The sequence below is a fragment of the Bradyrhizobium sp. AZCC 2262 genome, from assembly GCF_036924535.1.
GTDB lineage: Bacteria > Pseudomonadota > Alphaproteobacteria > Rhizobiales > Xanthobacteraceae > Bradyrhizobium.
This window is the reverse complement of sequence record NZ_JAZHRT010000001.1, coordinates 3932128-4045363: the sequence shown is the minus strand read 5'-3', so window position 1 is coordinate 4045363 and position 113236 is coordinate 3932128. Positions and strand designations below refer to the sequence as shown.

At 62.7% G+C, this 113236-nt stretch carries 110 protein-coding genes, 3 tRNA genes and 1 pseudogene (2 of these 114 running past the window's edge); 80 read left to right on the top strand and 34 right to left on the bottom strand.

What is annotated here, in order from left to right; translation table 11 throughout:
- Nucleotides 1–71, bottom strand: the start of a protein-coding gene (locus V1283_RS19305) for a carboxypeptidase regulatory-like domain-containing protein (protein ID WP_334388027.1). It extends 2080 nt beyond the left edge of the window; the window shows 71 of its 2151 coding nt (coding positions 1–71); its start codon is at nucleotides 69–71; the stop codon falls past the left edge of the window.
- 207 nt (nucleotides 72–278) lie between these two features.
- Between V1283_RS19305 and V1283_RS19300 the strand changes: the two genes are divergently transcribed.
- Entirely contained in the window at nucleotides 279–581 is a 303-nt protein-coding gene (locus V1283_RS19300; protein WP_334388026.1) for an antibiotic biosynthesis monooxygenase family protein, read from the top strand.
- A 4-nt stretch (nucleotides 582–585) separates the two neighbouring features.
- Here the strand turns inward: V1283_RS19300 and V1283_RS19295 are convergent, their stop codons facing one another.
- On the bottom strand, nucleotides 586–1704 hold the full coding sequence (locus tag V1283_RS19295) for an AI-2E family transporter (RefSeq protein WP_334388025.1): 1119 nt from the start codon (nucleotides 1702–1704) through the stop codon (nucleotides 586–588).
- A gap of 113 nt (nucleotides 1705–1817) precedes the next feature.
- On the opposite strand from V1283_RS19295, the gene V1283_RS19290 reads away from it, so the two are divergent.
- From V1283_RS19290 to V1283_RS19275, 4 genes are all read left to right on the top strand, one after another.
- On the top strand, nucleotides 1818–2546 hold the full coding sequence (locus V1283_RS19290; RefSeq protein WP_334388024.1) for a hypothetical protein: 729 nt from the start codon (nucleotides 1818–1820) through the stop codon (nucleotides 2544–2546).
- Nucleotides 2547–2669: 123 nt separating this feature from the next.
- Complete coding sequence (locus V1283_RS19285; RefSeq protein WP_334388023.1) at nucleotides 2670–3440, top strand: gamma-glutamyl-gamma-aminobutyrate hydrolase family protein; 771 nt, start codon at nucleotides 2670–2672, stop codon at nucleotides 3438–3440.
- 160 nt (nucleotides 3441–3600) lie between these two features.
- Entirely contained in the window at nucleotides 3601–4671 is a 1071-nt protein-coding gene (locus V1283_RS19280) for an extracellular solute-binding protein (RefSeq protein ID WP_334388022.1), read from the top strand.
- Nucleotides 4672–4868: 197 nt separating this feature from the next.
- Nucleotides 4869–6782, top strand: a complete 1914-nt coding sequence (locus V1283_RS19275) for a PAS domain-containing hybrid sensor histidine kinase/response regulator (RefSeq protein ID WP_334388021.1) — start codon at nucleotides 4869–4871, stop codon at nucleotides 6780–6782.
- A gap of 111 nt (nucleotides 6783–6893) precedes the next feature.
- Here the strand turns inward: V1283_RS19275 and V1283_RS19270 are convergent, their stop codons facing one another.
- A complete protein-coding gene (locus V1283_RS19270; RefSeq protein ID WP_334388020.1) occupies nucleotides 6894–7646 on the bottom strand; it encodes a hypothetical protein in 753 nt (250 codons plus the stop codon).
- A 306-nt stretch (nucleotides 7647–7952) separates the two neighbouring features.
- Between V1283_RS19270 and V1283_RS19265 the strand changes: the two genes are divergently transcribed.
- Complete coding sequence (locus V1283_RS19265; protein WP_334388019.1) at nucleotides 7953–8222, top strand: RidA family protein; 270 nt, start codon at nucleotides 7953–7955, stop codon at nucleotides 8220–8222.
- Complete coding sequence (locus V1283_RS19260; protein ID WP_334388018.1) at nucleotides 8219–8347, top strand: RidA family protein; 129 nt, start codon at nucleotides 8219–8221, stop codon at nucleotides 8345–8347. The genes V1283_RS19265 and V1283_RS19260 overlap by 4 nt, the downstream gene beginning before the upstream one ends.
- A 195-nt stretch (nucleotides 8348–8542) precedes the next feature.
- Here V1283_RS19260 and glnA (V1283_RS19255) read toward each other — a convergent pair whose 3' ends face one another.
- Together glnA (V1283_RS19255) and V1283_RS19250 are read right to left on the bottom strand one after the other, a co-directional pair.
- Nucleotides 8543–9952: a type I glutamate--ammonia ligase gene (gene glnA, locus V1283_RS19255; RefSeq protein ID WP_108513515.1), complete on the bottom strand. Its 1410-nt coding sequence runs from the start codon at nucleotides 9950–9952 to the stop codon at nucleotides 8543–8545.
- Between the two features lie 140 nt (nucleotides 9953–10092).
- Nucleotides 10093–10431: a P-II family nitrogen regulator gene (locus tag V1283_RS19250; protein ID WP_011441447.1), complete on the bottom strand. Its 339-nt coding sequence runs from the start codon at nucleotides 10429–10431 to the stop codon at nucleotides 10093–10095.
- Nucleotides 10432–10478: 47 nt separating this feature from the next.
- Between V1283_RS19250 and V1283_RS19245 the strand changes: the two genes are divergently transcribed.
- Complete coding sequence (locus V1283_RS19245) at nucleotides 10479–10652, top strand: hypothetical protein (RefSeq protein WP_334388017.1); 174 nt, start codon at nucleotides 10479–10481, stop codon at nucleotides 10650–10652.
- 152 nt (nucleotides 10653–10804) lie between these two features.
- Nucleotides 10805–12304 (top strand): NAD(P)H-hydrate dehydratase, encoded by a 1500-nt coding sequence (locus V1283_RS19240; RefSeq protein WP_334388016.1) that lies wholly within the window; start codon nucleotides 10805–10807, stop codon nucleotides 12302–12304.
- A gap of 83 nt (nucleotides 12305–12387) precedes the next feature.
- Here the strand turns inward: V1283_RS19240 and V1283_RS19235 are convergent, their stop codons facing one another.
- Both V1283_RS19235 and V1283_RS19230 read right to left on the bottom strand, forming a co-directional pair.
- On the bottom strand, nucleotides 12388–13473 hold the full coding sequence (locus tag V1283_RS19235) for an enolase C-terminal domain-like protein (protein WP_334388015.1): 1086 nt from the start codon (nucleotides 13471–13473) through the stop codon (nucleotides 12388–12390).
- A 10-nt stretch (nucleotides 13474–13483) separates the two neighbouring features.
- Nucleotides 13484–14755: a multicopper oxidase family protein gene (locus V1283_RS19230; RefSeq protein ID WP_334388014.1), complete on the bottom strand. Its 1272-nt coding sequence runs from the start codon at nucleotides 14753–14755 to the stop codon at nucleotides 13484–13486.
- 194 nt (nucleotides 14756–14949) lie between these two features.
- On the opposite strand from V1283_RS19230, the gene V1283_RS19225 reads away from it, so the two are divergent.
- The 10 genes from V1283_RS19225 (at nucleotide 14950) to V1283_RS19180 (ending at nucleotide 25281) form a co-directional block, all read left to right on the top strand.
- Nucleotides 14950–15034: transfer RNA gene (locus tag V1283_RS19225), tRNA-Leu, on the top strand.
- Nucleotides 15035–15197: 163 nt separating this feature from the next.
- On the top strand, nucleotides 15198–16556 hold the full coding sequence (tig, locus tag V1283_RS19220; RefSeq protein ID WP_334388013.1) for a trigger factor: 1359 nt from the start codon (nucleotides 15198–15200) through the stop codon (nucleotides 16554–16556).
- A gap of 302 nt (nucleotides 16557–16858) precedes the next feature.
- A complete protein-coding gene (locus V1283_RS19215) occupies nucleotides 16859–17494 on the top strand; it encodes an ATP-dependent Clp protease proteolytic subunit (protein WP_334388012.1) in 636 nt (211 codons plus the stop codon).
- A gap of 429 nt (nucleotides 17495–17923) precedes the next feature.
- On the top strand, nucleotides 17924–19198 hold the full coding sequence (clpX, locus tag V1283_RS19210; protein WP_027537232.1) for an ATP-dependent Clp protease ATP-binding subunit ClpX: 1275 nt from the start codon (nucleotides 17924–17926) through the stop codon (nucleotides 19196–19198).
- Between the two features lie 314 nt (nucleotides 19199–19512).
- The gene (gene lon, locus V1283_RS19205; protein WP_334388011.1) at nucleotides 19513–21939 is read left to right on the top strand and encodes an endopeptidase La; all 2427 of its coding nucleotides are present in this window, start codon (nucleotides 19513–19515) and stop codon (nucleotides 21937–21939) included.
- A 155-nt stretch (nucleotides 21940–22094) separates the two neighbouring features.
- Nucleotides 22095–22496: a GFA family protein gene (locus V1283_RS19200; RefSeq protein ID WP_334388010.1), complete on the top strand. Its 402-nt coding sequence runs from the start codon at nucleotides 22095–22097 to the stop codon at nucleotides 22494–22496.
- Nucleotides 22497–22566: 70 nt separating this feature from the next.
- Nucleotides 22567–22643 (top strand) — tRNA-Val (locus V1283_RS19195).
- A 111-nt stretch (nucleotides 22644–22754) separates the two neighbouring features.
- Nucleotides 22755–23768, top strand: coding sequence for a Pnap_2097 family protein (locus V1283_RS19190; RefSeq protein ID WP_334388009.1), 1014 nt, complete (start codon nucleotides 22755–22757; stop codon nucleotides 23766–23768).
- On the top strand, nucleotides 23761–24366 hold the full coding sequence (locus V1283_RS19185; RefSeq protein ID WP_334388008.1) for an acetyltransferase: 606 nt from the start codon (nucleotides 23761–23763) through the stop codon (nucleotides 24364–24366). Before V1283_RS19190 ends, V1283_RS19185 begins: the two co-directional genes overlap by 8 nt.
- A gap of 54 nt (nucleotides 24367–24420) precedes the next feature.
- The gene (locus tag V1283_RS19180) at nucleotides 24421–25281 is read left to right on the top strand and encodes a class I SAM-dependent methyltransferase (protein WP_334388007.1); all 861 of its coding nucleotides are present in this window, start codon (nucleotides 24421–24423) and stop codon (nucleotides 25279–25281) included.
- A 398-nt stretch (nucleotides 25282–25679) separates the two neighbouring features.
- Here V1283_RS19180 and V1283_RS19175 read toward each other — a convergent pair whose 3' ends face one another.
- The 3 genes from V1283_RS19175 to V1283_RS19165 all read right to left on the bottom strand — a co-directional run bounded on the left by V1283_RS19175 (nucleotide 25680) and on the right by V1283_RS19165 (nucleotide 27842).
- Nucleotides 25680–26057, bottom strand: coding sequence for a hypothetical protein (locus tag V1283_RS19175; protein ID WP_334388006.1), 378 nt, complete (start codon nucleotides 26055–26057; stop codon nucleotides 25680–25682).
- Between the two features lie 125 nt (nucleotides 26058–26182).
- Nucleotides 26183–27439 carry a peptidase T gene (pepT, locus tag V1283_RS19170; RefSeq protein ID WP_334388005.1) on the bottom strand — a complete coding sequence of 419 codons (1257 nt, stop codon included), beginning with the start codon at nucleotides 27437–27439 and terminating at the stop codon, nucleotides 26183–26185.
- A 103-nt stretch (nucleotides 27440–27542) separates the two neighbouring features.
- A complete protein-coding gene (locus V1283_RS19165) occupies nucleotides 27543–27842 on the bottom strand; it encodes an HU family DNA-binding protein (protein ID WP_334388004.1) in 300 nt (99 codons plus the stop codon).
- 322 nt (nucleotides 27843–28164) lie between these two features.
- Between V1283_RS19165 and V1283_RS19160 the strand changes: the two genes are divergently transcribed.
- Nucleotides 28165–28241: transfer RNA gene (locus V1283_RS19160), tRNA-Asp, on the top strand.
- Nucleotides 28242–28337: 96 nt separating this feature from the next.
- On the opposite strand, the gene V1283_RS19155 is transcribed toward V1283_RS19160, so the two are convergent.
- The 3 genes from V1283_RS19155 to V1283_RS19145 all read right to left on the bottom strand — a co-directional run bounded on the left by V1283_RS19155 (nucleotide 28338) and on the right by V1283_RS19145 (nucleotide 31283).
- Nucleotides 28338–28532: a hypothetical protein gene (locus V1283_RS19155; protein WP_334388003.1), complete on the bottom strand. Its 195-nt coding sequence runs from the start codon at nucleotides 28530–28532 to the stop codon at nucleotides 28338–28340.
- Nucleotides 28533–28764: 232 nt separating this feature from the next.
- Nucleotides 28765–30057 carry a spinster family MFS transporter gene (locus V1283_RS19150; protein WP_334388002.1) on the bottom strand — a complete coding sequence of 431 codons (1293 nt, stop codon included), beginning with the start codon at nucleotides 30055–30057 and terminating at the stop codon, nucleotides 28765–28767.
- A gap of 35 nt (nucleotides 30058–30092) precedes the next feature.
- The gene (locus V1283_RS19145; protein ID WP_334388001.1) at nucleotides 30093–31283 is read right to left on the bottom strand and encodes an aromatic ring-hydroxylating dioxygenase subunit alpha; all 1191 of its coding nucleotides are present in this window, start codon (nucleotides 31281–31283) and stop codon (nucleotides 30093–30095) included.
- A 167-nt stretch (nucleotides 31284–31450) separates the two neighbouring features.
- On the opposite strand from V1283_RS19145, the gene V1283_RS19140 reads away from it, so the two are divergent.
- From V1283_RS19140 to mtnK, 27 genes and pseudogenes are all read left to right on the top strand, one after another.
- Nucleotides 31451–31966, top strand: coding sequence for a MarR family winged helix-turn-helix transcriptional regulator (locus V1283_RS19140; protein WP_334388000.1), 516 nt, complete (start codon nucleotides 31451–31453; stop codon nucleotides 31964–31966).
- Between the two features lie 201 nt (nucleotides 31967–32167).
- Nucleotides 32168–32533: an NADH-quinone oxidoreductase subunit A gene (locus V1283_RS19135; RefSeq protein ID WP_057856661.1), complete on the top strand. Its 366-nt coding sequence runs from the start codon at nucleotides 32168–32170 to the stop codon at nucleotides 32531–32533.
- A complete protein-coding gene (locus V1283_RS19130) occupies nucleotides 32524–33114 on the top strand; it encodes a NuoB/complex I 20 kDa subunit family protein (RefSeq protein WP_334387999.1) in 591 nt (196 codons plus the stop codon). Before V1283_RS19135 ends, V1283_RS19130 begins: the two co-directional genes overlap by 10 nt.
- An 11-nt stretch (nucleotides 33115–33125) precedes the next feature.
- Nucleotides 33126–33734: an NADH-quinone oxidoreductase subunit C gene (locus V1283_RS19125; RefSeq protein WP_334387998.1), complete on the top strand. Its 609-nt coding sequence runs from the start codon at nucleotides 33126–33128 to the stop codon at nucleotides 33732–33734.
- Nucleotides 33735–33764: 30 nt separating this feature from the next.
- Nucleotides 33765–34145: pseudogene (locus V1283_RS19120) on the top strand (four helix bundle protein).
- A 55-nt stretch (nucleotides 34146–34200) separates the two neighbouring features.
- Complete coding sequence (locus V1283_RS19115) at nucleotides 34201–35391, top strand: NADH-quinone oxidoreductase subunit D (protein ID WP_334387997.1); 1191 nt, start codon at nucleotides 34201–34203, stop codon at nucleotides 35389–35391.
- Nucleotides 35388–36350, top strand: a complete 963-nt coding sequence (locus V1283_RS19110; protein ID WP_334387996.1) for an FkbM family methyltransferase — start codon at nucleotides 35388–35390, stop codon at nucleotides 36348–36350. The genes V1283_RS19115 and V1283_RS19110 overlap by 4 nt, the downstream gene beginning before the upstream one ends.
- Before the next feature lie 11 nt (nucleotides 36351–36361).
- Nucleotides 36362–36973, top strand: coding sequence for an NADH-quinone oxidoreductase subunit NuoE (gene nuoE, locus V1283_RS19105; RefSeq protein ID WP_334387995.1), 612 nt, complete (start codon nucleotides 36362–36364; stop codon nucleotides 36971–36973).
- Nucleotides 36970–37185 carry a hypothetical protein gene (locus V1283_RS19100; RefSeq protein WP_334387994.1) on the top strand — a complete coding sequence of 72 codons (216 nt, stop codon included), beginning with the start codon at nucleotides 36970–36972 and terminating at the stop codon, nucleotides 37183–37185. The genes nuoE and V1283_RS19100 overlap by 4 nt, the downstream gene beginning before the upstream one ends.
- Nucleotides 37186–37206: 21 nt before the next feature.
- Nucleotides 37207–38532, top strand: coding sequence for an NADH-quinone oxidoreductase subunit NuoF (gene nuoF, locus V1283_RS19095; protein WP_334387993.1), 1326 nt, complete (start codon nucleotides 37207–37209; stop codon nucleotides 38530–38532).
- 5 nt (nucleotides 38533–38537) lie between these two features.
- Nucleotides 38538–39026: a hypothetical protein gene (locus V1283_RS19090; RefSeq protein ID WP_334387992.1), complete on the top strand. Its 489-nt coding sequence runs from the start codon at nucleotides 38538–38540 to the stop codon at nucleotides 39024–39026.
- Between the two features lie 7 nt (nucleotides 39027–39033).
- Nucleotides 39034–41109 carry an NADH-quinone oxidoreductase subunit NuoG gene (gene nuoG, locus V1283_RS19085; protein WP_334387991.1) on the top strand — a complete coding sequence of 692 codons (2076 nt, stop codon included), beginning with the start codon at nucleotides 39034–39036 and terminating at the stop codon, nucleotides 41107–41109.
- 10 nt (nucleotides 41110–41119) lie between these two features.
- Nucleotides 41120–42190: an NADH-quinone oxidoreductase subunit NuoH gene (gene nuoH, locus V1283_RS19080; RefSeq protein WP_334387990.1), complete on the top strand. Its 1071-nt coding sequence runs from the start codon at nucleotides 41120–41122 to the stop codon at nucleotides 42188–42190.
- Between the two features lie 7 nt (nucleotides 42191–42197).
- Complete coding sequence (gene nuoI / locus V1283_RS19075) at nucleotides 42198–42692, top strand: NADH-quinone oxidoreductase subunit NuoI (protein WP_442895759.1); 495 nt, start codon at nucleotides 42198–42200, stop codon at nucleotides 42690–42692.
- A gap of 9 nt (nucleotides 42693–42701) precedes the next feature.
- Entirely contained in the window at nucleotides 42702–43340 is a 639-nt protein-coding gene (locus V1283_RS19070; protein WP_334387989.1) for an NADH-quinone oxidoreductase subunit J, read from the top strand.
- A complete protein-coding gene (gene nuoK, locus V1283_RS19065) occupies nucleotides 43337–43645 on the top strand; it encodes an NADH-quinone oxidoreductase subunit NuoK (protein WP_325375201.1) in 309 nt (102 codons plus the stop codon). The genes V1283_RS19070 and nuoK overlap by 4 nt, the downstream gene beginning before the upstream one ends.
- A gap of 8 nt (nucleotides 43646–43653) precedes the next feature.
- Entirely contained in the window at nucleotides 43654–45717 is a 2064-nt protein-coding gene (gene nuoL / locus V1283_RS19060; protein ID WP_334387988.1) for an NADH-quinone oxidoreductase subunit L, read from the top strand.
- Nucleotides 45717–47228 (top strand): NADH-quinone oxidoreductase subunit M, encoded by a 1512-nt coding sequence (locus tag V1283_RS19055; RefSeq protein WP_334387987.1) that lies wholly within the window; start codon nucleotides 45717–45719, stop codon nucleotides 47226–47228. Before nuoL ends, V1283_RS19055 begins: the two co-directional genes overlap by 1 nt.
- Before the next feature lie 10 nt (nucleotides 47229–47238).
- Nucleotides 47239–48681, top strand: a complete 1443-nt coding sequence (nuoN, locus tag V1283_RS19050) for an NADH-quinone oxidoreductase subunit NuoN (protein WP_334387986.1) — start codon at nucleotides 47239–47241, stop codon at nucleotides 48679–48681.
- Nucleotides 48678–49490, top strand: coding sequence for a biotin--[acetyl-CoA-carboxylase] ligase (locus V1283_RS19045; protein ID WP_334387985.1), 813 nt, complete (start codon nucleotides 48678–48680; stop codon nucleotides 49488–49490). The genes nuoN and V1283_RS19045 overlap by 4 nt, the downstream gene beginning before the upstream one ends.
- Nucleotides 49490–51160, top strand: a complete 1671-nt coding sequence (locus tag V1283_RS19040; protein WP_334387984.1) for a ribonuclease J — start codon at nucleotides 49490–49492, stop codon at nucleotides 51158–51160. Before V1283_RS19045 ends, V1283_RS19040 begins: the two co-directional genes overlap by 1 nt.
- A gap of 48 nt (nucleotides 51161–51208) precedes the next feature.
- Nucleotides 51209–51613 (top strand): methylmalonyl-CoA epimerase, encoded by a 405-nt coding sequence (mce, locus tag V1283_RS19035; protein WP_057849481.1) that lies wholly within the window; start codon nucleotides 51209–51211, stop codon nucleotides 51611–51613.
- A gap of 6 nt (nucleotides 51614–51619) precedes the next feature.
- Complete coding sequence (locus V1283_RS19030; protein WP_334387983.1) at nucleotides 51620–51895, top strand: DUF1467 family protein; 276 nt, start codon at nucleotides 51620–51622, stop codon at nucleotides 51893–51895.
- Between the two features lie 13 nt (nucleotides 51896–51908).
- The gene (locus tag V1283_RS19025) at nucleotides 51909–52196 is read left to right on the top strand and encodes a hypothetical protein (RefSeq protein WP_334387982.1); all 288 of its coding nucleotides are present in this window, start codon (nucleotides 51909–51911) and stop codon (nucleotides 52194–52196) included.
- A gap of 18 nt (nucleotides 52197–52214) precedes the next feature.
- Nucleotides 52215–52562, top strand: coding sequence for a hypothetical protein (locus V1283_RS19020; RefSeq protein ID WP_334387981.1), 348 nt, complete (start codon nucleotides 52215–52217; stop codon nucleotides 52560–52562).
- A 32-nt stretch (nucleotides 52563–52594) separates the two neighbouring features.
- Entirely contained in the window at nucleotides 52595–53203 is a 609-nt protein-coding gene (locus V1283_RS19015) for a class I SAM-dependent methyltransferase (RefSeq protein ID WP_334387980.1), read from the top strand.
- 170 nt (nucleotides 53204–53373) lie between these two features.
- Complete coding sequence (mtnK, locus tag V1283_RS19010; RefSeq protein ID WP_334387979.1) at nucleotides 53374–54660, top strand: S-methyl-5-thioribose kinase; 1287 nt, start codon at nucleotides 53374–53376, stop codon at nucleotides 54658–54660.
- Nucleotides 54661–54695: 35 nt separating this feature from the next.
- On the opposite strand, the gene V1283_RS19005 is transcribed toward mtnK, so the two are convergent.
- The 7 genes from V1283_RS19005 to V1283_RS18975 form a co-directional block, all read right to left on the bottom strand.
- Nucleotides 54696–55094 (bottom strand): calcium-binding protein, encoded by a 399-nt coding sequence (locus tag V1283_RS19005; protein WP_334387978.1) that lies wholly within the window; start codon nucleotides 55092–55094, stop codon nucleotides 54696–54698.
- A 258-nt stretch (nucleotides 55095–55352) separates the two neighbouring features.
- Nucleotides 55353–55748: a hypothetical protein gene (locus V1283_RS19000; RefSeq protein WP_334387977.1), complete on the bottom strand. Its 396-nt coding sequence runs from the start codon at nucleotides 55746–55748 to the stop codon at nucleotides 55353–55355.
- Between the two features lie 24 nt (nucleotides 55749–55772).
- Nucleotides 55773–57398: an alpha/beta hydrolase family protein gene (locus V1283_RS18995; RefSeq protein ID WP_334387976.1), complete on the bottom strand. Its 1626-nt coding sequence runs from the start codon at nucleotides 57396–57398 to the stop codon at nucleotides 55773–55775.
- Nucleotides 57399–57950: 552 nt separating this feature from the next.
- Nucleotides 57951–58985 (bottom strand): ABC transporter permease, encoded by a 1035-nt coding sequence (locus V1283_RS18990; RefSeq protein ID WP_334387975.1) that lies wholly within the window; start codon nucleotides 58983–58985, stop codon nucleotides 57951–57953.
- 10 nt (nucleotides 58986–58995) lie between these two features.
- Nucleotides 58996–60498, bottom strand: coding sequence for a sugar ABC transporter ATP-binding protein (locus V1283_RS18985; RefSeq protein ID WP_334387974.1), 1503 nt, complete (start codon nucleotides 60496–60498; stop codon nucleotides 58996–58998).
- Nucleotides 60499–60504: 6 nt separating this feature from the next.
- Nucleotides 60505–61524 carry a sugar ABC transporter substrate-binding protein gene (locus V1283_RS18980; protein ID WP_334387973.1) on the bottom strand — a complete coding sequence of 340 codons (1020 nt, stop codon included), beginning with the start codon at nucleotides 61522–61524 and terminating at the stop codon, nucleotides 60505–60507.
- 139 nt (nucleotides 61525–61663) lie between these two features.
- Nucleotides 61664–62065, bottom strand: a complete 402-nt coding sequence (locus tag V1283_RS18975; RefSeq protein WP_334387972.1) for a globin — start codon at nucleotides 62063–62065, stop codon at nucleotides 61664–61666.
- A gap of 476 nt (nucleotides 62066–62541) precedes the next feature.
- On the opposite strand from V1283_RS18975, the gene V1283_RS18970 reads away from it, so the two are divergent.
- From V1283_RS18970 to V1283_RS18920, 11 genes are all read left to right on the top strand, one after another.
- Nucleotides 62542–62910, top strand: a complete 369-nt coding sequence (locus V1283_RS18970) for a DUF2946 domain-containing protein (RefSeq protein ID WP_334387971.1) — start codon at nucleotides 62542–62544, stop codon at nucleotides 62908–62910.
- 93 nt (nucleotides 62911–63003) lie between these two features.
- Nucleotides 63004–65346, top strand: coding sequence for a TonB-dependent receptor family protein (locus V1283_RS18965; protein ID WP_334387970.1), 2343 nt, complete (start codon nucleotides 63004–63006; stop codon nucleotides 65344–65346).
- 29 nt (nucleotides 65347–65375) lie between these two features.
- Nucleotides 65376–66590, top strand: a complete 1215-nt coding sequence (locus tag V1283_RS18960) for a sialidase family protein (protein WP_334387969.1) — start codon at nucleotides 65376–65378, stop codon at nucleotides 66588–66590.
- Nucleotides 66587–67087 (top strand): TlpA family protein disulfide reductase, encoded by a 501-nt coding sequence (locus tag V1283_RS18955; protein WP_334387968.1) that lies wholly within the window; start codon nucleotides 66587–66589, stop codon nucleotides 67085–67087. Before V1283_RS18960 ends, V1283_RS18955 begins: the two co-directional genes overlap by 4 nt.
- Before the next feature lie 109 nt (nucleotides 67088–67196).
- Nucleotides 67197–67688, top strand: a complete 492-nt coding sequence (locus V1283_RS18950) for a copper chaperone PCu(A)C (protein WP_334387966.1) — start codon at nucleotides 67197–67199, stop codon at nucleotides 67686–67688.
- 10 nt (nucleotides 67689–67698) lie between these two features.
- Nucleotides 67699–68214 carry a YcnI family copper-binding membrane protein gene (locus V1283_RS18945; RefSeq protein ID WP_334387965.1) on the top strand — a complete coding sequence of 172 codons (516 nt, stop codon included), beginning with the start codon at nucleotides 67699–67701 and terminating at the stop codon, nucleotides 68212–68214.
- Between the two features lie 10 nt (nucleotides 68215–68224).
- Entirely contained in the window at nucleotides 68225–69790 is a 1566-nt protein-coding gene (locus tag V1283_RS18940; protein WP_334387964.1) for a copper resistance CopC/CopD family protein, read from the top strand.
- A 264-nt stretch (nucleotides 69791–70054) separates the two neighbouring features.
- A complete protein-coding gene (locus V1283_RS18935) occupies nucleotides 70055–71836 on the top strand; it encodes an adenylate/guanylate cyclase domain-containing protein (protein ID WP_334387963.1) in 1782 nt (593 codons plus the stop codon).
- A gap of 186 nt (nucleotides 71837–72022) precedes the next feature.
- A complete protein-coding gene (gene proS / locus V1283_RS18930) occupies nucleotides 72023–73342 on the top strand; it encodes a proline--tRNA ligase (RefSeq protein ID WP_334387962.1) in 1320 nt (439 codons plus the stop codon).
- Between the two features lie 69 nt (nucleotides 73343–73411).
- The gene (locus tag V1283_RS18925; RefSeq protein ID WP_334387961.1) at nucleotides 73412–74692 is read left to right on the top strand and encodes a lipoprotein-releasing ABC transporter permease subunit; all 1281 of its coding nucleotides are present in this window, start codon (nucleotides 73412–73414) and stop codon (nucleotides 74690–74692) included.
- Nucleotides 74693–74699: 7 nt separating this feature from the next.
- Entirely contained in the window at nucleotides 74700–75398 is a 699-nt protein-coding gene (locus tag V1283_RS18920) for an ABC transporter ATP-binding protein (protein ID WP_334387960.1), read from the top strand.
- Between the two features lie 6 nt (nucleotides 75399–75404).
- Here V1283_RS18920 and V1283_RS18915 read toward each other — a convergent pair whose 3' ends face one another.
- The 4 genes from V1283_RS18915 to V1283_RS18900 form a co-directional block, all read right to left on the bottom strand.
- Entirely contained in the window at nucleotides 75405–75653 is a 249-nt protein-coding gene (locus V1283_RS18915) for a DUF3551 domain-containing protein (protein WP_334387959.1), read from the bottom strand.
- 60 nt (nucleotides 75654–75713) lie between these two features.
- Nucleotides 75714–75980: a DUF3551 domain-containing protein gene (locus V1283_RS18910; RefSeq protein WP_334387958.1), complete on the bottom strand. Its 267-nt coding sequence runs from the start codon at nucleotides 75978–75980 to the stop codon at nucleotides 75714–75716.
- Nucleotides 75980–76240: a DUF3551 domain-containing protein gene (locus tag V1283_RS18905; protein ID WP_334387957.1), complete on the bottom strand. Its 261-nt coding sequence runs from the start codon at nucleotides 76238–76240 to the stop codon at nucleotides 75980–75982. The genes V1283_RS18910 and V1283_RS18905 overlap by 1 nt, the downstream gene beginning before the upstream one ends.
- A gap of 137 nt (nucleotides 76241–76377) precedes the next feature.
- Entirely contained in the window at nucleotides 76378–76671 is a 294-nt protein-coding gene (locus V1283_RS18900) for a DUF3551 domain-containing protein (RefSeq protein ID WP_334387956.1), read from the bottom strand.
- Nucleotides 76672–76974: 303 nt separating this feature from the next.
- Between V1283_RS18900 and V1283_RS18895 the strand changes: the two genes are divergently transcribed.
- The 3 genes from V1283_RS18895 (at nucleotide 76975) to V1283_RS18885 (ending at nucleotide 83243) form a co-directional block, all read left to right on the top strand.
- Nucleotides 76975–77718, top strand: coding sequence for an outer membrane protein (locus V1283_RS18895; RefSeq protein WP_334387955.1), 744 nt, complete (start codon nucleotides 76975–76977; stop codon nucleotides 77716–77718).
- Nucleotides 77719–78890: 1172 nt separating this feature from the next.
- Nucleotides 78891–82400: a DNA polymerase III subunit alpha gene (gene dnaE / locus V1283_RS18890; RefSeq protein ID WP_334387954.1), complete on the top strand. Its 3510-nt coding sequence runs from the start codon at nucleotides 78891–78893 to the stop codon at nucleotides 82398–82400.
- A 108-nt stretch (nucleotides 82401–82508) separates the two neighbouring features.
- Nucleotides 82509–83243 (top strand): carbonic anhydrase, encoded by a 735-nt coding sequence (locus V1283_RS18885; RefSeq protein ID WP_334387953.1) that lies wholly within the window; start codon nucleotides 82509–82511, stop codon nucleotides 83241–83243.
- Nucleotides 83244–83384: 141 nt separating this feature from the next.
- Here V1283_RS18885 and V1283_RS18880 read toward each other — a convergent pair whose 3' ends face one another.
- Both V1283_RS18880 and V1283_RS18875 read right to left on the bottom strand, forming a co-directional pair.
- Nucleotides 83385–83756: a VOC family protein gene (locus V1283_RS18880; protein WP_334387952.1), complete on the bottom strand. Its 372-nt coding sequence runs from the start codon at nucleotides 83754–83756 to the stop codon at nucleotides 83385–83387.
- A 108-nt stretch (nucleotides 83757–83864) separates the two neighbouring features.
- Nucleotides 83865–84554 carry a helix-turn-helix transcriptional regulator gene (locus tag V1283_RS18875; protein WP_334387951.1) on the bottom strand — a complete coding sequence of 230 codons (690 nt, stop codon included), beginning with the start codon at nucleotides 84552–84554 and terminating at the stop codon, nucleotides 83865–83867.
- Nucleotides 84555–84834: 280 nt separating this feature from the next.
- On the opposite strand from V1283_RS18875, the gene V1283_RS18870 reads away from it, so the two are divergent.
- Nucleotides 84835–85254, top strand: coding sequence for a CBS domain-containing protein (locus V1283_RS18870; protein ID WP_334387950.1), 420 nt, complete (start codon nucleotides 84835–84837; stop codon nucleotides 85252–85254).
- Between the two features lie 123 nt (nucleotides 85255–85377).
- Here V1283_RS18870 and V1283_RS18865 read toward each other — a convergent pair whose 3' ends face one another.
- Nucleotides 85378–85845: an aminoacyl-tRNA deacylase gene (locus V1283_RS18865; protein WP_334387949.1), complete on the bottom strand. Its 468-nt coding sequence runs from the start codon at nucleotides 85843–85845 to the stop codon at nucleotides 85378–85380.
- Between the two features lie 242 nt (nucleotides 85846–86087).
- Here V1283_RS18865 and V1283_RS18860 point away from each other — a divergent pair, with 242 nt between their 5' ends.
- From V1283_RS18860 to lpxB, 17 genes are all read left to right on the top strand, one after another.
- Complete coding sequence (locus tag V1283_RS18860) at nucleotides 86088–88334, top strand: caspase family protein (RefSeq protein WP_334387948.1); 2247 nt, start codon at nucleotides 86088–86090, stop codon at nucleotides 88332–88334.
- A 223-nt stretch (nucleotides 88335–88557) separates the two neighbouring features.
- Complete coding sequence (locus tag V1283_RS18855; RefSeq protein ID WP_334387947.1) at nucleotides 88558–89556, top strand: 30S ribosomal protein S2; 999 nt, start codon at nucleotides 88558–88560, stop codon at nucleotides 89554–89556.
- 133 nt (nucleotides 89557–89689) lie between these two features.
- Nucleotides 89690–90616, top strand: a complete 927-nt coding sequence (tsf, locus tag V1283_RS18850) for a translation elongation factor Ts (RefSeq protein ID WP_334387946.1) — start codon at nucleotides 89690–89692, stop codon at nucleotides 90614–90616.
- A 71-nt stretch (nucleotides 90617–90687) separates the two neighbouring features.
- Entirely contained in the window at nucleotides 90688–91404 is a 717-nt protein-coding gene (pyrH, locus tag V1283_RS18845; RefSeq protein ID WP_334387945.1) for a UMP kinase, read from the top strand.
- Nucleotides 91405–91474: 70 nt separating this feature from the next.
- The gene (gene frr, locus V1283_RS18840) at nucleotides 91475–92038 is read left to right on the top strand and encodes a ribosome recycling factor (protein WP_334387944.1); all 564 of its coding nucleotides are present in this window, start codon (nucleotides 91475–91477) and stop codon (nucleotides 92036–92038) included.
- A gap of 42 nt (nucleotides 92039–92080) precedes the next feature.
- Nucleotides 92081–92836 (top strand): isoprenyl transferase, encoded by a 756-nt coding sequence (locus V1283_RS18835; protein WP_334387943.1) that lies wholly within the window; start codon nucleotides 92081–92083, stop codon nucleotides 92834–92836.
- The gene (locus V1283_RS18830; RefSeq protein WP_442895758.1) at nucleotides 92833–93702 is read left to right on the top strand and encodes a phosphatidate cytidylyltransferase; all 870 of its coding nucleotides are present in this window, start codon (nucleotides 92833–92835) and stop codon (nucleotides 93700–93702) included. The genes V1283_RS18835 and V1283_RS18830 overlap by 4 nt, the downstream gene beginning before the upstream one ends.
- Before the next feature lie 4 nt (nucleotides 93703–93706).
- Entirely contained in the window at nucleotides 93707–94930 is a 1224-nt protein-coding gene (gene dxr, locus V1283_RS18825; protein WP_334387942.1) for a 1-deoxy-D-xylulose-5-phosphate reductoisomerase, read from the top strand.
- A 43-nt stretch (nucleotides 94931–94973) separates the two neighbouring features.
- Nucleotides 94974–96149, top strand: a complete 1176-nt coding sequence (gene rseP / locus V1283_RS18820) for an RIP metalloprotease RseP (RefSeq protein WP_334387941.1) — start codon at nucleotides 94974–94976, stop codon at nucleotides 96147–96149.
- A gap of 177 nt (nucleotides 96150–96326) precedes the next feature.
- Nucleotides 96327–98894 (top strand): outer membrane protein assembly factor BamA, encoded by a 2568-nt coding sequence (bamA, locus tag V1283_RS18815; protein WP_334387940.1) that lies wholly within the window; start codon nucleotides 96327–96329, stop codon nucleotides 98892–98894.
- Between the two features lie 129 nt (nucleotides 98895–99023).
- Complete coding sequence (gene lpxD, locus V1283_RS18810) at nucleotides 99024–100091, top strand: UDP-3-O-(3-hydroxymyristoyl)glucosamine N-acyltransferase (RefSeq protein ID WP_334387939.1); 1068 nt, start codon at nucleotides 99024–99026, stop codon at nucleotides 100089–100091.
- Nucleotides 100091–100549: a 3-hydroxyacyl-ACP dehydratase FabZ gene (fabZ, locus tag V1283_RS18805; protein ID WP_190241852.1), complete on the top strand. Its 459-nt coding sequence runs from the start codon at nucleotides 100091–100093 to the stop codon at nucleotides 100547–100549. Before lpxD ends, fabZ begins: the two co-directional genes overlap by 1 nt.
- Before the next feature lie 137 nt (nucleotides 100550–100686).
- Nucleotides 100687–101322, top strand: coding sequence for a histidine phosphatase family protein (locus tag V1283_RS18800; RefSeq protein ID WP_334387938.1), 636 nt, complete (start codon nucleotides 100687–100689; stop codon nucleotides 101320–101322).
- Between the two features lie 205 nt (nucleotides 101323–101527).
- Nucleotides 101528–101881, top strand: a complete 354-nt coding sequence (locus tag V1283_RS18795; protein ID WP_334387937.1) for a hypothetical protein — start codon at nucleotides 101528–101530, stop codon at nucleotides 101879–101881.
- A 162-nt stretch (nucleotides 101882–102043) separates the two neighbouring features.
- Nucleotides 102044–102847, top strand: a complete 804-nt coding sequence (gene lpxA / locus V1283_RS18790; RefSeq protein ID WP_334387936.1) for an acyl-ACP--UDP-N-acetylglucosamine O-acyltransferase — start codon at nucleotides 102044–102046, stop codon at nucleotides 102845–102847.
- Between the two features lie 19 nt (nucleotides 102848–102866).
- Complete coding sequence (locus tag V1283_RS18785; protein WP_334387935.1) at nucleotides 102867–103724, top strand: LpxI family protein; 858 nt, start codon at nucleotides 102867–102869, stop codon at nucleotides 103722–103724.
- A 23-nt stretch (nucleotides 103725–103747) separates the two neighbouring features.
- The gene (gene lpxB / locus V1283_RS18780; protein ID WP_334393099.1) at nucleotides 103748–104914 is read left to right on the top strand and encodes a lipid-A-disaccharide synthase; all 1167 of its coding nucleotides are present in this window, start codon (nucleotides 103748–103750) and stop codon (nucleotides 104912–104914) included.
- Between the two features lie 59 nt (nucleotides 104915–104973).
- Here the strand turns inward: lpxB and V1283_RS18775 are convergent, their stop codons facing one another.
- The 7 genes from V1283_RS18775 to gltX all read right to left on the bottom strand — a co-directional run bounded on the left by V1283_RS18775 (nucleotide 104974) and on the right by gltX (nucleotide 112638).
- Nucleotides 104974–106302, bottom strand: coding sequence for an MFS transporter (locus tag V1283_RS18775; RefSeq protein WP_334387934.1), 1329 nt, complete (start codon nucleotides 106300–106302; stop codon nucleotides 104974–104976).
- A 406-nt stretch (nucleotides 106303–106708) separates the two neighbouring features.
- Nucleotides 106709–107071 (bottom strand): SPW repeat protein, encoded by a 363-nt coding sequence (locus V1283_RS18770; RefSeq protein WP_334387933.1) that lies wholly within the window; start codon nucleotides 107069–107071, stop codon nucleotides 106709–106711.
- Nucleotides 107072–107202: 131 nt separating this feature from the next.
- Nucleotides 107203–108633 (bottom strand): type I glutamate--ammonia ligase, encoded by a 1431-nt coding sequence (gene glnA, locus V1283_RS18765; protein WP_334387932.1) that lies wholly within the window; start codon nucleotides 108631–108633, stop codon nucleotides 107203–107205.
- Between the two features lie 187 nt (nucleotides 108634–108820).
- Nucleotides 108821–109003, bottom strand: a complete 183-nt coding sequence (locus V1283_RS18760; RefSeq protein ID WP_334387931.1) for a hypothetical protein — start codon at nucleotides 109001–109003, stop codon at nucleotides 108821–108823.
- 121 nt (nucleotides 109004–109124) lie between these two features.
- Nucleotides 109125–109583: a GFA family protein gene (locus V1283_RS18755; protein ID WP_334387930.1), complete on the bottom strand. Its 459-nt coding sequence runs from the start codon at nucleotides 109581–109583 to the stop codon at nucleotides 109125–109127.
- A gap of 80 nt (nucleotides 109584–109663) precedes the next feature.
- The gene (gene gltA, locus V1283_RS18750; protein ID WP_334387929.1) at nucleotides 109664–110968 is read right to left on the bottom strand and encodes a citrate synthase; all 1305 of its coding nucleotides are present in this window, start codon (nucleotides 110966–110968) and stop codon (nucleotides 109664–109666) included.
- Nucleotides 110969–111213: 245 nt separating this feature from the next.
- Nucleotides 111214–112638 (bottom strand): glutamate--tRNA ligase, encoded by a 1425-nt coding sequence (gltX, locus tag V1283_RS18745; RefSeq protein ID WP_334387928.1) that lies wholly within the window; start codon nucleotides 112636–112638, stop codon nucleotides 111214–111216.
- Nucleotides 112639–112781: 143 nt separating this feature from the next.
- Here gltX and V1283_RS18740 point away from each other — a divergent pair, with 143 nt between their 5' ends.
- Nucleotides 112782–113236 carry the 5' end (the start) of a glutamine--tRNA ligase/YqeY domain fusion protein gene (locus tag V1283_RS18740; protein ID WP_334387927.1) on the top strand. The gene runs 1228 nt beyond the window's last position, so only the first 455 of its 1683 coding nucleotides appear in the window; it begins with the start codon at nucleotides 112782–112784; its stop codon lies beyond the right edge, outside the window.

Here is a 113236-nt window from a genome sequence, read left to right as displayed (position 1 = left end):
GGTCCCGCCGTCACGCTGAGTACGCTCGCTGCAGCCAGGGTGAAAGAGAACAGGATCCGACCGAGATTCATCGTTTCTCTCCCGTGCCCATGAGCTTGTCGCTCGTTATTTGGTGCAATCCTACACCAAACCAGGGTTGAGGCGAGAGCATGTCGCTCGCGTAATTTCGTCATGCGTGATGCGCGTGCGTCGCAGCAACGGATGTGTGTTGCATCAGCCTTTTGCTTTTTGAACGGCTGGGCTAGACACGCCAATCCCCACGAGGAGGCGGACCCCAGATGATCACCGAAATCGCACAAATCGACGTCAAGCCCGGCACCGAGAAGGATTTCGAGGCTGCGGTTGCCAAGGCGCGTCCGCTGTTCCTGCGCGCCAAGGGCGGCAAGGGCTTTGAGCTGCACAAATCGATCGAGAAGCCGCAGCGCTACCGGCTGATGGCGCAGTGGGAAACGCTGGAAAACCACACGGTGGATTTCCGCGGCTCGGAAGATTTCACCGCCTGGCGCGCGCTGGTCGGGCAGTATTTTGCGGCACCCCCCGAGGTCGAACACACCGAGACGGTGCTGACCACGGTGGGCTGAATTTCTAAGCCATCGCTGCCGGCACCGCTTCCGTCTTGAAATGATCGATCATCACCTTGGCGATCGCCATCAGCGGCAGCGCGAGCGCCAGTCCCCAGATGCCGAACACGACGCCGAGCAGGATCTGGAAGGCAAACAGCGTGGCGGGTGGAATATCCAGCGCCTGGCGCTGGATGATCGGGGTCAGTACGTAGCTTTCCAGCGCGTGTACGCCAAGAAACAGGATGAAGGCGGAGAGGGCTGCGACCCACCCGGAGGCGAGGCTCGCCAGCACCACGATCAGGCCGCCGAGGATCGCGCCGACCGTCGGGATGAAGGCGAGCAGTCCTGCCTGGATGCCCAGGATGAACGAACTCTGGATGCCGATGATCGACAACCCGATCCAGGTCACCAGAAACACCGCGACCATGGTGATGATCTGCGCGATCAGCCAGCGTTCCAGCGTCTCGCCGATCCGATCGACGATCGCTGTGGCTCGCGCGCGGTGATTGACCGGCGCCATGAACAGCAGTCCGTCGCGGTAGACGCTTGGCTGGGTCGCAAAGGCTATCCCCAGAAATAGCACGATGAAGAAGTTTCCGACCGCGCTGGCGGTGCCCAGAATCAGTTTCAGGCTCTGGCTGAAGATGGCGCCGCCGCTGGCCGCGATCGTGCCGGCGCTCGGAAGCGTGTGGGGCGTCGCGCTGGAGGCCGCCGGCGCGGAATCGTCCGATGACGAAGACAGGCTGCCGAAATCGAAAAAGCCGGTGTCGATACCGTTCCTTTCCAGAAAGCCCTTGACGTTGACGAGTTGCGACTTGAGCGTGTTGCTCAACGCCGTCGTCTGCTGGGCGATCGTGGTGCCGCCGAGAAAGACAATGCCCGACAGCATGCCGGCGACCACGAGGCACACCACTGCGAGCCGCAGCGCATGGGGAAGCCGCACCACGCGCCCGAGCAGGTTGCTCATGGCGTTGAGGGCGACGCCGAGCAGGACGCCGGAAAATATCAGAAACAGCGTCGCGGCGAACTGCCAGGTGAACGCGAGCAGGGCGGTGAACAGCACGATTCCGATGCCGCCGACCGATATCGCCCACGCCAGATCGTTGCGAGCCTGAAGGCGATTGTCAGCGGGACCTGTCACGTTGATTCCTTCTCGCAGAATATCCAGCCAGTCTTTCGCCAAAACGCCGCCGGGATCAAGCGGGAGCGCACGCGCCGGTTTGACGCTGCCGCATCCGGCATGCCAAGCCGGACATGAATCTGATATTGCGGGCCGGTGAGGATGAGATGAATTTCAAATGGTTCGGCCCGCTTGCGCTGCTGGCAGCGCTGGTGATCGGCGACCAGATCAGAATCAACCGGCCTGCCCACAAATATCGCCTGACGGTCGAGGTCGAGACGCCGGAGGGACGCAAATCGGCCTCTGGCGTGATGGCCGTCCATCCCGATCGCAGCTACACCCGCCGCGGCCAGACCCGCACGTTGGGCGACGCAATTTTCGTCGATCTCGGGCAGGGCAAGAACCTCGTCGCGCTGCTGGCGCATGTCGACAAGAATCTTGTTCTTGATGACATGAACTACGTCGCCTTGCGGGCCTATCTGGCGGCGACCGGCAAGCGCGTGCCGTTCAGCGAGATGAGCCGGTTGACCGGCGTCGTGCTGGTGAAGGGTGAGCTGATCCCGGTCCTCGTGAGCTTTGCCGATCAGGCCATGCCCGGCACCGCGCGGGTCGTGCTGCCCGACGATGCTGAAGCGGTGCTCGGCAAGGGGTATCGCCTGCAGGGGATATCGGTCGAAGTGGTGCCGAACGGATACTGGCCGCTCGATTTCGGCGGCGCGCTGGGCGAGGCGGTGACGCGGGGAATCCAGGCGAAATTGCCGTGGCTGAACGGGGCGGACGATTCGGCTGCCACCGCGCTCCGGGCGGCCGGCTTGCCCGGGGCCGACGGTATCGACGCCCGGGAGGCTTTCACGCGAAAATAGCAGGGCAGCTCCGCTGCTGCTCTGCGGATGTTGATCCGCCGCCGGGCTGCAGGCATTATCTTCCGCGAACATGGCTTACCCTAGAAGATTCTTGCACAGTACGATGACAGCGGAATTTTTGCGATGAGACGGCCCGTGGTCGGTGTGATCGCGAACGCCCATCGCGTCGAAAATCGTTTCCAGACCCAGATGGTCGGAGAGCGCAACTTGCGCGCGATCACCGACGTAGCGGGGGCGCTGCCGCTGATGTTTGCGGGCTCGCCCGAGATTACCGACATCGGCGCGCTTCTCGACGTCGTCGACGGCGTCGTGCTGACGGGGGCGCGGGCCAATGTGCACCCGACGCGCTTCAAGACTGAGCCGCACGAGAGGCACGAGCCCTACGATATCCATCGCGACGACGTTGCGCTGGCGCTGACGGAGGCCTGCGTTGCCCGCGGCGTGCCGATCTTCGGCATCTGCCGCGGCCTGCAGGAGATGAACGTCGCCTTCGGCGGGTCGCTGCACCCGGAAATCCGCGAGATCCCCGGCCGCATGAACCACCGCATGCCGCGGCTGGAGAACGGCGAAATCCATCCCGACCCCACGGTCGTGTTCGCCGACCGTCACGACGTCCATCTCACCCCCGGCGGCGTGTTTGCAAGCTTGCTCGGCTGCGAAACCATCCGGGTGAATTCGCTGCACGGGCAGGGCATCCTCGAACCCGGCGCGCGCGTGGTGATCGAAGGCATCGCCGAAGACGGCACCATCGAGGCGATCCGGATCGCGGACGCCGCGAGCTTTGCGCTCGGTGTGCAGTGGCACGCCGAGTACGACCCGCAGCGCAACCCGATCAACCGAAAACTGTTCGAAGCATTCGGCGCGGCGCTGAAGGCGCACAAGCAGGCGGCGTAGGGCGGCGGCGCATTCAATCGTCATTACGCGTCGCTACGAACTTTGCTGACGGTGCTGCTCCCGCCATTCGCGTGAAAGCTGGAACGAGCCACGTCATTTCTGCTATCGTCTTGCCCAACAGCATGGCCGGTCAACGGCCTTAAAAGGCCGGGAGGATGCGATGCGGGACCGCAAATGGTCGAGACGCGACCTGCTCAAGGCGTCGACGGCGTCCGCTGCAGGTCTTTTGTTTGCGGAGCCGCTGAAGGCGGCGGCGCCGCCGGCGGAGGACGTGACGCCGGCCTTGATCGAGGCCGCGAAGAAGGAGGGCAAGCTTTCGTTTTATTCGGCGCTTGAACTCACTACCGCCGAGCGCCTGGCGCGGACCTTTGAGGCGAAATATCCCGGCATCGCCGTGCGGGTCGAGCGTTCCGGCGCGGAGCGGATTTTCCAGCGTATCGCGCAGGAGCAGGGCAGTGGCATCAAGGCCGTCGACGTCGCCAACTCGACCGATCCCGCGCATTATCTCGAATGGAAGAAGAACGACTGGCTGGCGCCTTACCTTCCCGGCGAGGTGGCCCGGCACTTTCCGGCCGATCAGATCGATCCCGATGGCATGTATGCGACGGCCTGTGCCTGGACGGAAGCGATCGGCTACAACACCAGCCTCGTCAAGCGCGAGGACGCGCCGAAAAGCTATGCCGACCTGCTCGATCCGAAATGGACAGGCAAGATGGTCAAGGCCCATCCCGGCTACAGCGGCGCCATCCTGACGACGACCTTCCTGCTGGCGCGCGATCTGGGCTGGCCGTATCTGGAAAAATTGGCGCGGCAGAAGATCATGCAGGTGCAATCGGCCGCCGATCCGCCCAAGAAGATCCTGCTCGGTGAACGCGCCGTCATGGCCGACGGCAACGATTACAATCTGGTGCTTCTGAAGGATCAGGGCAAACCGGTCGAAGTGGTCTATCCGGCCGAAGGCTCGCCGCTGATCATTGTCCCCTCAGGCATTTTCCGCGGTGCGCCAAACCCAAATGCGGCAAGGCTTTTCCAGAGCTTCTTCTTCAGCGCCGAGGCCCAGCAGATGCTGCTGGTGGATGTCTTTGCCCACCGCTCGTTCCACGGGCAGGTCAAGGAGAAGGGCGAGCATGTCCCGCTTTCGAGCCTGAAGCTGCTCAAGGCCGATCCCGCCCAGGTGCAGGCGCAAAGCGAGGAGATCAAGGCGCGCTACGCGAAACTCTTCGGCGTCTGAGAAGATCCGCGGCGTTTGAGTTGTCACGATGCCTGCGGGTCCCGAATCCGGCACTCTCCGTACTTTTACGGAGTGGAAAAGGTGGCATCGCATCCGCGAAGTCGGCTAAGCAGCGGGGGAGCCGCAGCAACGTCCCGAAGCCGGCCCAACTGCCGGCCTGAACGGGGCGCATCCACCATCTCCGGACTGGTGAGGCAATGACGCTATCAAGACGTCTCGCGCTGGCGATGGTTTTGCTTGTGGTGGTGACGTCCTGCGCCGTGAGCGCATTCGCCTTTTATTTCCTGACCGAGCCGGCGCCGCGCGCCTTGACGGCGACCGTCAGCGCGGCACTTGCCGGCGGTGTGGTTGCGGTCGCGTTCGCGATTGGCCTTGCGGCCGTTAGCGCAAGGTTTCTTCTCGGGCCGACGCCCCCGGCCGCGAAGGCGCCGGAGGCCGCGTTGGTTTGCGGGAAGACGGAGCAGGAGCGAGCCTATCAGGCGCTCGCCGATCGGGAGAGGATGGCGCAGGCCATCATCGAAAGCGCGCTCGACGCCTTTGTCCAGACCGACGAATCCTGCGTCATCCTCAACTGGAGCCCGCACGCCGAGGCCTTGATGGGATGGACGCGTGCGGAGGCCGTCGGCAGGAGCGTGGAAGAGCTGGTCTTTCCGGAAGCGCAGCGCCCCGTGCACCGGCAGTGGGTCGACCGCTTCCTGAGCGAGGCCGAAGGCGAGGCGGTCGGGGGGCGTTACGAGACGCCGCTGCTGCACAAGGACGGACGCGAATTCTTCGCCGAGGTGTCGCTGACGGCGCTGCGCCGCGGTGAAGGTTACATCATCAACGCCTTCGTCAGGGACATCACCGCAAAGCGCGCTGCCGAAGAACAATTGTTCCAGGCGCAGAAGATGGAATCGGTCGGGCAGTTGACCGGCGGCATCGCCCATGACTTCAACAACATGCTCACCGTGATCACGGGCACGATCGAAATCCTGGCCGACGGTGTCAAGCACGATCCGGGGCTGACGTCGATCGCCAAGATGATCAATGACGCCGCCGACCGGGCATCCCAGCTCACGGCGAACCTGCTGGCCTTTGCCAGAAAGCAGCCGCTGCGGCCGCTCGAGACCGACGTCAATGCCCTGATCGAGGAGGTGGTCAGGCTGCTGGCGCCGACGCTCGGAAGGCGGATCGAGATCGGGACGGCGTTGAGCGACCAAGCCTGGCCGGCGCTGGTCGATCGCAGCCAGCTTACCTCGGCGCTGGTCAATCTCGCGATCAACGCCCGCGACGCCATGCCTGATGGCGGCAGGCTGCTGTTCAGAACGAGCAATTTCACGCGCGATGCGCACGACGCGGAGGTGGACGATCTCGGCGCGGGCGACTACGTCGCCATCGAGGTCATCGATAGCGGCGCCGGCATTCCAGCTGCCATCCGCGACAGGATTTTCGAGCCGTTCTTTTCGACCAAGCAGTTCGGCACCGGCACGGGGCTTGGCCTCAGCATGGTGTTCGGATTTGCAAAACAATCCGGCGGCGGCATCGTGGTCGACGGCGAGGAGGGAGAGGGCGCCTGTTTCCGCATCTACCTGCCGAAGGCCGACCTCGAGCCTTTGGACGTGCTCCCGGCCAGCGATGCCTCGCCGCCTGAAGATGACGAGCTGCGCGGGGGATCGGAAACCATCCTGTGCGTCGAGGATGACGATGTCGTGCGGGCGCATGTCACCGGCCGTCTTGAAAGTCTCGGCTACAGGGTCATCACCGCCTCCAACGCGGCCGAGGCGCTCATACTGGTGAATTCCGGCGTAGTGTTCGATCTTCTGTTCACCGACATCATCATGCCCGGCGCCATGAACGGCCGGCAGCTCGCGCAAAAGGTCGCCGAACTGCGCCGGCCGCTCCGGGTGCTCTTCACCTCGGGCAACACGTTCGGTGCGTTCGATTCGAGCGTGCGTCTTGGCGAAGGCGTGCTGCTGCTGACCAAGCCATATCGCAAGGCCGAACTCGCGCGCATGGTGCGCCTCTGCCTCGACCGCGCGATCGACCACATGGGCGATCCGATCCCACTGCCGTATTCCGTGCAGGAAGATCTCGAGCGTTTCCTGAGGGAAAATCCGCCAGAGAAGAAGTGACGGGTCTGGTTGCGGCGTCGCCATGTGGCAAGCGCAATTGCGCCGACGCTGCACTAGTTGATGCGCGTCAGCTTCATGAGACCGCGAGTCAAGTGCACCGTAATCCGAGACCTAATTGCGCCAACCCAAGCTTTGGAAGAGCGATGGTGTCTGGGCATTTTGCACTGGCTGCTCCGGTGCTCGGGCGTCAGGTACGGCCGGGACCTCGGCCCGTGCATTTTGCTCTTCCCGGGTCCTCACTCGATGAATTCGCTGGGGTCGGATCTCTGCTCGTGCATTGTGGACGGACCGGGCCCGTCGATGCTTTTTCGTGGGCTGGGCCTGAACTGGGGCAGCCTGTGCAACCTGCACTGGGGCGGCTTGCGCGGGCTCCACGGGCACGGCCTCTGCCCGTGAATCTTGCTTGGCCGCCCAGGCTTCGAATTCCTTCAACAAGGCTTGGGCTGGCGGCTGAGCGATCTCGGTGACCGGCGGCTGAACGATCGCGGCTTGATTCTGATCGGCAGGTTCAGAAACTGCAGCAATTTCTTCACGCGCCCGCGCCTCGCCTGTCGTCGTCGCCGAATCCTGAGTGCCAGCGATTGATTGAATTGATGACGTCGACGGATCGGTGACAGGCTGAAGCGCCGGTTTGTCGACCCACGAAGCCGTGAAGTCCGCAACGAGCGCGACTGGATTTTCCACCGACAGGATAGCGATACCGATCGCTGTTGCCGTTACAGCCCAAATACTCATCGTGAGGATTCGCGACGAGACAACTGATCTTTTCCAAACTTTCCCGATATCCGGCTGCCCGATTTCTTCGGCAGGTTCGGAGAGAAAGATAGGAGGACGATCCAGCTGGAAGCCGTCTTTTGTCGCCATTGGGGGATGCCACCTCTTATTGTTCCCGTGCACCAGTACCCCGCCAGCGAGGTCGAAAAGCGACAATCACCGCCACGATTTGGGCGAAGTCTTGATTTCACTGGGGTTCGGGAACCACAAGGTCATGCGGAACCCCGGTTCGCTCTGAGTATGAGCGGAATTGGCCGCCGCAAAATCAAAAGGCGCTTCTATTGGAAGCGCCTTTCGCGTGTCTGAAGCTTAAGATGTAGGATGGATATCGCTTTACTCCGCCCACCCTACGAATGGCGGCGAGTTGCTTGAGGATTCACAAAGCAGGGCAGGCACATGAAATCTCGCGTGGAGACGCTCACACCGCCGAATACGCCAACGCCAATCGGTCCCTACAGTCACATCGCCAAGGTTGGTGAACACATATCGATTGGAGGAACGGCCGGCGTCGATCCGGCGACCGGACAATTGGCGGGCGACATTGGCGCCCAGACACGGCAAATCCTGAAATCGTTCGTCGTGATGCTCGAGGCCGTGGGCTCCGACCTCAGCCATGTTACTCACATCAATATCTTCCTGCAGCACATGTCCGACTTCGAGAGATGAACGCTGCCTATGTCGAGATCATGGGAGATCGCAGGCCGGCGCGCACGGTGATTGGCGTTCAGGAACTCCCCAAGGCGGGCGCGTTGCTGACGATGAATCTCACTGCGGTGACGCGAGAGCGATGATCCACCACGCCGCGGATGTAGCTAGTTGACCGTGCCGCACGCGGCTCATCCTGGTACGTGGCTCGCCTTGCGGGTTGCCATTCCCGAGCACTCAAGGCGCATTAGCGGGCGACGGCGCAAAAACAAAAGGCGCCCCAGACGGAGCGCCTTTTGCATTTCTCGGGCGGTGATGTCGGCGGGGTATCCCGCCTGAGATCACTGCGAATAGTACATGTCGAACTCGACCGGATGCGGGGTCATTTCGAAGCGCTCGACTTCGGTCATCTTCAGCTCGATGAAGCTGTCGATGAAGTCGTCGTCGAACACGCCGCCGGCCTTGAGGAAGGCGCGGTCCTTGTCGAGGTTTTCCAGCGCCTCGCGAAGCGAGCCGCACACCGTCGGGATCTGCTTCAGCTCTTCCTTCGGCAGATCGTAGAGGTCCTTGTCCATCGCCGGGCCCGGATCGATCTTGTTCTTGACGCCGTCGAGGCCGGCCATCAGCATCGCGGCAAAGCCGAGATAGGGATTGGCCATCGGGTCGGGGAAGCGAACTTCGACGCGCTTGGCTTTCGGGTTTGCCGTGTAGGGAATGCGGCAGGAGGCCGAGCGGTTGCGCGCGGAGTAGGCGAGCAGCACCGGGGCTTCATAGCCCGGGACCAGGCGCTTGTAGGAGTTGGTCGACGGGTTGGTGAAGGCGTTGATCGCCTTGGCGTGCTTGATGATGCCGCCGATGTAGTGGAGGCAGGTCTCCGAGAGGTCGGCGTATTTGTTGCCGGCGAACACCGGCTTGCCGTCCTTCCAGATCGACTGGTGGCAGTGCATGCCCGAGCCGTTGTCGCCATAGACCGGCTTCGGCATGAAGGTGGCGGTCTTGCCGTAGATGTGGGCGACCTGGTGGATGCAGTATTTGTAGATCTGCATCTGGTCGGCCATCAGCGTCATGGTGTCGAACTTCATGCCGAGCTCGTGCTGGGCGGAAGCGACTTCGTGGTGATGCTTCTCGACCTTGACGCCCATCTTGGCCATGGCGCCGAGCATTTCCGAGCGCATGTCCTGCACCGAGTCCTGCGGAGGCACGGGGAAGTAGCCGGCCTTGGTGCGGATGCGGTGGCCGAGATTGCCGCCCTCATATTCGGTGTCCGAATTGATCGGCAGTTCCGAGGAGTCGAGCTTGAAGCCGGTGTTGTAGGGGGTGGTCTGGTAGCGCACGTCGTCGAACACGAAGAACTCGGCCTCGGGTCCGAAGAACACGGTGTCGCCTACGCCCGACGATTTCACCATCGCCTCGGCCTTCTTGGCGATGCCACGGGGGTCGCGGTTGTAGGGCTCGCCGGTGGTCGGCTCCAGCACGTCACATACGATGACCATGGTGGTCTCGGCGAAGAACGGGTCGATCGTCGCGGTGACCGGGTCGGGCATCAGGCACATGTCGGATTCGTTGATCGCCTTCCAGCCGGCGATCGAAGAACCGTCGAACATCTGGCCTTCGGCAAAGGTGTCCTCTTCGATCATGCTGACATCGAAGGTTACGTGCTGCCACTTGCCGCGCGGATCGGTGAAGCGCAGGTCGACGTATTTTACGTCGTTGTCCTTGATCGATTTCAGGACGTCTTTGGCGGTCTTCATGAATACCCCTTTTGGCTTACGGGACGGTTTCCAGGACACGACTCTTCGCAAACGATCCGGTGAGATTGCGCGAACGAAATCAGGCCGCCGAGGCAGCCCTTTTCTTGTTTTTTAGTCGCAAAATTCGGATAGCACCCGGCTTAGATAGCGTCCAGCCCGGATTCTCCGGTTCTGATCCGGATCGCTTCCTCGATGTTGGAGACGAAGATTTTGCCGTCGCCGATGCGTCCCGTTTGGGCAGCGCGGCGGATCGCGTCGATCGCTTTTTCGACCAGGTCATCGCCGATCACGATCTCGATTTTCACCTTGGGCAGGAAATCGACGATGTATTCCGCACCGCGATAGAGTTCGGCGTGTCCCTTCTGCCGGCCAAAGCCCTTGGCCTCGGTGACCGTGATGCCCTGCAGTCCGACTTCCTGAAGCGCCTCTTTCACCTCGTCGAGCTTGAATGGCTTGATGATGGCTTCAATCTTCTTCACTGAGGGCCTCCCGGGCATTTCCAAATTGCAGAGTGCGGATACTTTAGGTGTTGCGCGAGGCGCCGTCTGGTTTGATCCTTGCATCCGGCAAGGCCGGATTGCTCACAATTGCCGCTAACTGCGACGATCATGAGCTCGGTTTTCTGATCGGCTTCCTCAAAAGCAGGGTCTATGCCAAGTTGTTAACGCGGGCTGATTTCGGAACGTTATCAGACTTTTAACAGGCAGGTGGAAGAGGTGGAGCCGGACACGGCATGATAGCGTAGCCTGAGAAATAGGCAAACAGATCAAATCATGTGCAGACGAGGGCGGCGAACCGTGGGGCGCAGCGGCGATATGCCTCCAGAAAAGGCTGACGGATCGAGGATTCGGCATGGAAGTTTTGACCACCACTGAGATGGAGCGTGCCGACCGGCTGACGATCACCGCCGGCACGCCCGGCTTCGCGCTGATGATGAGCGCCGGGCAGGCCGTGGCCGAAGCTGCGATGGGTCTTGTCGAGGAAGGAGCGATCATGGTGGTCGCCGGCCGCGGCAACAATGGCGGCGACGGGTTTGTGGCAGCGGCCGAACTGGCGGCGCGCGGCCGTGATGTCTCGATCATCCTGCTGTGCGAGCGCGACAGCCTGCAGGGTGACGCGGCGCTCGCCGCGCGCGGCTGGAAGTATCCGGTGCTGCCTTTCAATCCGCAGGCGATCGGCAAGCCGGCGCTGATCATCGACGCGCTGTTCGGTGCCGGGCTCAATCGGCCCGTCAAGGGCGACCCGCTCGAAATGATCGAGGCGGTCAACGCCAATGGCGCGCCGGTGCTCGCCGTCGACCTGCCAAGCGGGATCAACGGCACGTCGGGCGCGGTGATGGGCGCTGCGATCAACGCCGTGGAGACCGTGACCTTCTTCCGCCGCAAGCCGGCGCATCTGCTGATGCCGGGACGGAAACATTGCGGCCGTGTCCGCGTCGCCGACATCGGTATCGATGCGCATGTGCTCGAGGAGATCCGGCCGCACACGTTCGAGAACGTGCCGCAGAGCTGGCAAAAATCTTTCCCCGTGCCTGACATCGACGGCCACAAATACGCCCGCGGCCACACGGTCGTGCTGTCCGGCGAACTGGCATCCACCGGCGCGGCGCGGCTCGCGGCCCGCGGCGCTCTGCGGGCAGGGGCTGGCCTCGTCACGGTGGCCTCGCCGCGCGATGCGCTCGCGGTGAATGCCACCGCGCTGACGGCGGTCATGGTGCGCGTGATCGACAATGCAATCCAGTTCGCCGAACTGCTCGACGACAAGCGGCTCAATGCGATCGTGATCGGGCCGGGCGCCGGCGTCAGCGGGCGGACGCGCGATTTCGTCCACACGGCACTGTCGGCGAAACGCGGCCTTGTGCTCGACGCCGACGCGCTGACGAGTTTTGCCGAGGCGCCCGAGCGGCTGTTTGAATCGATCAAGGCCGCCGCCGACGCCCACGTCGTCCTGACCCCGCATGAGGGCGAGTTTCCGCGCCTGTTCAGCGATATCAGCAACAAGCATCCCGGCCGCTCCAAACTGGAGAGGGTGCGCGACGCCGCCGAACGCTGCGGCGCGGTGGTGCTGCTGAAGGGGCCGGATACGGTAGTGGCGTCCCCGGATGGCCGCGCCAGCATCGCGTCCAACGCACCGCCCTGGCTGGCCACCGCCGGCGCGGGGGACGTGGTGGCGGGAATGATCGCGGCGTTTCTGGCGCAAGGCGTGCCGGCATTCGAGGCTGCCTGCATCGGCGTCTGGATGCACGGCGAAGCCGCGGGCGAGGCGGGGCCGGGATTGATCGCAGAGGATCTGCCGGAAGTGCTGCCCGCGGTGTTCCGGCGGCTCTATGATGAGTTCGGCATCGAGTATTAGTTCGTAGGATGGGTGGAGCGAAGCGATACCCATCGCCTTCGCGGCTGCAGGAGATGATGGGTATCGCTACGCTTCCACCCATCCTACACGACCAGATATTTCGCTACCGCCGTTTCATTCCACTCCAGTCCAAGCCCCGGGCCTCGCGCGGTGACCGTGCCGTCGACGATCTTGGCGGGATGGGCGAGGATGACGCTGGCAAAGTCGAGGAATTCGAGCCAGTGCGCGGTTGGCGTCACCGCGAGCATGTGGGCGCTGGCTTCGGCGAACAGATGGCTCGACATCGGAATGTTGGCAGCTTGCGCCTGCGCCGCGACCTGCAGCCAGCCGGTGACGCCGCCGCACTTCATCAGATCGGGCATGATGAAATCGCTGGCGCCGGCTTCGATCGCTTCCGCAAAGCCGCGCGGGAACCACCAGTTTTCGCCGGCCTGGATCGGCGTCGGCGAGGTCTCGCGCACTTTGGCGTGCCCCGACAGGTTTTCCTGTGGCACGGGTTCTTCGATCCAGTGCAGATCGTAAGGTTCGAGGCGGGCGATGCGGCGCGCCGCTTCAGCGGGATCGAGCGACTGGTTGAAGTCGATCATCAGCGCAATGTCCGGGCCGAGCAGGGCGCGCACGGCCTTGACGACCCGCTCGTCGTTGGCGGCATCGCCGTCGCCGCCCTTGATCTTGATGCCGCGAAAGCCCTGCTCCAGCGAGCGGCGCAGCGCCTTCTCGTCGGCTGTGGGATCGACCACGCCATAGCTGTCGTAGGCTCTGATCGGCCGCGCTGAGCCGCCGAGCAGCTCGGCCACTGGCCGACCTGCAACCTGGCCGAGCGCGTCCCAATAGGCCATGTCGAGGCCTGATACCGCCATGCCGACGAGGCCCTGCCAACCGAGCAGGCGGAACTTTGCGTCCATCACCGCCATCAGGTCGTAGGGCGCAACCGGCTTGCCGGTCAGCTCCCGCCCGATCTCCTCGATCAGGTGAACCAGCGGCTTCAGCGTCAGCTTGCTGTAGGCGAAGATGTAGGCGTGGCCGGTAACGCCCTGATCGGTTTCGACATCGATCAGGACCAGCGGCCCGACATCGATCACGCCAAAGGCGTTCTTGACGGGGCGCGCGAGCGGCACCACGACGGCTCGCGCTCTGACGCTGCGGATGGCGGGGACCGGTTTGCTCATGGCGTGCTCCTCATTCGACAGCGTACCACCGCACCAGTCGCGGCGCTGCCCAGTCGGTTGCGACGGATTCGATCAAATAGCGCCCCGGATATTCGGCGCGGAACGCGATCCGCTGGGTCTGGCCGGGCTCGATCGCCAGCGTATCCAGCCAGAACGGTTTCCAGCCATCGTCCAGCCGGTCCAGCAGCCGGAAATGATGGCCGTGGAGGTGGAAGACGGTGGCGATGGCGGCGCGGTTGGCCAGCGCCAGCACTACGGTGCCGTCGCCCTTGACGCGAAAGGCGGGCGGGGCGGTGGCGGCGAAGCTGGCGGGCGTCACCCAGTCGCCCGACGGTCCGCCAAGCGCCAGATCGACCCGGGTGGCGTTCTTGAGGTCGAGCCGTTCGGGGAGGCCGTTGGAGGGCAATGGGGGGGCCGGCGGGAGGGGCGCGGGGCGGATCGGCGGTTCGCTGGATACGGTGAGTTTGCCGATCGGACGGGCTTCCTTGCCGTCATGGAGGAGGATCGCCAACACGCCGCCGGCCGGCGGCGTGGTCAGATCGATGAAGGCGTCGACCCGGCCGCCGGGCGGCAGCACCAGCGCGCCGTTGCGGGCCTGGAACGGCTCGGATGGCTGGCTGTCGATGGCCATCACGCGGACCTCAAGCCCCTCCAGTTTGATAGCAATAACAGAGCGTTGGCAGCCGCTGATGATGCGGAGCCTGACCCGTTCGTGGGCGCGGGCTGAGAGATCGAGCGAGGTTTGGCCGTTAATCGTATGCACGGCCACGGCGTCCCCGGGGACCCCCGGTGCCATCGCGGTTCCATCGGGCCTGACCCTCCCGTCTTCGATCAGGAGAATCTGGTCGCGGTCGACGGCGACGGTTTCGCTTTCCTGGACGACCAGCGCCCGTGCCCGCGACGGTCGCGGTTGTCCGTCCCCCAGCAGGTTGAGGTCGCACAGGAAGGTCCCGGCGTGACGTAGCGGCAGTTGCAAGACTTCCTTGCCGCCGGCCGCGAGCGGTGGCCGGCCCGTCAGCGGTTCGGCCGCCGGGACGCCATCGATCCCTCGCCAGTTGAGGACGGCGGGTACCGGCAGTTCGTTGCCGAAGGCGATATCGAGGGTCTCACCACGCTTGAAACGAAGTTCGCCTCCTTGCAGCGACCAGATCGCCGTGGCCGGGGCGTTCGGGCGGAGGGCGACGCTGTCGGTTTTAGCTTGCAGCGCGAGTGCGGGTCGGGCTTGGGCCCGCCCCGCCGTGGGCCAGATCGGCGCAAGGACTGCTGCGCCCAGTCCGGCCATTACTTCGCGTCGATCCAGCGGGAATTTGGGGCTTGCCATCGGACCAATGCGGACCATTTTTTGTTGTATCTGGCCTAGCTGTGACGCCTTGCCCCGGCGCTGTCAAAAACGGCCATTTTTTTGCTGCGGAGGTGTAGGCTCATGTTATAAGCCCGCCGCCCGCGGCATCGCGGCCGGGTATGGATGCTTTTCACGCGGGCGTGGCGGAACTGGTAGACGCGCTGGATTTAGGTTCCAGTGACGAAAGTTGTGGGGGTTCGAGTCCCTCCGCCCGCACCAAGCGCTCTATCCAAGCGTTTGCATGACGAATACTGGAGGGCCTGTTTCCCGGTCGGGGAGCCAAGGTCCGCCGAACCACCGGCGCAGGCTGCAAGGCTACGCCTCGAACATTTGACACTGCCGGGCCTGTCTGGCCCGGCGCAAGCGGAAGAAGATTGACACCATGCAGGTCACCGAAACCCTCGCCGAGGGATTGAAGCACGAATTCAAGATCAGCGTTCCCGCATCGGATCTCGATGCCAAGGCGGACGCCAAGCTGGTCGACCTCAAGGACAAGGTGAAGCTCAATGGCTTCCGCCCCGGCAAGGTGCCGGTGAGCCATCTGAAGAAGGTGTATGGCCGTTCCGTCATGGCCGAGACCATCGACCAGACCATCCGCGACACCAACACGCAGATCTTCACCGATCGCGGTTTCCGGCTTGCGACCGAGCCGAAGATCACCATGCCGACCGAGACCAAAGAGGTCGAGGAGCTGCTCGCCGGCAAGACCGACCTGACCTATACGGTCGCGATCGAGGTGGTGCCGACGATCCAGCTCGCCGATTTCAAGACCTTCTCGGTGGAGAAGCCGGTGGTCGAAGTGACCGATGCCGAGGTCGATGAGGCCATCAAGCGCATCGCCGACCAGAACAGGCCCTACGCGGCGAAGGCCGAAGGCGCCAAGGCCGAAACCGGCGATCGCGTCACGATCAGCTTCAAGGGCAGCATCAACGGCGAACTGTTCGATGGCGGCACCGGCGAGGGTATCCCGGTCGTGATCGGCGCCGGCCAGTTCATTCCGGGTTTTGAGGAACAGCTCGTCGGTATGGGGACAGGCGAGACCCGCACCCTGAAAGTGTCATTCCCGAAGAACTACGCGAGTGAAAAACTCGCCGGCCAGCCGGCCGAGTTCGAAACCACGGCAACCCTGATCGAAGCGCCCGGCGACACCAAGATCGACGACGAGTTTGCAAAGACGCTCGGCCTGGAATCGCTCGACAAGCTGAAGGAAGCCGCGCGCGAGCGGCTGGTCGCCGAGTTCGCGGGGGCCACGCGCCAGCGCGTCAAGCGCGCGCTGCTCGATCGTCTCGACGAAAGCCACAAATTCGAGGCGCCGCCGTCGCTGATCGCGGAAGAGTTCAACCTGATGTGGAACTCGATCAAGGCCGAGATGGAATCCTCCGGCAAGACCTTTGCCGACGAGGACACCACCGAAGACGCGGCCAAGGAAGAATACCAGAAGATTGCCGACCGCCGCGTCCGGCTTGGGCTGGTGCTGTCGGAGATCGGCGAGAAGAACAAGATCACCGTGACCGACGACGAAGTCAGCCGCGCGGTGATCGAGCGGGCGCGTTCGATGCCCGGCCGCGAGAAGGAAGTCTGGGACTACTATCGCAACAATGCCAACGCGCTGGCCCAGCTTCGTGCGCCGATTTATGAAGACAAGGTGGTCGATTTCATCCTCGAACTTGCCAACGTGACCGAGAAGAAGGTCTCGCGCGAGGACCTGTTCAAGGAAGACGATGAGAAGAGCGCAGCCTGACCGGTTTGGTCAGGCTGATGTTAATGATGAACGGCGAAAGCGGCTGGGCTGCGGCATACGTGGCTATGAGATCGCCTGCGAATCAGCTTGAACTCGTCTCGTTCGGCTCGCAATGGTCCGGTCTTGTCGCCGGGAAATTGGCTCATATCTGTGAGCGGCTCGCAGCTCGCGAGTGCTGAGTTGAGTTCTGCATCACGGGACGTTCGTCCGCGCGCGGCAATCATGGCGATTGGCCTGCCTTGCCGATGGATGTGCGCCCCCGCCCGTTTCTACCTAACCCTTACCAACCCTTGGGGTGACTAATGCGCGATCCCGTTGAAACCTACATGAACCTCGTGCCCATGGTGGTCGAGCAGACCAACCGCGGCGAACGCGCCTACGACATTTTTTCGCGGCTTCTGAAAGAGCGCATCATCTTCGTGACCGGTCCGGTCGAAGACGGCATGTCGACGCTCACCGTCGCGCAGCTCTTGTTCCTCGAGGCGGAAAATCCCAAGAAAGAAATCTCGATGTACATCAACTCGCCGGGCGGCGTGGTGACATCGGGGCTTGCGATCTACGACACGATGCAATTCATCCGTCCGCCGGTGTCGACGCTGTGCACCGGGCAGGCGGCCTCGATGGGCTCGCTGCTGCTGGCTGCCGGTGCAAAAGACATGCGCTTCTCGCTGCCGAATTCGCGCATCATGGTGCATCAGCCTTCGGGCGGCTTCCAGGGCCAGGCCACCGACATCATGCTGCATGCGCAGGAGATCCTGAATCTCAAGAAGCGCCTCAACGAAATCTACGTGAAGCACACCGGCCAGACCTACAAGGCGATCGAGGATGCGCTCGAGCGCGACAAATTCCTGACCGCCGACATGGCCCGCGACTTCGGCATCGTCGACAAGGTGATCGATAAGCGTCCCGAAGAGGCGGCGGTAACGAAAACCCCGTAAGGTAACGGATAGCGACACCCCGCGTTGACCTTAATGGTTGGTTGAACCGGCAAATATGGCCGAAAGCCGCGTGCCTATGCCCCCGCATAGGCCCAAAGTTCCGCTTTCGTGCCTGTTTTGCTGCGTGGCAGTTGCGCAACGCTCGGTCGATTTCGTCAACTTCTCCCCGTGCGAACGCCACAAATCACGGTATTGTCACGGGTAGCCATTTGGGCCCGATTAGCGAATTCTTGATAGTCGGGTGTCAGCATGGTTGGCTGTGTGGGTTGGGTTAAGATCGCGGGGGATTCGAGAAGCCGTGATTCGCACGGTGGGTAATTGAGTTAGGGTCTTTTTTGGTACGGAATTTGCTCTATCTACCTTGATGTCCGGTGTGAGTGCCGGAATGGGTCGATCGGGTAACGGATCGAACGGCGGACGGAGACAGGAATGAGTAAGGTTGGCACAAGCGACTCCAAGAACACGCTGTATTGCTCGTTCTGTGGAAAGAGCCAGCACGAAGTCCGCAAACTCATCGCGGGTCCAACCGTATTCATCTGCGACGAATGCGTCGAACTCTGCATGGACATCATCCGTGAGGAGAACAAGTCCTCGCTGGTGAAGTCGCGCGACGGCATCCCGACGCCGAAGGAAATCTGCAAGGTGCTGGACGATTACGTGATCGGCCAGAGCCATGCCAAGAAGGTGCTCTCGGTCGCCGTCCACAACCACTACAAGCGGCTCAATCATCAGACCAAGCACAACGACGTCGAACTCGCGAAGTCGAACATCCTGCTGATCGGTCCGACCGGTTCGGGCAAGACGCTGCTGGCGCAGACGCTGGCGCGCATTCTCGACGTGCCGTTCACGATGGCGGATGCGACGACGCTGACCGAAGCGGGCTACGTCGGCGAGGACGTCGAGAACATCATCCTGAAGCTGCTGCAGTCGGCCGACTACAATGTCGAGCGCGCGCAGCGCGGCATCGTCTATATCGACGAAATCGACAAGATCAGCCGCAAGTCCGACAATCCGTCGATCACCCGCGACGTGTCGGGTGAGGGCGTGCAGCAGGCGCTGTTGAAGATCATGGAAGGCACGGTCGCCTCCGTGCCTCCGCAGGGCGGCCGCAAGCACCCGCAGCAGGAATTCCTGCAGGTCGACACGACAAACATCCTGTTCATCTGCGGCGGCGCCTTCTCAGGTCTGGAGAAGATCATCTCCGCGCGCGGACGTTCGACCTCGATCGGTTTCGCCGCCCAGGTTCTGGCGCCGGAAGATCGCCGCACTGGTGAAATCTTCCGCCATGTCGAGCCGGAAGACCTTCTGAAGTACGGCCTGATCCCGGAATTCGTCGGCCGCCTCCCGGTGGTCGCGACGCTGGAGGATCTCGACGAGGCCTCGCTGAAGAAGATCCTGACCGATCCGAAGAACGCGCTGGTGAAGCAATACCAGCGGCTGTTCGAAATGGAGAACATCGAGCTCACCTTCGCCGACGAAGCGCTTGGCGCGGTCGCCCGCAAGGCGATCGAGCGCAAGACCGGCGCGCGTGGGTTGCGTTCGATCCTCGAAAGCATCCTGCTCGAGACCATGTTCGATCTGCCGGGTCTTGAAGGCGTCGAAGAGGTTGTGATCTCGCGCGAAGTGGTCGAGGGAACCGCCCGTCCGCTCTACATCTATGCGGACCGTTCGGACCGGGCCGTCGAGAGCAGCGCCAGCGCCTGATCGCGCTTCGCCATACCTCGCCTGGACTACCCCGATAAGGACGGCTGTCGGACATTCCGACGGCCGTTGTTGCGTCAGCGTTTCGCGCGCGTTTAGCCCCAATTAGCGGGCATTTTTCCGTGACTTGACACCCCCATACCCGATAGCCACCTAATGCCAATGGTGGCGGAAATCACGTTCGAGATTCGTCGCAAAATCATCCGGCGAGAGGCGGCAGCGAAGGCGGCCGAGTGACCCGGAACTCCCGGCACCTTGTGGCGGTTGCGCAAGCGAAGCGGACTGCGTGCAAGGGGGCAAAACAAAAGGATAAGGCCATGACGACCCCAAAAACCCGGCCAACCATCGTTCTCGGCGAGAGCCACTCCTATCCGGTGCTGCCGCTCCGCGACATCGTCGTTTTTCCGCACATGATCGTGCCGCTGTTCGTCGGCCGCGAGAAGTCGATCCGGGCCCTCGAAGAGGTGATGAAGAACGACGCGCTGATCCTGCTGGCTACGCAGAAGAATGCGTCCGACGATGATCCAAGTCCGGAATCGATCTACGAGGTCGGTACGCTCGCCAGCGTGCTGCAGCTCCTGAAGCTTCCCGATGGCACCGTGAAGGTGCTGGTCGAAGGGCTCGAGCGCGCGCGCGTGCAAAAGTATTCCGACCGCAGCGAATATTACGAGGCGACCGCGATTGCGCTTGCCGACACCGACGCCAATTCGGTTGAAGCCGAAGCTCTGGCGCGCTCGGTCGTGTCCGACTTCGAAAGCTATGTGAAACTGAACAAGAAGATCTCCGCCGAAGTCGTCGGCGTGGTTCAGGCGATCACTGACTTTGCCAAGCTGAGCGATCAGGTCGCCCAGCATCTCGCCGTCAAGATCGCCGATCGCCAGGGCATCCTGGAGACGTTGTCCGTCACGCAGCGCCTGGAGAAGGTGCTGGGCCTGATGGAGAGCGAAATCTCGGTGCTGCAGGTCGAAAAGCGCATCCGCTCGCGCGTCAAGCGCCAGATGGAGAAGACCCAGCGTGAGTATTACCTGAACGAGCAGATGAAGGCGATCCAGAAGGAGCTCGGCGACGACGAGGGTCGCGATGAGCTCGCCGATCTGGAAGAGAAGATTGCCAAGACCAAGCTTTCCAAGGAAGCGCGGGAGAAGGCGCAGCACGAATTGAAGAAGCTGCGCCAGATGTCGCCGATGTCCGCGGAAGCAACCGTCGTGCGCAACTATCTCGACTGGCTGCTGTCGATCCCGTGGAACAAGAAGTCCAAGGTCAAGAAGGACCTCGAGGCCGCGCAGGCGGTGCTGGACGCTGACCATTACGGGCTCGAGAAGGTCAAGGACCGTATCGTCGAGTATCTCGCGGTGCAGTCGCGCGCCAACAAGCTGACCGGACCGATCCTGTGCCTGGTCGGGCCTCCCGGCGTCGGCAAGACCTCGCTCGGCAAGTCGATCGCAAAGGCGACGGGACGCGAGTTCGTGCGCGTGTCGCTCGGCGGCGTGCGGGATGAAGCGGAAATCCGCGGTCACCGTCGCACCTATATCGGCTCGATGCCCGGCAAGGTCATCCAGTCGATGCGCAAGGCGAAGACCTCGAATCCGCTGTTCCTGCTGGATGAGATCGACAAGATGGGCGCCGATTTCCGCGGCGATCCGTCGTCGGCGCTGCTTGAGGTACTGGACCCTGAGCAGAATGCGACCTTTAACGACCACTATCTGGAGGTCGACTACGATTTGTCGAACGTCATGTTCATCACGACCGCGAATACGCTGAATATTCCCGGGCCCCTGATGGACCGCATGGAGATCATCCGGATCGCCGGCTACACCGAGAACGAGAAGGTCGAGATCGCGCGCAAGCATTTGATCCCGAACGCCATCGCCAAGCATGGTCTCGATTCCAAGGAATGGTCGATCGACGATGACGCCTTGCTCTTGATGATCCGCCGCTACACCCGCGAAGCGGGTGTGCGTAACCTGGAGCGTGAGCTGTCGACACTCGCCCGCAAGGCGGTGAAGGAGCTGATGATCTCCAAGAAGAAGTCGGTCAAGGTCACCGAGAAGACTCTCGAAGACTTCCTCGGCGTGCCGAAGTACCGCTACGGCGAGATCGAGAGTGAGCCGCAGGTTGGTATCGTCACAGGCCTCGCCTGGACCGATGTCGGCGGTGAGCTGCTGACGATCGAAGGTGTCATGATGCCCGGCAAGGGCAAGATGACGGTCACGGGCAATCTGCGCGACGTGATGAAGGAGTCGATCTCGGCGGCGGCGTCTTATGTCCGCTCGCGGGCGATCAACTACGGCATCGAGCCGCCGCTGTTCGACCGGCGCGACATCCACGTCCACGTGCCTGAAGGGGCGACCCCGAAGGACGGACCATCGGCGGGTGTCGCGATGGCAACCGCGATCATCTCGGTCATGACCGGCATCCCGGTTCGCCACGATGTCGCGATGACTGGCGAGATCACGCTGCGCGGCAGGGTGCTGCCGATCGGCGGTCTGAAGGAGAAGCTCCTGGCTGCCGCCCGCGGCGGCATCAAGACGGTGCTGATCCCCGAGGACAACGCCAAGGATCTCACGGAGATTTCCGATGCGATCAAGGGCGGCATGGAGATCATCCCGGTGGCCCGGCTCGACGACGTCATTGCCAAGGCATTGGTCCGCGCACCGGTGCCGATCGTCTGGGAAGAGGACACCAAGGTGCCGGTCAAGCCTGACGGCGCCGACGAAGCGGCCGGTGGCCTCACGGCCCACTGATCCCGATCAGTTACTACTGATCCCGATCAGTCACCACTGATCCCGATCAGTCACCACTGATCCGATTGATCGCGATATGATAAAACGGCACCTTCGGGCGCCGTTTTTGTTTGTGCGGACCGGAGACCCCGATTGGACAGGCGGAGTTGAAGGGGATGGAAATCGACGGGCAATGCCATTGCGGGCGGGTGGCCTATCGGGCCGAGATCGATCCCGCGAAAGTATCGATCTGTCACTGCACCGATTGCCAGAACCTGACGGGCTCGGCGTACCGGGTGACGGTGATTTGTTCCGCCGAGCAGGTCCGCATGACGGGCGCGCCGGCGAAGATTTACGCGAAGGCCGGCGACAACGGCCGCACGCGCTTCCAGCATTTTTGCGAGGGCTGTGGTTCCCCGCTGTTCACCAGCGGCGAGGGCGGGCCGGACGACTGGGGCATCCGCTGGGGCAGCATCCGCCAGCGCGATCAGCTCAAGCCCATGCGGCAAATCTGGTGTAAGTCCGCCGCGCCGTGGATCAACGATCTCAAGGCGTTGCCGGCCCGGCCTGGCGACTAGCGCCCCGCAGTGTCCGGCGCGACGGCACCCTTGCGCCAAAGGGGGCTGCAGGGCTAAACAGTCGGCTCAAGGGCGGCTAGCTCAGCTGGTTAGAGCATCTCGTTTACACCGAGAGGGTCGGCAGTTCGAATCTGTCGCCGCCTACCAATACAATGTGAAGATGTGGGTAATCTTGGCGTTTATCCACGCCGCAACAGGGTAGTGCCTGCTCAAACGCCGGCGGACTTGGCTGCGCGGATGTCGGATAGAGGGCCTCGGATGCTGCGCCAGATCATTGAAGAGGAAATCCCCGGTTCCCCCGATTTTTTCGCTGCGATTTCCGATCTGCCGATCGACAGCTTCGGCCTGGTGGTTCTTCGGGCGCGGATCGAAGCGACGCTGGGGCGTCCCATCAGCGACGACGCATGGGGCGCGATCGCGACCTTAAACGACATCCTGGTTCTCTCGGCAGCGGAAGAGATTGCGCCTCAGTCCCACAACACGTTGATGGAACGACGACGCTTCTCCGTCAACATGCCACAAATGGCGATGGGGGGCCTCTCAGAGTCCTGGCTGCTGAAGGAACTAGGCGACATGCACTGGGGCATGATTACCTCCGGCCTGGGTAGCGAAAGCTCCTCGCTCAAGGACGGCAGCGGCAATCGCCTGTACGCCACCTTTACGCGGATTCGCTATTCGTTCCGGAAGCCGCTCAGCGCCATCGGTGAAAACTCCGGCCTTGATTTGCGGGGTAAGATTTCACGTTTCGGAGCCGGCACTTTCATCTCGGACATCGCTCTTGGCCACGACGTCGCCGCAGGCGAGGCGCGGCTGATGTCAAATTTCTCTCGCCGCGGCGAAACAAACAATACGTCTCTTCTGAAGGGCCAGCCGACGATTCCGCCCGATTGCCCAATTCCGGAAATCGCATTGCCGCCCTTCGTGCTCGAGTATCGCGAACGCAGGGTCACCAAGCCGGAAGCTCCCCTGTTCGAGTGCGAGTATGAGATCATTCCCTTTTACGACGTCAACGGGGTCGGTCTGCTCTACTTCGCTTCATATCCCATCATCAGCGACATCTGCTCATTGCGATACGCCGCCGACATTGCAAACCGCAGCACCATCTCCAGGGAAATCTATTATTTTGCCAACGCGGATATCAATGATCGCCTGATATTTCGCGTCCATAAGTCGGACCAGTCACCGTCCGCGCTCGACATCGAGACCTCGTTGTCACGAAAGAGCGACGGTCTCTTGATGGCCTATGTCGTGACGAGAAAGTCCAATGGCTAAGGCGTATATCTTTGGCGGCGGCGGCCATGCCCGCGTGATAGCGTCCTTTCTCACGGTCTCGCCCGTTTTCGTCGTCCAGCGGCTGGGTGGTCAGGCAACGCTGCCCGAAAACACGCTGTCCGAAGACGAATATTTCCGCGAACTCCCGCCCGGAGATGTCTACATCGGCATCGGCTCGAACGAGGAGCGTGAGTTGTGCGCATCGCGGCTGCGGGCGGTCCGCGCGAACATGCCACCTTGCATTGCCCCGACAGCTTTCGTCGCGAGGGACGCAGAAATCGAGAGCGGTGCCCTCGTTTGCGCCGGTGCGGTTGTGGGCTCAAGATCCAGAATCGGGCGAGATACGATTATCAACACGCTTTCCAGCGTTGATCACGACTGCGTGCTTGGCGCTCTCTCCCAGGTGACTGCCGGCGTCACCTTCGGAGGCGGGGTGAGAACCGGCGTCAATTGCTTTTTTGGCATCAAAAGCGCGGTCGTTCCTAACACGACGATTGGCGACAAGGTGCAGTTGATGGCCGGGTCTCTGATTGTGTCGGATGTCGAATCGAATGTGGTGATGGGCGGAAATCCGGCGCGGCTGGTCAAGCGGCTGTAGTTCTGACGAGGCGATTGAGTTCGCCATTGTTTACGAATGTGAGCGAGAGCGCCTATGCAGACACCGGCAAGCCACGAACAAAACGCCGACCAAGTCGCCTACTGGAACGGTCCGGCCGGTCGGCGCTGGGCGGAGCGGCAGGCGGCGCAGGACATCGTCCTCGGACCGGTCGCCGACCTCTTGATCGACCGCGCCAAACCGAAAGCCGGCGAGCGCGTCATTGACGTCGGCTGCGGCAGCGGCGCGACGACGATAGCGTTCGCGCACAAGGTCGCGCCGTCAGGCCATGTGCTCGGCATCGATATATCGGGCCCGATGCTGGAACGGGCGCGGCGGAGCGCGCCGAAGGACTTGCCAATCGATTTCGCGCTGGCCGACGCCACCGTCTATCCGTTCGACCCCGCAAGTTTTGATCTTTTGGCCTCGAGGTTCGGCGTGATGTTTTTCGCCGACCCCGTGCTCTCGTTTGCGAATATGCGGAAAGCGCTGAAGCCTTCGGGCAGGCTGGCGTTTGCCTGCTGGCGCGAGCCGCGCGAAAATCCTTTCTTCATGGCGCCGCTGCAGGCCGCCTACAAGCATGTGCCAAAGCTGCCACAGCAGGGGCCGGAAGATCCAGGGCCGTTTGCGTTCGCCTCGGAGGCGCGCGTTCGCCGCATCCTCGGCGAGGCCAGCTTTACGGGGGTCGAAATGGAGCCGTGCCCGCTGTCGCTCGATGCCGCGATCGGCCGCGGTCTGGATGGCGCCGTGCAGAGTGCGCTCGAAATCGGACCGGCGAGCCGCGCGCTGGAGGACCAGCCGGAAGAGCTCCGCAGAGCCGCTGCTGCTTCGATCCGCGAGGCGCTCGCGCCGTTCGCCAAGGGCGACGCCGTGCTGCTGCCGGCGTCGGTCTGGATCGTCACGGCAAGGGCGTCGTAGTCTACGCGGGTACGCGCAATGACGGCAGAGCGCGCTACGCCCGCGCTTCCCAAATCATCGCCATCGCTACGCCACCAAATCGCCCGATGACTCAACGATGTCTGTTTGACGAGGCTGGCGGCGGTGCGCATGGGTGCAGCAATGATGATGCGCGTGTCCAATCCATATCTAACGCCGGCCCGGGTTGGCATGATATTGCTCATGGTCCTTCTGCTCGGCGCGATCGTCGTCCGAGTCATCACTGCCTCCGAATACAGTGATGTCCGCACGCCCACCAGCCCAGAGAACGGTGGGCAAGTCACAACGGATACCGGTATCAGAGGTCTGAGAGGGTCGCTGCCATAAGAAAATTTGGTGGACGGCAACGCGCGTCCACCATGCAATGGGCGCAAGGAACGCTATTTGATTGTCGCGTGCACGGTAATTACCGACGTGCCGGAAGCAGTCGGCCCCTGACCCGTCGCTTTGACGGCAAAGGTATCGCTTCCCTTGTATCTGGCCTTCGCCTTGTATTCGTAAGTCGTTGCGTTGAGCTTCTTCAACTTGCCGTGCGCCGGCTTTTGAAAAATCTCCGAACTGGTCACGGTGCCGCGCATCCTGATCGGAAATTGGCAACTTTGCCCGGAGGCGACGCTGATGTCGCCGGTGGAGTTCTCGCCCCAATCCGCCAGTTCTACCAATAGTGGACAGTCAGAAGCGGCCAGCGCTGGAGATGCAGATATGGAGCCTGTAGCTCCAACGATAAGCGCCAAAGCGGCGACCTTGGACAACCGCATGGTAGATTTTCCTCGTTTTCAAAAACCCGGCGTACCCAGCTTACAACCACGTCGCTATCACTCCCTTGCGCAAACGCCTCGCGTTTGTCGCAGGCGATGACGGCGATGGCGCATCGCCGAAGTTGCTACGCCCGTTCTTCCCAGATCATCACCAGATGCACGATCGTCTCCGCCGCCTTTTCCATATCCTGGCGGCTGACCCATTCCAGCCGCGAATGGAACGCGTGCTCGCCGGCGAAGATGTTGGGGCAGGGCAGGCCCATGAACGACAGGCGCGAGCCGTCGGTGCCGCCGCGGATCGAGCTTCGCACCGGCGTCAGCCCCGCGCGTTTGATCGCCTCGATGGCGTAGTCGACGGTCTCGGGGTGGCGGTCGATCACCTGCTTCATGTTGCGGTATTGGTGCTTGACCTCCATCCGGTATGTCGAGTGCGGAAAGTCCTTCATCACCTCGTTGACGATGCCTTCGAGCAGCGTCTCTTTTTCCTTCAGCCCCTCGTCGGTAAAATCGCGCACGATGAAGCCGATAGTGGCTTTCTCCAGCGCCCCCGAAATGCCGACCGGATGCAGAAAGCCTTCCTTGCCTTCAGTCGTCTCCGGCGAGCAGGTGTTCCTGGGAAGGCGGTCGATGATGGCCGCCGCGATCTTCATCGCATGCTCCATCTTGCCCTTGGCAAAGCCGGGATGGGTCGAGACGCCCTCGATGGTGATGGTGGCGCCGTCGGCTGAAAAGGTTTCGTCCTCGATATTCCCGGCGGATTCGCCGTCCATCGTATAGGCGAAGTCGGCGCCGAGTTTTTTCAGGTCGACCTTGTCGACGCCGCGGCCGATTTCCTCGTCGGGCGTGAACAGGATCTTGATGGTGCCGTGCCTGATGTGCGGATTTTGAATCAGGAACCGCGCCGCATCCATGATTTCGGCAAGGCCGGCCTTGTTGTCGGCCCCCAGCAGCGTGGTTCCGTCGGTCGTGATGATGTCGTGGCCGATCTGGCCGGCAAGCGCGGGATGGTCGGCGGCGCGGATCACCTGGGTGGGATCGGCCGGCAGCACGATGTCGCCGCCCTGGTAGTTCCTGGCGATCTGCGGCTTGACGTTGGCGCCGGTGCAGTCCGGAGACGTGTCCATGTGCGAGCAGAAGCAGATCACCGGCACCTTTTTATCGGTATTGGCCGGGATCGTCGCGTAGACATAGCCGTGCTCGTCGAGATGGGCGTCTGTGAGCCCGATTGCCTGCAACTCCGAAGCCAGCAGGCGGCCCAGATTCTTCTGCTTCTCGGTGGAAGGGCAGGTCGGCGATGCCGGATCGGACTGGGTATCGATCACGACATAGCGCAGGAAGCGCTCGGTGACATCGTGGGTGAAGGCTATCGGCGAGGCCAGCATGACGATCCGGAAAAGATGAGCAAGGGAAGTGCTCTATAACAGAAAAGCGCCATTCCGGTGTCCCGCCGGAATGGCGCTTTTGGTCGGATCAGGGCGCGTTGGATCAGACAGCTTCCTTGAGTTCCTTGGCCGCGCGGAAGGCGACCTTCTTGCTGGCCTTGATCGGGAGCGGTTCGCCGGTGGAGGGGTTGCGGCCCATACGGGCGGCGCGCTTGCGGACCTGGAGGATGCCGAGCCCGACGATTCGGACGCGCTCGCCCTTCTTCAGGTGTTTTGCAATCTTGCCGACCATGTCGGTCAGGATCGCCTCGGCGGCTTTCTTCGACAGGTCATGTTCCTCGGCCAGGGCTGCGGCCAGATGTTTAAGTGTGATGGTGGCTGGAGCCGCTGCTTTCTTCGCCATATCTGGCCCTCCTCGTTGGTTGAATGGCTTAGCGGCGTTTGTGAAATCGGTCCGCGCCGGAAAAACGCCTTGGATCGTGACTTGAAACCCTAAGGTCCGGTGTAAACAGCGCAAGGGAAGGTTTCAAGAAACCCAGACGTATCAGGCCTTAAACGATTCTGGGGGTCGCTGCCTACGCTGTTTTGCCTGAAAACAGGGCGTTATTTGCATCGGAATCGCAGAAACCTCTGTCCGACAGCGAGATTCGCAACGTCCTTGACTAAGCGGGAGCGGCCCTTTATGCCCTCGGTTCTGCGCGGATCAGAACATGATTACGGCGTCCGCGGGAGTAGCTCAGTTGGTTAGAGCGCCGCCCTGTCACGGCGGAGGCCGCGGGTTCGAGTCCCGTCTCTCGCGCCATTATTTCAATGGCTTGACGTTAATCTTCGAGAACTGCCGCAAACAAAAAGGCCGCCCTTGAGGCGGCCGTTTTTATTCCGATGCCGGCGATATCGTTTAACGGACGGTCGAGGTGCTCGAGCTGGTCACGACCACCGCCTTGCCGGCCTTTACGACCTGGGCGGTCTGGCTGTAATCCGCTCCGGTCCGGGCGGAGATCCCGAAAGCTGCAACCGCAATACCGGCCACGAGTGCGACAACCACGATCTTCAAATGGGTACTGCGATCCGCTGAATGAATTGAGTGGTTCATGTGATGCCTCCCGGACACCTTTGGCGTCCTCTGTTGGCGAAAGAAGTACGCCCCGTCTGTTTCAGGATGGTTTCGCGGTTTGGTCAAAATGGTTTCATTCGGCCGGTTTTTCGCCTGTTTTAGGCGCGGTTTCCGTGATGAAGCGCACACAGCCCGCGGGATACTCCCGGCTGCGTTCCGGTAGAAATATCAATGAAGACAAAGGGAAAAGGCCAGGTGCGAACCGGCGGGCTCAACTCGCCCGCTGGATATCGCCCCGGATCGATCGTGCCGCCCAGATGAACAGCAAGGCCCCGAGCGTGGTCGTCACCGCAGCTGACAGCAGCGAGTACCGCACGGCCTGGGCGCCAAAATCGTTCTTCAGCGCATCGTTGAGCATGCCGACCGCGAGCGGGCCTATGCCCTGGCCGAATCCGGCGGCCGTCAGCAGCATGATCGCGGATGCCAGCGCCCGCATGCTCGGCTTTGCGACGGTTTGCGCGATCGCAAAGATCGGGCCGAGATGAAAGCCGACCAGAAACGAGGTGGCGGCCAGCGCCGCGACCATCGTGGTGAAGTCGGATGTCAGCATGCACAGCGCAAACACAGGTCCCGCGAGGCCTGACGTCACCGCGGGCGCCCACAACTTCCAGCGATCGTCACGGCGGCCGATCTGGGCGACCACGAACCCACCGAGCAGCGTGCCGGCGATACCGCACAGCCCCTTGAAGGTGCCGGCATAGGTGCCGATTTCCGCGCTGGAGAGATGATGCACCCGCGCCAGGAACGGTGGAATCCAGGCCGAGGTCGCGTAATTGGTGAAGCTCGTCAGGCAAAAGCCCGCGAGCAGGATGACGAAGGTCCGCTGCGAGGCGAGGAAGCCGAGCGTGGGCCCGATCGGCTCCGGCGTGAACGTCTCCGCCATAGCGCCGCGCTTCGGCTCGGAGATTGTCAGCCACAGCACCGCGGCGAGCGCGAGGCCGGGGAGCCCTGCGGTATAGAACGCCATTCGCCAGCCGTAGTACTGGTTGATATAGCCGCCGATGAAATAGCCGAGGAATACGCCAAGATAAGTGCCGATGGCGTAGACGCCGAGCGCACGCGGGCGTTCATTCTTGCTGAAGAGATCGGCAATGATCGACTGCGAGGCGGGCGTGCCGCCGGATTCGCCGATGCCGACGCCAATACGCGCCAGCGCCAGCGTCGCCACGCTTTGCGCCATGCCGCAGAACACCGTCATCGCGCTCCAGAACGCCAGCGCAACCGCCACGATGTTGCGGCGGTTGAAGCGGTCGGCGAGGCGCGCGATCGGGATGCCGAGCACCGAATAGAACAGCACGAAGCCAAAACCCGCGAGCAGGCCCATCGTGGTGTCGCTGAGCGCGAACTCCTTTTTGATCGGCTCGATCAGGACGTTGAAAATAGTGCGGTCGAGGAAGTTCAGCGCATAGATGACGGTCAACAGCGCCAGCACGTAATATCGCCGGATCGAGGGCCTTGCGGCGGTTTCCGGCTGTAAGGTCGCCTGCGGCGCGACATCGACCATGCTTCCCCCTGGATTTTTTTGCCGAACGCGCCGTCTCACGCCTCGCGAATGAAATTCCCTGCCTCGAATTCAACCGGCGGCGCGTTTTCCCCGAACGAGACGCCGATCGGATCGCGGCCCGCGGCCACAGCTTCGAGCTGATCGCCCAGCATCCGCCGGATCATCAGGATGCCGCGGTCGCTCTGGCCGAAATGCTCTTCCGAATGCAGCGTCACCGGGCCCTGGCCGACCTGCGCCTCGTAATCGCCGGGGAATTGCTGGTGCTCCTGTTCGGTCATGTCCCACCAGAATTTTCCGTTGAATTTGGAACGCATCCGCCCGATATCGCCCGAATTCTTCACCCGCCCCGCGACATAGATGCGGAACGACGTATCATCGATCGGCAGCGTCCAGCCGATCGACTCGACGCGGGCGAACTGCGCGACGCGCGGATTGGGTACCACGCGCAGCGTGGGGAGGGCGGCTTCCGTCACCCGGTAAAACACCTTGCCGTCGTCCTGATGCCGGATCGAGCGCACGGTGACGCCGCGCGGCGAGGTCTCGAACTTCACCTCCGGCATCGAGGCCATCATGTTGGTGAATTGCGGCCCCGAGAACGATCCGTGCAGCACCGGGACGTGGTAAGGGTCGACCACGTTTTCGAAATGCTGCAGCCAGTTACAGGGAATGACATCAGGTCCGCCGCCACCGATGGAAGAATCATCGGCCTCGACGAACTCGCCGTCGTCCATTGTTTCCAGGCATTCGTAGCGCGGCAGGGCCGGCTTCTTCTCGGCCGGTCCGAGGTAGGCGAAGATCAGGCCGTAGCGCTCCTGCAGGGGATACCAGGGCTGCCGTACCTTGTCCTTGAACAAGCCGCCCTCGGGCTCGCAGGGCTGTTCGAGGCAATGGCCCTCGGTGTCGAACTTCCAGCCGTGATAGCAGCATCGGATGCCGTCCTCCTCGACCTTGCCGTAATAGAGCGTGGTGCCGCGATGGCAGCAGCGGGCGTGCAACAGGCCGGCGCGGGCGTGCCTGTCGCGAAACAGCACCAGATCCTCGCCGAGCACGCGTAGTTTCCTGGGGATATCGGTGGCGTCGCCGACGAGGCCGACCGGGTGCCAGTAGCGCCGCAGCAGTTCGCCCATCGGTGTGCCGCGGCCGACCGAGGTCAGTTCGGTCCGCTTGGTGGACGGCTTCATGGCGTAGCCGGTCCCGAGATCACGATCCCGCTGCGTGATGGTCATGCCGTTTCCTCCCGCCGCGGCTTTTGGCGCCGCGGTCGTATGAAGTTGAGTGAAATGCAAATCGATGACAATGTCAACGATCTACATTTCGTATCGCCTGATTGTCCCGTGCGATCATCATCGCCGGCGAGCTTGGCACCGGCCTACTTTGTTGGCAGAGGTTTCCCATGAACCAGAAACCGGGAAAGCAGGCCGCGCCGCTGCTCGCGGCGGCGAACGATGCGGAGCTGGCGCCGATCACCGCGATGATGTCGTCGCGGCTGATGGTGCTGGCCAATCTGCTCAAGCGCGGCGCGATCCTGCGCTACAAGCGGCTGGCGGGGCTGTCCTCGGTCGAGTTCGGCCTGGTGGCCTCGCTGGGGCGGCGACGGCCGATGAGCGTCATCAGGCTCGCGGAAGCGGTCGGTATGGACAAGGGGCAGATCAGCCGCGCACTGGCGGAACTGGTCACGCGGAAGCTGGTCGCCAAGGAGGTCAATCCGCGCGACAACCGCGAGACGCTGGTTTGCCTGACCAAGGCTGGGCTGACAGCGCATGACACCATTGTGGCAGGCGCGCAGGAACGTAACCGGCGGCTCCTGGAACAGCTCAGCAAGGACGAGCTGGCCGTATTGCTCGAACAGGTCGATCGCCTCACGGACACCGCCGCCCAGATGCTCGCGGACGAGAAGAATCTGGGCTGAAATTGCGGCCCCTTCGGCTGCCCTGCGGTCGCCGAGCGAGGCAGGAACGCAACACTTTTTCGGGTTCTGCCGACGCGCCAAGGCTTGGGAGAGACGTCAAGATGGCTTGTCTTGCGCCCTCTGTTGCGCTGCGCTAAGCCAAGAATAATTCCAATCAACGAATCTGCGGCCCTTCGAAAACCGCAGGAAAAGGCTCCGCCGATGACCGGCATCCTGCAGAATTACCTTCCACTTGTCGTGTTTATCGGCGTGGCAAGCCTGATCGGTCTGGCGCTTCTGATCGCCCCGTTCCTGGTCGCGTTCCAGCAGCCGGACCCGGAAAAGCTCTCCGCCTATGAATGCGGATTCAACGCTTTTGACGACGCCCGCATGAAGTTCGACGTCCGCTTCTACCTGGTCGCGATCCTCTTCATCATTTTCGACCTCGAAGTGGCGTTCCTGTTTCCGTGGGCGGTCGCGTTCGGCAAGCTCGGCGCCACCGGCTTCTGGTCCATGATGGTGTTCCTCGCCGTCCTCACGGTCGGCTTTGCTTATGAGTGGAAGAAAGGCGCGCTCGAATGGGATTGAGCCCGACAGCTCTAGGCTCTTCGCCTGATATCGCGCAGGCGCCGAAGGGCATCCTCGACCCCTCGACCGGCAAGCCGGTCGGGGCCAGTGACCCGTTTTTCCTCGAGGTCAATCACGAGCTTTCCGACAAGGGCTTCTTCGTTGCGGCCGCCGACGATCTGATCACCTGGGCGCGCACGGGGTCCCTGATGTGGATGACGTTCGGTCTCGCCTGCTGCGCGGTCGAGATGATGCAGGTGTCGATGCCGCGCTACGACGTCGAGCGTTTCGGCTTCGCCCCGCGCGCCTCGCCGCGGCAGTCCGACGTCATGATCGTGGCGGGTACGCTGACCAACAAAATGGCGCCGGCGCTGCGCAAGGTCTACGACCAGATGCCGGAGCCGCGTTACGTGATCTCGATGGGATCGTGCGCCAATGGCGGCGGCTACTATCACTATTCCTACTCGGTCGTGCGCGGCTGCGATCGCATCGTGCCGATCGACATCTACGTGCCCGGATGCCCGCCGACGGCGGAAGCGCTGCTCTACGGCGTGCTGCTGCTGCAGAAGAAGATCCGCCGCATCGGGACCATCGAACGCTAAGGTTTTAGGCAATGGACGACGGCAAACTCGACGCCCTTGGGCAGACGATTGTTAGCGCGCTTGGCGGCGCGGCCTCTGCCCATGCGGTCGCGTTCAACCAGCTCACCGTCACGGTCGAGGCCGGCAAGATCGTCGAGGTGATGAAGTATCTGCGCGACGATCCCGCGCTGCGCTTCGTCAACATCACCGACGTGACCGCGGTGGACTATCCCAGCCGTGAGAAGCGTTTTGATGTGGTCTATCACCTGCTGTCGCCGACGCTGAACCAGCGTATTCGCGTTCGCGCCGAGGCCGACGAGACCACGCAGGTGCCCTCGACCATCGACGTGTTTCCCGGCGCCGACTGGTTCGAGCGCGAGACCTACGATCTCTACGGCGTGATCTTCACCGGCCATCCCGACATGCGCCGGCTCCTGACCGACTATGGCTTCGACGGCCATCCGCTGCGCAAGGATTTCCCGCTCACCGGCTTCGTCGAGGTTCGCTACGACGACCAGGAGAAGCGGGTGCTCTATGAGCCGGTCCGCCTCAACCAGGAATTCCGCAAATTCGATTTCCTCTCGCCATGGGAAGGCGCGGACTATCCGCTGCCGGGCGATGAGAAGCGAAGTGGCGAATAGCGAATGGCGAGTGGCGAATAGGAATGAATATTGAGCGACCAATCGATCAACTCGTACCGGGACCTGAGGGTGTGGCAGGATGCCATGACCTTGGCGGAATCCTGCTATCGGTTGACGCGCCAATTTCCTCGCGACGAACTGTTCGGGTTGACATCGCAAATCAGACGGTCAGCGGGGTCGGTGCCAGCCAACATCGCGGAAGGACACGGCCGCGACAACACCGGCAACTTCGTTCAACATTTGCGGATCGCGTAAGGTTCGCTGAAGGAGTTGGAAACGCATCTGATTTTGGCGGAGCGGGTTGGCATTCTACCGTCGCAGGATTTGCAGGCGGTTCTCATGCTCTGCGAGAGCTTGGGCAAGATGGTTCGCGCCTTGATACGATCGCTGCAGGACAAGTCTCCAAAATGACGTTCGCTATTCGCCATTCGCCATTCGCCATTCGCTCGCAAGCGGAGCTTGCGTCATGAACGAGCAAAATCTACGTAACTTTACGATCAATTTCGGTCCGCAGCATCCGGCCGCGCACGGCGTGTTGCGCCTGGTGCTGGAGCTCGACGGCGAAGTCGTCGAGCGCGTCGATCCGCATATCGGTCTGCTTCACCGCGGCACTGAGAAGCTGATCGAGCAGAAGACGTATCTGCAGGCGATCCCGTATTTCGACCGGCTCGATTACGTCGCGCCGATGAATCAGGAGCATGCGTTCTGTCTGGCGGCGGAAAAGCTGCTCGGCATCACGGTGCCGCGCCGCGGCCAGTTGATCCGGGTGCTCTATTGCGAGATCGGCCGCATCCTGTCGCATCTGCTCAACGTCACCACCCAGGCGATGGACGTCGGCGCCTTGACCCCGCCGCTGTGGGGTTTTGAAGAGCGCGAAAAGCTAATGGTGTTTTATGAGCGCGCCTCCGGCTCGCGCATGCACGCGGCCTATTTCCGCGTCGGCGGCGTGCATCAGGACCTGCCGCCGAAACTGATCGACGATATCGAGACCTGGTGCGATCCGTTCCTGCAGGTCGTCGCTGACCTTGAAACGCTTCTGACCGGCAACCGCATCTTCAAGCAGCGCAACGTCGATATCGGCGTGGTGACGCTGCAGCAGGCCTGGGAGTGGGGCTTTTCCGGCGTGATGGTGCGCGGCTCCGGCGCCGCCTGGGACCTGCGCAAGGCGCAGCCCTATGAGTGCTACGCCGAGATGGATTTCGACATTCCGATCGGCAAGAACGGCGACTGCTACGACCGCTACTGCATCCGCATGGAAGAGATGCGCCAGTCCGTGCGCATCATGAAGCAGTGCATCGCCAAGCTTCGCGCGCCCGACGGGCAGGGACCTGTCGTCGTCGAGGACAACAAGATCGCACCGCCCCGCCGCGGCGACATGAAGCGCTCGATGGAAGCGTTGATCCATCACTTCAAGCTCTACACCGAGGGCGTGCACGTGCCGGCCGGCGAGGTCTACGCCGCGGTCGAGGCGCCGAAGGGCGAGTTCGGCGTCTATCTGGTCTCCGACGGCACCAACAAGCCCTACAAGTGCAAGATCCGCGCGCCGGGCTTTGCCCATCTGCAGGCGATGGATTTCATCTGTAAAGGCCATCTGCTCGCCGACGTCTCCGCCATTCTCGGCTCGCTCGACATCGTGTTCGGGGAGGTCGATCGGTGACGGCGCAGGCGCCTATCCAGTTTGATCGCGCCTCGGGAGCTCTTGAAGGGGCCAACCTGTGGGAGCGGGCGGCTGCGCTGGCGCTGTCAACGGGATCGAAGATCTCCTCGCATTTCTCGCATATGGGCTACATCGCTTGCGCCAATCTGCTGCGCAAGACGCTGCCGGAGCGCAACATCGCGGTCAGGCTCAACGACGACGCGGTGTTCGAATTTCCCTATGGCGATGGTTACTGGAGCAAACTACTCAACCGCTCCTATCATTATGAGGACGAACTGGAGCTGTTGTTTCAGGACTCCGCCGACGTCGATTACATGCTGCTCGATTGCGGCGCCAATTACGGCTACTGGTCGGTCCTGGTCTCGAGCAAGCCGTTCGGCGCGCACAGCGCCATCGCGATCGAGCCGTCGGGACAGAATTATCCAAAGCTCGTCAACAACGCCAATATCAACGGCAACCGTTTCGAGACGATGAAGTGTGCGATCGGGGCCGGCCGGGGCACGGCAAGACTGTCCGGCACCAAGCACGAGGCGTTCTCGATTGCCGGCGGCCAGGATAACGGCGAGGAAGTGCCGGTGATTGCGCTCGACAACCTGCTCGACGATGGCAAGGTCAGCCCGACCGGCAAATACCTGATCAAGCTCGACGTCGAGGGCGTCGAGATCGAAGCGATGAAGGGCGGCGCGCGCCTGTTGCAGGGCGACAGCGTGATTCTGTGTGAGGAGCATGGCGGCGATCGCGCCCACACTGTGTCGCGCTACATCCTCGAACAGACGCCGTTGAAACTGATCGTCTTTGATCCCCATTCTAACCGCCTTGAAACCGTGACCGACCTTTCGATTCTGGACCGGATCAAGGTTTCAACCCATGTCGGCTACAACGTGTTCGGCACCGCAAGCGCATTCTGGCTCGCCCGGATCGATGCGCTCAATGCGAAAGCCGGACGCCGCACGCAATGAGAGACTGAACGATGTCCGTCCGCCGCCTCGCACCGAAGGAATTGCAGCCCGCGAGCTTCACGTTCTCGGAAGAGAACCTCGCCTGGGCCAAGGCGCAGATCGAAAAGTATCCGCCGGGTCGCCAGGCGTCCGCTGTCATCGCGATCATGTGGCGCGTGCAGGAACAGCATGAGGGATGGGTGTCGGAAGCCGCGATCCGCGCTGTCGCCGATCTCCTCGAAATGCCTTACATCCGTGTGCTGGAAGTGGCGACCTTCTACACGATGTTCCAGCTTCAGCCGGTCGGCAAGAAAGCCCATGTGCAGGTCTGCGGCACCACGCCGTGCCGCCTGCGCGGCGCCGAGGACATCATCAAGGTGTGCCAGAGCCGCATCCATCACGATCCCTTCCACCTGTCGAAGGACGGCAATTTCAGCTGGGAAGAGGTCGAGTGCCTCGGCGCCTGCGTGAACGCACCGATGGTGCTGATCTGGAAAGACACCTACGAGGACCTGACCAAGGAAAACTTTGGCAAGGTGCTCGACGGTTTCGCGTCAGGCAATCCGCCGAAGCCGGGACCGCAGATCGACCGTCAGTTCTCGGCGCCGGTCGGCGGCCCGACGACGCTGAAGGAAACCACATGACGCGTGACGGCACATGGCCCGTGCAGGGGCCGGAGAGAGGCAGCGCGATGAAGAACTGGCGCTATATCGGCATGCACGCCGTGGCGGCGGCGGCTTTCATTTTTCTGCTGCAGCGCTACGCGCTGAGTGCGACCCTCGAATCCAGCCTGCTGTGGGCGCTGACCTTCGGCGGATGCGCCGCGGGCCTCGCTTACGCGCAATCCAATCGTTGATCCGCTAGGAAGCTTCAAGTCATGCTCGACGACAAGGATCGCATCTTCAAGAACCTCTACGGCCTCCACGATTGGGGGCTTGAGGGCGCGCGCCGCCGTGGCGCCTGGGACGGCACCAAGGCGATCATCGACAAGGGTCGCGACTGGATCATCGCCGAGATGAAGGCCTCCGGCCTGCGCGGGCGCGGCGGGGCGGGCTTTCCGACCGGGTTGAAATGGTCGTTCATGCCCAAGGAATCCACCGACGGCCGGCCGAGCTATCTCGTGGTCAATGCCGACGAGTCCGAGCCCGGCACCTGCAAGGACCGCGAGATCATGCGGCATGATCCGCATCTCCTGGTCGAAGGCTGCCTGCTCGCAAGCTTCGCGATGGGCGCGCATGCCTGCTACATCTATGTGCGCGGCGAGTTCATCCGGGAGCGCGAGCATCTGCAGGCCGCGATCGATCAGGCCTATGACGCAAAACTGGTCGGCAAGGACAACCTCAACGGCTGGCCGTTCGACATCTATGTCGCCCACGGCGCCGGGGCATATATCTGCGGCGAGGAAACCGCGCTGCTGGAAAGCCTCGAAGGCAAAAAGGGCCAGCCGCGGCTAAAGCCGCCATTCCCGGCCAATGTCGGCCTCTATGGCTGCCCCACCACGGTCAACAACGTCGAATCCATCGCGGTCGCGCCAGACATCCTGCGACGCGGGGCGGCGTGGTTTGCCGCGATCGGCCGGCCCAACAATGTCGGCACCAAATTGTTTTGCGTTTCCGGCCATGTCGAGCGACCCTGCAACGTCGAAGAGGCGATGGGGATTCCGTTCCGCGAACTGATCGAGCGGCATTGCGGCGGCATTCGCGGCGGCTGGGATAATCTGAAGGCCGTGATCCCCGGCGGCTCGTCGGTGCGGATGGTGCCGGCCGAGCAGATCATCGATACGCCGATGGATTTCGACAGCCTCGGCAAGCTGCGCTCCGGCCTCGGCACCGCAGCCGTGATCGTGATGGACAAGTCGACCGACCTGATCCGGGCGATCGCCCGCATCTCCTATTTCTACAAGCATGAGAGCTGCGGCCAGTGCACGCCCTGCCGCGAAGGCACGGGCTGGATGTGGCGCGTGCTGACGCGCATGGCCGACGGCCGCGCCCACAAGCGCGAAATCGACATGCTGCTGGAAGTGACGAAGCAGGTCGAAGGCCATACCATCTGCGCGCTCGGCGACGCCGCGGCCTGGCCGATCCAGGGCCTGATCGCGCATTTCCGTCACGAGATCGAGGCGCGCATCGACCAGTATTCGCACAAGGCTGATATCGACGACGTCGGCGTGCTTGATCCCGCGCACATGGTCGCGGCGGAGTGATGTCCATGTCGCAACCGAGCTCATGGTGGCAGAGATACGGGACGCTGGCGCAGATGGCGCAGGCGGCCGTGGCGCTGCTCGGCTTTGTTGCGATCCTGATCCAGATCAACGAAATCCGCACCAACAACCGCGGCGCCAGCGCGCGTCAGGCGTTTTTGGGCTACACCGACCTGGCGTTCAAGAATCCGAAATTCTCGCAGCCGGACTACGAGAAGATCAAGGCAAGCGGCCGCGACGAGCAGGTCCAGTACGAGAGCTTTGTCACGTACTTCCTCTACGCCTGCGAGGAGACGATCGCCGCCTTCGCTGACAAGCGCGAGTGGCTGGCTTCCTGCGACTACGATCTGAAGCCGCATCTGCCGTTCCTGTGCGAGAAGAACGCGGCGCAGCCGGCCTATCTCGCCACCTATGGCGCCGAGACCCAGAAATGGATCACAGCGTCACTGAAGACCGCCAGCATTACACCGCCAGACTGCAAGCTGGGAAAGACCTGAGACCCAAATGACCAAACTCATCATCGACGGCAAAGAGATCGATGTCCCCGCGGAGTACACGCTGCTGCAGGCCTGCGAGGCCGCCGGCGCCGAAATTCCGCGCTTCTGTTACCATGAGCGGCTGTCGATCGCCGGCAATTGCCGGATGTGCCTCGTCGAAGTGAAGGGCGGCCCGAAGCCGGTCGCAAGCTGCGCCTGGGGCGTGCGCGACTGCCGTCCCGGTCCAAAGGGCGAGCCGCCGGAAATTTCCACGCGTTCGCCGATGGTCAAGAAGGCGCGCGAAGGCGTGATGGAATTTCTGCTGATCAACCACCCGCTGGATTGCCCGATCTGCGACCAGGGCGGCGAGTGCGATCTGCAGGACCAGGCGATGGGTTACGGCGTCGACACCTCGCGCTTTGCCGAGAACAAGCGCGCGGTCGAGGACAAGTATCTTGGCGCGCTGGTCAAGACCTCGATGAACCGCTGCATCCAGTGCACGCGTTGCGTCCGCTTCTCCGCCGAAGTCGCCGGCGCCCCCGAGATGGGCGCGACCGGCCGCGGCGAAGACATGGAGATCACGACCTATCTGGAGCAGGCGCTGACCTCGGAGCTGCAGGGCAATCTCGTCGATATCTGCCCGGTGGGCGCGCTGACCTCCAAGCCGTATGCGTTCGCCGCGCGTCCCTGGGAGCTCGGCAAGACGCAGTCGGTCGACGTCATGGATGGCATAGGCTCCGCGATCCGCGTCGATACCCGCGGCCGCGAGGTGATGCGGATCCTGCCGCGCATCAACGAGGCCGTGAACGAGGAATGGATTTCGGACAAGACCCGCCACGTCGTCGACGGCCTGCGCACGCAGCGGCTCGACCGGCCCTATATCCGCGAGAACGGCAAGCTCCGCACGGCGTCATGGCAGGAAGCCTTTGCAGCGATATCGGCCAAGGTGAGGATGAGCGACGGCAAGCGGATCGGGGTCATCGCCGGCGATCTCGCTGCGGTCGAGGAGATGTTCGCGTTCAAGGATCTCCTGGGCCAATACGGTTGCAGCAATCTGGCGGTGCAGGGCGGCGACGCCTTTGACGCCAAGGCGGGACGGGCGACCTGGATCTTCAATCCGACCATTGCCGGGATCGAGCAGGCCGATGCGCTGCTGATCATCGGCGCCAACCCGCGCAAGGAAGCTGCCGTCCTCAACGCACGCATCCGCAAGCGCTGGCGCACGGGCCAGCTCAAGGTCGGCGTGATCGGGGCCAAGGCCGATCTCACTTACGATTACGACTATCTCGGCGCGGGTACCGATACGCTCAGTGAACTCGCCAGCGGCAAGCATTCCTTTGCCGATGTGCTGAAGGGCGCCAAGCACCCGATCGTGCTGGTCGGCGCCGGCTCGCTTTCGCGGCATGACGGCGCGGCGGTGCTGGCGCTGGCGGCCAAGGTCGCCGCAGGCGTCGGTGCGCTCAAGGACGGCTGGAACGGCTTTGCCGTGCTGCAGGATACCGCTTCGCGCGCGGGCGCGCTCGATATCGGCTTTGCCGCGGGCAAAGGCGGCCTCAGCCTGGCGCAGATGACAACCTTCGGCACGCTCGACGTGCTGTTCCTGCTCGGCGCGGATGAAGTGAAGGTGCCGGACGGCACGTTCGTGGTCTATATCGGCACCCATGGCGACCGCGGCGCGCATCGTGCCGACGTCATCCTGCCGGGCGCGGCCTACACCGAAAAATCCGGCCTTTACGTCAACACCGAAGGCAGGGCGCAGATCGCCAGCCGCGCGGCGTTCCCGCCCGGCGAGGCGCGCGAGGACTGGGCGATCGTCCGCGCGTTGTCGGATGTTTTGGGCAAGAAGCTGCCCTATGATTCCCTGCAGGCATTGCGCCAGGCGCTGTTCAAGGCCGTGCCTCATCTGATGCGGATCGACCAGATCGAGCCCGGCAAGGCCGATGACATCAAGGCGCTGGCGGGGAAGGGCGGCAAGATCGACAAGACCCCGTACAAGAGTTCGGTCGAGGATTTCTATCTGACCAACCCGATCGCGCGGGCTTCCGCTGTCATGGCGGAATGTTCCCGGCTGGCGTCCGGGAAGATGCTGACGGCAGCGGAGTGAGCGTGACCTGATGGCTGATTTCTTCGCAAGCTCGTTCTGGACCGGCTTTCTCTGGCCGCTGATCATCATGGTGGCGCAGAGCGTCCTGCTGCTCGTCGTGCTCCTGATCGCGATCGCCTACATCCTGCTCGCCGACCGCAAGATCTGGGCGGCGGTGCAGATCCGCCGCGGCCCCAACGTTGTCGGCCCCTGGGGTCTCTTACAATCCTTCGCGGATCTGCTCAAATTCGTGCTGAAGGAACCGGTCATTCCCTCCGGCTCCAACAAGGGCGTGTTCCTGCTGGCGCCGCTGGTCTCGTGTGTGCTGGCGCTGGCGGCCTGGGCCGTGATCCCGATGGATCTCGGCTGGGTGATCTCCGACATCAATGTCGGCGTGCTCTATATCTTCGCGATCTCGTCGCTGTCGATCTACGGCATCATCATGGCCGGTTGGTCGTCGAATTCGAAATACCCATTCCTGGCAGCGCTTCGCTCCGCCGCGCAGATGGTGTCCTACGAAGTTTCGATCGGCTTCGTCATCATCACCGTCTTGCTGTGCGCCGGCTCGCTCAATCTCTCGGCCGTGGTGGAAGCGCAGAATACCCGCGGGTTCGCCAGCCTGATCGGTTTGCCGCAGCTCACCATCCTGAACTGGTATGTGTGGCCGCTGTTCCCGATGTTCGTGGTGTTCTACGTCTCGGCGCTGGCCGAGACCAACCGTCCGCCGTTCGACCTGGTGGAAGCCGAATCCGAGCTGGTCGCGGGCTTCATGACCGAATACGGCTCGACGCCGTATCTGCTGTTCATGCTCGGCGAATATGTCGCGATCACCACCATGTGCGCGCTGGCGACGATCATGTTCCTTGGCGGCTGGCTGCCGCCGGTGGCGCTGCCGCCCTTCACCTGGATACCCGGGGTGATCTGGTTCGCGCTGAAGGTGTTTTTCATGTTCTTCATGTTCGCGATGGCGAAGGCGATCGTGCCGCGCTACCGCTACGATCAACTGATGCGGCTCGGCTGGAAGGTGTTCCTGCCGATGTCGCTGGCGGCGGTGGTGATCGTCGCCGCTGTGCTGCAGTTCACCGGCATTGCGCCGAAGTGAGGCCGTCATGAGTATCAACGTCAACGCAACCGCCCGCGCGCTTCTCTTGACCGAATTCGTATCGGCGTTCTTTCTCGCCATGCGCTATTTCTTCAAGCCGAAGCCGACGCTGAACTATCCCTTCGAGAAGGGGGCGATCTCGCCGCGCTTTCGTGGCGAGCATGCGCTGCGCCGCTATCCGAACGGCGAGGAGCGCTGCATCGCCTGCAAGCTGTGCGAGGCGATCTGCCCGGCGCAGGCAATCACGATCGAGGCCGGCCCGCGCCGCAACGACGGCACCCGCCGCACCGAGCGTTACGACATCGACATGGTGAAATGCATCTATTGCGGCCTGTGCCAGGAAGCCTGCCCGGTCGATGCCATCGTCGAGGGACCGAATTTCGAATTCGCGACCGAGACCCGCGAGGAACTGTATTATGACAAGGCGAAACTGCTCGCCAATGGCGACCGCTGGGAGCGCGAGCTTGCGAAAGCAATCGAACTCGACGCGCCGTATCGGTGAGGTGACGGCATGATCCTTCCCGCGCTGTTCTTCTATCTGTTCGCCGGCGTCTGCGTGGCGTCGGCGCTCATGGTGATTGTGTCGCGCAATCCCGTGCACTCGGTGCTGTTCCTGATCCTGGCCTTCGTCAACGCCTCCGGCCTGTTCGTGCTGATGGGCGCCGAATTCTTGGCGATGATCCTGGTGGTCGTCTATGTCGGCGCGGTCGCCGTGCTGTTCCTGTTCGTGATCATGATGCTCGACGTCGACTTCGTCGAGCTGCGCGAAGGCTTCATCGCGTACCTGCCGATCGGTATCGTTATCGGCGGCATCTTCATGGTCGAGCTGTTGCTGGTTGTCTTCTCTTGGGTCATCAATCCCGGCATCGCCAAGCAGATCACGGCGGCGATCCCGACCAATGTCAGCAACACCGAGGCGCTCGGGCTGGTGCTCTATACCAAGTACATCCACTACTTCCAGATCGCCGGCATGGTGCTTCTGGTGGCGATGATCGGCGCCATCGTGCTGACGCTGCGCCACAAGGCGAAGGTCAAGCGGCAGGATATCAACGTGCAGAATGCGCGCACGCCGGAGCTTGCGATGGCCGTGCGCAAGGTGACGTCGGGGCAGGGTCTGCAGGACGCGGATGCGGCGGAGTGGGTGAAATGACCATCGGTCTGGGGCACTATCTCGCGGTCGGCGCCATCCTGTTCACGCTCGGGATCCTCGGCATTTTCCTGAATCGCAAGAACATCATCATCATCCTGATGTCGATCGAGCTGATCCTGCTCGCCGTCAACATCAACCTGGTGGCGTTCTCGACCTTCCTCGGCGACATCGTCGGACAGGTGTTCGCGCTGCTGGTGCTGACGGTCGCCGCCGCTGAAGCGGCGATCGGTCTGGCGGTGCTGGTGGTCTATTTCCGCAACCGCGGTTCTATCGCGGTTGAAGACGTCAATCTGATGAAGGGCTAAGGGCAGCTATGGTTCAGGCAATTGTCTTTCTGCCGCTGCTGGGCGCCATTCTGGCCGGCCTGATCGCGATTTTCGGCGCCCATGCGCGCAACCCGAGCGGCGATGTGGTCGAACATCATCACGATGACGGCCATGGCGATCACGCCCACGCTGCCGACGCCCATGACGATCACGGCCACGACGACCACCACGTCTCGGAGCCGCCGGCGCAAGGGTCGCGCGCGGCTGAGCTGATCACGACAGGACTTCTGTTCGTTTCTGCGGCGCTCTCATGGGTGGTGCTGGTCGATATCGGCTTCCTGCACCATGATGTCGCAAGGATCGCGCTGTTTCCCTGGATCAATTCCGGCGACTTGCAGGTGTCGTGGGCGCTGCGCGTCGACACGCTGACCGCGGTGATGCTGGTGGTGGTCAACACCATCTCTTCCCTCGTGCACCTCTATTCCATCGGTTACATGGACGAGGATCCGTATCGGCCGCGGTTCTTTGGTTATTTGTCGCTGTTCACCTTCGCAATGCTGATGCTGGTGACCTCGGACAACCTGGTCCAGCTGTTCTTCGGCTGGGAGGGTGTCGGTCTCATGAGCTACCTGCTGGTCGGCTTCTGGTACCAGAAGCCCTCGGCGAACGCGGCGGCGATCAAGGCGTTCGTCGTCAACCGCGTCGGCGATTTCGGCTTTCTGCTCGGTATCTTTGCGATCTTCATGCTGACCAAGTCGATCGACTTCGAAACGATTTTTGCCGGTGCGCCCGGGCTGTCAGGCAAGACCATCAACTTCTTCGGCTGGCATGCCGATGCGCTGACGCTGACCTGCCTGTTGCTGTTCATGGGCGCGATGGGCAAATCGGCCCAGTTCCTGCTGCACACCTGGTTGCCGGACGCGATGGAAGGCCCGACGCCGGTCTCCGCGCTGATCCACGCCGCGACCATGGTGACGGCCGGCGTGTTCATGGTGGCGCGGCTGTCGCCGCTGTTCGAGCTCGCGCCAACCGCGCAGGCCGTCGTGATGTTCTTCGGCGCCACCACGGCGTTCTTTGCCGCCACCATCGGCCTCGTCCAGAACGACATCAAGCGCATCGTCGCCTACTCGACCTGTTCGCAGCTCGGCTACATGTTCGTGGCGATGGGGGCGGGGGCCTATTCGGTCGGCATGTTCCATCTGTTCACGCACGCCTTCTTCAAGGCGCTGCTGTTCTTGGGGTCAGGCTCGGTGATCTACGCGATGCACCACGAGCAGGACATCCGCAACATGGGCGGGCTCTGGCGCAAGATTCCCTATACGTTTGCGGTCATGTGCATCGGGACCTTGGCCCTGACCGGTTTTCCGATGTTTGCGGGCTACTTCTCCAAAGACGCGATCATCGAATCCGCCTATGCATCCCACAATCCGTTGGCGCCCTATGGTTTCGTAATGACGGTCGCCGCGGCCCTGCTGACCTCGTTCTATTCCTGGCGCCTGATCTTCAAGACTTTCTTCGGGGAACCGCACGATCAGGAGCACTACGAGGCTGCGCATGAAGCGCCGCTATGGATGCTGATCCCGATTGGAGTTTTGGCTGCCGGATCGATCTTGGCCGGCTACCCATTCAAGGAGCTATTCGCCGGCCACGGCGTGGACGAATTCTTTCGCGAGTCGGTCAAGATGCATCCGCATATCATCGAGGAAATGCACCACATCCCGGCATGGGTGGCGTGGGCGCCTTTCGTCATGATGGTCGTCGGAGCAGTGATCTCCTACGTCTTCTATATTCAGCGGCCCTATGTGCCGGTCCAGCTCGCCCGCGAGCACCCGATGCTGTACCAGTTCCTGCTCAACAAATGGTACTTTGACGAGCTCTATGACTTCATCTTCGTCCGTCCGGCAAAACGGCTCGGCTACTTCCTGTGGAAGAAGGGCGACGGCGTCGTCATCGACGGTTTTGGCCCGGACGGCGTCTCGGCGCGCGTGCTCGACGTCACCCGCAATGTGGTGAAGATCCAGACCGGCTACCTCTACCACTATGCCTTTGCGATGCTGATCGGGGTCGCGGGGCTGATCACATGGTTCATGTTCGGCTTGGGGGCCCAGTGATGACAACCTGGCCGATTCTATCCGTCGTCACCTTCCTGCCGGTCATCGGCGCGCTGGCGATCTATCTCACCCGCGGTGACGACGAGGCTGCGCGGCGCAATGCGCGCTGGATCGCGCTCTGGACCACGCTGGTCACGTTTGCGGTGTCGCTGATCCTGGTCTGGCGCTTCGACGCCGCCAATCCGGATTTCCAGTTCATCGAAAAGGCGAACTGGCTCGCCAGCGGCATCACCTATCATATGGGTGTCGACGGCATTTCGCTGCCGTTTGTGATCCTGACTACCGCCTTGATGCCGTTCTGCATCATCGCGAGCTGGAAATCGGTCACGATGCGGGTGCGCGAATACATGATGGCGTTCCTGCTCCTGGAAACGCTGATGGTCGGCACGTTCTCGGCGCTCGATCTCATGCTGTTCTACCTGTTCTTCGAGGGCGGCCTGATTCCGATGTTCCTGATCATCGGCGTCTGGGGCGGCCCGCGCCGGGTCTATGCGTCGTTCAAGTTCTTCCTCTACACGCTGCTCGGCTCGGTCTTGATGCTGCTCGCCATCATGGCGCTGTACTGGAATGCCGGCACCACCGACATTCCGACCCTGATGCACACCGCGGTACCGAGGTCTCTGCAGACCTGGGCGTGGCTGGCGTTCTTTGCTTCGTTTGCGGTGAAGATGCCGATGTGGCCGGTGCACACCTGGCTTCCCGATGCCCATGTCGAGGCGCCGACCGCAGGCTCGGTGATCCTGGCCGCGATCCTGTTGAAGATGGGCGGCTACGGCTTCCTGCGCTTCTCGCTGCCGATGTTCCCGCTGGCGTCGCAGGATTTCGCGCCGCTGATCTTCTCGCTGTCGGTGATCGCCATCGTCTACACCTCGCTGGTGGCGCTGATGCAGGAAGACGTCAAGAAGCTGATCGCCTACTCATCAGTCGCCCACATGGGCTTTGTCACCATGGGCATCTTCGCCGGCACCACGCAGGGCGTGGCCGGCGGCGTGTTCCAGATGGTGTCGCACGGCATCGTCTCCGGCGCGCTGTTCCTTTGCGTCGGCATCGTCTACGACCGCATGCATACCCGAGAGATCGTGGCCTATGGCGGCCTCGTCAACCGGATGCCGCTCTACGCGCTGGTGTTCATGGTCTTCACCATGGCCAATGTCGGGCTGCCCGGCACCTCAGGCTTCGTCGGCGAGTTCATGACGCTGCTCGGTACATTCAAGGTCTCGATCCCGACCGCAACGTTTGCCACCCTGGGCGTGATCCTGTCGGCAGCCTATGCGCTGTGGCTCTATCGCAAGGTGGTGTTCGGCGCGCTGACAAAGCCGTCGCTGGCCAGCATCAAGGACCTGACGTTGCGCGAGAGCCTGACGCTGTTCCCGCTGGTCGCGCTGACGATCCTGTTCGGCGTCTATCCGAAGCCGGTGCTCGACATGTCGGCGGCCTCGGTTCAGCAGCTCGTCAACAATTACAATACCGCCGTGACTGCCGTTAAGGCAGCCGCGCTGGTCGCCCAGTAAGGCCTCCGCCATGAACTTTTCGAGTGCAGGTTATCAGTTGCTGCCGGTGCTGCCGGAACTGGTGCTGGCCGTTGGCGCGATGGCGCTGCTGATGCTCGGCGCCTATCGCGGTGAGGGGATGACCAGGCTCGTCACCACGCTTGCGGTGGTGCTGCTGGTCGTCACCGGCGCGCTGGAGCTGATGCTGCCGGCGGGCAAGCTCATGACCTTCGGCGGCAGTTTCATCGTCGACGACTTCGCCCGCTTCCTGAAGACCCTTGCCATCATTGGTTCGGCGGCGACGCTGATCCTGTCGACCGAGTTCCTGTCCGACCCGTCGCGGCGGATTTTCGAATATTCGATCCTGGTGCTGCTCTCCACGCTCGGTATGATGGTGCTGATCTCGGCCGCCGACCTCATCATGCTCTATCTCGGTCTCGAGCTGATGAGCCTCGCGCTCTACGTGGTCGCCGCCAGCAACCGCGACAACGCCAAGTCCACCGAGGCCGGCCTGAAGTACTTTGTGCTCGGCGCGCTGTCCTCGGGCATGCTGCTCTACGGCGCCTCGCTGATCTACGGCTTCACCGGCACGGTCGAATTTGCCGGCATCGCGGCGGCGGTGAAAACCGGCAGCGTCGGCATCGTGTTCGGCCTCGTGTTCCTGCTGGCCGGGCTCTGCTTCAAGGTTTCGGCGGTGCCATTCCACATGTGGACGCCCGACGTCTACGAGGGCGCGCCGACACCGGTCACGGCCTTCTTTGCCTCGGCGCCGAAGGTCGCCGCGATGGCGGTGTTCACCCGCGTGACGTTGACGGCTTTTCCCGGCATCGTCCCGCAATGGCAGCAGATTCTCGTCTTCGTCGCGATCGCCTCGATGGCGCTGGGATCGTTCGCCGCCATCGGGCAGAAGAACATCAAGCGCCTGATGGCCTATTCGTCGATCGGCCATATGGGCTTTGCGCTGGTCGGGCTGGCATCGGGCACGGTGGAGGGCGCGCAGGGCGTGCTGGTCTACATTGCGATCTATATCGCGATGACGCTGGGCTCGTTCGCCGTGATCCTTTCCATGAAGCGCAATGGCCAGCCGATGGAGCAGATCAGCGATTTCGCAGGCCTGTCGCGCACCAATCCGCTGCTGGCGTTCTTCTTCGCCATGCTGCTGTTCTCGCTGGCGGGCATTCCGCCGCTCGCGGGCTTTTTCGCCAAATGGTACGTCTTCGTGGCTGCGATCAAGGCCGACTTGTTCACGCTCGCCGTCATCGGCGTGCTTTCCAGCGTCGTGGGCGCGTTCTACTATCTCACCATCATTAAGGTGATGTATTTTGACGAGCCTGTCGGCCAGATCGAACCGATGCGCATCGAACTGCGGACAGTGCTGGCGGTGGCCGGTATCTTCAACATCTTCTTCTTCGTCTATCCGGGGCCGCTGGTCAGCGTCGCCACGGCGGCGGCGAAGTCGCTGTTCCCAGGATGACCTTCACGCTCGGTCCCACAGCCAGATCGGCGGGCTACGGTCTCGCCGCCTTCGACCAGATCGGTTCGACCAACGCCGAAGCCATGTCCCGCGCCCGCGATGGCGAGCGCGGCCCGATGTGGTTCGTGACGACGGAGCAGATCGCCGGCCGGGGCCGCCGGCAGCGCGCCTGGGTCGCGCCGCGCGGCAACCTCGCCAGCAGCGTGCTTGAAGTGATGGATGTTTCGCCCGCGGTTGCGGCGACCATGGGCTTTGCCTTCGGTTTGGCGCATGAAACGGCGCTGCGACGTGTCAGCGTAGAGGCCAATCTGCGGCTGGCCGGATCGGATCAATTGAAATATCTCCTGAAGTGGCCGAACGACATTATGGTTCGCGGGCAGAAGCTTTGCGGGTTGCTGGTGGAGGCTGAGGTCGTGGCGGGCGGTGAGCTGGCCGTCGTGGCGGGAATCGGCACCAACATCATCGCCGCGCCAGAGGGCACACCGACGCCGGCGACGTCGCTGGCCGCGCTCGGCGTTCAAATCGGCGCGGAGGAGCTGTTCGCGGCGCTATCTGACGCTTGGGTCGAATTCCGCGGCATCTGGGACAATGGCCGCGGCTTTGCCGAAATCCGAAGGCAGTGGCTGGAGCGTGCGTTCGGCCTCGGCGAGCGGATCGCGATCCAGACCGGAACCGCGACTGTGGAAGGTACGTTCGATACCATCGACGAGAGCGGCTGCCTGATCGTTCGCACAGCCGATGGCAAGCGCGCGGCCGTCACGGCGGGCGAGGTCTATTTCGGCACCGCGGCGTCAGTGGGAGCGGCCTGATGGCGCGGCCGGATGAACTGACCTTTGCGCCGCTCGGCGGCGTCGGCGAGATCGGCATGAACCTGTCGATCTACGGGCTCGGCAACCGCAACCAGCGCTCCTGGCTCGCGGTCGATCTCGGCGTTTCCTTTGGCGACGAGGAGCATCTGCCGGGCGTCGACCTGATCATGCCCGACATCCGCTTCCTGGAGAAGGAGCGCAAGAACCTGATGGGCCTGGTCCTGACGCATGCCCATGAGGATCATTTCGGTGCCATCATAGATCTCTGGCCGAAGCTGCAATGCCCGGTCTATGCCACCAAATTCAGCGCGGCGCTGTTCGAGGCGAAATGCGCCGCCGAGCGCAACCCGCCGAAGATCCCCGTGACTGTGGTGCCGTCGGGCGGCCGGGTCAATCTCGGGCCGTTCACCGTCGAATTCATCCCGGTCGCGCACTCGATTCCGGAATCGCATGCGCTGGCGATCCATACCTCCGTCGGCACCGTGCTCCACACCGGCGACTGGAAGATCGACCCGACGCCGATCATCGGTCTTCCCACGGACGAGCGGCGCCTGCGCGAACTCGGCGATGCCGGCGTGCTGGCGCTGGTCGGGGATTCCACCAATGCGGTGCGGGACGGACGCTCGCCCTCGGAAACCGAGGTTGCCGCCACCATCGCCAAGCTGGTGAAGGCTGCCAAGGGCCGGGTCGCCGTCACGACCTTTGCCTCCAACGTCGCGCGGGTGAAAGCCGTGGCGGATGCCGCCAAGGCCGCCGATCGCGAAGTGGTGGTGGTCGGCCGCGCCATGGAACGCGTGGTGCAGGTCGCCCGCGAGACCGGCTATCTCGACGGCGTGCAGAATTTCCGCGGCGCCGATTATTATGGCCATTTCCCGCCAGACAAGGTGCTGGCGCTGTGCACCGGCAGTCAGGGCGAGCCGCGGGCGGCGCTGGCTCGGATCGCCAATAACGACCATCCGCAGGTGACGCTGAACAAGGGCGACAGCGTGATCTTTTCCTCGCGCACCATCCCCGGCAACGAGAAGGCGGTCGGCGCCATCATCAACGGCCTGGTGGTTCAGGGCATCGAGGTCATCACCGACCGCACCGATCTCGTCCACGTCTCCGGCCATCCGCGCCGCGACGAACTGCGCGACATGATCTCATGGGTGCGCCCGCAGATCCTGATCCCCGTCCATGGCGAGGCGCTGCATCTTTCCGAGCACGCCAAGCTGGCGCGCACCGCCGGCGTGCCGAAGGTTTTGACCTGCCGCAATGGCGATCTGGTCAAGCTCGGGCCCGGCGACCCCGGCATCATCGACGAATTGCCGTCGGGGCGGCTCTACAAGGACGGCAATATACTGGAGGATTCCAAGTCCCGCGCCGTGGTCGAGCGGCGCCGGATGGGATTTGCCGGCTGCGCCTTCGTGGCGATCGCCATGACCGACAAGGGCGAACTGGCCGACGATCCCGAGGTCGATCTCGTCGGCATCCCCGAGAAGAATGCGGCCGGCGAGGTGATCGACGAGATCGTGTTCGACACGGTGGTCTCGACGGTGGAAGGGCTGCCGCGGGCGCGGCGGCGCGATGCGGACGCGACTGCGGAATCGGTGCGCCGCGCGGTGCGGGCCGCCATCAACGAGCAGTGGGGCAAGAAGCCGATTTGCCTCGTTCATGTGCTGACGGTTTGAGGTAAAAAGCGTTTTCGAACTGACGCAGGAAGCAGGGAGTGGAGTGTCATGCTGGGCCGGCTCAATCATGTCGCGATCGCGGTCAAGGATGCGGAGAAGGCGGCCAAGATCTATGGCGGCGCGTTCGGTGCGGAAATTTCCGGCGCGGTGCCGCTGCCGGAGCACGGCGTCATCACCGTGTTCGTGACGCTGCCCAACACCAAGATCGAGTTCATCCAGCCGCTCGGCGAGGCCTCGCCGATCGCCAAATTCGTCGAGCGCAACGCCGACGGCGGCATTCATCACATCTGCTATGACGTGCCCGACATCATCGCCGCGCGCGACAAGCTGATCAGCGAGGGCGCGCGCGTGCTCGGCGACGGCGTGCCGAAGATCGGCGCCCATGGCAAGCCGGTGCTGTTTTTCCATCCCAAGGACTTTTCCGGCGCGCTCGTCGAAATCGAACAGGCCTAGAGTCTCATGGCTTACAGCGTCTCCACCGCGCTTGCGATCTACTTCGTGCTTTGGTGGGTCGTGCTGTTCGTGACCCTGCCGTTCGGCGTCCGCAGCCAGCACGAGGACGGCGAGGGGGCAGCCGGCACCGATCCGGGCGCCCCTGTCATGGCGAGGATGGGCTGGAAGTTGCTCTGGACCACGCTAATCTCAGGCGTGATTTTCGGCATCGGCATGTGGGCGTATTATCAGGGCTATCTGAACATCGAGCGGCTCTCGAAGCTGATGGGGCTGCCGTTCTAGGGAATTGAGCACAATGCGGCGCAGCGTCGTTCCAGTAGGTTTGCTGCTTGCATCGATCGGCGGCCAGGCTGCCGCGATGGATCAGTCCGCCATGGAGGAAACCAATTGCCTGATGGCTTGCGATGCCAATCAGGAGCATTGCGGGGCCGGGCAGGTTTCCCAGAACAAAGGCCATTCGTTCGCTGCCAATCCTTCGCAACGGAAAACCAATGCGTCCCCGGTCCCGGCCTCTCACCGCCTGACTGGGCTCTCGACGACCCATGAGAGGGCACAGTCTCAGCCAAGCGCGGGCAAGCGCTAGTCTGCCGGGGGAACAGGAATGACTATTCAAAGAATTTTGCTGGCGCTCGTGGTCCTGCTCGCCGCAGGGCTCGCCGGGTCGTTCTACATGAACTGGAAGACGCTGGGGCAGCTTCGGACGGTGAAGGCCTTCGTGGAGGGCTCGGTCTTCGCCGATGCGGTCGCCGCCTGCGAGAGGGCGCAGAGCACTACCCCGTTCAAATGGACCGGCGGCAAGCAGACCGCCGTCATCGGCGTGAGTTCGGTCAAGCTCGACAAGGACACGATCATCCCGAGCTACACGCTGGTCGCCGACAGCGTCTTTTGCGATTATGATCCGGTCAAGAAAAGGGCCAATATCGGTTCGAATTTCCTGGAACGGGAATAGGTTCGGTCGACAAGAGATGCGTGAATTGCCGAATGGCATCGGAAGAAGCCGCCCGGATCATTGATCTGTACCAGCGCAAGGCGCGGGACTGGATCGAGCGTCGCGGACGCACCAGGTTGTTTGAAAAATCCTGGCTCGACCGTTTCCGGGCGCTGCTGCCACCGGCTAGCCCGATCCTCGATCTCGGCTGCGGATCCGCCGAGCCAATGGCCCGGTATCTGATCGAGCTTGATCATCCCGTCGTTGGCGTCGATTCGTCGCCGGCCATGATCGATGTCTGCCGGCGGCATTTTCCCAAACAGGAATGGGTCGTCGCCGATATGCGCAAGCTTGCCCTGCAGCGGAAGTTTTCCGGCATCCTGGCGTGGGACAGTTTCTTTCACCTCTGCTACGACGACCAACGCAACATGTTTCCGGTGTTTCGCGAGCACGCGTCGCCCCAGGCGGTGTTGATGTTCACAAGTGGCCCGACGCATGGGGAGGCGATCGGAAGTTTTGGGGGCGAGCCGCTGTATCATGCGAGCCTCGACCCCGCCGAATATCGTTCATTGCTGGATCAGAACGGGTTTCGCGTGGCGTCGCATGTCGTTGAGGACCCCGACTGCGGCGGCCACACCATCTGGCTCGCGCAGCTCATTTGAGACGCCAGGGCAAATGCGGACGGTGAACGCTGGTCGCTGACCGCATTTTGCGATTATGATCCGGTCAAGAAAAAGGCCGATATCGGATCGAATTTCCTGAAGCGGGAGTGCGTGGGACCTCCCGTACCGGCATGGGGGGTCAGGCGGCGATGAGTTCACAGCAGCGATCATTGGCTGATCCCCGGCAGGACGAATATCGAATTCTTCATGAAGCCGACCTGCGGGACTATCTTGCGGGGCTCCCGGCGGTCGCGGCCCGGCTTGGCGGCGCGCCGGCTTCCTGGTCGATCGGCGAGGTTGGCGACGGCAACCTCAATCTCGTCTTCATCGTCAAGGGAGCCGCGGGCGGCATCGCCGTCAAGCAGGCGCTACCCTATGTGCGCCTCGTCGGCGAAAGCTGGCCGCTGCCGCTGTCGCGCTCGCATTACGAATATCTGGCGCTGACGCATCAGGCGCGGCTGGCGCCCGGCCTGGTGCCGGCCGTGCTGCACCACAACGAGGGGCTCGCGCTCGTCGTCATGGAGTTGATCGAGCCTCATATCATCATGCGCAAGGGGCTGATTGCCGGCACGCTCTATCCGCGCTTTGTCGGGGACATCGCGACCTTTCTGGCGCGCACGCTGTTTTTCTCTTCCGACCTCGCGATTCCTGCAGCCCAGAAGAAGGAGGGGATCGCGGCGTTCGCAGGCAACCATGCGCTGTGCAAGATCACCGAGGACCTGATCTTCACCGATCCCTACTGCGTGGCCGAGCAAAACCGCTGGACACAGCCCTGGCTCGATTCGACTGCGGCCGCCTTCCGCGGGGACCTCGATCTCCACGTCGCGATCTCGCGGCTGAAACTGAAATTCCTGAACGCACCGGAAGCGCTGATCCACGGCGATCTCCACACCGGCTCGATCATGGTGACGGAAGGCTCGACGGTCGTGATTGATCCCGAGTTCGCGTTCTACGGACCGATGGGGTTCGATCTCGGCGCCGTCATCGGCAATCTCCTGATGAGCTATCTGGCCTCCGCCGGCCACGAACGCTCGCCGGGCGGACGGCGGCTGTTCGAGGTCTGGGTGCTGGAAACGATCGAAAACGTCTGGACGGAGTTCGCCCGCGCGTTCCTTGATCTCTGGCGAACGGAAGCCCACGGCGACGCCTACCCCCGGACGCTGTTTCCCGGCGTGGGCGGTGCGGCGCGACTGGAGGTCGAGCGGCAGGCCTATATGGCGCGGCTGTTCGGCGACACCGGGGGATTTTCGGCAGCAAAAATCATCCGCCGCATTCTCGGGCTGGCGCACAATGCCGATTTCGAACTGATCGAGGATCCAAAGCAGCGGGCCATCTGCGAGGCGCGGAGCCTGCGGCTCGCGCGTACCATGATGGTGGAGACGGCGTCGTTCCGCAGCATCGGCGACGTGACCACGGCAGCACGGGAGGTCCGCGGCTGGCAGCCGGATTTTGGTTGACGGCACTCGGCGAGGACGATTGCGCTAAGTTGGCACTATTTCATGAGCCGCAGCAGAGCCCGGCCGGCAGGTGATCGCAATTCCTTGGCATCCAACGTTCCATCCTTGTCTGGATTGGCTGCGTTGAAGCGCTGCTCCACGACAGCAAGATACTCGTCCAGCGTCAGCGTACCATCATGGTCGGGATCGGCTGCAGCGAACTCCTTGGCACTCAATCTGCCGCGTAACTCACGCGCATCGAGTGTGCCATCCCGATCCGGGTCTAATTTGGCAAACATTGCCGACGCTGCCTTCTTCACCTCGGGCAGGTCGAGGGTACCATCGTTGTCGGAGTCGAACATCTTGATCGGGTCGGCGCGGTCCTTCGCCAAGGCGGGACCAGAGAATGCCACAGCAGCGGCCAGCGCTAGACCAACGAATGGGCGTGAAATCATGTTCAGATCTCCCAAGCAAAGCCAGTTGCAGGTACATGCACCAATAAATGGTCGCGCTATCGGTTCCAACCGCTAGGCGCTGGACTAGTAGGAGCGTTCCCCGGACGCAGCGTAGCGCGCCGCGCTTGCGGTGTGATGCACTGTTGGCGAAGCGCTGCGGTGGATCTTGGCTCCGCAGAGTAGCGTTGCCGGACGATGCTGCGCATCGCCCAGGCTGCACCGCGTCCGGAACACGGAGGGCACCCTTGCAGCGCAACCCTATTTGAGCACGTCGGCCTGCAGCGGCAGTCTGATCGCGTTGTCCTCGGCGACCGATGGGGCCGGCGCCAGTTTCACGCCGGTATCGAAGAAGTCGGTGCCGTTCTGCGAGAAGCGCAACTGCTTCCCCCGGTGCCTGGTGAAGAACTGGGGGTCGGAGACGGTGAAATAAATCCCGTCGGCGTACTCCCAGTATTTCGAGACAAGCTCGTCATTAACGTACAGCGCCCAGGCCATCGACGTGACCGGAGGCTTGGCTTTGAGCTTCACCTTCACAACGTAGACGGCCTTCGGCTCTGTCGCGCCCATATGCGCAACTGCGGCGCGGTCGGTTTCGGTAGGTTGCGCGGCGATGACCTCGACCGCTGCGACTTTCGGTGGCTCCGGTAGCGGCATGACGATACCTCGAATGGAATATTTTCAGTTAGTGAACTGCAAATCGCCGGTGTAAACAACGCCCGTCTGACGCCGGTCGAATACCAAGGCGATGGCGCGAAGGTCGCTCGGGTCCACACCGCATTCAACGAGCCGGGCCACAGGCAACCGCAGCGTCTGCATCACGATCTTGGCCGGTCCAAAGGGCGGCGGGTCGGGGAACAGCAGCCTGTGGAGGGAACTCGCTGGAAAGACGGCGGTACGCGAACCGCTGGAAACCTCAAGGGTGAAATCCTGGTCCCGATTTGCGGTGTTTGCGGCCTCATTGGACTGACCCACGCGAAGGGCTAGCACCTTGTAGCGTTCAGCGGGCAGCGTGGCCGGATCCACCTGCAGCAGCAGCCGGGAACCGGCGGCGTTCCAGGCCAGGCGGACCGTGATGGTCGTCGTGGCGGCGCCGCCGACCAGTGCCGTGAGTTGCCGCGTTGCCACCACGCCATCGGCCGCGACGGTGCCCTGTAGTGGAAGCGAGACTACCAGTGGCCCGAGACCTTCCTGATTGTGCTGAACGAAGATGCGCTGGGGATCCTGATATTGCGAGACCAGCTCGGTGCCGGCGGGATCCCACGCGGTGGCCACAGCGTGATCGTGCAGGACAGCGAAGTATTCGTGGCGGTCAAGGAGGACGGCGAGGGCGAGCGCGCCGAGATGAACCTTGGCGATCTGCTCCTGGCTGGGCCGCGGCATCGCCACACCCGGTGCGGTCTCCGGCGCCCAAACGCTGTTGAACTGGTTGTGATTGGCCTTGTGCACCCACAGCGTGGCCTTGAATTTGCCGTCAGAGACCGTCGGGTTGGCCAAGTCTACGGCGTGGGCGCGTTCGTAGGTATGATAGCCCTCGAAGGTGAAGACGTCCGAGTCCTTGCTGCCGTGAATAATGAAGTAGGAATCCGGGACGACGGTGGGTCCCGTGACGGGGACGAATTGCCGATCCGTAGGGGCGATGGCCGCCGCTGCGCTCAGTGCGAAGCGGTATGGGCCAAGCCCCGCGGAGCCATCGAGGACAACGGGGCCAATTGCGGCCAGCCGGTTGAAGAAGGAAGCGTGTCCGACGGCCTCGCCGCCACGCGAATGGCCGACGATCAGAATCCTGTTCAGGTCCACCTTGCCGTGCAGCGGATGCCCGGACGTGTTGTTCCAGTTCCGAAACTGTTTCAGGTGTTCGAGATGGACGACGGCCCGCGCGTCGTTCTCGCCGAAATTGGATCCGTTGAGAAAGTTGACATCAATCGTCGCTGCGATGATCCCGTGTGACGCCAGCAACTGGCACAGATAGAGGTAGCCGGGCGTGGAGTTCTCGAATGGACTGTGGTTGCCGTGCGCGAACACGGCGAGCGGGAAGGGTCCTCTTCCGCGCGGAATGCAGATATGTCCGTTGAGGGGTACGTTCGTGTTGGTAAAGGGCCACGGCGTCGCGGCCCCCAGATTGGCGAACGCTGAGACATTGATGCGCCCCGTGAGGTAGGCCGGGTCCGGGTTATTGTAGATCACGTACTGGGACAAGGCCGCTGGATAGGCGAGAGGCGGCGAGCCGTAGATGAGGGTGTCGAACTCTTCACTACCGGGGAGGCCCGGATTCCTGAGTTCTCCAGTTTCTTGCGCGACGGTCATGCTCTTTCCTTACCCTCGCTCAACGGATTGACGGGTGAAATGGTCAGTGCAAATTGGCTGGCCGTGATCGGCGGCATGTCGCGAGTCGCTTAAACTGCTACCCGATCACCAGCGCCGCCGGGATACATCGCATCGTAAATTGCTTTTGGAGCTTCATGGTTTTCAGTGCGGAGCAGCATTGCTTCCGCATTTGAGTGAGGCGCGCATTGCAATATTGGCGACAACGCAGGTCGAATATGACTGGCATGATCGAACCTCGTCATTTGACCGTCTCTTTACCACGTGTCTTGCCGTGCGAGAGTGATCCAGATTACAGCCTGCAGGCGATCGAGATTATTTGTGCGCCGTCTGGTGGTCGGCCCGGGAGTCAGGACGATTCGGAAAGGAAGTGAACCGCTTCCATCGCATGCGCGAAAGTTTAGTCTGCTCCGCCGTCGACAGCCGGGCATGCAAGGTATTTCGAGTCACTTCGGCTCAGGGCCACAAAAGTCGACATCCGGGATGGCTAGCCTGCTTCCCAAAGGCAGACACGCGCAGCTATGCGTTCATGCCTTACTCCGCTGTCCGTTCCCTCAACCGCTGCGCATAGACGTTGATGACGAGCGCCGCCAGCAGGATCAGGCCGCGGATCAGGATTTTCAGGAAACTGTCGATGTTGACGTGGTCGAGCCCGTTGTTGAGGACGCCGAGCACGAACAGGCCGACAATGGTATTGCCGATGCCGCCGCGACCGCCAAACAGACTGGTGCCGCCGACCACGACGGCGGCGATCGAATCCAGGAGATAGGTGTCGAACTCGTTCTGTTGCGCGCTGCCAAAATGCGCGACGCCGAGCATGCCACCGATCCCCGAACAGACCGCCGAAATCACCATGACGCTGCCGAGGATCAGCTTGACGTTGAGCCCGGAATATTCCGCCGCCTCGCGGTTTCCGCCGACCATGTAAACGTAGCGGCCGAACCTGGTATAGGTCAGCACCAGATGGCCGCCGAGCAGCATCGCCGCTGCCACGATCACGATCCAGGGAATGCCGCCGATCGATGTCGATCCCAAGGTCGTAACCAGCGGAGGCACCTTGTAGGCGATCTGCCCGCGCACCAGGAGCGCCGAGATGCCGGCGGCGATCTGCATCATCGCCAGCGTCATGATGAAGGAGGGGATGCCGATCACCGTCAGCCCGAACGCGTTGACGAGGCCGAGCAGCGCGCACAGCGCCAGCGCCAGCAGGATCGCGGCCCATCCGGGCATCGGGACGTTGGCGATGTTGACGTAGGAGTCCTGCAGCGTGAAATAGGCGACCGCAATGCCGGTGACGTTAGCGATGGCGGCGATCGAAAGATCGATTTCGGCGCACAGGATCACGAAGGTGAGGCCGACGGCGATGATGCCGGTGACCGAGATTTGCGTGAGGATGTTGCCGAGGTTGTCCAGCGTCGCAAAGGAGGGGCTGGCGGCGGCGAAGAAGCCGAACAGGCAGATCAGCGTCAGGAACGGCGCGATGTTGCGCATCTGGGAGCGCAGCATTGCGGCGAGCCCGCGAGGCCGCTTGCGATCCGCGGCGACTGTCACGCTTTCACCTGAAGTCATGCCGGCCTCCTCACGCCGCTTCGAGCAGGCGGTCCTTGCTGATCTGTTCGTTGGCAAATTCCCGCACCACCGCGCCGCGCTTGAGCACGATGACGCGGTCGGCGAGCGACAGCACCGTCTCCGGCTCAGTGGAAAGCACGATGATGGCGAGTCCCGTGGCGCGCAAATCCCTGACGATGTGGATGACGTCGTTCTTGGCGCCGACATCCATGCCGCGGGTCGGCTCGCACAGCACCAATAGCCGCGGCGGATAGCTCAACCATTTTGCTAGCGCCACCTTCTGCTGATTGCCGCCCGACAGCATGCCGAGGTCGAGATCGACGGCCGCCGGGCGAATCCGCAACTGCTCTACTTGCCGCGCGGCGATCGAGCGCTCGCGCGACGGCTTGAGCAGCAGTGACGAGATGCGATCGAGGATGCTGATGGAGACGTTCTTGTAGACCGGCTCCTGATGGAACAGCATGTCGCGTCGGCTCTCGGGCACGAAGGCGATCCCGGCGCGGCGGGCGCCGGCTGTGCTGCGGAAGGCTTTTTGTTCTCCGGCGATCGCCAGCGAGCCCTGGTCAGGCTTGAGCTTGCCGAACAGGATCCGCGCCAGTTCGAGCTGCCCGCATCCCATGAAGCCGTAGATGCCGAGCACCTCGCCGGCGCGGGCGTCGAACGAAACCTCGCGCAGGCGGCCGGCCAGCGTCAGCCCGTTTGCGTTCAGCACCACCGGCTGATCGGTCGGCGGCGGCAGCATGATGTCGTGGATGTAGGTCTCTTCCAGCGCCTCGCGGCCCTTGCCGATCATTGCTTCGATCAATGCCGGCTTGCTCGTCTCCGACGCGGCGGCCTCCGCGACTTTCCTGCCGTTGCGGAACACGGTCACAATGTCCGAGACGCGCAGGATGTCCTCGATGAAGTGCGAAATGAAGACGATGCTGGTGCCTTCGTCGCGCAGCCGTTTCAGCGTCGCGAACAGGCGCTCCACTTCGGGCGGCGACAGCGCCGAGGTCGGCTCGTCGAGAATGATGATGCGGGCGCCAGAAGACAGCACGCGGGCGATCTCGATCAGTTGCTGCAGCCCGATCGGCAGGTCGCCGAGCCGCGACATCGGATCGACGTCGATGCCGAACCGCTTCAATTGCTCGCCGGCTTCGCGCGCCATGCGCCGCCATTGCACGAGGCCGAGACGGTTGGTCGGCTGGCTGCCCAGAAACACGTTCTCGGCCACCGTCAGATCAGGCGCGACGCTGAGTTCCTGATGCACCATCGCGATCCCGGCCGCATGCGCGTCGCGCACCGATCGAAAGCGGGTCTCCCTTCCGTCCAGCACGAACCGGCCGGAAAAATCCGCATGCACGCCGGCGATGATCTTCATCAGCGTGCTTTTCCCCGCGCCGTTTTCGCCGACGAGACCATGGATCTCGCCGGCGGTCAGCGCGAAGTCGACCCCACGAAGCGCCTCGACGCCGCCGAAGGCCTTCGTGATGTCGTGCAGTTCGAGGATGGGCTGCTGTCCGCTGGGCATGCTGGCTCAGATCAGGAAGTGGTCCTCCATCCATTGCATGCCGGCCGCATTGGCTTTCGTCACCACCGGGCCGTCCGTGATCACATGCTTCGGGATACCCTGTCCGCTCTTCTCGCCCGCGGTCACCGCGGCGACGCCGGCGATGATGGCGCCGCCATGGATGCGGCAGGACGGGTTGCGGACGGTCGCGAACATGCGGCCCTCGCTCACCGCCTGGATCGCCGGCGGCATGGCGTCGACGCCGCCGATCAGGATGTTGGTGCGGTTGCGCGCCTTCATGATGTTGTAGGCAGCCAGCGCCATGTCGTCATTGTGGAAGAAGGCCGCGTCGATCTGCGGGTACTTGGTCAGATAGGTCTCCCACAGCCGAGCTGTCTTCGAGACGTCCCAATCCGCCGGCTGGGTATCGAGCACCTCGATGTTCGGGAACTGCTTCACGACAGTCTCGAAGCCCTTGGCGCGGCCTTGGGCGCCGGTATGGCCGAGCGCGCCTTGCGTCATGATGATCTTGCCCTTGCCGCCCATGGCGTTGCAAAGCGCCTGCGTCACCGAGGAGCCCATGAATTCATTGTCGGGCGCCAGGAAGGAATGAACCTTGATCTGGTCGAGCGGGGCGATCAGCGTGTCCATGTCGATCACGGGGGTGCCGGCATCAATCATCTTCTGCACGGGCTGGGTCAGCGTGCCGATGCCGAACGCCTGAATGGCGACGAAATCCCATTTCTGCGAGGCCATGTTGTCGATCGCGGCGCGCTGCTTGACCGCGTCGAGCTGGCCGTCGAACCAGGTGACCTCGACATTGAACAGCTTGCCCCACCATTCCGCCGCCTGCTTGCCCTGGGCGCACCACGTGGCCTGCAGGCCTGCATTGGAGAACGCCGCCTTCAGCGGCTTTTCCGAACGCGCCGCTGCCGCCAGCGCCGGGTTGATACCCAACCCGCCGAGCAGGGCGGTTGCCGCGCCGCCAGTCGCCGCCGCTTGAAGAAGATTACGCCTTGTCGTTGAGGATTTCTCAGTCCCGGACATCGCTCGCTCCCTCGTTTGTTATTACCGACGGTGCCGATTGCCCGCACCGCGGATCGAGGCAGTCTTTCACACTAGGTGCATTTGCGCCACCGGCCGACTTGATCGCCAGTATCAATGAGCTTCGGCAGTTTTGCTTGCTTCACCGCGCTGCAACGACGCCTTCGATCTCGCCGAGCAACTTGCGCCACGCCGCATCGATCTCGTCCGACCAGTCCGCCCCGACGATTTCGCGCAGCGTCTGGGCAATTATGCCGAAGAACGCAGCGAACAATTCGCGCGGCGTGCCGTAGGCGTCGTGCGAGGAAACTTCCGCTTCGATCAGGCGGAAGTGGCCGGTGCGTTCTCCGGCAAAATCCAGAAGGGCGTCGATCGTCAAAGCCAGCATCGAACCCTTGACGAGTTCGTTGCCCTCGGTACGGAACATCGTCCGTGCTTCGGGATGTACGTCGAACAGCCGGCGATAGACCAGCGGAGTCAGATCCTCGCAGCGTTCGGCGGCCAGTTCGAAACTTCGCTTGATCGGATTTGACGATGCCATCATTGCCGTTTGCAATCGTCTCGAAAAAGACCTCTCGAAAAAAAAGAGCAGGGCGTCAAGCCCTGCTCAAAAATTGTGTCGACCCTTAATTTCCTCGAAAACTTAGATTTGATCTTGATTGTCGAGGCGACGCTGCTTGTGCGCGTCAGGGCTCCTCCCGAGACTTGGACCACCAAGCTTGAGCCTCTCGGCCAGCCTGAGCCCTGATTGGTAGACCATCTTTTTCATCTTGTCACCATTTTCGGCAACCTTTGTTCAAAATTCCAGCATTCTGCGAAATGATTGGGAATTTGCTACTGATGGTTGTGGATTTAGCTGCAATACCCCCGAGGCTTGGTATCGGGGTAGGGCGCCTTGCCCGCGGCGCAAAATGCATCGCTTTTCGACAAGCTTACTCCTTGAAGCTGCAACATAGTTCCGGGAACCTGATCTCGACTTCGGACTCTCTGGTGATTAAGGTCTGAAGTGGATGGTTCGCGATGCGCCGGCTGAAGAATTTTCTGCCAATTGTCCTGATTGCCTTGGCGGTGCAGATTTTCGCACCGATCGGCGCATGCTGGGCGGCAACCATCGCGGCTTCCGATCCGCTCGCCGGCGCCGTCATCTGCCACGGCAGTGGTGCGCCCGGTACAGGGCAGGCCGATCAGACCGGCCACCGCGCCCATGACGGCTGCTGTTCGGTTTGCAGCGTGCTGCAGACCGGTGCGCCGGTCGATGTGCCGCAGATCGCGGCGATCGCCGTCGAACGGGTTGCCGAGCGGGTGGCCTGGTTCGATTTTGCCTTCCGGCTGACGAACGCCCGCGCCGGATCGCACGCGCAGGCGCGCGCGCCTCCCGCCATTTCCTGACGACCTGGAACACCCAATGATCGGTGCGGCGATTGCCGTGCCGGTTGGTGCAGTCATTCAAGCCGGCCAGAGAGCTGGCGTCAGGAATATCTTATGTATCGTTATCATGCCTTGGGTGGCGCGAGCTTGGCTGTGCTCGGCAGCGCGCTCTCCCTTGTGCCGTACGCCGCGGAGGCCCAGACGGCGTTGCCGGCAGTCACCGTCGAGGCGCCGCGCGCCGCAACCGCCAGACCTGCGGCTCGAAAGCCGGCCGTGCGCTCGTCGGCCCGGACACAGGTGAGGCCGCCTTCGGCAAATCCCGCGCCTGCCGCGTCGCTCACTGCGGGCATCACGCCGAGCGTGGCGCGCGCGCTCCTTTACCAGGCGCCAACCGGCCAGACCGAGACGACCATCGATCGCAGCCAGTTCGACAACCGGCCGGCGGTTACCGTGGCCGACGTGCTGCGCGAGAGCCCCGGCATATCGGTGAAGCAGGGCAATGGTCCCCGCGATATCGGCATCTCGATCCGCGGCTCCAACGCCCGCAACGGTTTTGGCATCCGCAACCTCGTGATCTTCGACGACGGTTTTCCGGTGACGCAGCCGGACGGGCTTTCCCGCAGCGACCTGATCGACCCGCGGGCCTATGGTGCGATCGACGTGATCCGGGGGCCGTCGTCGGCGCTCTATGGCAACTATGCCACCGGCGGCGCGCTCAATTTCCGCACCCGCCCGGGCGGCTCGATCGACGGCGCCGAATATGGCGTCGATGGCGGCAGTTTTGGCTACCTCAACAATTATCTCACCTACGGCAAGAAGGTCGGCAATATCGAGGGCTCGCTGTTTGCGAGTGATGCGCGCGGTGACGGGTTCATCGGCAATAGCTGGTACAACACCCAGACGGTGAATTTTCTAGGCACGTTGCAGGCGACGCCCGACGATCGCTTCACCGTAAAATTCATCAACAACTATCTCGATACCCGCCTGCCGGTCCGGCTGACGCTGGGCCAGTATTACCAAAACCCGTTCCAGCAGGGGACGGTGGCGCTCTTCAACAACGGCTTCAATGGCCTCACGACAACGCTGAGCGCCGATCAGGCGGGGCTCGGTCGGCATGATCGGCGGACCATCGTCGGCGGCCGCTGGGAACATGACTTCGACAACACGACCACCTGGCGCAACCAGTTCGTGTTCGACGACCGCAACATCAGTCAGCCGACCAGTAACACCTGCGCCATCGGCGATTTTCCCTCATACAACTACATGAGCGACGTAACCAAGCGCGGTGAAATCCTCGGCATGGATTCCACCACCTTCTTTGGCGGCTGGTACAATACGCTGGCGTGGTCGAGCGATACGCGATTTCTCCGCCCCGGCGGCAACGCCACGCTCGGTCAGTTGCAAGCCAACGTGCTCGGCGAGCACACCAATTACGGCTTGCGCGCGCGTGAGGAACTGAAGCTGACGCAGTCACTGACAGCGGTTGCGGGCATTGGCTGGGAAACCACCACGCTGAAGGGGCTGAACTCGGTCTACAAGGATCCAGTCACGGGTGGGCCGACGTTCTTCACCATTTCGGCGGATCGCCAATTCCAGAACACCGCGCCCGAATTCGCACTGCTCTATCGGCCGAATACCGAGTGGCAGTTCCGAGGACGCGTTGCTACTGGCTATGGAACACCGCAGGTCGGAAACCTCTTTGTCCTTTCCAACGGTCAAAACGGCAACAACACTCAGCTCCAGACGCAGAAGAACCTGGGCTACGATCTCGGTTTCGACTGGACGCCGAACAGTGCGCTGAAACTCAGCATGACCGGCTTCTACGAATTTTTCCGCAACGAGTTGGTCACCCAGGCGACGCCGGCAAACGCACCGAATACGAGCTTCCAATTCAACGCGCCGAGGTCGGAACATCGGGGGGTGGAACTCGCCGCTGACTGGAAGTTCTATCCAGGCTGGCGCTTCACGGCGGCGTACACCTATCTCGACCAATTCTACACGGAGTACACCGAAGACATCAGAAGTCCCGGCGCGGGTGGGACCCTCTTCAGCTTCAACCGCGCCGGCAACAAGATCCCCGGGATTTCGCCGAACGAGCTAACGGCGCGGCTCGGTTATGATCACATGTGGGGACCGCGGGCCGGACTTGGCGCGTTTGTGGAGGTCCAGTGGAAGGACTCCTTCTACATGGACAATGCCAACTTGCAGAAGGCGCCTGGCTATGAGTTGGTCAATCTCAACGTCCACTACAAGACAGACCTGCTCTCCGACTATTTCAAGTCGTTGAATCTATATTTCGAAATCAGGAATGTATTCGACCGAACCTACATAGCGTCTGCGAACAACATCGGAAACAACGTCAATGCAGCCGGCTTCCAAAGCCCGGCGACCACCGGTTCGATCTACGCGGGCTCGCCGCGCGCGTTCATTGCCGGAATGAAGCTGGCGTTCAAATGACCGGACAACAACGCAGAAGGAGTAAAGCCATGCTGCGAATGAGCTTGCTTGCGACCCTCGCTCTCTCGCTTTGCCAAACCGCAGCGCATGCGCAAATGAGTCATCACCAGCATGCCTCGGAGGCGGCGTGCGAGGAGGTGGAGCTGCGCTGCGCCTCGAAGGTGATGCCGGCCTTTGCGCCGGATGGAACGCTGTGGCTCGCCTGGATGGCGGGGGGCCGGATATCGGTGGCAAGCTCGAAGGATCAGGGGCGCAGCTTTTCGGCGCCGGTTCAGGTAAGCAAGGAAAAGCTCAACCTCGATTGGGGCCCGGATGCGCGTCCCCAGATCGTCGTCGAGAAAAACGGCGGCATCGCATTGGCGTTTTCGATCTTCAGGGACAAGGCGTTCAACGGCCAGGTGCTCGCCACCCGGTCGATCGATGGTGGCCAAAGCTTTGCCGAGTTGCAGCCGATCACCGCGAGTAACGAGAGCCAGCGTTTCGCGGCGCTCGGGCTCGATGCTGATGGCTCGGTGTTCGCGGCCTGGATCGACAAGCGCAACCGCGTACCCGCGCAGCAGGAGGGCAGGAAATACGAAGGGGCAGGGCTGTTCTTCGCGTCGTCAAAGGACGGCGGCGCTGTTTATGCCGAGGCGCGGCTGGCAAGCGACAACACCTGCGAATGCTGCAGGCTCGGCCTGGCATTCGCCGGCCCCGGCCGTCCCGTCGTCGTGTTCAGGAACATCTTCGAAGGCGGTGTGCGGGATCACGCGGTCATGACGTTCGCTGATCCGGCGACACCGGGCGAGCTACACCGCGTCAGTAACGACGACTGGCAGATTTCCGCGTGCCCGCATCATGGCCCCAGTCTTTCGATCTCGCCCGCAGGCACCTATCACGTGAGCTGGTACACCAACGGCAAGGCCCGTAAGGGGCTGTTCTACGCCCGCTCGCAGGACGAGGGCCGAACGTTTTCCGATCCGATTCCGCTCGGCCGTTCCGATCGCAATCCTACGCGGCCGTACGTGCTGGCCGGCCCGCGCGGCGCCACCATGGTCTGGAAGGAGTTCGACGGCGAGAAGACCGCGGTCAACGCGATGATCTCGCATGACGAGGGCAAGAGCTGGTCAAAGCCCGTCACCATTGCCTCGACGACGGACACATCGGACCATCCGCTGCTGGTCAGCGACGGACAGGCGACCTACCTTTCCTGGATGACCAAGGCCGACGGATATCGCCTGCTGCCGATCGGAGACGGATCATGAAACGCTGCCTGCTGGCTGCAATATTCCTCATTGCCTCCCTGGCCGCCGCGCCGGCAGCCGAGACGCCGTCCGAGCTCAAGCCGTTCGTGCGGGGAAGCTGGCAGAACGTGCTGCGTTCGCATGCCGGGCGTCCGACGCTGGTGCATTTCTGGGGCGTCACCTGCGGCCCCTGCAAGGTCGAATTGCCGCTGCTTGGACAATTCATGAAGGACCATTCCGAGATCGACGTGGTGATGATCAGCGCCGACCTCGTTCCGAACCTGCCCGGTGCGGCGCGCGCGATTCTGGAGAAGGCCGGGTTGGGGGCGGCGGAGAACTGGATTTTCAGTGACGGCTTTGTCGAACGCCTCCGGTTCGAGATCGACCCGGCCTGGCAGGGCGAGATCCCGCGCACGCTCCTGATCGCGCGGGACGGAACCGTCACCACGATCGAAGGATCGGCCGAAATACCGGACCTCGAAAAATGGTTGGACCGGCAAAAAGTCGCGAGCGAATAAAGACGCACTCCCGCTATTGTGAATATTAACTTTGCGTACTCAAGTTAAGGCAACAACGGGCCCTGTCGTTCGCTGTGCCCGCCGTACTTCATAAATCGAAAGACATACGATGAAACCCGTTCTGCAAGTCTTCGCCTTCGCCGCCCTGTTTGCTGTCCTCAGTGCGTCCGCGCACGCCCAGGAGATCAAGGCCGGCGACCTCGTCATCACGCAGCCCTGGAGCCGGGCAACGCCCGGTGGCGCGAAGATTGCGGGCGGCTTCCTCACGATCGAGAACAAGGGGGCGGCGCCGGACCGGCTGATCGGCGGCTCCGGCGATATCGCCGGCAAGGTCGAAATTCACGAGATGGCGATGAACAATGGCGTCATGACCATGCGCCCGCTCGACAAGGGTTTGGCGATCGAGCCAGGCAAGACCGTCAAGCTGGCGCCGGGCGGCTACCACCTGATGCTGATGGATTTGAAGAATCCGCTCAAGCAGGGCGATATGGTGCCGCTTACGCTGGAGTTCGAAAAAGCCGGCAAGGTTACGCTGTCGCTCAACGTGCAGGGCGTCGGCGCGCAGGCGCCATCGGGGCACGATCATTCCGGCAAGAAGTAGGGGGCGGCCGATGTCGAAAGGTGCATTTGTTGTCATCGCTCTTGCCGCGCTCGTGGTCTCGCCCGCAAGCGCTCACGTCACCCTCGAAAAACGCCAGGCGCCGGTGGGCTCGTACTACAAGGCGGTGTTCGCCGTGCCGCACGGCTGCGCGGGATCGCCGACCGTCAAGCTGCGGGTGCAAATCCCGGAAGGTGTGATCGGCATCAAGCCGATGCCCAAGCCGGGCTGGACCCTCGATATGGTCAAGGGCAAATACGCGACCGAGTATGAGCTTCACGGCAGCAAATTATCCGAAGGCGTCAAGGAAGTGGTGTGGAGCGGCGGCAAGCTCGCCGACGACAATTTCGATGAATTCGTCTTCTCCAGCTATCTTACGGCGGGCCTGAAGCCGGATACCACGCTGTATTTTCCGGTGGTGCAGGAATGCGAGCAGGGGGTCAGCCGCTGGATCGATATTCCCTCAGAAGGCCATGGACATGATAGCAAGACGCCGGCACCGGGCCTCAAGCTGATCGCGAAGCCGTAAAGCCATCCCGATGGCGCGCGCGCTCGCTGGCCTTGCCGCGCTAATGTCGGCGCTTTGCATTGCCAGCGCCGCGTGGGCCCATGCGACGCTTGTTTCTTCGGAGCCGGCCGACGGCAGCGTGCTGGCACAACCGCCGAAGATGGTGCAGTTGCATTTCAACGAGAGCATCGCCCCGGCCGTGATCGGTGTCATCGATGCCGCCGGCAAGGCGCGCGACGTCGCCACGCGCGCGGTCGGGCAATCCGTGCTGATCGTTTTGCCTGACGACCTGCCGCAGGGCACGCAGATCGTCAGCTATCGCGTGGTCTCGCAGGACGGTCATCCCGTGGCGGGATCGATGGTGTTTTCAATCGGCGCCGTGACCGGGGCCGCGCCGCCTGTGAAGACAGGTCCACTGGCGGTGTTGATCTGGCTGGCGCGGATCGGGGTTTATCTCGGCCTGTTCGTGGGCGTCGGCGGTGCGTTCTTCGCGGCCTGGATCGGGCAGGGCCCGGGCGGATCGACGGTCAGTCGCGGTGCGCTTGCCGTCGGTCTCGCCAGCGCGGTGGCCTCGCTCGGCCTGCAAGGTCTCGATCTCCTCAATCTTCCCCTCGGCGGCATCGTCACGTCAGCGCCGTGGACGAGCGCGCTTGCTACCTCCCTCGGGCCGTCGCTGTTGATTGCGATCGTGGTGATGGCCATCGCCTGGTACGCGTGGAAAAGCCCGGGCATCCTGATGGCCTGGGTGTTGACCACGCTCAGCATGGCGGGCGTCGGACTATCGCTGGCGACCAGCGGGCATGCCGCGACGGCCTCGCCGCAATGGCTGACGCGGCCGTCGCTGTTCTTGCACGGCGTCGCCGTGGCCTACTGGATCGGGGCGCTGGCGCCGCTGGCGGCCATGGCGCATCGTCGCAATGACGACCTGCCGCGCGTACTCAAGCAGTTTTCAGGCCTGGCGGTGCCGCTGGTCGGGCTGCTGGTGCTGAGCGGACTGGTGCTGTCGGTCATCCAGCTTGGCAGCCTGCGCGCGCTGATCGAGACCCAATACGGCATCCTTCTCTCGATCAAGCTTTCGCTGGTGACCCTGTTGCTCGGGCTTGCGGCGCTGAACCGGTTTGTCTGCACGCCCGCGGTCGTTGCGGATCATGAGAACACCCGGCCCTTGTTGGGTGCGATCGTGCTGGAATGCGTTCTCGTCGTTGGCATCCTTGCCGTCGTCGCCGGCTGGCGCTTCACGCCGCCGCCGCGCGCCGCGATTGATCCCGCTGCCGCGCCGCTTTCGGTACATATCCACACGGATGCAGCGATGTTCCAGGTGCTGGTTTCGCCGGGCAAGGTCGGCGCCAACGATTTTGTGCTGCAGTTGATGACGGGAGACGCAGCCCTGCTGCCAGCCAAAGAGGCGACGCTGATCCTGAGTTTGCCGGAGCGCGGCATCGAGCCGATGGAGCGTCGCGCGGTGCTCGGGCCGGACGGCTATTGGCACGTGCGCGGCGTGGCGCTGCCGCTGCCCGGCCGCTGGCGGATGCAGATCGACGCGCTGGTGAGCGACTTCCAGAAGATCACATTGCAAGACGAACTGCAGGTGCGATGACGCGCTTTCCATAATTTGTAGGATGGGTAGAGCGAAGCGAAACCCATCATCTTCGCCAGGCGACCAGAGTCGATGGGTATCGCTGCGCTCTACCCATCCTACGGACTACCAAGCGGCAATTGGACGGTCATCGGAGGCCGGTCCGCAGCCAGTGGCGTCGGGAGACGAACGGAGCTAAAATCCGGAGTGTGCGCGGCGCCGATGTTGTGCACCGTCCTCCGGGATGGAGGACATGCGCCGCGCGGAGGGCGAGGAGAATTATCCTTGGCTCGCGAACATCTCATGCGACGTCTCGTTGCCGTTTTTGCGGCCGATGTTGCTGGTTATGGCCGATTGACCGGTGCAGACGAAGAAGGAACACATGTAAGGCTCAGGCAGCATTTGCAGGAGTTGTTTACCCCGAACATTGCTGCTCATTTTGGGTCCGTTGTCAAAAATACCGGTGACGGGCTTTTAGCGGAATTCGACAGCGTCGTGGATGCGGTACGGTGCGCGGTCGATATTCAGCGTGGCATGACCGAACGTAATGCGACCGTATCACCAGATGATCGCATCGAATTCAGAATCGGCATCAATGTCGGCGATATCATCAAGGATGGCGGCGATATTTTTGGCGACGCAGTCAATGTAGCGGTACGTCTCGAGGCTATCGCCGAGCCTGGAGGTATTTGTCTCTCCGATGATGCTCATCGATATGTGCTAGACAAGCTCGATATCGCCTTTGATGATGGCGGCGAACAAAGGCTAAAGAACATCGAACGGCCAGTCCGCGTGTTCACGGTTAGAGAGCGTGGCATCGCGGCAAGCGAAAGATCCTGGTTGGTTCCGCCTGACAAGCCTTCCATTGCCGTACTGCCGTTCGAGAACATGAGCGGTGACCCGGAACAGGAATATTTCGCCGACGGGATGGTGGAGGAAATCACCACCGCACTGTCCCGCTTCAAGACGCTGTTCGTCATCGCTCGCAACTCGAGCTTTACGTACAAGGGGCGCGCGGTCGACGTAAAGCAGGTGGGACGTGAGCTCGGGGTGCGCTACGTATTGGAAGGGAGCGTTCGCAAGGCGGCAAGCCGCGTGCGCATCACGGGAGAACTCGTTGATACCGCTACCGGAGCCCAACTTTGGGCAGACCGGTTTGAAGGCGGGCTCGACGACATTTTCGATCTGCAGGACAAGGTAACTCAGAGCGTTGTAGGCGCAATTGCGCCGGAGCTGCAGCAAGCCGAGATCGAACGCGCAAGGCGCAAACTGACTGAAAGTCTCGATGCCTATGATCTCTTCCTTCGAGGCATGGCGCGAGAGGTGTCCAATCTGGCGGGGGGCCTTGAACAACCGACAAGCGAGGGCGCGAGCGAGGCGTTGAAGCTGTTTTATGGCGTTATCAAGCTCGACCCCGGCTTCGCTTCGGCTTATGGCATGGCCGCCTTGTGTTATGCACAACGCAAGGCATTTGGCTGGATCAGCGACCGGGAGCAAGAGGTAGCGGAGGCAGAAAGGCTCGCTCGCAAGGCAATACAGGTAGGTAAAGACGATGCGGTGGCACTCGCAACGGGGGGCTATGTACTCGCGTTTGTCGTTCACGACCTTGAATCAGGAGCTGCCGCCGTCGAGCGCGCGCTCATGCTCAATCCGAATTTTGCGGCGGCGTGGCTCTTCCTTGGGTGGATAAAGGTTTGGCAAGGCGAGCCCGACGTAGCCATCGAGCGTCTTGAGCGCGCTGTGCGGCTGAGCCCTCTCGGTCGTGGTATCGCAGGAATGCAAGCGGCAGTCGCAACGGCTCACTTCTTCGCCGGTCGTCATGATGACGCTTCGGCATGGGCTGGAAAACTGCTGCGGGAATATCCTGCCTCTCATCCAGGGCTGCGCATCGCCGCCGCAAGCAATGCGGCCGCCGGTAGGACTTTGGAAGCTATGAAGGCTGTAGCACGATTACGGCAGCTTGACCCGGCGTTGCGGGTGTCCAATTTCGGGAATGTGCTGGGCCCATATTCGCCACAAGCTCGTTCGAAATACGAGGAGGCGATGCGTCAGGCGGGTCTGGAGTGAGCGACTGACCGCTGCTATTGCCAATCGCAAGATCCTTCTGGACGGTGCGTAGCGATCACGAGTCCGAAAACGGCCCCAAATCCGCATTTCTGGAGGCTTTTTCGCAGTTCCCGGCCTTGTATTTTCGCACCCGATCCGGTTTCACTGCACCTCTTCCGGTATCCCACTGATTCCTTGAGTTGTCCCATGCGGTTGTCGCGGTTTTTTCTACCCATCCTGAAAGAGAATCCGAAAGAGGCGGAGATCGTCTCGCATCGGCTGATGCTGCGCGCCGGCATGATGCGGCAGGAAGCGGCCGGCATCTACGCCTGGCTGCCGCTGGGCTTTCGGGTGTTGAAGAAGATCGAGCAGATCGTTCGCGAGGAACAGGACCGCGCCGGTGCGCTGGAGCTGTTGATGCCGACGCTGCAGCTCGCCGATCTCTGGCGCGAGAGCGGCCGCTACGACGCCTATGGTCCGGAGATGCTGCGCATCGCCGACCGCCACAAGCGCGAATTGCTGTACGGGCCGACCAACGAGGAAATGATCACCGAGATTTTTCGGGCCTATGTCAAATCCTACAAGAGCCTGCCGCTCAATCTCTATCACATCCAGTGGAAGTTCCGCGATGAGCAGCGCCCGCGTTTCGGCGTGATGCGCGGCCGCGAATTCCTGATGAAGGATGCTTACTCCTTCGACATCGACGAGGCGGCGGCGCGCCGCTCCTATAACCGGATGTTTGTTGCGTACTTGCGCACCTTCGCGCGGATGGGATTGAAGGCGATCCCGATGCGCGCCGAGACCGGCCCGATCGGTGGCGATCTCAGCCATGAATTCATCGTGCTGGCGGAAACCGGCGAGTCCGGCGTGTTCTGCAACAGCGACGTGCTCAATCTGCCGATCCCGCCCGACGACGTCGACTATGACGGCGATCTCACCGACATCATCAAGCAATGGACGTCGGTCTATGCCGCGACCGAGGACGTCCACGATGCCGAGCGTTACGAACGCGAAGTGCCTGCCGACAAGCGCGTCAACACGCGCGGCATCGAGGTCGGCCAGATCTTCTATTTCGGCACCAAATATTCCGACGCGATGAAGGCGCTGGTCGCCGGCGCCGATGGCGTCGACGTGCCGATCCATGGCGGTTCCTACGGCGTCGGCGTCTCGCGCCTGGTCGGCGCCATCATCGAGGCCTGCCATGACGATGCCGGCATCAAATGGCCGGAAGCGGTGGCGCCGTTCACCGCCGTCATCTTGAATTTGAAGCAGGGCGACGCGGCCGTCGATGGCGCCTGCGAGCAGCTTTATCGCGAGCTTCAGGCCAAGGATGTCGACGTGCTCTATGACGATACCGACCAGCGCGCCGGCGCGAAATTCGCGGCCGCCGACCTGATCGGTATCCCCTGGCAGATTCTGGTTGGGCCGAAGGGCCTCGCCGAGGGCAAGCTCGAGATCAAGCGGCGCAGCGACGGTTCGCGCGAGAATCTCAGCCCGGCGGAAGTGGTGGCAAAGATAGCGGGATAAGATATCCACCGCGCTTGTAATGTTGGCCAATAAGGCCACATTTGGCCCGAATCGTGGGATTATCGAGTAATGGATGAGACCATGAACGAGACAGTCCGAACCCCGCCTTTTGCGCCCTTCGAATGGCTGTTGTCCGGACGTTACCTGCGCGCGCGTCGCAAGGAAGGCTTCATTTCGGTCATCGCCGGCTTTTCGTTCCTCGGCATCATGCTCGGCGTCGCCACGCTGATCATCGTGATGGCCGTGATGAACGGTTTTCGCAAGGAACTCCTGGACAAGATCCTCGGGCTGAACGGGCATTTGCTGGTGCAGCCGCTGGAATCGCCGCTGACCGACTGGAAGGACGTCGCCGAGCGCATCAGCCAGGTCGACGGCATCCGCCTTGCCGCGCCGGTCGTGGACGGCCAGGCGCTGGCATCCTCGGCCTTCAACGCCGCCGGCGTGCTGGTGCGCGGCATGCGGTCTGCGGACCTGAACAACCTCACCTCGATCGCCAAGAACATCAAACAGGGAACGATGGAAGGTTTTGACGAGGGGCAGGGCGTCATCATCGGACGCCGGCTCGCCGATCAATTGTCGCTGCATGCCGGCGACACCATCACGCTGGTCGCGCCCAAGGGCGCGGTGACCCCGATGGGAACCACGCCGCGCATAAAACCCTACAAGGTGGCGGCCGTGTTCGAGATCGGCATGTCGGAATATGACGCCAGCTTCGTGTTCATGCCGCTGCCGGAGTCGCAGGCCTATTTCAACCGCAAGGACGACGTGACCGCGATCGAGGTGTTCACCACCAATCCCGATCGGATCGACGCGTTCCGCAAGGCCGTCACGGAGGCGGCAGGAAGGCCGGTATTCCTGGTCGACTGGCGGCAGCGCAACTCGACCTTCTTCAATGCGCTGCAGGTCGAGCGCAATGTGATGTTTTTGATCCTGACCATGATCGTGCTGGTTGCCGCGCTCAACATCGTCTCCGGCCTGATCATGCTGGTCAAGGACAAGGGCCAGGACATCGCGATCCTGCGCACCATGGGCGCCTCGCAGGGCTCGATCATGCGGATATTCCTGATCACGGGCGCTGCGATCGGCGTGGTCGGCACACTGACCGGCTTCTTCGTCGGCATGCTGATCTGCCTGAACATCGAATCGATCCGGCAGTTCCTGTCCTGGATGACCAACACCGAACTGTTCTCGCCGGAACTCTACTTCCTGTCCCGGCTGCCGGCCGAGGTCGATTTCGGGGAGACCACCGCGGTCGTCATCATGGCGCTGACGCTGTCGTTCCTGGCGACGCTCTATCCGTCCTGGCGCGCCGCGCGCCTCGATCCCGTCGACGCGCTCCGATACGAGTGAGGACGAGATGGCCGAGGAGGCGGAAGACGTACCGGTTATCTATCTCCACGAGATAAAACGTGAGTACAGGCAAGGCGAGGCGACGCTGACCATTCTCGACGGCGCCAAGCTCGCGCTGTGGGCGGGACAGTCGGTGGCGCTGGTGGCGCCGTCGGGTTCGGGCAAGTCGACATTGCTGCATATCGCAGGCCTGCTCGAGAGCCCCGATGAGGGCGAGGTCTATGTCGCGGGCACGCCGACCTCGCAATTATCAGACACTGACCGCACCCAGATCCGGCGCTCCGACATCGGCTTCGTCTATCAGCAGCACCGGCTGCTGCCGGAATTCACCGCGCTCGAAAACGTCATGCTGCCGCAGATGATCCGCGGCCTCAAACGATCCGAGACCATCAAGCGCTCTGAGGAGATTCTGGCCTATCTCGGCCTCGGCGACCGCATCACGCACCGGCCGGCAGAGCTATCCGGCGGCGAACAGCAGCGCGTCGCCATCGCGCGTGCGGTGGCCAATGCGCCGCGGGCGCTGCTGGCGGACGAGCCGACCGGAAACCTCGATCCGCACACCGCCGATCACGTGTTCAATGCGCTGATGCAACTGGTGAAGGCGACGCAGGTCGCGATGCTGATCGCCACCCACAACATGGAACTGGCCGGCCGGATGGACCGGCGGGTGTCGCTGGTCGACGGCCGGGTCGTCGAATTGGAGTAGCGGCGTTCAGTAAACGCCGCGCTTGCGCACCGGCCGGTCCTGATAGGCCGCATAGGGATTGACCACGCATTGCGCCGAACGTCCGGAGGCAGACTGATTGCACTGCGGGATCGATGTGTAGCGGCACTCATAGTAGGTAACCGGGCCGTAGACATGCAGGCAGACCGGATAGTCGGGACTGTAGGTCTGGGCTCGCGCCGGCGCTGATGCGAAGACCATTCCAATCGCCAAAATTGCCAAAGCCGGGACGCGCATCAAAATCTCCTTCGGGATTGGCGGCTGCGACCGGTCTGCATGTCCGCGATAGGTCGATGCTCAGTAGCCGCTGCGGTGCCGTTTATGGCGGCGTGCCGGCGGTTCTTGAGACGCATATGCGTAATAGGGATTGATCACGCATTGCGCCGAGCGGCCCGACGCCGACATGTTGCATTGAGGCAGGGAGGTATAGGTACATTCGTAATAACTGATCCTGCCATAGACATGCAGGCAAACCGGATAGTCGGGATCGTAAGTCTGTGCCTGCGCCGGTACCGCTGCCGAGGCGGTTGCGATTGCCAAAATCGCCAAAGCCGGAATGCGCATCAGAATCTCCTTCGGGATTGGCGGCTGCGATCGGGCTGCATTTCCGCCCTGGCGTTGAAATAGGGATTTGCAGCGCAATAAGCATCTCGCCCGGAGGCGGTCGCCTGACACTGCGCCAGCGACGAAAAACTGCAATCGCCGGCACCGCCGCCGAAATCGCAGCCCTTGATGCAATAGGGAAGCTCGCCCGCCGCCGCCGGCATCGCAACCGTCACCGATACGGCAAAGGCCGCCGTTAGCGCCAGCAATGCCCTTTGCATGCATCCTCCGCCGCAGCCCTTGGAAATCTCTGGTTGCTAACCTGACGACCTACCTGGGGACGCGTCAAATCACGTTCGCGCGTTGAATGTCCGTCAACGGCGCGAGCATGGAGCGTAATTTGCTCTCGGTGGGCGGGTCAGTACCTGCCGTTGCCGGGGGCGGGCGGCAGCGCGCGGCCGCGCAGCGGGCGGTACGCGGAGGGCGGCGGTTCGCTCTCGCTGATATAATAGGGATTGGCGATGCACTGGAGAAAACGTCCCGAGGCGGTCGCCTGGCACTGCTCGTAACTTGTGAACGTGCAGTAGCTCAGCCCCGGGTACTCGTCTCCCTGAAGGCAGAACGGATATCGGGTGCCGACGGCTTCGGCGGGCGCGGCGCCGAGTGCGGCCAATCCACTCGCGGCCAGCACGGCTAGAATCGCTTTACGCATTTTCGAATCTCCTCATCGCGGTTCCGCGCTTTGCAGGTTCCATTTCCATCAACACAAGCCGCACCCGCGCAATCCCGTCAAGCCATTCTACATTGCGGTACCGCCGCAAAGCTGAATGTGAATTTTCTGCGGCAGGTTCCAGTGCAATGTTTCGAAAAACGCCTGCAGCACAACATTAACTTACGTTCATACTGCGGCTGTTTGATGTGCGTTGTTGCCCTGGGGTTACAGCAATTCGAACGAACGATGCTATGAGCATGTCACGGCCTTGGGGGCTGTCAAAATGGAACGGGAATTAAAAGAATGAAGAAGGTTTTGCTTGTTACGGCCAGTCTGATCGCGCTCGGCGCGGCTGCGCCGGCTGTTGCTGCGGATCTCGCTGCGCGTCCTTACACCAAGGCGCCTCCGATGGTCGCCGCTGTGTATGACTGGACCGGTTTCTATATCGGTGCGAACGGCGGCTGGGGTTCGAGCCGCAACTCTTGGGATTCGGTTGCGCCGTTCCTGGTTGGCCCCGAGGGCTCCCATGACGCGACCGGCGGCACGGTTGGTGGCCAGGTCGGCTATCGCTGGCAGGCTGGCACCTGGGTGTTCGGCCTTGAAGCACAGGGCAACTGGGCCGACTTCTCCGGCAGCAACACGAGCCTGGCGTTCCCCGGTTTCCGCAACCACTCGAAGATCGATGCGTTCGGCCTGTTCACCGGTCAGGTTGGTTATGCCGTCAACAACGTCCTGCTGTACGTCAAGGGCGGTGCCGCTGTGACCTCGGATAGCTACCGCATCAACACCGTTGGCGGTGCGCTCGCTGGCGTCACCGGCGACGACACCCGTTGGGGTGGCACGGTCGGTGTTGGCCTCGAATACGCCTTCGCTCCGAACTGGTCGGTTGGCGTCGAGTACGACCATCTGTTCATGCAGGACCGCACCTACAACTTCACCACCCCGGGCGGTCTTGCCTTCGGCGCCGACCGCATCCGTCAGGACGTCGATCTCGTCACCGCCCGCATCAACTACCGCTTCGGCGGCCCGGTCATCGCGAAGTACTGATTCGCGCAAGACTGGCGAAACAGAGAAGCCCCGGGGCAATTGCCCCGGGGCTTTTTGTTGTGGCGATCGGCCCCGATTAACGATCGCGAATTGTCCGCAAAAAGGGCTGTCTTGCAGCCCTTGGGCAGCGGGTCTGCTTGATTATTGCAGAGTTCCGGGGCTGGAAAACGGGCGGTTCCGGGCGCATATCTTGGGAATGGCGACAATTGTTCAATGCAATTGCGGCGCCGAGTATAGACGCACTGAAGAGAAGTTCTTGGTACCGCACACGGGTGATGCGATCTGCGCAGTCTGCGGTGCTGCGCTCGAATCGTGGTTGGAGTCCGACCACGTTCCCTCATACGAACTTATTGAACGTCCACAGACAGAAAGTCGGCAGGACAAGCCGCCCGAAAAGCCCTAGCGGCCCAACCAGCTCGCCATCGCGATGCTGGAGCAGTTGAGCTAGCGAACTCCAAGCCGGAATATCAATTCGTCGTCCCCAATACGCAATCGGAAGGGCACTCCGTTGGTGTCATGTGGCGTGACGCGTAGTGGGTCAGTTTGATTGCGGCAGCCCAACGCGCTGGAAAATGGGCGATGACAGGCGCATATTCTGGCGATGGAAGCATTTATCAAAATCGCCCTGCTTGCCGCCCTGGTGATTCTGACATTTGGCGTTATTCCGGATCGGCGGAGAGGCGCAGTCATTGCCGTTGGGACATGCGTGGTGGCGGCTTTAGTCCTTCATTTCGTCGCGCCGTGAGTTTTGCCGCTAGGTCGCAAGACAGGTCGAGAATTAACCACAGGCGTCATTCTTCAAACTGCCCCACTACCGGCCCTTGACTCCCAGAACAAAAAAGGAACAATGTTCCTCATATGTTCTCATATCGTAGGGAGTCGGACGATGTTGCGGATGTTTGTGGAAGAAGCGGCGGCGCTGGCGTCGATTACGCTGTTTGTCGCGATGATTGCGGTCTGGGCGCAGGTGATTCCGCAGCTTTGATGCGAGACGGGAAACCTGATCCAGGCCGTTCAGCGGACGGGTTGGGGAAAAGCCGGATGGCGGGCGCGCATCGCGCGTTCCGCGTGGACTCGGCAAGGCCAAGGCATCACCATTGCGGTGGCGAGTCGGTGCGCATGCGCGGCCGATGATCGCTCCCCATCACGATGCAAGAGCCCGTTAAGCGACCATGTCCAGTGCCGGATTCGTTCATCTCCACGTTCATTCGGCATATTCGCTGCTGAAGGGCTCGATCAAGATCGCCAAGCTCGGCGAACTGGCGAAGGCCGACCGCCAGCCCGCGCTGGCGCTGACCGACACCGACAACATGTTCGGGGCACTGGAATTCTCCGACAAGATGGCGGGCTACGGCATCCAACCGATCGTCGGCTGCGAACTCGCCGTCGATTTCGGCGACCAGGACCCGAACGCGCGCAATGCGCTGGCCTCAGCACCGTCGCGAATCGTATTGCTGGCGGCGCGGGAGCGCGGCTACCGCAGCCTGATGCGGCTGAACTCGCGGGCGTTTCTGGAAACGCCGGTGCATCAACCTCCGCATATCAAGCTCGAATGGCTGGAAGACGATGCCGAGGATTTGATCGCGCTGACCGGCGGCCCCGACGGCCCGATCTCGCTGGCGCTGCATGCCGATCACTTGGCGCTCGCGGCAGGGCGTTGCGACCGGCTGGCTAGCCTATTCGGCGATCGCCTCTATGTCGAATTGCAGCGCCACGGCATCGACAAGGAGCGCCGCGTCGAGGCCGGCCTGATCGATCTCGCCTATGCCAAGGGCCTGCCGCTGGTCGCGACCAACGAGCCATATTTCGCGTCGAATGACGATTATGAGGCGCACGACGCGCTGTTGTGCATCGCCGGTGGCAAGCTGATCGCCGAGACCGACCGCGAGCAGCTCACGCCCGATCACCGCTTCAAGACCCGCGCCGAGATGGCGGTGCTGTTTGCCGACATTCCGGAAGCGCTGGCCTCCACGGTCGAAATCGCGGAGCGCTGTTCGTTTCGTCCGAAGACGCGAAAGCCGATCCTGCCGCGTTTCACGGTCGGCGCCGGCTCAGGCTCGGACGCGGAAGCAGAGGAGGCCGCGGAGCTGAAGCGCCAGGCCGGAGAGGGGCTCGCACGGCGCCTGCAGGTCCACGGCCTGTCGCCCGGCACCACTGAAGAGGAATACCAAAAGCGTCTCGCCTTCGAGATCGACGTGATCAACCGCATGAACTACGCGGGCTACTTCCTGATCGTCTCGGACTTCATCAAATGGGCCAAGGCCCACGACATTCCGGTCGGTCCCGGCCGCGGCTCCGGCGCCGGTTCGCTGGTCGCCTATTCGTTGACCATCACCGATCTCGATCCGATCCGCTTTGGCCTGCTGTTCGAGCGCTTCCTCAATCCCGAACGCGTGTCGATGCCGGACTTCGACATCGACTTCTGCCAGGACCGCCGCGGCGAAGTGATCGACTATGTGCAGGAGCGCTATGGCCGCGATCAGGTGGCGCAGATCATCACCTTCGGCACCCTTCAGGCGAGGGGCGTGCTGCGCGACGTCGGCCGCGTGCTGCAGATGCCGTACGGCCAGGTCGACAAACTGACAAAACTGGTGCCGCAAAACCCGGCCGCACCCGTGACGCTAGCGCAGGCGATCGAGAGCGAACCGAAGCTGCAGGCGTTCCGCGACGAGGACCCGGTGGTGGCGCGCGCCTTCGACATCGCCCAGCGCCTCGAAGGCCTCACACGGCACGCTTCGACCCACGCCGCCGGCATCGTGATCGGTGATCGCCCGTTGAGCGAACTGGTGCCGCTCTACCGCGATCCCAAATCCGACATGCCGGTGACCCAGTTCAACATGAAATGGGTCGAACCGGCGGGGCTGGTGAAGTTCGACTTCCTCGGCCTTAAGACGCTGACCGTGCTCGACGTCGCGGTGAAGCTGCTGAAGCAGCGCAACATCCAGGTCGATCTGGCGACGCTGCCGATCGACGATGCGCCGAGTTACCAGATGCTGGCGCGAGGCGACGTGGTCGGCGTGTTCCAGGTGGAAAGCCAGGGCATGCGACGGGCGCTGATCGACATGCGCCCCGACCGCTTCGAGGACATCATTGCACTGGTGGCGCTGTATCGCCCGGGCCCGATGGCGAACATCCCGACCTATTGCGCGCGCAAGCACGGCGACGAGGAGCCGGAATATCTGCATCCGGTGCTGGAGCCCATCCTCAAAGAGACCTTCGGCGTCATCATCTACCAGGAACAGGTGATGCAGATCGCGCAGGTGATGTCGGGCTATTCGCTCGGCGACGCCGACCTGCTGCGCCGCGCGATGGGCAAGAAGATCCGCGCCGAGATGGAAAAGCAGCGCGCGGTCTTCGTCGCTGGCGCGGTCAAGAACGGCGTGCCGAAGGGGCAGGCCGATACGATCTTCGAACTGCTCGCCAAATTCGCCGACTACGGCTTCAACAAGAGCCATGCCGCAGCCTATGCGCTGGTGTCCTACCACACCGCCTACATGAAGGCGCATTATCCGGTGGAGTTTTTGGCGGCGTCGATGACGCTCGAACTCAACAACACCGACAAGCTCTCGGAATTTCGCGCCGAGGCGCAGCGGCTCGGCATCAAGGTCGAGGCGCCGAACATCAACCGATCGGGCGCCACCTTCGAGGTCGGCGAGAACACGATCTACTATGCGCTGGCCGCGCTCAAGGGCGTCGGCCCGCAGGCGGTGGAGTTGATCGTGGAGGAGCGGCGCAAGGGTGCTTTCACGTCGCTCGCGGACTTCGCCGCGCGGGTCAATCCGCGCGCCATCAACAAGCGCGTGATCGAAAGCCTGGCCGCGGCCGGCGCTTTCGACACGCTCGAATCCAACCGCGCCCGCGTTTTTGCCGGCGCCGATGCCATTCTCGCTGCCTGCCAGCGCAGCCACGAAGCCGCAACGATCGGTCAGAACGACATGTTCGGCAACGCTGCCGATGCGCCGACCATCATGCTGCCGCAGATCGAACCCTGGCTTCCGGCCGAAAAACTCCGCCGCGAATACGACGCTGTCGGCTTCTTCCTGTCGGGCCATCCGCTCGACGATTACGCGACCGTGCTGAAGCGGCTTCGCGTGCAGTCCTGGGCGGAATTCTCCCGCGCCGTCAAAACCGGCGCGACCGCGGGCAAGGTCGCGGCGACCGTGGTGTCGCGCATGGAGCGCCGCACCAAGACCGGCAACAAGATGGGCATCATGGGGCTATCCGACCCGACCGGCCATTTCGAGGCGGTGCTGTTTTCGGAAGGCCTTGCGCAATACCGCGACGTGCTGGAGCCGGGGGCTGCCGTGCTGTTGCAGCTCGGCGCCGAACTGCAGGGCGAGGACGTACGCGCGCGGGTGCTGCATGCCGAGCCGCTGGATGACGCCGCGGCGAAAACCCAAAAAGGCCTGCGGATTTTCGTTCGCGACACCAAGCCGCTGGATTCGATCGCGCGACGGCTCAACATGCCCGAAGCCGCCGCTCCGAACGGGCTGACGAAGGGCGCGCCGGCAAAACCTGCGCCCGCGCCGTCGGGCGGCGCCGATGGCGACGTCTCGCTCGTCATCATGCTCGACCTCCAGACCGAGGTGGAGATGAAGCTGCCGGGGCGCTTCAAGGTCTCGCCGCAGATCGCAGGCGCGATCAAGGCGGTTGCGGGCGTGGTGGACGTGCAGACGCTATAATCAGCGCCTGGGCATGGCGCATGCCTACATCTTCGCGAACCATGCAAAGAATTCGCCATTGGCGTCGGCGACTTGGACGCCGCAAGCCGCAAAGGCAGGAAAATTGCAATGTGCGAAAAATGTTCATTAGATCAGCTTCATCCGACAGCGCCCTCGCGGCGTTCCCTGGTTCTCTTCGCGGCCTCAGCACTTGGGCTGATGCTCGCCGACACAGCTAGCGCCAAGGATACGAAGGCTCCTCCCAAGCCGCAGAACTTGTTGTCGCCGGATGCCGCCCTCAAGAAATTGATGGAAGGAAATGCGCGCTATGTTGACGGCACATCGCGGCGCCACGACTTCAAGCATGAGAGGGAGGCATTGGCCGGAGGTCAGAACCCTTACGCGGCCATCCTGAGCTGTGCGGATTCGCGCATCGCGCCCGAATATGCCTTCGATAGCGGGCGTGGTGACTTGTTCGTCTGCCGCGTGGCCGGCAATTTCGCTAACGACGATACGGTTGCAAGCATGGAATATGCCGTCGCCGTGCTTGGCGCGCCGATGATCCTCGTCCTTGGTCACGACAGTTGCGGTGCCGTCGACGCGACGATCAAATCCCTGAAGGACGACAAGCCGCCGCCGGGACACATTCCGTCTCTGGTGGCTGCGATTGCACCCGCGGTGAAGGCGTCGGCACAGCAGAGCGGAAATGCGCTCGACAACGCCATTCGGCAGAACGTGATCGATAACGTCGCCAAGCTGAAATCGGCCGCGCCGATCCTCAACGCCGCCGTCGAGCAGAACAAGCTCAAAGTGGTCGGCGGCATCTACCGGCTTGCAACCGGCAAGGTCGAGTTGTTGAGTTGATCTGCGGCTGGATAGGGCGCGGCGCGCGCCGCCGCGCCCAGCCGGCGGCGAGAACGACGCTCGCCGACCTGCAATTGACGGATTAGGCCTCATCTCAGACCAGCAGCGGCTCGGAAAGTTCGAGTAGCCACGCCGTCCTGCTCACGCCGCCGCAGGAACGAACACGCGCAGGCGATGGCCGTCGGGATCGGCCGCGACGAAGGTCGCACCGAAATCCATCTGCACGGGGTCTTGCAAGATGTTCAGCCCGCGCTTCTTCCAGTCGGCGAAGGTTGCCTCGACCGCGGCGGCATTTTCGACCGTGAACGCGACTTCACTGGCGCCTGCCTGCGCGGCGGCAGCGGGCTCCACGGTCTTGCGCGACCACAGTCCCAGCATCACGCCCTCGGTCAGCGGCAGCATCGCAAAGGTCGGCGAGGTCTCGACGATGGGGCGGCCGAGCAAGTCGGCATAAAAGCCGGCGCTCGCCGGCGGGTTCTCGACATAGAGCAGGACGAAGCTGAAATTCGGCATTGGCAGGTTCCCTGTTTTGAACATCGCTGCGAAGCCGCTTTGCGGCGTCCAGCTCGATCTCAGCCTTAGGGGATGACCCTGCCAAAAACTGTCAGTAGTGAGATCGGCTCAGTGTTCGGGGATTCCTTCGGCCGCACGCCAATCCTTCAGCAGGGCCTGTCGGCGGCGCGGATAGCGCTTGTCGAGGGCTTGCACCTTGCCGATGCGGTCGGTGCGGAAATGCCGAAAGCCCTCGCGGAGCTCGCACCACGCCACGACGATCCGCACGCGGTCGAAAAAGCCCAGCGCGAACGGCCAGACCGTGCGCCTGGAGCTGCGTCCATTACCGTCGAGATAGCCGATCCGCAATTTGCGCTCGGTCCGGATCGCCTGGCGAATGACCGGCAGTTCGGCATCACCGGCGGCGATCGCTTGTCCCGGCCCGATCAGAAGGCCGGACGTATCGAGACCATCCTTCAGGTCCGGCGGAAGCACGGCAGATATCTTGGCCAATGCGCTGCGCGCGGCGCCGCTCAAGGCCGCGTCCGTGCGGTCCGCCACCCAGCGCGAGCCGAGCACGATCGCCTCGATTTCGTCTTCCGAGAACATCAGCGGCGGCAGCATGAATCCCGGACGCAGCACGTAGCCGACGCCCGGTTCGCCATCGATCTGCGCGCCCTGACCGTTGAGCGTTTCGATGTCGCGGTACGGCGTGCGCAGCGAAATCCCAAGCGCCTCGGCCAGCACCGCGCCGCTGACCGGGCGTCGATAGCCACGCAAAAGCTGAATGAGATCGAGCAGGCGCTGCGCGCGCGACATTAATCCGCCCCGTTATCAAGCCGGACGAGGTTACCATGGCCTGCTGCCAGGTTATGTCAGCATCATCAACATGATTCCGGAACGCGAACGCTTCTAGCTTCAACCGCGCTGTGCGCGGTTGCCCATGCCGCCGCACACCGACGCAGATGCGCGAACTTCAAGAAGTTGTCATTGCTTTTTTGCGATGCCGACCTGCCGGATCCGTCGTATAATCGAGCCACGGGGGAACTGTTCTGCATCACGTGAATACCACCTGAAATCGCAGCAACGGAGGTCCGCCATGAAAGTCAAGGACGCGATGCACAAGGGCGTCGACTGGGTCAGCCCCGACACCCCCATCACCGAAATCGCCAAGCTGATGCGAGCGCACGATATCGGCTGCATTCCAATCGGAGAGGACGACAAGCTGGTCGGGATGGTGACCGATCGCGACATCGTCTGCAAAGGGCTTGCCGGCAACGGCTTCGATGCCAGCCGCGCCAAGGCACGCGATGTAATGACCGATGGGATCCATTGCTGCCGCGAGGACGATGACCTTGCCAAGGCGGTGCATCACATGGAGACGCTGAAGGTCCGCAGGTTGCCGGTGATCAACAAGAGCAAACGCATGGTCGGCATGATCAGCCTGGGCGACATCGGCCATTCTACATCAGGTGATTTGGTGTCCGGCTACGTGAAGAGCGTTGCGGCCCATCACTGAAGCGGCGGCCTGTTGCGGTCGAATCGTGCCAGTCGGCTCACGCCGGTTCGACCGCGAACAGGCGCGGGGCGCTTTACCTGACGTGTAGCGACCGCAGCGGCGCAGTCGGCCGACCGAGCGGCCTCAATCGTGCGTGCTGAAGTGGCCGCGCCAGGCCTTCGCCGTCAGTCGCGCGAATTGCGGGCCCTCCAGGCGGATCAGCGTGGCGTGATCGCCGCCTTCCAGGTAGACGTGACGCCGTGCATCGATGCTGTTGTCGACGATGACATCCAGCCCGTAGCACTCGCCGAGCGGCGGTACGGCCCCGCGCTCGCAATCCTCGAACAGCCGTTCGATTTCGTCCTCGCTCGCCAGGTCGACCTTGTGGCCGAGCTGACTTTTCAGGGCCGACAGATGCAGGTGATGGGAGGCGGGAAGGACAGCCATCATGTAGCCGCCGTCGCGGCGCAGCACGACGGCCTTGGCCAGCGCCTCGCCCGGGACATGGCAAGCCTCGGCCGTGCGCGTCGATGACATCGTGGGGGCATGGGGGATCAGGTCGTAGGTGACGCTCTGATCCAGGTATTTCTGCAGGGTCGGGGAAACGGTCATGGCGATTTCCTCCATTGCATGGGCAATTCGCACACCGGGAGGAACTCGCGCAGTCGCCTCACGATGCAGGCGAACACGATCTTGACGCAACGATACGCCCGCCAAACAGCCGCGACAATGGAATTTCAGTGCCGGAACCGGACGGAGCGAGGCGCTATGCCTTGCTGAGAGCGCAATTATTCAAGAAATGTTCACTTTAACACGCGCTCCATACAGCGGGGGCGACGACAGGGTGGAATCCCATGCGGGTAGCAAGAAGTTTGTCGATCTTCTCGGCGTGTCTCGTCGCGATATCGGGGCTGGCGGGACATTTGAACACCGCCGCCGCGCAGCAGCCGGAAAAGCGCATTGCGCTGGTGGTCGGCAATGGCGCCTATGCGAAATCGCCGCTTGCAACCGCGGCCAACGATGCCGGCCTGATCGCGCAGACCTTGCAGGCGGCCGGCTTCGACGTGATCGGCGCGCGCGATCTCGATGGCGACACGCTGCGCAAGAGTTTTCGCGATTTCATCCAGAAAGCCGAAAGCTCGGGGCCGGACACGGTCGCGATGGTGTATCTGGCCGGTTACGGGCTGCAGCTGGCGGGCGAGAACTATTTCGTGCCGGTCGATTCCGCGATCAACCGCGATACCGACGTGCCGATCGAGGCGCTACGGACCGGTGACTACATCCGCCAACTCGCCTCGCTGCCGCTGAAGGCCGGAATCGTCGTGCTGGACGCGGCGCGGCAGCAGCCTTTCGTCAACGGGCAGATCGCCAGCGGCCTCGCCTTGGTCGAGGCGGACCCGCATATGCTGATCGCATTCAACGCGGCGCCCGGAACGGTCGCACCGGCCGAGCAGGGACCGTACGGCGCCTACGCGCAGTCGCTGGCCGAGATGATCCGGACCGGCGGATTGCCGCTGCCGGAGGTCTTCAATCGCGTGCGGCTTCGCGTCAACGAGGCAAGCAAGGGCGCGCAGGTGCCCTGGGACAGCCAGAAGGTCGATGCGGCCTTCACATTCTTCGAGCGCGCACCGGATGCGCCGGCAGCTACGCCGCCGGACCAGGTCGCCGCCATCCGCAACAAGCCGATCCGCGAGCTTGGTGTGCAAGATGCCTATGCCGCGGCGCTGGAGCGCGACACGCTGCCGGCCTATGAGGATTTTCTCGGCGCCTATCCCGACGATCCCATGGCGAAGCGGGTGAGGGCGATCGCGGCAGCGCGGCGCGAAGCAATCACGTGGCGCCGCACCTACCGCGCCGACACGCCGAACGCCTATTGGTCGTATCTGCAACGCTATCCGCGCGGGCCGCATGCCGCCGACGCGCGCCGCCGCCTTGCCATTCTCACCGCGTCGCTGGAGCCGCCGCCGTCGTTTGACGTCATCGACTACGACGTGCCGCCGCCGCCGCCGGAAGAGTTCATCTATGTCGACCGACCGGTGCTGGCCTTCGGAGATCCAGATCTCGATTTTGTCCCGCCGCCACCCGCGCCGGTCTACTATCTGCCGCCGCCGCCGGACGATTTCGTGATATTGGAGCCGCCGCCGCCGCCGATCGGGCTGTTCATCCTGCCGCAACCGATCTTTGTGCCGATCCCGGTCTATGTGCGGGCTCCGCGCTATGTGGCGCCGCCGCCAAACAACATCATCTTTGCCAACATCCACAACCGGGCCGTCATCAACAACGTCATCAACAGGCCGCCGCAGCCGACGTCGCCCTCGGATCGACTTGGTGCCGGACGCCCCGGTGCTCCGGCCGCGCCGGGGCAACGTGGCGCCACGCCGACACTGCCGCCTGCGGTCGCCCAAAGGGCGACGCTGATCCAGCAAGGCAAGGCGCCAGTACCGCCGAGTGCTGCGATCAATCCTGCTGTGAGGACTGGTTTGCCTGGCGCTGGGCCGGCCGGAAGGCCGAATGTGACGCAGCCGGTCAATGCACCGGGCGCGCTGCCGTCGAACCAGACTTTGCCGAGGACCAACGCACTCCCCGTTCCAGGCGCCAGGGGTGCGCCGCCCGCGCCGCCGAGCGCCGCGGTATCGCCAGGCACCGTCAATCCGAACGCCAGGCTTGCACCGGACGCGAAGCCACCGGGGGGAGCGGCTCCCACGGCACCCGGCGCGGCTACCGGCTCCAGGCCCGCCATCGGGGCCACAGCTCCGGCGGGCCCGCGGGTCGTGGCGCCGCCACCCAGCGCCGCTGCGCCGAAGCCGTCCGCTGCGATTGCGCCGAAACCTCAATTGCAGCCTGAACTTCGGCGCGCGCCGCCGCCGGCCGCGGTACATGCGGCAAGGCCCCCACCGCCGGCGGCCCGGGTCGCTCCGCCATCCCCACCGCCGAGGATGGCCGCGCCGCCGCCGAGGATGGCCGCCCCGTCGCCGCCACCGAGGATGGCTGCACCACCTCCGCCCCGGATGGCTGCTCCGCCGCCCCGGATGGCCGCGCCTCCGCCACGCCCGGCGCCGGCGGCGGTCGCCAGGAAGTGCCCGCCGGGTGCCCGGTGCTGATTGTTAACGGGCCAGATCCCCCGGGATCTGGCCCCGACGGGCCTCAATCGCAGGGCTGGAAGGCCGAAAATCCGGCCGTATTTCCTTGCTTCTGGCTGGAATCCGGCTATACAGCGCGCCATCTCACACGGAAACATGGCTCAAAAGGCCGTCCGGTGGCAGCCGGGCCATAAGGCTCGTTTGCTCACACGTTTCCGGAGGAACCAACCGGAGAATCATCACTATGTCGCTACCCGATTTTTCTATGCGTCAGCTGCTTGAAGCTGGCGTGCACTTTGGCCACCAATCGCACCGCTGGAATCCGAAAATGGCGGAGTTCATTTTCGGTGCCCGCAACAACATCCACATCATCGATCTCGCCCAGACCGTGCCGATGCTGCATCGCGCGCTGCAGGCGGTATCCGACACCGTCGCCAAGGGCGGCCGCATTCTGTTCGTCGGCACCAAGCGCCAGGCGCAGGACGGTGTCGCTGAGGCTGCCAAGCGTTCGGCGCAGTATTTCGTCAATTCGCGCTGGCTCGGCGGCACGCTGACCAACTGGAAGACGATCTCGGGCTCGATCAAGCGCCTGCGCCATCTCGATGAGGTGCTGTCGGGGGGCGAAGCCAACTCCTACACCAAGAAGGAGCGGCTGACGCTGCAGCGCGAGCGGGACAAGCTCGACCGTTCGCTCGGCGGCATCAAGGACATGGGCGGTCTTCCCGACATGATCTTCGTGATCGACACCAACAAGGAAGACATCGCGATCCAGGAAGCGCAGCGGCTCAACATTCCAGTTGCCGCGATCGTCGATACCAACTCCGACCCCAAGGGCATCACCTTTGTGGTGCCGGGCAATGACGACGCCGGCCGCGCCATTTCGCTGTATTGCGACCTGATTGCCCGTGCTGCCATCGACGGCATCTCGCGCGCCCAGGGCGACCACGGCATCGACATCGGCGCCTCCGCTCAGCCGGCCCGCGAAGAGATTCCGGCAGCGCCCCAGCCGACCGGCTTCCAGGGTCTGGCCGGTCCGCGCGGCACCGCCGACAATCTCAAGAAGCTCACCGGCGTATCGGGTGCGATCGAGAAGAAGCTCAACGACCTCGGCATCTTCCACTACTGGCAGCTCGCCGAGCTCGACCACGACACCGCGCACAAGATCGGCGAAGAGGTTGGTCTTCCGAGCCGCGCCGATGCCTGGGTTGCCCAGGCCAAGACGCTGACCGCGGAAGCGGAATAATTGGTATGCCGCGTGGCCGGGTCTTCCGGCCACCGGTTCTGCTCCCCAGATTACGCATTCCCTGAAGCTGACGGCGGCACGGCGCAAAGCGCGCGCCGCGCCCGCGGCTAACAGGCAAGAAGGATATTCGACGATGGCAACGATCACTGCAGCGATGGTCAAGGAACTGCGCGAGTCGACCGGCGCAGGCATGATGGACTGCAAGGCAGCGCTCACCGAAACCAACGGCGACATGACAGCCGCGCAGGATTGGCTGCGCAAGAAGGGCCTGTCGAAGGCCGCCAAGAAGGCCGGCCGCGTCGCGGCGGAAGGCCTGATCGGTGCGCTGACCTCGGGCGCCAAGGGCGTCGTGGTCGAAGTCAACTCGGAAACCGATTTCGTTGCGCGCAACGAGCAGTTTCAGGGCCTCGTCAAGATGATCGCCCAGGTCGCGCTGCATAACGGCGCCGACGTCGAGAAGATCAAGGCGGCCAAGGTCGGCAGCGTCACGGTCGAGACCGCGATTTCGGACGCGATCGCCACCATCGGCGAGAACATGTCGCTGCGCCGTGCGACTTCGCTCGAAGTCGGCCAGGGCGTGGTGTCGAGCTATGTCCATGGCGCGGTGATCGACGGCGCCGGCAAGATGGGCGTGCTGGTGGCGCTCGAATCGACCGGCAAGACCGATGAGCTCAGCCATCTCGGCCGCCAGCTCGCCATGCACGTGGCCGCGACCAATCCGCAGGCGCTGGATCCGTCCGGCCTCGATCCGGCGATCGTGACACGTGAAAAGGACGTGCTGGCCGACAAATATCGCCAGCAGGGCAAGGCGGAGAACGTAATCGAGAAGATCGTCGAGTCCGGCCTGAAGACCTATTACAAGGAAGTCTGCCTGCTGGAGCAGGCGTTCATCCATGACGAGAAGGGCAAGTCGGTCGCCCAGGCGGTGAAGGAAGCCGAAGGCAAGATCGGCGCGCCTGTGAAGATTGCCGGATTTGTGCGCTATGCTCTCGGCGAGGGAATCGAAAAGCAGGAATCCGATTTCGCGGCCGAGGTCGCGGCGGCCAGCGGCAAGAAGTAACCGCTGCGGTCAAAATCTTCCGGCGCAGTTGCGCCGGAAGTCACCTGCGCGGGACAAGGAAGCGATAAGCAATGGCTGAGCCGGTCTATCGTCGCGTCGTGATCAAGCTCTCGGGCGAGTATCTCGCAGGCAGCCACTCTTTCGGTATCGACCAGCCTACCGTTGACCGCATCGCCGACGATTTGATCGCGGCGCAGAAGCTCGGTGTCGAGGTGGCCGTCGTGATCGGCGGCGGCAATATCGTCCGCGGCGTGGAAGTCTCCTCGCGCGGCGTGTCGCGCCCGACCGGCGACACCATGGGCATGCTCGCCACCATGATGAACTGCCTGGCGCTGGAGGCGGCGATCGAGCGCAAGGGGACGCCGGCGCGGACCCTGTCGGCGTTCGTGATGCCCGAGATTTCCGAGCTGTTCACCCGCAGTGCAGCGCACAAATACCTCGCCGACGGCCGAATCGTGCTGCTTGGCGGTGGAACCGGCAACCCGTTCTTCACCACCGACACCACAGCGGTGTTGCGGGCGGCCGAAATCGGGGCGCAGGCCGTGCTCAAGGCCACCAATGTCGACGGCGTCTACAGCGCCGACCCCAAAAAGGACCCGCAGGCCAAGCGTTTCGACCGCCTGACGCATTCGCAGGCGATTGCCGGCGACTACAAGGTGATGGATGCGACCGCATTCGCGCTTGCCCGCGAGACGTCACTGCCTATCATCGTATTCTCGATCGCCGAGCCGGGTTCGATCGGCGCGATCCTGCGCGGGACCGGCCACGGCACGGTGGTTGCCGGCTGATATGCCGGTGCTGCTTCGAACCGCGGGCTTTAAGACGCCGGCGGCTGATTTCTAAGGAGGGGAGAGCGTTATGCCCACGCCCGGTTTTGACATCAACGAATTGAAGCGCCGCATGCAAGGCGCCTCCCAGTCGCTCAAGCACGAGCTGGGCGGCCTGCGGACCGGCCGCGCCGCGGCGTCCATGCTGGAGCCGGTGCAGGTCGAGGCTTACGGCTCGCACATGCCCCTCAACCAGCTCGCGACCGTCAGCGTCCCCGAGCCGCGCCTGCTCTCCGTGCAGGTGTGGGACAAGTCCATGGTGAAGGCCGTCGAAAAGGCGATCGTCGATTCCAACCTCGGCCTGTCGCCCGCGACCGAAGGCCAGGTGCTGCGCTTGCGGATTCCCGAGCTCAACGAGGAACGGCGCAAGGAACTGGTGAAAGTCGCGCATAAATACGCCGAAGCCGCCAAGGTGGCGGTCCGCCATGTCCGTCGCGACGGGCTGGATATCGTCAAGAAGCTCGAGAAGAATCACGAGATTTCCGAAGACGATCAGGAACGGCTCGCCAATGACGTGCAAAAGGCGACCGACGGAACGATTGCGGAAATCGATCAGTTGCTTGCGGCGAAGGAAAAGGAAATCCTCACCGTTTGACGGCAACGTTCAAGAATCGAGATTGGTCCTGGAATTCAGATAATGCCGAACGCCGCCGCCCCCGCCACGGAAGGACCGGATCGATCCGTCCCGTTGCATGTGGCGATCATCATGGACGGAAATGGGCGCTGGGCGGCAGCGCGCGGCTTGCCGCGTGCCGAAGGCCACCGCCGCGGTGTCGAGGCGCTGCGCCGCGTCGTTCGCGCCTCCCATGAACTCGGCGTGCTTTACCTCACGATCTTTTCGTTCAGTTCCGAGAACTGGTCGCGGCCGGCGACCGAGATCGGCGACCTGTTCGGACTGCTCCGCCGCTTCATCCGCAACGATCTGGCGACACTGCACAGCGACGGCGTGCGCGTGCGCGTGATCGGGGAGCGGGAAGGGCTGGAGCCCGATATTTGCACGCTCCTGAACGAAGCCGAGGAACTGACCCGGGCCAACACCAAGCTCAATCTCGTGGTCGCGTTCAATTACGGATCGCGCCAGGAAATCGCGGGCGCCGCGCAACGGCTGGCGCGCGAAGTGGCGGAGGGCAAGCGCGATCCGGCCTCGATCGACGCCGATGCGCTCGGCCGCTATCTCGACGCGCCCGACATTCCCGATCCCGACCTGATCATCCGCACCAGCGGCGAGCAGCGGCTGTCGAACTTCCTGATGTGGCAGGCGGCCTACAGCGAACTCGTATTCGTGCCGATCCACTGGCCGGACTTCGACAAGGCCGCGCTCGAAAGCGCCATTGCCGAATACGCCAGACGGGAACGCCGTTTTGGCGGTCTGGCCGCGAAAACCGGATCGTGACCGAACGCGAGGCCGCGCCGGCGGCAGCGAGCGCGCCCGATTCGCGAATTCGCGAATCTGATTCGCGCAATCTCGTGATGCGCATCGCCGTAGCCGTCGTGCTGATCCCGCTTGCGGTCGCGATCGCCTATGCGGGCGGCTGGCTGTGGACCGCACTGGTAACGTTGGCTGCCATCGGCCTGTTTGTGGAATGGCTCGCGATCGTGGGGCTCAGCGGAGCTACTCGCGTGACGGTGCCGGGTGTGGCCGCGCTTGCGGTCGCCGGGCTATGTTTTGCGATAGGCCGCCTCGATGCCGCGCTGATCGTGCTCGGCGTCGGATTCGTCGCGGTGGTGTCGATCGCGCCGGAGCGGCGAGGCTGGGCAGCGGCCGGATTTTTGTACGCGGCGGCAGCCGAGATCGCCTCAGTGCTGGTGCGACTCGATCCCATCAGGGGATTCGCCGCACTGATGTTCGTGCTGCTGATCGTGTGGGTGACCGACAGCGGCGGCTACTTTGCGGGCCGCGGCATTGGCGGCCCGAAGCTGTGGCCGAGCGTCAGCCCGAAAAAGACCTGGGCGGGCGCTGTCGGCGGGTTTGCCGCCAGCCTGGCTGTGGCGGCAGGCTTTGCCGCGTTCGATCTGGGCAAAGCAGGGCCGTTATTGATGCTTTCAGGGGCGCTTTCGGTCGTCTCACAGCTCGGCGACCTCTTCGAATCCGCCGTGAAGCGGCGATTTGGCGTAAAGGACTCAAGTCACATTATTCCCGGCCACGGCGGGCTAATGGATCGCCTGGATGGATTTGTCGCAGCCGTCGTCGTGGCGGCTCTTTTCGGCCTTCTGCGGGGTGGCGCCGATGGCGTCGGCCGCGGTCTTATGGTTTGGTGAAATTATGAGCGCAGTTCCGTTGCGTAACAACAAGGCCGTGGCGGCAGCCGCGCGCACCGTCACGGTGTTGGGCGCCACCGGTTCCATCGGCGACAGCACCATGGATTTGCTGCGCGGCGCGCGCGACCGTTACGAGGTCGAGGCGCTGACAGCGAATTCCAATGTCGAAGCACTGGCCAAACTCGCCAAGGAATTCGGCGCACGATTCGCTGCAATCGCCGACCCGGCGCGGCTCGGCGAATTGAAGGATGCCCTGGCCGGCACGGGCATCGAATGCGGCGCCGGCGAAAGCGCGATCATCGAGGCCGCGGCGCGTCCCGCCGACTGGGTGATGGCAGCCGTGAGCGGTGCGGCCGGGCTGAAACCCGCGCTCGCCGCGGTCGACCGCGGCGCGGCGGTCGCGCTCGCCAACAAGGAATGCCTGGTTTGTGCCGGCGATTTCTTCATGCAGCGCGCGGCGAAAGCCGGTGCCTGCATCCTGCCGGCGGATTCCGAACACAACGCATTGTTTCAGGCGCTCTCTTCCGGCAATCGCGAGGAATTGGTCCGCGTGATCATCACCGCCTCGGGCGGGCCGTTTCGCACCTGGGCGCCGGCCGACATCGAACGGGCGACGCTGGAACAGGCCTTGAAGCATCCGAACTGGAGCATGGGCCAGAAGATCACGATCGATTCGGCCTCGATGATGAACAAGGGTCTCGAAGTCATTGAGGCCTCCTATCTCTTCGCGCTGACCGCCGACGAGATCGACGTTCTCGTGCATCCGCAGTCGATCATCCACGGCATGGTCGAATTCTCCGATCGGTCTGTGGTTGCGCAGCTCGGCGCGCCCGACATGCGCATCCCGATTGCGCACTGCCTTGGATGGCCCGACCGAATCGTTGGCCCGTCGGCGAGGCTCGATCTCGCAAAAATCGGACAGCTCACCTTCGAGGCGCCGGACTTCGAGCGATTCCCGGGCTTGCGTCTGGCCTACGAGGCGTTACGTACAGGCCGTGGTGCGACCACGGTATTCAACGCTGCCAATGAGGTGGCGGTGGCGGCGTTTATTGCCGGAAAGATCAAATTCGGGTCGATCGCACGCCTTGTCGAAGCCACCATCAACGACTGGATTCGCGCCGGGAACCTTGCGCCTTTGAGCTCGGCCGACGACGCGATTGCCGTTGACCATAACGCGCGAAATCGAGCCGCCGCCCTATTGCCTCAAATTGCCTTAAAAGCATCCTAGAGGGTTGGGGATGGAGCTTTTGGCTCTTGTCGAGGGGAACCTGATGTCAGAGTTTTTTCTTCATAGTTTCAATACGTTGGGCCATGGGCTCATCGGCTACATCATTCCCTTTTTATTCGTCCTGACCATCGTCGTGTTCTTCCATGAACTCGGCCACTTCCTGGTCGCCCGGTGGGCGGGCGTGAAGGTGTTGACGTTCTCGCTCGGTTTCGGGCCGGAACTCGTCGGCTTCAACGACCGCCATGGCACGCGCTGGAAGATCTCCGCGATCCCGCTCGGCGGATATGTGAAGTTCTTCGGCGACGAATCGGAAGCCTCGACGCCCGCCTCGGCCGAGGCGCTCGCCAGCATGACCGAGGAAGAGCGGGCGGGCAGTTTCCATCACAAGAAAGTCGGCGCGCGGGCGGCCATCGTTGCCGCCGGTCCGATCGCGAATTTCATTCTGGCGATCGTCATCTTCACCTGTCTCTTCACCTTCTTCGGCAAGCCGAGCACGACGGCGCGCGTCGACAAGATCGAAGCCAGCAGCGCCGCCGAGCGGGCGGGCTTTCAGGTCGGCGACATCGTCACCGCCATCGACGGCAAGAAGATCGGCAGCTTCTCCGACATGCAGCGCTTGGTCAGCGTTCGTGCCGGCGACACCCTGACCTTCACCGTCAAGCGCGGTGATTCCACGCTGCAATTGAAGGGTACGCCGGAACTGCGCGAAGTGAAGGATCCCTTCGGCAACATGCAGCGCCTCGGGATTCTCGGCATCACCCGTGCGACGTCGCCGGGCGAGGTCACCACGGAGAAGGTCGATCCGGCGAGCGCACTTTGGCTGGGAATCAAGGAAACCTGGTTCGTCATAGACCAGACGCTCTCCTATATCGGCAACATCTTCACCGGGCGGGCCAGCGCGGACCAGATCGGCGGGCCGATTCGGATCGCGCAGATTTCGGGTCAGGTGGCCACGCTGGGGCTGATTCCGCTACTTCATCTGGCGGCGGTGCTGTCCATCTCGATCGGGCTGCTGAACCTGTTCCCGGTTCCCCTGCTCGATGGCGGTCACCTTTTGTTCTACACGGCTGAGGTGCTGCGGGGGCGTCCTCTGTCGGAAAAGTCTCAGGAATACGGGTTCCGTGTCGGGCTGGTTCTCGTGCTGATGTTGATGGTGTTTGCCTTTTATAACGACTTCCATCAGGTGCCGTGGCTGAAGGGATTGTTCGGGAGATCGTAGTAGCGGCTTTTTTGTGACGTTGCCCATCGGCAACGTCTTGGAATGAAAATGGAATCGCATCGCGAAGTCTGGTTTGCCGCCCTGTCGAAATTGGCTACAAGCAGTGCAACTTAGGGAATCTGCCGGTTCGTAGGGGTGTGTGCGGGCCGGCACTGCAATGACGAGGGCGCGTTGCGCATGATGTTGGGAATGCGAGTGCGGGGGGCTCTACTGGGCGCTCTGATCATGGTGGCCGCGCCGATGGGGAGCGCGCTGGTGTCTGTGCCGGCTGTGGCCCAGACCGTTGCATCGATCTCCGTTGAGGGGAACCGGCGTGTCGAGGTCGAGACCATCCGTTCCTATTTCAAGCCGGGCCCTGGCGGCCGGCTCGGGCAGGCCCAGATCGACGACGGCCTCAAGGCGCTGATCGAAACCGGCCTGTTCCAGGACGTGCGAATCAATCAGGCAGGTGGCCGGCTGGTCGTGACCGTGGTCGAAAACGCGGTGATCGGGCGCATCGCCTTCGAAGGCAACAAGAAGGTCAAGGACGAGCAGCTTTCGGCTGAAATCCAGTCCAAGCCGCGTGGCACATTCTCGCGCCCGATGGTTCAGTCGGACGCCCAGCGCATCACCGAAATCTACCGGCGCTCCGGCCGCTATGACGTGCGCGTGACCCCTGAAATCATCGAGCAGCCGAACAATCGCGTCGACCTGATCTTCACGGTCACCGAGGGCAGCAAGACCGGCATCAGGTCGATCGAGTTCGTCGGTAACGTCGCCTACTCGTCCTATCGCCTGAAGGACGTTATCAAGACGCGCGAATCCAACCTTCTGAGCTTCCTCGGCGGCGCCGACGTCTACGATCCCGACCGGGTCGAGGCTGACCGCGACCTGATTCGCCGCTTCTACCTCAAGAACGGTTACGCGGACGTGCAGGTGATCGCTGCGCTGACCGAGTATGACCCCGACAAGAAGGGCTTCCTCGTCACCTTCAAGATCGAGGAGGGGCAGCAATATCGCGTGGCCTCCGTCGACTTCCAGAGTTCCATCGCAACCCTCGATACCGCCTCGATGCGCAGCTTCTCGCGTGTCAGCGTCGGCTCGGTCTACAATGCCGAGGCGCTTGAGAAATCGGTCGAGGAAATGCAGATCGAGGCCTCGCGGCGCGGCTACGCCTTCGCCGTGGTGCGCCCGCGCGGCGATCGCAATTTCGAAGCGCACACCGTTTCGATCGTGTTCGCCGTTGATGAGGGGCCGCGTACCTATATCGAGCGCATCAACGTCCGCGGCAACACCCGCACCCGCGACTACGTGATTCGCCGCGAGTTCGACCTGTCTGAAGGCGACGCTTACAACCGCGCGCTGGTCGATCGCGCCGAGCGCCGGCTGAAGAACCTCGACTTCTTCAAGACCGTGAAGATCCTGACCGAGCCCGGCTCGTCGACCGATCGCGTGATTCTGGTCGTCGATCTCGAAGAGAAGTCGACCGGCGACTTCTCTGTGTCGGGCGGCTATTCGACCACCGACGGTGCGCTGGCCGAAGTCAGCATCTCCGAGCGCAACTTCCTCGGCCGCGGCCTGTATGCGAAGGCAGCCGTGACCTACGGTCAGTACGCGCGCGGCGGTTCGCTGTCGTTCGTCGACCCCTATCTGTTCGACTATCGCGTCGCGCTTGGCCTCGACTTGTTTTATCGCGAGCAATTGGCCAACAGCTACATCGCCTACGGCACAAAGACGCTTGGCTTCAGCCCGCGTCTCGGCTTCACGCTGCGGGAAGATCTCGCGCTTCAGTTGCGCTACTCGATCTATCAGCAGGAAATTTCGCTGCCGAGCACGCTCGCGAACTGTAATAACAATTCGTCGAACTCGCTGCTCGCGTTCAACCCGTCACCGGCATTTGCGAATCTGGCCGGCGTCGGCGCTGGCGGATCGATCACATCAGGCGGCCAAACCACCACCGACACCTCCGGCATCGGCCTGTGGTGCTACGGCGATGGCGAAGCCTCGCTGCCGGTCCGCAAGGAACTGCAGAGCGGCAAGGCGCTGACTTCGTCGGTCGGCTATTCGCTGAACTACAACACGCTGGACAACAACAAGAACCCGTCTGACGGCCTGCTGATCGACTGGAAGCAGGACTTCGCCGGTGTCGGCGGCGACGTGAAGTACATCAAGTCCGCGGTCGACGCGAAGTACTACACCCCGCTGGTCGCCGATATCGTCGGCCTGATCCATCTCCAGGGCGGCATGCTGAACCAGTTCGGCGGCAGCGAACTGCGCATGCTCGATCACTTCCAGATGGGTCCGAACCTGGTTCGCGGTTTCGCGCCGAACGGCATTGGTCCGCGCGATATCAACCCCTACGGCACGCGTGACGCGCTCGGCGGCACCAAATACTGGGGCGCTTCGTTCGAATTGCAGATGCCGTTCTGGTTCCTGCCGAAGGAAGTCGGGCTCAAGGGCTCGGTCTATGCCGACGCCGGCGGACTTTGGGACTACAAAGGCCCGACGTCGTGGGCGGCGACGGGTGAGGTCAACGTGCCCGGTTGCATCAAGCCGACGCAGGTCACGGCAACGACTTCGGCCGCTCCAGGAACGTGCTTGGGATTGCAGTATGACGACGGCAACGTGGTTCGCACCTCGGTGGGCGTCGGCATCATCTGGGCTTCGCCATTCGGTCCGCTGCGCTTCGACTATGCGGTGCCGCTTACGAAGGGTCAGTTTGACCGCGTGCAGCAATTCAAGTTTGGCGGTGGCACATCGTTCTAAGGTAGCTTGAAGCGAACGGACGTCAGGTCCGCGTGACGAGAACGCCTCGGAACTAGAAAGAGGGTCCGGCTCCGTTTCTTCGGAGCCGGCGCTCTGATGTGTAGGTCGGCCGAACTTTCGACGGGTGGAATGGCGCAGCCGATATTCTTCAAGCAACCTGCTTCCTCGACGCTGGCCGAACTGGCCGCGTTGACGGGAGCGGTATTGGCCGACCCCGCTCGCGGCGGCCAGGTGATCAGGAGCCTCGCTTCGCTCGACGAAGCCGGTCCCATGCATCTGGCGTTTTTCGACAACCTCAAATACGGCGATCAGCTCAAGGCGACCAAGGCCGGCGCCTGCCTGGTCAGCCCGCGTTTCGAGGCCCAAGTGCCCGCCCATGTGGCGGTGCTGCGGGCCACGCAGCCGTTCCGTGCCTTTGTGAAGCTGGCACGCGAATGGCACGCCGATGCGCTTCGTCCGCAATCCTGGTTCGACAATGACGGCATCGCGCCATCGGCGATCATCGATCCGTCGGCCCACCTGGAAGACGGCGTGATCGTCGATCCGCTCGCGGTAATCGGCCCCCGGGTCGAGATCGGCGCCGGCACCGTGATCGGCGCGGGCGCAGTGATCGGCGCTGACGTCAAGATCGGCCGCGACTGCAATGTCGGCGCCCGCACCGCGATTCAGTTCGCTTTGATCGGCAACAATGTCCTGATCCATCCCGCCTGCAGCATCGGGCAGGATGGCTATGGCTTCATCTTCTTCGGCCCCGAGGGCCATCAGAAGGTGCCGCAGACCGGCCGGGTCCTGATCCAGAACAATGTCGAGGTTGGCGCCGGCACCACCATCGACCGCGGCAGCCTGCGGGATACGGTGATCGGCGAGGGCACCAAAATCGACAATCAGGTCCAGATCGGCCACAATGTGACCATCGGCAGGCACTGCCTGCTCGCGGCCCAGATCGGGCTCGCGGGCAGCCTGACGATCGGTGACAACGTCGCGCTGGGGGCGAAGGTGGGCATCAACAACCACCTCAAGATCGGCGACGGCGCCCAGGTAACGGCCATGAGTGCAGTCAAGGACGACATTCCGCCCAATGGCCGCTGGGGCGGTCATTTTGCCAAACCGACCAAGCAGTGGTTCAGGGAGATTATTGCGGTGGAGCGACTGGTGCAGGGCGGCACGGCCGATCCGAAAGGCGAGGGACGGGAGTGATGGAGGAGGCACCGGTCAGGTTTGAGCTCGTGGATATCAACGAGATCCTCAAGACGCTCCCGCACCGTTATCCGATGCTGCTGATCGACCGGGTGATCAAGATCCGGACCGACTACAGCGGTATCGGCATCAAGAACGTCACCTTCAACGAGCCGCCGTTTCTCGGCCATTTTCCTGACCGTCCGGTCTATCCCGGCGTGATGATGATCGAGGCCATGGCGCAAACCGCCGGCGTGATCGGCATCAAGTCGGTCGAGGGCACCGAGAAGCCGCGCGCGGTTTATTTCCTCACCATCGACAAGTGCAAATTCCGCAAGCCGGTGATGCCCGGCGATACCATCGAGTATCACATGCGCTCGATCGGCCGCCGCAAGGCGATGTGGTGGTTTCACGGCGACGCCAAGGTGAATGGCAGCGTGGTCGCGGAGGCCGACGTCGGCGCGATGCTGACGGATTGATTGTATTTATCTGCCACACAACCGACGTCTTCCTGATGTCTTTGCTCAATCGCTGATAGCGGAACCCGCGCCGGTCGATTGACGGAATTTACTGGCTGGATCCGGTCTGGGTCCGCGCTTTTTCAACGGAGGCATCCGTGAGCAAGCCTGCGTCCATCATTTCGTGTTTGGTGATTTTTCTATTGATGTCGGCGCGAGGTTACGCGGCTGATCTGGACGGTCTCGTATCGTCTCTCAAGGGCGGTGGCTATGTCCTCGTGTTTCGACACGGCGCTACCGATGACAGCCAGAAGGATGTCTACCCCTTCAAGTTCGACGACATGACCGCGCAGCGGCAATTGAGCGAAAAAGGCCGCAACATGGCGCGCGAGCTTGGCGAAGCGCTGAAGAAGCTTGGCGTGCCGATCGGTGAAGTCTATACGAGCCAACTCAATCGCGCCGTTGAGACCGGCAGGCTGCTTGGCGGCAAGGGCGTCTCTCCGGTGGACGCATTGACCGACAGCGGTGCGGGCAGTTCGTCTGCGATGGCCAACCCGGACGGCAAGAGCGCCAAGACCGGACGCGCCATGCGCGATCTTGTGAACGCGCCTCCGAAGCCCGGCCTCAATAATCTGGCGGTAACGCACAAGACCAACGTCGCCGACGCCTTCGGCAAGGAATTTGCCGATATCCGCGAAGGCGAGGCACTTGTCTACAAGACCAGTGCCTCGGGCCCGGCCGTCCTGATCGCGCACGTGCAGCCCGGCGAATGGATCGCACTGGCGGGCAACTAGAGCATGATCCGGAAAAGGGGTACCGGTTTTCCCTCGGGACAAACGCGGAACGCGTTTGCCCGGAGATCATGCTCAAACAAGAAGATGACGAGCATGATTCAACTCAGTTGAAGCATGCTCCAGATTTGGTTTCGCCACGACGGAACTTCGGCCCGCTCACAGGTTTGTAGTTCCGGTGGAAGTGGGTGTTGCGGAGACGGGCCGCATGAAACTTCTCAGAGCCTCCGTAGCGCTGATCGCCTCAGCCGTTGCTTTCGCCGGCAGTGCAGCGGCCCGTGACGATGGCCGCTATGCCAACTCTCCGCTCAAGCCCTGGTTCGACAGCCTCAGAAGTAAAAAGGGTCTATGCTGCTCGGACGCCGATGGCTCCGCCGTTTCCGACGTCGATTGGGAATCGAAGGACGGTCATTATCGCGTCCGGCTCGAGGGTCAATGGATCGACGTGCCCGACGATGCCGTCATCACCGTGCCAAATCGCGCCGGTCGGACCATGGTGTGGCCGGTCAAGGACTCGCTCGGGATTTCGATCCGCTGCTTTCTGCCCGGCAGCATGACGTAGCGACGGCTCGCCTCGGTCTTCGAAGCCGGAAATTGGGTCGGCCGCAGATGGATTGCGCCCGACACATGACGTAACCATACGTCACTGGACAGCCATGATGTGCCGCGCTAACCACCCGAAAACGCGAGATATTCGCGTCCAATCGATGGGCTGGGCTGCTTGATGGGTACGATCGATCCAACCGCGCGGGTTGAGGATGGCGCTGTGATCGGCGAGGGGACAACAATCGGTCCCTATTGCATCATCGGCCGGAACGTCGTTATCGGCGCCAACTGCCATCTGATCGCGCATGTTCACGTCACCGCGCAGACCACGATCGGAGCCGGCTGCACGATCTATCCGTTCGTCTCGCTCGGCACCCCGCCGCAATCGCTGAGCTACAAGGGCGAACTGACCCAGCTCGAGATCGGTGCGGGCTGTACCATCCGTGAATCCGTCACCATGAACGCCGGCACGGTTGCCGGCGGCGGCATCACCCGTGTCGGCGAGCGCGGCTACTTCATGAATTGCAGCCATGTCGGTCATGACTGCCAGGTCGGCAATGACGTGATTTTTGCAACCTCCGCCACGCTCGGCGGTCACTGCGAGATCGGCGATTTCGTCTTCATCGGCGGATTGTCGGCCGTGCACCAGTTTACCCGAATCGGGCCGCAGGTGATGGTCGGCGGCGTCTGCGGCGTGCGTGGCGACATCATTCCATTCGGGCTCGCCAACGGTCAGTATGCGAGCCTCGAAGGGCTGAACATCATCGGCATGAAGCGCCGCAAGTTCACCAAGGAGCGGCTGGCGAAAGTGCGCTCGTTTTATCAAAGCCTGTTTCACGGCCCCGGCATCTTTGCCGAGCGGCTGAATGCGGTGCAGCCACTGGCCGGAGAGGATCCGGCGATCGCCGAAATCCTCGCCTTCATCGCGCAAGGCAAACATCGCGCGCTCTGCCTGCCCGCCGACGACGGAAACAAGCATTGATGACGGGATCGCCGCAGCCATGAATTCAGCGGCTTCTGACATTTCATCGCCCGTCGGCGTCATCGCAGGCGGTGGCGCCATGCCGTTCGCGGTGGCGGATTCGCTTAGCCAACGCGGGATCGCGCCGGTGCTGTTTGCACTACGTGGCGCCTGCGATCCGGCGCGCGTCGGGCGTTTCCGCCATCACTGGATCTCGGTCGGGCAACTCGGCCGTGCGACAAAACTGTTCCGCAGCGAGGGCTGCCGTGACCTGATCTTCATCGGCACGCTGCTGCGTCCGGCGCTGTCGGAAATCCGGCTCGACTGGGGGACGGTCCGCGTCCTCGGCCGCGTCTGGGCGGCGTTTCGCGGCGGCGACGATCACCTGTTGTCGGGGATCGCCCGCATCCTCGAACAGGACGGTTTTCGGATGGTCGGCATCCGGGACGTCGCCCCCGACATTCTGATGCCGGAGGGAAACATTGCCCGCGCCTTGCCCGATCCCGCTGCCACAGCCGATATCGCCAAGGGGCGGGAGGTGCTTGGCGCGCTCGGGCCTTTCGACATCGGCCAGGCCGTGGTCGTGATCGACGGGCATGTGGTCGCGGTCGAAGATATCGAGGGCACCGACGGGCTGTTGGCGCGCGTGGCGCGGCTGCGCGATGCCGGGCGCATCCGCGCCAAATCCGGCCGCGGCGTACTGATGAAGGCGCCCAAGAGTGGCCAGGATTTGCGCTTCGACCTGCCGACCGTGGGCGCTAAAACCATCGAAGGCGTGGCGAGGGCCGGACTTGCCGGCATCGCCGTGATCGCCGGCCATACGATCGCCGCGGAGGCGCAAGCCATGATCGAGGCCGCTGACAGCGCCGGCCTGTTCATTCAGGGCGTGCCGGCGTGACGCCGTCTCACACCACCGCCGGGATGGAGCGGAGGATATTTCTGATCGCGACGGAAGAGTCCGGCGATCGCCTCGGCGCCAACTTGATGAAAGTGCTGCGCCAGCGCCTTGGCGACGGGGTGCGGTTCGAAGGCGTCGGCGGCCGCGCGATGGCGCGCGAGGGCCTGGAGTCGCTGTTTCCGATCGAAGAGCTCTCGATCATCGGGCTCGCCGCCGTCGTCAGGGACTTGCCAAAAATCCTCGGGCTGATCAAGGAAACGGCTATCGCGGTGACGGAAGCGGCGCCGGATATTCTCGTCATCATCGACAGCCCGGACTTCACCCACCGCGTCGCCAGACGCGTCCGCGCCAAGGATCCCCGGCTGCCGATCGTCGACTATGTGTCGCCGTCGGTCTGGGCGTGGCGGCCGGGCCGGGCGCGCGCGATGCTGAAATATGTCGATCACGTGCTGGCGCTGCTGCCGTTCGAGCCCGAGGCGTATCGCAGGCTGCACGGGCCGCCCTGCAGCTATGTCGGCCACCCCCTGACCGAGCAAGTGGCCTCGCTGCGCCCGAACCCGGATGAAGCCGCGCGGCGGGCGCAATCGCCGCCGGTGCTGCTGGTGCTGCCGGGAAGCCGGCGCAGCGAAATCCGCCACCACATGGTGGTATTCGGCCAGGCGGTGGCGCGGCTGCAGGAGCAGGGCACAGCTTTCGAACTGGTGCTGCCGACCATGCCGCATCTGCAGGAGGCGGTCGTGGATGCGGTGAAAGGCTGGCCGGTGCAGCCCCAGGTCGTGATCGGCGAGCAGGAGAAGCGGGCGAAGTTCCGGATCGCGCATGCAGCGCTGGCCAAATCCGGCACGGTGACGCTGGAGCTGGCATTGGCTGGCGTGCCGATGGTGACGGCCTACCGGACCGGCACAATGGAGGCCTGGATCCTGCGCCGCGCCATCAAGGTGAACTCGGTGATCCTGGCCAATCTCGTGATCGGCGAGAACGTCATTCCTGAATTCCTGCAGGAAGACTGCACCCCGGAAAAGCTCGCAGAGGCGTTACGCGAGGTGATGAGCGACGGCGAGCTGCGGCGGAAACAGCTCGAGGCGTTCGGCAAAATCGACGGCATCCTGTCGACCGGCAACCAGCCGCCCAGCGCGCGCGCCGCCGACATCGTGCTGGCGACGATGTGGCAGGCGCGGCGGCCAAATTAGAGCGTTTTCCAGCGAAGTGGCGACCGGTTCGCGTCAAGAAAACGCGTCAACCCAAAAATCTAGAGCGCGGCCCTGGCCTCGCTCGGGTGCCAGATGCTGATCTTGCGGGTCTCCGGCATCAGGAAGACGCCGAGCACGAAGCACACCGCTGGAACCAGGATCGGGTAGATGAGGGCGTAGCCGATACTGCCGGTGGCCGCGAAAGCTGCCGTGGTGATGAATGGCACCAGGCCGCCGCCCCAGCCGTTGCCGATGTGATACGGCACCGACACCGACGTGTACCTGATCCTGCCGGGGAAGTATTCCGCCAGGAACGCGCCGACCGGCCCATACACCATCCCGACATAGCAAACGAGGATGAAGATGATGAAGATCGCGACCGGATAGTTGATGTTGCCAGGCTGCGTGACCGTTCCGAGCCACAAATACAGCGGATAGTAGGTGATCGCCGCCAGCAACATGCCGCCCAGAATCACCGGCTTGCGGCCGATGATGTCGGACAGCCAGCCAAAAAAGATCAGGCTCGGCGTTGCAATGAGCAGCGCTGCGCCCACGATGTAGGCCGAGGTCAGCGGGTCCACCTTGGAAACCTGCTGCAGGAAGTACAACGCCCAGAACTGACCGCTGTACCAGACCACGCCTTGCCCAATCAGCACGATGGTGGCGATCCCAACGTATTTGATGTTGGAGCTGAGGAAGGCTTCCTTCCAGGGATTTCTGGTCATCTGGCCCTTGGCCTTGATCTCCTGGAAGATAGGCGTCTCCTGCAGCTGGAGCCGGATATAGATTGCAATGGCCACCAGCAGGAAGGAAACCAGGAACGGGACGCGCCAGGCCCACTCGTCGAAGACCTGATTGCCGTAGTAGCTGCGCGTCGCGATGATCACGGCCAGCGACACCACGATTCCGAGCGTAGGCGAGGTCTGAAGCCACCCGGTGTAGTAGCCGCGGCGTTCGTCCGGGACGTGCTCGGCGACATAGGTGATGGCGCCGCCATACTCACCGCCCAGGCAAAGGCCCTGGACCATTCGCAGACCGAACAGGATGAACGCGGCGGTCACACCGATCTGCTCGAAGGTCGGGATCAACCCGATCGCTCCGGTGCCGAGTCCCATTCCGCTGAGCGTCACGAGGAAGGTGTATTTGCGGCCTACCCGGTCGCCCATCCATCCAAACAGGAAAGCTCCCAGAGGACGAATCAGAAATCCCGCCGTGAACAGCGCGACCGTGCTGAGCAGGGCCGCGACCGGGTGGGATTTTTCAAAGAACTTGACTGACAGGACCGCGGCCAGACTTCCGAAAATGTAGAAATCATACCACTCGATGACGTTCCCGACCGACGCGGCGACAATCACGCGGCGGAAATCCCGTGGGACTTGCATAGCCATGTTGTCCTCCTCTATTGCAGCCCATGCCCTCCTGTTTGCTTTTCTGCGACGGGTGCGAGGTTCGCGCGAAGCGCTTGTCCTCGGGGGGAGTCTGGAACTACCCGAGGCTCAGAACGGCTTTTTCAGCGCCGCGAGCTATCATTGCCTTTTCCCGTCAGCCCGGGACCAAGGCGCGGAAGCATTTTAGTCCCTAAACAAGAGGCGGCCTCATAAGACTTTTGGCTCAGTCGAGCCAAGCAAGGGGTACTCCCTCGGTGAATGGCACCGTCCGGTACACATGCCCGAGCGTCACTTCAGCAAGCAGCGCGCGTTGTGCGACGCCGCCAAAATCCTTCGTCGCTCCCGACGTCACCGAGGGACGGTCGTAGCGAGGCGTTCCGGGTTAGGCTTCAGGCAACTTCCCTCGTCAATTAGCTGTCCGATGCCAGTGATCGCGCCACCACGTGGTGAAGTCGCGATCGGTGGCTAGCTCCCAGACGGCAAACAGGATCACCACCAAGCCCGACACCACACTGTTTACCGTGGCCAAGGTTGGCTCGTAGCCAATCGTCCAGGGCACCGCCAGCAGGGCCAGGCCGAGGAGAATTCCTCCCCATTCCTCCAGGTAGGACGGAATGATGAAACCCTCCAGGGCAAACAAGATAACGCATAAGCCAAGCACGACGGTTATCCAGGCCGCCGCCCCGGCGAAGCCGAGGACGAACGGCGACAAGACCAACCACACGCCCAGCAGCAGGCTGGCGGCGTCTTGCCAATGTCGAATGCGCATGAAGCTCACTTCCTTTGCGCAAGCCTCTCCTTGCACGTAGTAATGGTTTTCGGTGCGGCTAGTGCGACCAAGTGGCCGTAGCGTGCCAACCTTCCAGGTGCGAGGCGATGTGTATTTCTGGGGGCGATGATCTAGATGTCGTAATAGAGATGAAACTCGTGAGGATGGGGGCGCAGCCGGATCGGATCGACCTCCTTCTTGCGCTTGTAGTCGAGCCATGTCTCGATCACGTCCCTGGTGAAGACGTCGCCGCGCAGCAGGAACGCGTGGTCGCTTTCGAGGGCGTCGAGCGCCTGGTCGAGCGAGCCGGGAGTCGATTTCACTTCTTTGGCCTCGGCGGGTGGCAGGTCATAAAGATTCTTGTCGATCGGCCGGCCCGGATCGATGCGGTTGTCGATGCCGTCGAGGCCCGCCATCAACATCGCGGCGAAGGCGAGGTACGGATTGCACGAGGGATCAGGGGAGCGAAACTCGACGCGCTTGGCGCGCGGGTTCGGCGAATACATCGGGATCCGGCAGCAGGCCGAGCGGTTGCGCTGCGAATAGACCAGGTTGATTGGCGCCTCGTAGCCGGGCACCAGACGCCGATAGGAGTTCGTCGTCGGCGCGCACAATCCGCACAGCGCCCAGGCGTGCTTGAGCAAGCCGCCGATATAATAGCGGCCGACCTCACTCAGCTCGGCGTAGTCCGCCTTGCTGTGGAACAGGTTGGTCTCGCCCTTCCACAGGCTCTGGTGCACATGCATGCCGGAAGCGTTATCCTCGAACAGTGGTTTAGGCATGAACGTTGCGGTCATGCCGTTCTGGCGGGCAGTGTTCTTGACCACGTATTTGTAGATCATCAGATTGTCGGCCATGCGGGTGAGCGTGGTGAAGCGCATGTCGATTTCGTTTTGCCCGCCGGTCGCGACTTCATGGTGATGGGCCTCGATCTGGATCCCCAGTGACTCCATCGTCAGCACCATCTCGGTTCGCAGATCCTGCATGCTGTCGGTCGGGGGAACGGGGAAGTATCCCTCTTTCGGGCGCGGCTTGTGACCGAGGTTCGGTACCTCGTCCTCGCCGGTGTTCCAGCTGCCCTCGCTGGAATCGATTTCGTGGAAGGCATAGTTGATGCCCTGTCCGTAGCGCACACTGTTGAAGACGAAGAATTCGGCCTCCGGGCCGAAATAGCTGGTATCGGCGCGTCCGCTGCCCTTCAGATATATCTCGGCCTTCTGTGCGATGTAGCGCGCATCGCGGCTGTAGGATTGCCCCGTCACCGGGTCCCTGATGTTGCAAATCAGGACGAGTGTCGTTGCCGGGGTGTACGGGTCGAGGAAGGCCGTCGTCGGGTCCGGGACGACCAGCATGTCGCTTTCCTGAATCTCCTGAAAGCCGCGGATCGATGACCCGTCGAATCCGATGCCTTCATCGAGGGTGTTGATATTCACCGCGCCTGGCGGGACGGAAAAATGCTGCCAAACACCCGGCAGGTCGGTGAACCGCAGATCGATCATCTGGACCTTCTCGTCCTTGATCGTCTTCAAGACATCTTCTGTCGTGGCGCAATTCGGAACCATGGCTTCACTCCTCAGCTGTGAGGGATGTCTTGAAGAGCGGGCTGTCGTCCGGCCGCGGCAAAATGGCTTCCGACGGATTTTGGTCCATGCCCAACCCTCCACGGCGCCACTGCCGCGCCGGCTTCGATCCGGCACGGCGACGTCGCGTTCACGCAAATCCCGTTGCGTTGCCCGCGGGCCAGCGGCCTCAGCTTTGGTGCGGCCCTCGCATCATCTTCATGGCGTCTTCGATATGCCGCCAGGTTTTGGCCATTTCCGCATTGCCATTCTTTTCGAGCTCAATGGCGTTCTGAGCGGCTTCCGCTATGGCTTTTGCGCCGTGTGCTTCCAGCAACTGCCGCGCATAGTCGTGAATTTCGATTTCCCGCATGGCGTCACTCTCCTTTCGTACTGTGCGCGATGGTGTTCACCGATCGGGCGCCAGAACCGTAGACGTAGACACCAGCCAAGCGTTCACAGTTTGCATCCTGCCGCGGGACGTTTGCAAGGGCCTATTCGGCTCGCGGGCTTACGAAACCGGGCCGTGGCAGAGCATGATCCGGATGCGCTAGGCCTTGTGGCGTGCCTTCCGGCCGCTCGGGCAACTGATCTTTTGGGTCGAACCATGACGCGCCATCTGATCGCCAAATGTGCATTTTGGGTCGCTCGGTGATGTCAGTGTCAAGGCAGCCCATCCGGAGCAGGATCGTGTCTTTGCCCTCGCGCGCGGCGACGATGTGCGAGCCGCATTGGGTGCAGAAATACCGCGTCTTGCCGGGCGAGGATTCAAAACCTCCGAGCAGGTCTTCACCCCTGATCCAGCGAAAGCGGTCGCGGGGGACGTTGGTTACGGTCGAAAAGGCCGATCCATGTGTCTTGCGGCAGGTGCGGCAGTGGCAATGAACGATCGGCCCGGGATCCGAATCGACTTCGTACGCCACGTTTCCGCACAGGCAGCTTCCAGCAAGCATGGTGCCTCTCCCTCAAACAAAAATCCCGCCCAGGATATCATCCTCGGGCGGGATTTTCGAACGCTCGAAAATTGCGTCGCTTACTTGCGCTTGTCCATTGCCACATATTCGCGGCGGGCGACACCGGTGTAGAGCTGGCGCGGACGGCCGATCTTCTGCTGCGGGTCCTCGATCATCTCGCTCCACTGGCTGATCCAGCCGACGGTGCGGGCGACCGCGAACAGCACGGTGAACATCGAGGTCGGGAAGCCCATCGCCTTCAACGTGATGCCCGAATAGAAGTCGACGTTCGGATAGAGCTTGCGGTCGATGAAGTACTGGTCGGAGAGCGCGATCTTTTCCAGCTCCAGCGCCACCTTCAGCATCGGGTCGTCGCCATGGCCGGTCTCGGCCAGCACGGCGTGACACATCTTCTGCATGATCTTGGCGCGCGGATCGTAGTTCTTGTAGACGCGGTGGCCAAAGCCCATCAGGCGGACTTCGCTGTTCTTGTCCTTCACCTTGGCGATGAATTCCGGGATGTTGTCGACCGAACCGATCTCGGCGAGCATCGCGAGCGCGGCTTCGTTGGCGCCGCCATGCGCCGGGCCCCACAGGCAGGCGATGCCGGCGGCGATACAGGCGAACGGGTTGGCGCCGGAGGAGCCGGCGATACGCACCGTCGAGGTCGAGGCGTTCTGCTCGTGGTCGGCGTGCAGGATGAAGATCTTGTCGAGCGCGTCAGCCAGCACCGGATTGATCTTGTAATCCTCGCAGGGCACCGCGAAGCACATGTGCAGGAAGTTCTCGGCAAAGGAGAGCGAGTTCTTCGGATACATGAAGGGCTGGCCGACGGTGTATTTGAAGGCCATCGCGGCCAGCGTCGGCACCTTCGCGATCATCCGCATCGAGGCGATCATGCGCTGCTTCGGATCGTTGATGTCGGTGCTGTCGTGATAGAACGCGGCCAGCGCGCCGACGGCGGCGACCATGATCGCCATCGGATGGGCGTCGCGGCGGAAACCCTGGAAGAAGCGGGCCATCTGCTCGTGAACCATGGTGTGATGGATCACGCGGTGGTCGAAGTCTTTCTTCTGCGCCGGGGTCGGAAGTTCTCCGTAAAGCAGCAGGTAGCAGGTTTCGAGGAAGTCGCCCTTTTCGGCGAGTTGCTCGATCGGGTAACCGCGGTATTCGAGAACGCCGGCGTCGCCGTCGATATAGGTGATCTTCGACTGGCAGCTGCCGGTGGAGGTGAAGCCGGGGTCGTAGGTGAACATCCCGGCCTGGGCGTAGAGCTTGGCGATGTCGATGACATCTGGCCCCACCGTGCCGCTGAGGATCGGGAAATCGTAGGTCTTGTTACCTACCGTGAGCGTTGCAGTCTTGTTGCTGGATTTTGCGTCCATCGTGAAGTCCCCGATGAAATCGTTGCGAAAACCGCGCCTGACCCTGGTGCCATTTTTGAGGCAGAAACAAGGGAGGCCGGCTTGTCTAGAAGGCGGCGCCAAATGGGTAGCTTATTGCCCTGTGCACTGCAAGATGGCCACGAACAGTACAAGGTAGGGGCTCCCTATAGCGTTTTCGAGCGAAGCGGATCCCGGTTCGCGTAAGGAAAACGCGTCAAAATATAAAAAGCTAGAGCCCGAGGGCTCTAGCTGCTTGCCTGATCGGCTAGCCGGGCCAGGCATTCGTCCCGCCCCAGCACCGCCAAAACATCGAAAATTCCGGGCGAAGTCGTGCGCCCGGTCAACGCCACCCGGAGCGGCTGGGCGACGGCGCCGAGCTTGAGGTTATTTTGCTCTGCGAAATTTCGCATGGCTGCTTCGGTGGTATCCGAGCGCCATTCGGTGACCGCCTCGAGCGCGGTTCGGAGCTTGCCGATCAGCGCGCGGGTTTCCGGCGTCAGCAGGGCAGCCGCCTTCGGTTCGACCTCGAGTGGCCGGTCGGCAAAGATGAAGTAGGCGCCCGATATCAGCTCGATCAGCGTCTTGGCGCGCTCCTTCAGGCTCGGCATCGCGCGCAGCAATTGTGCGCGTGTAGTGTCGTTGAGCTTCACCTTGAGGTCGGCGCCATCAGGCACGTAATCCAGCACGCTCTCGAACTGGGTCACGAGGGATTGATCGTCGCTGTTGCGGATGTAGTGGCCGTTGAGGTTCTCCAGCTTGGCGAAATCGAACCGCGCCGCGGACCGGCCGATCGCCGGCAGATCGAACGCATTGATCATCTCCTGTGTCGAGAAGATTTCCTGGTCGCCATGGCTCCAGCCGAGCCGCACCAGGTAATTGCGCAGCGCCGCCGGCAGGTATCCCATGGCGCGGTAGGCATCGACGCCGAGCGCGCCATGGCGCTTCGAGAGTTTTGAGCCGTCCGGCCCGTGGATCAGCGGGATGTGGGACATGTTCGGGATGTCCCAGCCGAGCGCATCGTAGATCTGCTTCTGGCGCGCGGCGTTGATCAGATGGTCGTCGCCGCGGATGACGTGGGTGACGCCCATGTCATGATCGTCGACCACGACAGCCAGCATGTAGGTCGGGTTGCCGTCGCCGCGCAGCAGCACGAGATCGTCGAGGTTCTCGTTCTGCCAGACCACGCGGCCCTGGACCTGGTCCTCGATCACGGTCTCGCCGGTCAGCTCGGCCTTCAGGCGGATGGTCGGTTTCATGCCGGCGGGCGCCTCGGCCGGATCGCGGTCCCGCCACAGCCCGTCATAGAGGCGGGTGCGGCCCTCGGCGCGCGCCTTCTCGCGCATCGCCGTCAGTTCCTCCGCGGTGGCGTAACAGCGGTAGGCCTTGCCTGCGGCCAGCAGTTGCTCGGCGACCTCGCGATGGCGGGCGGCACGGCTGAACTGGTAGATGACGTCGCCGTCCCAATCGAGCTCCAGCCACTTCAGTCCGTCGAGGATGGCGGCAATGGCGGGCTCGGTCGAGCGCTCGCGGTCGGTATCCTCGATCCGCAGCAGCATCTTGCCGCCGGTTTTCCTGGCGTAGAGCCAGTTGAACAGCGCGGTGCGGGCGCCCCCGATATGGAGGAAGCCGGTGGGTGAGGGGGCAAAGCGTGTGACGACGGAATCGGTCATTTACCAGGCGGGACGGAGGGATGAATTGGCGGTGGTGTATAGCAGGAACGGTGCATAACTAAAGTCTCCCCATGGGCAAAGTAGGCTTGGCTCACGGGGGCGAATTTGGCAGAAGGTTCGTTAATCCCTAACAGGAACTCGGAATGACCACAGAACCGGTAGCGGCAGAGGCGGGACGCGATTTCATCCGCGACATCGTGCAGGCCGATCTCTCCTCCAAGAAGCACAGCCGGATCGTGACCCGATTTCCGCCGGAGCCGAACGGCTACCTGCACATCGGCCATGCCAAGTCGATTGCCCTGAATTTCGGCATCGCGCAGGAGTTTGCCGGCAAGTGCCATCTGCGCTTCGACGACACCAACCCGACCAGGGAAGAGCAGGAATATATCGATTCCATCCAGGCCGACGTGCACTGGCTCGGCTATGACTGGGGAACCGATCTCTATTATGCTTCCGACTATTTCGAGCGCCTGTACGACTGGGCGGAGGGCCTGATCAAGGCCGGCCATGCCTATGTCGATGACCAGTCGCAGGAGGAAATCCGCATCAACCGCGGCACGCTGACGGACCCCGGCAAGAACTCGCCGTTCCGGGATCG

Excerpts from the sequence above, each read along its gene's own strand:
- fabZ (WP_190241852.1), top strand. The coding sequence starts at position 100,091 with ATGGAGGAGGCACCGGTCAGGTTTGAGCTCGTGGATATCAACGAGATC.
- bamA (WP_334387940.1), top strand. The coding sequence starts at position 96,327 with ATGATGTTGGGAATGCGAGTGCGGGGGGCTCTACTGGGCGCTCTGATC.
- nuoG (WP_334387991.1), top strand. The coding sequence starts at position 39,034 with ATGACCAAACTCATCATCGACGGCAAAGAGATCGATGTCCCCGCGGAG.
- V1283_RS18950 (WP_334387966.1), top strand. The coding sequence starts at position 67,197 with ATGAAACCCGTTCTGCAAGTCTTCGCCTTCGCCGCCCTGTTTGCTGTC.
- V1283_RS19290 (WP_334388024.1), top strand. The coding sequence starts at position 1,818 with ATGAATCTGATATTGCGGGCCGGTGAGGATGAGATGAATTTCAAATGG.
- V1283_RS18955 (WP_334387968.1), top strand. The coding sequence starts at position 66,587 with ATGAAACGCTGCCTGCTGGCTGCAATATTCCTCATTGCCTCCCTGGCC.
- lon (WP_334388011.1), top strand. The coding sequence starts at position 19,513 with ATGACGACCCCAAAAACCCGGCCAACCATCGTTCTCGGCGAGAGCCAC.
- lpxA (WP_334387936.1), top strand. The coding sequence starts at position 102,044 with ATGGGTACGATCGATCCAACCGCGCGGGTTGAGGATGGCGCTGTGATC.
- V1283_RS19015 (WP_334387980.1), top strand. The coding sequence starts at position 52,595 with ATGGCATCGGAAGAAGCCGCCCGGATCATTGATCTGTACCAGCGCAAG.
- V1283_RS19020 (WP_334387981.1), top strand. The coding sequence starts at position 52,215 with ATGACTATTCAAAGAATTTTGCTGGCGCTCGTGGTCCTGCTCGCCGCA.
- gltA (WP_334387929.1), bottom strand. The coding sequence starts at position 110,968 with ATGGACGCAAAATCCAGCAACAAGACTGCAACGCTCACGGTAGGTAAC.
- V1283_RS18965 (WP_334387970.1), top strand. The coding sequence starts at position 63,004 with ATGTATCGTTATCATGCCTTGGGTGGCGCGAGCTTGGCTGTGCTCGGC.
- lpxD (WP_334387939.1), top strand. The coding sequence starts at position 99,024 with ATGGCGCAGCCGATATTCTTCAAGCAACCTGCTTCCTCGACGCTGGCC.
- V1283_RS18865 (WP_334387949.1), bottom strand. The coding sequence starts at position 85,845 with ATGACCGTTTCCCCGACCCTGCAGAAATACCTGGATCAGAGCGTCACC.
- pyrH (WP_334387945.1), top strand. The coding sequence starts at position 90,688 with ATGGCTGAGCCGGTCTATCGTCGCGTCGTGATCAAGCTCTCGGGCGAG.
- dnaE (WP_334387954.1), top strand. The coding sequence starts at position 78,891 with ATGTCCAGTGCCGGATTCGTTCATCTCCACGTTCATTCGGCATATTCG.
- V1283_RS19150 (WP_334388002.1), bottom strand. The coding sequence starts at position 30,057 with ATGGTCGATGTCGCGCCGCAGGCGACCTTACAGCCGGAAACCGCCGCA.
- V1283_RS18895 (WP_334387955.1), top strand. The coding sequence starts at position 76,975 with ATGAAGAAGGTTTTGCTTGTTACGGCCAGTCTGATCGCGCTCGGCGCG.
- V1283_RS19090 (WP_334387992.1), top strand. The coding sequence starts at position 38,538 with ATGTCGCAACCGAGCTCATGGTGGCAGAGATACGGGACGCTGGCGCAG.
- frr (WP_334387944.1), top strand. The coding sequence starts at position 91,475 with ATGCCCACGCCCGGTTTTGACATCAACGAATTGAAGCGCCGCATGCAA.
- V1283_RS19125 (WP_334387998.1), top strand. The coding sequence starts at position 33,126 with ATGGACGACGGCAAACTCGACGCCCTTGGGCAGACGATTGTTAGCGCG.
- V1283_RS19190 (WP_334388009.1), top strand. The coding sequence starts at position 22,755 with ATGCTGCGCCAGATCATTGAAGAGGAAATCCCCGGTTCCCCCGATTTT.
- V1283_RS19215 (WP_334388012.1), top strand. The coding sequence starts at position 16,859 with ATGCGCGATCCCGTTGAAACCTACATGAACCTCGTGCCCATGGTGGTC.
- V1283_RS18860 (WP_334387948.1), top strand. The coding sequence starts at position 86,088 with ATGCGGGTAGCAAGAAGTTTGTCGATCTTCTCGGCGTGTCTCGTCGCG.
- V1283_RS18760 (WP_334387931.1), bottom strand. The coding sequence starts at position 109,003 with ATGCGGGAAATCGAAATTCACGACTATGCGCGGCAGTTGCTGGAAGCA.
- V1283_RS19240 (WP_334388016.1), top strand. The coding sequence starts at position 10,805 with ATGGAAGTTTTGACCACCACTGAGATGGAGCGTGCCGACCGGCTGACG.
- V1283_RS19130 (WP_334387999.1), top strand. The coding sequence starts at position 32,524 with ATGGGATTGAGCCCGACAGCTCTAGGCTCTTCGCCTGATATCGCGCAG.
- V1283_RS19145 (WP_334388001.1), bottom strand. The coding sequence starts at position 31,283 with ATGACCATCACGCAGCGGGATCGTGATCTCGGGACCGGCTACGCCATG.
- V1283_RS19280 (WP_334388022.1), top strand. The coding sequence starts at position 3,601 with ATGCGGGACCGCAAATGGTCGAGACGCGACCTGCTCAAGGCGTCGACG.
- tsf (WP_334387946.1), top strand. The coding sequence starts at position 89,690 with ATGGCAACGATCACTGCAGCGATGGTCAAGGAACTGCGCGAGTCGACC.
- V1283_RS18990 (WP_334387975.1), bottom strand. The coding sequence starts at position 58,985 with ATGACTTCAGGTGAAAGCGTGACAGTCGCCGCGGATCGCAAGCGGCCT.
- V1283_RS19165 (WP_334388004.1), bottom strand. The coding sequence starts at position 27,842 with ATGGCGAAGAAAGCAGCGGCTCCAGCCACCATCACACTTAAACATCTG.
- V1283_RS19070 (WP_334387989.1), top strand. The coding sequence starts at position 42,702 with ATGATCCTTCCCGCGCTGTTCTTCTATCTGTTCGCCGGCGTCTGCGTG.
- V1283_RS18975 (WP_334387972.1), bottom strand. The coding sequence starts at position 62,065 with ATGATGGCATCGTCAAATCCGATCAAGCGAAGTTTCGAACTGGCCGCC.
- proS (WP_334387962.1), top strand. The coding sequence starts at position 72,023 with ATGCGGTTGTCGCGGTTTTTTCTACCCATCCTGAAAGAGAATCCGAAA.
- V1283_RS19030 (WP_334387983.1), top strand. The coding sequence starts at position 51,620 with ATGGCTTACAGCGTCTCCACCGCGCTTGCGATCTACTTCGTGCTTTGG.
- V1283_RS19045 (WP_334387985.1), top strand. The coding sequence starts at position 48,678 with ATGACCTTCACGCTCGGTCCCACAGCCAGATCGGCGGGCTACGGTCTC.
- nuoI (WP_442895759.1), top strand. The coding sequence starts at position 42,198 with ATGAGTATCAACGTCAACGCAACCGCCCGCGCGCTTCTCTTGACCGAA.
- V1283_RS19000 (WP_334387977.1), bottom strand. The coding sequence starts at position 55,748 with ATGCCGCTACCGGAGCCACCGAAAGTCGCAGCGGTCGAGGTCATCGCC.
- V1283_RS19055 (WP_334387987.1), top strand. The coding sequence starts at position 45,717 with ATGACAACCTGGCCGATTCTATCCGTCGTCACCTTCCTGCCGGTCATC.
- V1283_RS18940 (WP_334387964.1), top strand. The coding sequence starts at position 68,225 with ATGGCGCGCGCGCTCGCTGGCCTTGCCGCGCTAATGTCGGCGCTTTGC.
- dxr (WP_334387942.1), top strand. The coding sequence starts at position 93,707 with ATGAGCGCAGTTCCGTTGCGTAACAACAAGGCCGTGGCGGCAGCCGCG.
- V1283_RS18970 (WP_334387971.1), top strand. The coding sequence starts at position 62,542 with ATGCGCCGGCTGAAGAATTTTCTGCCAATTGTCCTGATTGCCTTGGCG.
- V1283_RS18835 (WP_334387943.1), top strand. The coding sequence starts at position 92,081 with ATGCCGAACGCCGCCGCCCCCGCCACGGAAGGACCGGATCGATCCGTC.
- V1283_RS19115 (WP_334387997.1), top strand. The coding sequence starts at position 34,201 with ATGAACGAGCAAAATCTACGTAACTTTACGATCAATTTCGGTCCGCAG.
- V1283_RS19230 (WP_334388014.1), bottom strand. The coding sequence starts at position 14,755 with ATGGCCGGACTGGGCGCAGCAGTCCTTGCGCCGATCTGGCCCACGGCG.
- V1283_RS19175 (WP_334388006.1), bottom strand. The coding sequence starts at position 26,057 with ATGCGGTTGTCCAAGGTCGCCGCTTTGGCGCTTATCGTTGGAGCTACA.
- V1283_RS18875 (WP_334387951.1), bottom strand. The coding sequence starts at position 84,554 with ATGTCGCGCGCGCAGCGCCTGCTCGATCTCATTCAGCTTTTGCGTGGC.
- V1283_RS19285 (WP_334388023.1), top strand. The coding sequence starts at position 2,670 with ATGAGACGGCCCGTGGTCGGTGTGATCGCGAACGCCCATCGCGTCGAA.
- V1283_RS19135 (WP_057856661.1), top strand. The coding sequence starts at position 32,168 with ATGACCGGCATCCTGCAGAATTACCTTCCACTTGTCGTGTTTATCGGC.
- V1283_RS19275 (WP_334388021.1), top strand. The coding sequence starts at position 4,869 with ATGACGCTATCAAGACGTCTCGCGCTGGCGATGGTTTTGCTTGTGGTG.
- V1283_RS18855 (WP_334387947.1), top strand. The coding sequence starts at position 88,558 with ATGTCGCTACCCGATTTTTCTATGCGTCAGCTGCTTGAAGCTGGCGTG.
- V1283_RS19140 (WP_334388000.1), top strand. The coding sequence starts at position 31,451 with ATGAACCAGAAACCGGGAAAGCAGGCCGCGCCGCTGCTCGCGGCGGCG.
- nuoK (WP_325375201.1), top strand. The coding sequence starts at position 43,337 with ATGACCATCGGTCTGGGGCACTATCTCGCGGTCGGCGCCATCCTGTTC.
- V1283_RS19155 (WP_334388003.1), bottom strand. The coding sequence starts at position 28,532 with ATGAACCACTCAATTCATTCAGCGGATCGCAGTACCCATTTGAAGATC.
- V1283_RS19185 (WP_334388008.1), top strand. The coding sequence starts at position 23,761 with ATGGCTAAGGCGTATATCTTTGGCGGCGGCGGCCATGCCCGCGTGATA.
- V1283_RS18920 (WP_334387960.1), top strand. The coding sequence starts at position 74,700 with ATGGCCGAGGAGGCGGAAGACGTACCGGTTATCTATCTCCACGAGATA.
- nuoL (WP_334387988.1), top strand. The coding sequence starts at position 43,654 with ATGGTTCAGGCAATTGTCTTTCTGCCGCTGCTGGGCGCCATTCTGGCC.
- V1283_RS18770 (WP_334387933.1), bottom strand. The coding sequence starts at position 107,071 with ATGCGCATTCGACATTGGCAAGACGCCGCCAGCCTGCTGCTGGGCGTG.
- V1283_RS19025 (WP_334387982.1), top strand. The coding sequence starts at position 51,909 with ATGCGGCGCAGCGTCGTTCCAGTAGGTTTGCTGCTTGCATCGATCGGC.
- V1283_RS18925 (WP_334387961.1), top strand. The coding sequence starts at position 73,412 with ATGGATGAGACCATGAACGAGACAGTCCGAACCCCGCCTTTTGCGCCC.
- rseP (WP_334387941.1), top strand. The coding sequence starts at position 94,974 with ATGTCAGAGTTTTTTCTTCATAGTTTCAATACGTTGGGCCATGGGCTC.
- nuoH (WP_334387990.1), top strand. The coding sequence starts at position 41,120 with ATGGCTGATTTCTTCGCAAGCTCGTTCTGGACCGGCTTTCTCTGGCCG.
- V1283_RS18910 (WP_334387958.1), bottom strand. The coding sequence starts at position 75,980 with ATGCGCATTCCGGCTTTGGCGATTTTGGCAATCGCAACCGCCTCGGCA.
- V1283_RS18870 (WP_334387950.1), top strand. The coding sequence starts at position 84,835 with ATGAAAGTCAAGGACGCGATGCACAAGGGCGTCGACTGGGTCAGCCCC.
- V1283_RS18945 (WP_334387965.1), top strand. The coding sequence starts at position 67,699 with ATGTCGAAAGGTGCATTTGTTGTCATCGCTCTTGCCGCGCTCGTGGTC.
- V1283_RS18900 (WP_334387956.1), bottom strand. The coding sequence starts at position 76,671 with ATGCGTAAAGCGATTCTAGCCGTGCTGGCCGCGAGTGGATTGGCCGCA.
- V1283_RS19260 (WP_334388018.1), top strand. The coding sequence starts at position 8,219 with ATGAACGCTGCCTATGTCGAGATCATGGGAGATCGCAGGCCGGCGCGC.
- mce (WP_057849481.1), top strand. The coding sequence starts at position 51,209 with ATGCTGGGCCGGCTCAATCATGTCGCGATCGCGGTCAAGGATGCGGAG.
- V1283_RS18755 (WP_334387930.1), bottom strand. The coding sequence starts at position 109,583 with ATGCTTGCTGGAAGCTGCCTGTGCGGAAACGTGGCGTACGAAGTCGAT.
- pepT (WP_334388005.1), bottom strand. The coding sequence starts at position 27,439 with ATGCTGGCCTCGCCGATAGCCTTCACCCACGATGTCACCGAGCGCTTC.
- V1283_RS19300 (WP_334388026.1), top strand. The coding sequence starts at position 279 with ATGATCACCGAAATCGCACAAATCGACGTCAAGCCCGGCACCGAGAAG.
- V1283_RS18995 (WP_334387976.1), bottom strand. The coding sequence starts at position 57,398 with ATGACCGTCGCGCAAGAAACTGGAGAACTCAGGAATCCGGGCCTCCCC.
- clpX (WP_027537232.1), top strand. The coding sequence starts at position 17,924 with ATGAGTAAGGTTGGCACAAGCGACTCCAAGAACACGCTGTATTGCTCG.
- nuoF (WP_334387993.1), top strand. The coding sequence starts at position 37,207 with ATGCTCGACGACAAGGATCGCATCTTCAAGAACCTCTACGGCCTCCAC.
- V1283_RS18915 (WP_334387959.1), bottom strand. The coding sequence starts at position 75,653 with ATGCGCGTCCCGGCTTTGGCAATTTTGGCGATTGGAATGGTCTTCGCA.
- gltX (WP_334387928.1), bottom strand. The coding sequence starts at position 112,638 with ATGACCGATTCCGTCGTCACACGCTTTGCCCCCTCACCCACCGGCTTC.
- glnA (WP_108513515.1), bottom strand. The coding sequence starts at position 9,952 with ATGAAGACCGCCAAAGACGTCCTGAAATCGATCAAGGACAACGACGTA.
- nuoE (WP_334387995.1), top strand. The coding sequence starts at position 36,362 with ATGTCCGTCCGCCGCCTCGCACCGAAGGAATTGCAGCCCGCGAGCTTC.
- V1283_RS18795 (WP_334387937.1), top strand. The coding sequence starts at position 101,528 with ATGAAACTTCTCAGAGCCTCCGTAGCGCTGATCGCCTCAGCCGTTGCT.
- V1283_RS19235 (WP_334388015.1), bottom strand. The coding sequence starts at position 13,473 with ATGAGCAAACCGGTCCCCGCCATCCGCAGCGTCAGAGCGCGAGCCGTC.
- V1283_RS19100 (WP_334387994.1), top strand. The coding sequence starts at position 36,970 with ATGACGCGTGACGGCACATGGCCCGTGCAGGGGCCGGAGAGAGGCAGC.
- V1283_RS18985 (WP_334387974.1), bottom strand. The coding sequence starts at position 60,498 with ATGCCCAGCGGACAGCAGCCCATCCTCGAACTGCACGACATCACGAAG.
- V1283_RS18885 (WP_334387953.1), top strand. The coding sequence starts at position 82,509 with ATGTGCGAAAAATGTTCATTAGATCAGCTTCATCCGACAGCGCCCTCG.
- V1283_RS18880 (WP_334387952.1), bottom strand. The coding sequence starts at position 83,756 with ATGCCGAATTTCAGCTTCGTCCTGCTCTATGTCGAGAACCCGCCGGCG.
- V1283_RS18960 (WP_334387969.1), top strand. The coding sequence starts at position 65,376 with ATGCTGCGAATGAGCTTGCTTGCGACCCTCGCTCTCTCGCTTTGCCAA.
- V1283_RS18775 (WP_334387934.1), bottom strand. The coding sequence starts at position 106,302 with ATGGCTATGCAAGTCCCACGGGATTTCCGCCGCGTGATTGTCGCCGCG.
- V1283_RS18785 (WP_334387935.1), top strand. The coding sequence starts at position 102,867 with ATGAATTCAGCGGCTTCTGACATTTCATCGCCCGTCGGCGTCATCGCA.
- V1283_RS18980 (WP_334387973.1), bottom strand. The coding sequence starts at position 61,524 with ATGTCCGGGACTGAGAAATCCTCAACGACAAGGCGTAATCTTCTTCAA.
- lpxB (WP_334393099.1), top strand. The coding sequence starts at position 103,748 with ATGGAGCGGAGGATATTTCTGATCGCGACGGAAGAGTCCGGCGATCGC.
- V1283_RS19005 (WP_334387978.1), bottom strand. The coding sequence starts at position 55,094 with ATGATTTCACGCCCATTCGTTGGTCTAGCGCTGGCCGCTGCTGTGGCA.
- glnA (WP_334387932.1), bottom strand. The coding sequence starts at position 108,633 with ATGGTTCCGAATTGCGCCACGACAGAAGATGTCTTGAAGACGATCAAG.
- V1283_RS19270 (WP_334388020.1), bottom strand. The coding sequence starts at position 7,646 with ATGGCGACAAAAGACGGCTTCCAGCTGGATCGTCCTCCTATCTTTCTC.
- V1283_RS19040 (WP_334387984.1), top strand. The coding sequence starts at position 49,490 with ATGGCGCGGCCGGATGAACTGACCTTTGCGCCGCTCGGCGGCGTCGGC.
- V1283_RS18905 (WP_334387957.1), bottom strand. The coding sequence starts at position 76,240 with ATGCAAAGGGCATTGCTGGCGCTAACGGCGGCCTTTGCCGTATCGGTG.
- V1283_RS19265 (WP_334388019.1), top strand. The coding sequence starts at position 7,953 with ATGAAATCTCGCGTGGAGACGCTCACACCGCCGAATACGCCAACGCCA.
- nuoN (WP_334387986.1), top strand. The coding sequence starts at position 47,239 with ATGAACTTTTCGAGTGCAGGTTATCAGTTGCTGCCGGTGCTGCCGGAA.
- V1283_RS19180 (WP_334388007.1), top strand. The coding sequence starts at position 24,421 with ATGCAGACACCGGCAAGCCACGAACAAAACGCCGACCAAGTCGCCTAC.
- tig (WP_334388013.1), top strand. The coding sequence starts at position 15,198 with ATGCAGGTCACCGAAACCCTCGCCGAGGGATTGAAGCACGAATTCAAG.
- V1283_RS19200 (WP_334388010.1), top strand. The coding sequence starts at position 22,095 with ATGGAAATCGACGGGCAATGCCATTGCGGGCGGGTGGCCTATCGGGCC.